Here is a 115,343-nt window from a genome sequence, read left to right on the forward strand (position 1 = left end):
ATATGATATTTTTTGATTTCTCAATTAATTAGCGATTGTAAATCAGATAGTTGGAGATTTTATTTGTTAAAATAAACATAAAAATGAAGATAAGTTATTGAAATCTAACAGGATACTACAGGATACTACGGATACTACTTCTGGATAAATTTGGAATAACTATTAAACTAACCAAATTTTAACTTTTATGAAAAACAAGCTGAATCTTTTGCTGATTGTGGCCTTCTTTGCATTACTACATGCATCGGGCTATGCGCAAGAAAAAACGATTACAGGAACGGTTACTGATCCGTCCAAACTCTCTATACCGGGAGTTAACGTAGTTGTTAAAGGAACAAATAGGGGAGCCAGTACTGATTTTGACGGAAAATTTAGTCTGAAGGCTTCTGAAGGAGAAACTTTAGTTTTTTCGTTCGTAGGATTTCTTAAAAAAGAAATAAAAATAGGTGCCACAAACACCTATAGTGTTTCTTTAGATGCAGAAAGTGCTAACTTAAATGAAGTTGTCGTTATTGGATACGGAACACAAAAGAAAAAGCTAACGACTGGGGCAATATCAGGAATTAAAACAGAAAATTTTACTGAAAGACCAATTTCACGTATTGACCAGGGGTTGATTGGGCAAGTGGCAGGTGTTCGTGTCAAACAAACTACAGGTTTACCGGGACAACCTTTTAGCATCGAAATCAGGGGAGCCGGATCTATCACTGCCGGAAATGAACCTTTGTATGTGGTAGACGGATTTCCTATTTATACAGAAGGATCCAATAGCAATGGGGGATTCTCAAGCGGAAGTCCGTTAGACAATATGAACCCTAATGATGTCGAATCTATAGAAGTATTAAAAGATGCTGCCGCTGCTTCTATTTATGGATCAAGAGCCTCCAACGGGGTCGTTTTAATTACCACTAAAAAAGGAAAAAAAGGAAAACCAAAATTTACTTTTAATACCTACGGAGGGGTTAATAAAGAGGCGAACAGAGTAGATATGTTATCAGCTCAGGGATGGATTGACAGAGCTAAAACCATGATCGATTCGCAATGGGTGGGATCAGGAATAGCAGGTGCATCTGCCAGCCAGAATACTGCAGAAAGAATTGCAGCGTATAATGCAAAAAATCCAACTGCTCCTCTTACGACAGCCAATACCCGATATTATACGTATTTGTATGATGACAGATGGGACATTCCGGGACATCCGGGATTGGATTATATCGATTGGCAGGACAAGGTTTTCCGCACAGGAGAATTTAATAACTACCAATTATCGGCCTCCGGAGCTACTGATGTAGTTAATTATTATGTATCGGCAAATTACCAAAAAAATACGGGATACATCATTGGTACTGATTACACCTTGTTTTCTGCCAGAGCGAATGTGGATGTTAAATTATCGGAAAGTTTTAAAATGGGAATTAACATTGCCCCTTCGTATTCTATCAAAAATGATCCGGGGGTAGAAGGAAAAGACAATACCTTGTTTAAAGCACTTACTGCAACGCCGGTTTTTGAAAGTGCGTCTAATGCCGCAGGAGAAAAATATACAACCCGATACATGTGGGGCAGCAGTACCACCAACATGTTGAATGCACTGGCCAGAACGGGAAAAAACTCGATGTACAGAACTTTGATTTCTACTTATGCCAGTTATCAGTTTGCTAAAGGTTTTACCTGGAAGAGTACCTTAAACTTTGATAATTCAGATAATACAACGGAAAGTTATACGCCAAATGATGTTCAGGCAAGTATCAGGGGAGCTTATAACACTTATAGAAGACAAAACTTAGTAAATGAAAACACTTTAAATTACGATAAATCAATAGGAGACCATAATATTAATTTGCTTTTAGGACAGTCTTTTAGTTCTTATGAAATTATGAGATCAACGCTGTCTTCAGGCGCATTGTATAACAGTTCAACCGTTGAAACATTACCAACCGGATCTTTGGGATCTACAAATGCAGAAAAAAGTACATTGCTTTCTTATTTTGCCAGATTACAGTACAACTACAAAGAAAAATACCTGTTTTCTGCCAGTGTGAGACGTGATGGTTCTTCAAAATTTGGATCTGACAGGCAATGGGGTGTTTTTCCCTCAGTTTCATTAGGCTGGAGAGTAAAACAAGAGGCATTTTTACAAGAGGTAGATTGGCTTAGTGATCTAAAACTGAGAGCGAGTGGAGGTCTTAACGGTAGTAACAATATTGGTAGTTATGCTTCTTACGCCACTTTGGCGACGTATAATTACTCTATTGGTGGTGCAGCTGCAATAGGGCAGGGAGCTGCATCAATAGCAAACCCTTCATTGCACTGGGAGGAATCCCGAAGTGTCGATTTAGGATTGGATTTTGGAATTCTTAAAAACAGACTTTCCGGAACATTTGAGGTCTACAGAAAAAATAACAGCGAATTGCTTTTAAGAGTTCCTATTGTGGGAGCGACCGGATTTACAAGTTATCTTACCAATGTTGGAGAGGTACAAAATCAGGGATGGGAATTTGAATTAAACTCTTTAAACGTTAAAACGCCTAATTTCGAATGGAGAACATCGGCTAATATCAGTCATAACGAAAACAAAGTTTTGGCATTAGGTCCTGATCAGTCTAAAATTGAGATCAGTAATGCTTATGACGGAGGAGTTCCGTTTATAAAATTAGAAGTAGGAAAACCAATGTATACGATCTTCGGATTGCAGCAAAACGGAGTCGTTACCCAAGCTGATATTGATGCGGGAGGAACCACAATTGGCGGGAACAAATTGGTTTTGGGGGATCCACGATATATCGACCAAAACGGAGATAAAAAAATCAATTCAGACGACCGTGTAGATTTGGGAAATCCAACGCCAAAATATACCTGGGGAATTACGAATACTTTCAAATACAAAGACATCGATTTAAATGTATTGGTTCAGGGACAAAACGGAGGTACAGTTTACGGGTTAACAGGCAGGGCCATTGACCGTACCGGGATGGGATCTGTAGAAAATTCATTAAATGTAGATCCTGCCGTAAGAGGAAACTGGAGAACTTCTTTTGGATATCAGGCCAATTCAGATTGGTTGTATAAGTCAGATTATGTAAGTATTAGAAATATTACAATTGGATATAACCTGAGACAAGCGATTAAAGGTTTAAGCCGAATCGATACTATGAGACTTTACGTAACAGGAGAAAACTGGTTCTATTGGAATAAATATAAAGTAGGTTTCAATCCGGAAGCAGCTAATACATCAGCCAGTTCAAACAGCGATTTTTCTGTACCGGTAGATTATGGAGGAGCTCCCTTAGCCAAATCTTTAGTGATAGGACTTAACATTAATTTTAATTAAAATAAAATGAAAAAATATATTTATTTACTAGCAGTCGTATTGGCAGTAGCATCTTGTACGGATGAGTTGAATCAGTTGCCATTGTCCCAGGGAACAATTGAGAATTTCTATGCTACTCCGGGAGATTTTGTTCAGGCGAGAAATGCTACTTATTCCGTAGCTTTTCACGGAATGGGAACTTACGGTTATGCCAACAGGGTTCTGAATCTAAGCGAAACCAGATCAGATAATTTGTTAGCCACAACACTGGCTTCAAGAGATTGGGAAGGAATCAATAGTTTCTACACCTCTATAAGTTCAAATACTTATGTAAAAGAGGCCTATATCAGTAATTACAATGCCATTAATAAAGCCAATCAGTTATTGGAAAAAATTACTGAAAAAGGAGATCAGATTTTTACTAATCCGGCTGACAGGGCTGCGATGACGGCCGAAGCTCGTTTTCTCAGAGCATTTTGTTATTTTGATCTGGTAAGATGGTTTGGAAAAGTTCCGTTAATTGACAGAACAATGACAGCGACGGAAGCCGCTAAAATAAAAAGAACGCCTGTTGCAGACGTTTATAAATTGATCATTTCAGACTTAGAACTGGCTATTCCGGATCTTCTTCCGGAATACGATGCGGCCAATTATGGAAGAGTTACGAAATATGGAGCAAAAGCGTTATTGGGTCTTGTATACATGACTCGTTCAAGTCCGACCTACGGAATAGAAGGCGCAACACTTGGTTTAAGCGAATGGGACAAAGCATATCAACAATTAAATGATATTAAAAATAGTGGATTATATGCCCTTAATACTGATTACGAACCCATTTTTAAAGTAGAAGGTCTTGCGAATAAAGAAAATGTACTGACAATTCCGTATACGCAAAGTCTTCCGCTTGCCGTTGGAGGTAACTTCATGGTAGAGTTGGGATATGAGCCTTATTTTGCATCAGTTGGTTTATCCGTGCAAGGCGCTTTAGAAGCTCGACCAATTTCAACCGGTTTTTTGAACTTGTTTGCTGCAACTGATAAAAGAAAAATTGCGGGTATTGCCACCAGTTATACCGTGGCATCAGGCACATATAAAGGAAGTTATACGCAACCGGTTTTTAAAAAATACATTGATCCCGCCCGATACGGAAACGGTCGTGAAGATTGGGGAGTTGATTTTATGGTTACCCGTTACACAGATGTATTGATGCTGATGGCAGAATGTACCCTTCACGGCGGCGGCGGTTCACAGGCAGAAGTGGATGATATTGTAAATAAAGTACGAACCAGAGCGGGTGTTCCGGCAAATGCTGCAAACGTTACCTTAGATCAGTTGTTTGAAGAAAGAAGAAAAGAATTCTTTTCTGAAGGAACCAGATGGTTTGATTTAATCAGATCCGGTAAAGCAGTAGCAATTATGAATGCCTGGAAAGCGGCAGAGGATACCGAAGGAAAAATCAGAACCATCGAGAATAATTCGTTATTATACCCAATTCCATTATCAGAAATTTTAGCGGTTCCCGGTCTTTACGAGCAAAATCCTGGTTACGATTAATGAAATTGATCCTTTTTATTTTTTGAAAGAAGCTGTCTTTTCAGGCAGCTTTTTTTTCATTTCCTAATTCGTATGAAACAGGGAAGCACAGGATAGTTTTAAAGTTTAACTAATTTAAATTTAAAGTTTTAGTATTTAAAAACAAACCCATGATGTACTTAAAAAGACTTCTTTTATTTTTATTTGTTGTCATTGCAGATGCGGCTTTATTTGCTCAGGTAAAACTGCCTGCTTTAGTTGCTGACAATATGGTGTTGCAGCAAAATGCAAAAGTGAATTTATGGGGATGGGCATCTCCAAACGAAAAAATAACGATTCGGTTAGGATGGACCAATCTTCCTGTAGCAATTACGGCTGATGCTAAAGGAAACTGGAAAACAGCAGTTGACACGCCTTTGGCTGGCGAAAAACCATACGATATTACGATTAATGCATCTAATACAATTGTACTGAAAAATGTTTTGATTGGTGAAGTCTGGCTTTGCTCGGGCCAGTCGAATATGTTTTTTCCTGTGGGAAGAGAAGATAAAACATGGAAAACCGGTGTTAAAAATTACGAGGAAGAAGTTAAAAATGCTTCTTACCCCAATATCAGATTATTTACAGTTGGCTTAAATGCCTCGCCAATACCACTCGAAGAGGTTACGGGAAGCTGGAAAATGTGTACGCCTGAGAGTATTCAGACATTTTCTGCCGTTGCCTATTTTTTCGGACGAGAGTTGTACCAAAAACTACAGGTACCTATCGGACTAATTTCGACTTCCTGGGGAGGAACAAAAGCGGAGGCCTGGACGGCTCAAAATGTTTTAGAAGAAGATGTCGCTTTTTTACCCATTCTGCAGGAAGATGCAAAAAACGAAAAATTATATCAGGAAAAACTCGAAACCTATTATTTAAACCTCACCAATGAACGAATTGCAAGTGCGGAAAATGCTCTAAAAGGACAATTAAAAAAGCCTAAAAAAGAACTTAACAAAACCTCTTATGTATTGTATAATGCCATGCTTCACCCCTTGGTAAATTATACGATAAAAGGAGCTATTTGGTACCAGGGAGAAAGCAATTCCGGAAAGGCCTATTTGTACAGAACATTGTTTCCTGCCATGGTCAGGAGCTGGAGGGCAGAATGGAACGAGGGTAATTTTCCTTTTTATTATGTACAGATTACACCACATAAAGGACAAAATGCTGAAATAAGAGAAGCGCAATTAATATCGCTAAAAACAATCCCGAACAGCGGAATGGTCGTCACCACTGATATTGGAGACGCACAAAACATTCACCCGATAGACAAACAAACTGTTGGTTACCGATTGGCTTTAATTGCCCGTGCTAAAACTTATGGAGAAAATAAACTGGTGTATTCAGGTCCTATTTTCAATCATATGAAAATTAAAAAACAAAAAGTACAGTTGTTTTTTGATTACACCGAATCTGGTTTGAAGAAAAACGGAGAGGTTTTAAAAGAATTTGAAATCGCAGGAAACGATCAGGTTTTTTATCCTGCCGATGCCAAAATTGAAGGAAAAACGATTGTCGTTTCTGCTTCAAAAGTAAAAGAACCAGTTGCCGTTCGTTTTGCCTGGAAAGCTGTTCCTGAACCTAATTTATTCAATAACGATAATTTGCCGGCTTCACCATTTAGGACAGATGATTGGGAAATTAGAACAGATAGAAAGTAAAAAACAGCGCGATTATTTTTTAAACACATAGAGATCTTATTGGAATTTAAAAAAGGCATTTCATTTATTTTAAATTCATCCCGATGCTTCGTGATATGTGAAAGAAATGAGTTTCTTTTTTTAATGCCCTTTAACATAAACAGAAAATCTATGTTTCTATGTGTTTAAAGTTTTTTCACGCAGAGCTTATACGAAAATGTTGTTATGAAAATGATTAGCGAATCTTAACTGAATTCAAATTAAAATGAATAGAAGACAATTTATAATTGGGAATTCTCTTGCTGTTATGGCGATGTGCCTTCCGTTTTCGGTACAAGCCGGAAATTTTACCGATGATCCAAAGCTTTCTGATTTCGAAAAAAGACTTCGACCGGTTGGACGCGCTCTGGAATTTGAAGATTATTACGTTTGGTGCAACAGCCCGATTGAAGGTCCTGACGGTAAAATTCATGTGTTTTTTTCGAGATGGCCCAAAGCAAAAGGAATGAGTGGATGGATCAACAGTTCAGAGATTGCTCATGCTGTTGCCAATAATCCGGAAGGACCTTATGAATATATCAGTACAATTTTAGCACCCCGGGGCGTTGGTTTCTGGGATGCTACAACCTGCCATAATCCGAGTATTCATTTTGTAGATGGTAAATACGCACTATTTTTTATGGGAAATTCCAACGGAAAAATGAATACAAAACGAATTGGTTTAGCGACTTCAGATTCTCTTTATGGTCCCTGGGAACGCCCGGATCAGCCTTTATTATTGCCTGGAAAAGAAGGTTCGTGGGACGATCTTTTAACGACAAATCCCTCTTTCCTGAAACATCCAAATGGGGAATATTGGCTGTACTATAAATCATTGGATACCCAAAATTATGAACATCCAAAGTTTCCGGTGAAAGGCAATCGAAAATACGGATTGGCAATTGCAAAATCGCTGCGCGGACCTTACGAAAAATACGAACATAATCCGGTAATCGATTTCTCAAAATGGGGAGATAATAAACAATGTGAAGATGCTTTTGTCTGGTACGAAAACAAGAAATTCAAAATGCTGGCAAGGGATATGGGCGTTTTTGGTATAGATTACGGATTGTATATGGATTCTGATGACGGAAAACAGTGGAGCGATCCTCAGATTGCATATCAGCCCTTAAGCAAATACATCGATCAACCCGAAGCACCGAAATATTTAAACAGATATGGCCGTTTAGAACGTCCCCAGTTACTATTTCAAAACGGAAAAGCAACTTATTTGTTTACGGCTTCGCAAGGCGGCAAATATGAAACGGCCTCAGCATTTATTTTTAAAATAATATGAGATTTTAAACTTATTTATATCATTAGAAAGATGGAAAATAATAACGTCATTAGAAATGCTTTTACAATGAAATTAAAACCTGGTTTTGAAGCAGAATACAAACTGCGTCACGATCAAATTTGGCCGGAGTTACAGGTATTGCTTTCCGATAGCGGCATACAGGATTATAGTATTTTTTTAGAAGAAAAAACGCTTACACTTTTTGCGGTTCAGAAATTAAGTAAAGATTTTGATACTACTTTTTTACCCAATCATCCGGTTGTAAAAAAATGGTGGAGTTATATGGCAGATATTATGGAAACAAATCCGGATCATTCCCCACTAACAATTCCGTTGGAAGAAGTTTTTCATCTGGATTAAATGATTAAATTGTTTAAAAATAGAAAAACAGAAACAGAATGAAAAATAAAATCAAATTTTATGCACCCATTGCATTCTCAGTAATTGTTTTTGCAAACTGTAATGCGCAGAAAAAAGAAACAGGAAAAAACATTATTTTAAAGAACACCTCTAATTTAGAATTGCCACAAAAAGCCATTTCAATAAAGAGAAGTGAACTTTCATTGCAGGATGCCACAACAAATTATCCTATTCTAATCACTAAAAAAGATACAATTCCGGCACAGGTAAATGATCTGGATGGAGACGGAAAATGGGATGAGCTTTTTTTAGTAGCAGATTTTTCTCCAAACGAAAGTAAAACGGTAGTACTAAAATGGTCACAAACAGATCCTGAATTCCCAGTAAAAACAAGTGTGCGATTCGGAAAAAGAGAAGGCAAAAACCTGCCGGTACATCCGGATACACAAGAAGTTTTACTGGCAACTCAGGTACATAAAAAACTAGGTTATCAAAAATATCAAACCGATGGACCAACCTGGGAAAATGATAAAGTAGGTTTCAGGCATTATTTGGACGGAAGAAATTCAAAAGATGTTTTCGGAAAAAGAATTCCTGCGATTACTCCCGAAGATGTCGGGATTAACAGCAAAGGAGCTGTAGAAGATAACTATCACGTGATGTACGATTGGGGAAGGGATATTTTTCCGGTTGGAAATTCTGCCGGACTAGGCGGTTTTGCTTTATTAGTAGATAATAAAATCAACCGACTGGGTATTATTGCCAACGACACCCTAAACAATATCGAAAAAACAACTTTTAAAATTATCAGTGAAGGTCCTGTAAATTCGGTTTTAAGCTATACGTATCAAAATTGGGAAGCATCGGGAAATAAATATCAGGCGCAGGAAACATCTTCAATCTGGCCGGGAATGTATGGATATCAAAATACCGTTTCGCTCAACGGATTAAAAGGAAACGAAACGCTGTTAGTGACACTTTCTAACTTAAACAATCAAAATCCTTTACAGGTAATTGACGCAGGGGATTTTGTGTGCTTTATACAACATGATAAATTAACCTACGAACGCCAATGGATCTTAGGAACCGCTGTAATTGTACCAAAAGACGTTTATAAAGGGTATGTCGAAGCACCCAAGACAGGACAATTAACAGATTCGTATTTGATCAAACTTTCTGTAAAAAACAATCAAAAAGTGAGTTATTACCCAATCGCAGGCTGGGAATTAAGTGCAGATAAGAATTTTAAGGATTCGGCTTATTTTACTAATTATGTGACCACTTTAGCGAAACAACTTTCTGCTAAGATTAAAGTTGAGGTGAAGTAAAATAAAATAAAATAAAATAAAAATAAAGATGTTGCTATAATCTTGTCATCCTTCCTTTGTCAAGAATGACAAGATGGAGAATAAAAAAACTAACCAAATAACCAAAATGAAAAACATTTTTAAAATTCTAATCTGCATCATCGGATTTTCGCAGGTATCATTTTCGCAGCAGTATGCAAATGACAAATTCCCTGATGGAAGCGAAATTACCAATTGGTTCAAAGATTATGCTAAAATTCAATTGAATGATTTGGGCAAAAAATACACGATTACAGATTTTGGAGTGGTAAAGGACAGTACCAAAATACAGACCATTGCCATTCAAAAAGTAATTGATAAGGCGGCTGCAAATGAAGGAGGAGTAGTGGTGATTCCAAAAGGAGTTTTCTTAAGTGGTGCTTTGTTTTTTAAACCTAAAACGTCCTTATATATTGCGGAAGGAGGAGTTTTAAAAGGTTCTGATAATATTGCTGATTTCCCGCTAATGCCATCCAGAATGGAAGGGCAAAATCTGGATTATTTTCCGGCTCTGGTAAACGCTTACGGAGTTGATTATTTTTCGATTTCCGGAAAAGGAACGATAAACGGTAATGGAAAAAAATATTGGGAAGCTTTTTGGGAACGTCGTAAAGAAAATCCAAAATGTACTAATCTTGAAGTTTCCAGACCAAGATTAGTTTTTGTATGGAACTCGAATAACGTACAACTTCAGGATGTAAAACTGATTAATTCAGGTTTCTGGACCAATCATTTTTATAAATGCAATAATGTAAAACTGATTGATCTCTATATTTATTCTCCCCATATAGATGTAAAAGCGCCAAGTACAGATGCGATAGATATTGATATTTGTACCAATTTCTTAGTAAAAGGCTGTTATATGTCAGTAAACGATGATGCGATTGCGCTAAAAGGCGGAAAAGGTCCTTATGCAGACCAGGACAATAATAATGGTCCCAATACCAATATCATTATTGAAGACTGTGTTTTCGGATTTTGTCACTCGGCACTAACCAACGGAAGCGAATCTATTCATAATAAAAACGTGATTATGCGCAATTGTAAAATTGATGGTGCTTCGAGATTATTATGGCTAAAAATGCGACCGGATACACCGCAACGATATGAATATATAAGAGTCGAAGACATCAAAGGGGAAGTGAAAACCGGTCTGGCTGTTTTTGCGTGGAAACAGTTTTTTGATTTAAAAGGGCGTCCCGATGTTCCGTTATCTTATGGAGATCATATTACCTTAAAAAATATAGCGCTTAAATGCGAGACTTTTTATGGAGTAGAAAAGGATCCCAATGTTAGGCTGTCGAATTTTACTTTTGAGAATTTAAAGATTGAATCGGTTAAAACCAATATTGATAAAACCCTAATAAACGCTGTCATTTTTAAAAATGTGTATGTAAATAAGCAGTTAGTTGAGTGATTTTTACCCATATTCTCAATTACCTGAGCAGGATTTTTAAGTAGAATGCCTGAAAAATTATGTTTTTTTTATGTTTTAAAGAAAAAAGTTCAAATTATTTTTGATAGCGTTTTAAACGTTATAAAAGCATATTGTTTTATTATTTTATAAATAAGTAATTGATTAGTAGTCTATTGGTTCTTATGGGATGCAGAAAAAAAAATGAAGTAAATTTAATGTTAATTAGAAGTCTGAAAAACAGTGATAATTTTAACGTGAAATATGTTGTAACTACCAATCAAACTTTTATTTTTGCGGCTTAATTTAATAATTATAAGCATGAAAGATCTATTAGTAAAAATCAACGCCGAAATTGAAACATTTAAAACAGAAGCTGACTCTTTAACAGAAAAAGGTGTTAAAGCTGCTGGAGCAAGAGCTCGTAAAGCTACTTTAGAAATTGAAAAACTTTTGAAAGAGTTTAGAAAAGTTTCTATCGAAGAATCAAAAAAATAATATTTTTATTCAAAATAAAACCTCGTTTAAGGAATTAAACGAGGTTTTTTTATTTGTAAGATTGTAAGATTGTAAGAAGTAAAATGTAAGAAGTAAAATGTAAGAAGTAAAATGTAAGAAGTAAAATGTAAGAAGTAAGAAGTAAGAAGTAAGAAGTGAAATGTTAGATGTTAAAAGCTATCATATAAAGTCATTCACATCTCACAATTCACAATTCACATTTTACAATTCACAATTCAACAATTCACAACTTCACCTCAATATAATCCTTAAGTCCGCAGTCTTTTAATTTTTTTATGCTTTCCGCAACGGTTAATGCATTAAAATTAGCGCCATCCTGACCAGTATGTGTATGATCTTTTGGGAAAAATATTTTTACTTTTTCTTTGCCTGATACTTCGTATTTAAGGGCAACGATTTCATTTAAATCAATGTAAAAGACCTTTTCTTTATCAGCGATTTCTCTCGACCATTTTCCATAAGTATCTGCTCTTCGCTCTACTTTATCATTGGGCCATTCGTTTCTTGGGGTCTGACTCAAAACAATCGGAATTGCACCTTTTTCTTTGGCTTCGCGAATGAATTTTGTCATATACCAACCAAAAGTATGCACGATTTCTTTTGATCCGTCAGCAAGAATAACTTCCTGTATCTCATCGCCGGTTCCTTTAAGAGAACCTCTGAACTTTTCCTTATCAATCGCTCCTGCATCGTTGTGCCCAAACTGGATCAATACAAAGTTTCCGGGTTGCAATTGGTTTTTAACTTCATTCCACAGGCCTTCATGGTCAAAGGTTCTGCTGCTTCGTCCGCCTCTGGCTTTATTGATGATTTCGATTCTTGTGGTATCGCAATAAGCAGGAAATGTAACTCCCCAGCCCACAGCATTTACATCGTTATTATTGGCCATTGTAGAATCACCAATTAAGTAAATTTTTTTCTTGGCAGGAAGTATGATTTTTGGATCCTGCAGTATATAATTTTTTAATGAATTGTTACTTTCTTTCAATTGATTGATAATGACAGAAGCCGAAAGCACTGCACCTTTTGCAGAGGTATGTGTATGGTCTTTTTTATAGAAATAAGTTCCGGTCACGTTTTGTTCGCCCAGTTTTTCCATTTTAAGAGCCATTTTATCGTTGAGATTGATAAAAGTTACTTTTTCCTTGTCGGCAACTTGTTTCGCCCATAATCCGTATGATGTGTCATTACGGGGTACTTTTCCGTTTTTCCAGTCGTTTCTTGGAGTCGGAGAACAAACAATCGGAATCGCTCCTTTTGATTTTGCTTCGCGAACTATTTTCTGAATATACCAACCGTAACTATGAACGATTTCATGTTTTTTGGTCAGCATATTATCGATTTCCTGAGTTTCATTGCCAATGCCTTTGATTGTTCCGCGAGCTCGAAGCGTATCATTTATTGGGCCGTCATCATTATGTCCAAACTGAATCAAAACATAATCTCCTTTTTTGAGTTGGTTTAAAACAGTATTCCATAAACCTTTGTCCTGAAAAGTCCGGCTACTGGTGCCACCCAAAGCGTGGTTTTCAATCATAACTTTGGTAGTATCCAAAAACTGACCGATATAATCTCCCCAACCCCAAAGCCCACCGGAGCCATCACCTTTGCCATTTTTTACAGTAGAATCTCCCACCATAAAAACGGTCGGTTTGTTATCTTGTTTTGTTGTGAAATTAAAAAACAATAAAGCTAAAATTGAGATTAAAAATGTTCGAATTAATTTCATATTATAATATAAAAAATGATTTTAAAGAAATAAAAGTAACCACCCTTCGACTTTGCTCAGGATGACACTGCACATAATAAGAACCTTATGTCAGGCTGAGGCGGAGTCCAAGCCTTTATTAGGAAAACCTGAAACCTGAAACCTGAAACCACAAAAAAACAAACTAGTATACGTTTAACAGCATCGTTAATTTGGTGGTATTTCAAAAATAAGAGTTCTGTTTTTGTATAGTATCCTGTACTATGATGTTAAAATTTTGAAATATTATAAATTATGATTTTTCAGAAATCAGGTAGGTACAGGATACTATCCCACTAAAAAACCAAGAAATTGCATCTGCATTAGGGAATTAATAAAATTAGCACAAAATAATTTTGTTATTCGAATTTAGGAATAATACATTTTACAGCTTTATGGAAATTAAAAAACAATCTATTCGAACTCTGGCCGCCTTATTTTTTTTGTGTTCAATGGTAACATTTGGGCAGGAAAATAAAGCATTACGCAAAATACATTATGCACCTGAGGGAAATAGTTTTGTTCTTAAAAACGGCACTCGAAAATTCAACAGGGCTTTGTACGGTTCTAATACAGGATTTAGGGTTGAAACGGGTGATTTGCCTGAATTTGCTATGTATATGCCGGGCATGGGAGGCAACTTTAAGCTAGGTTTGGTAAACGGAAAAGAGAGTAAATGGATGACCGAAACGTCAAAAATTGAGACACGATATGTTTTAGGCACCATGCAGTATACTATTGAAGATCCGATTTTAGGAAACGGAAAGTTGTTTATTGAGGTAGTAGCCCTAAAAGAAGGTGAATGTTTTATAATAAAAGTATATGGTAAAAATGTCTCTAAAAGCACTAGTTTACTCTGGGCTTTTGGTGGTGCAACCGGAAAAAAGTTCAGTCGTGACGGAGATATTGGGGCTGATCCGGAATCGGTTTTTTATTTGCAGGCTGATTATTGTATTAATAATAAATACACCATAAAAAACGACTCTTTTCTGTTGGAATATGGCTCTGAAAGCAACAAACAAAAAACAGGAAATAATACAAGTATTACCGGATTTTTCCCCAAATCAGTCACGCATTTGGCCAACGCAAAAATGCAAAATAAACCATTGGAACTTTTTGATTCGAATCCTGAATCTTTAACTCTAATTACAGGAAAAGTAAAATCGATTAGTGAGAAAGGGGATTATTGGTTGCTTCTGGCAGGAAATCCAATACAAAACTACAATCAAAAAAGTATCACACAACTTTACGAAAAGTCAGTTCAGGAAACACAGCTTTTGGCGAACAGGGTGAAGGTTTCAACTCCTGATCCGTACATCAATACTTTGGGCGCTGCACTCTCAATTGCCGCAGACGGAATCTGGGAGAGTCCGGCTTATCTTCACGGCGCTATCGCCTGGAGAATGTATCTAAATGCCTGGCGTGGGGCATATACGGCTGATCCTTTGGGGTGGCATGACCGTGCAAAAACACATTTTACGAGTTACAGCAATTCGCAGGTGACAAGTCCTGAAAGTGGCCCGATTGTATTGGATGAAGAAAGAAATTTAGCGCGTCAAAAAGAAGAAATGGGAACTTCGATGTTCAGTAGCGGATATATCAGCAGAAGCCCGAATAAAAACAATGTAGCGCATCATTATGATATGAATCTGGTTTTTATAGATCAGATGTTGCGACATTTTAAATGGACGGGAGATACTTCATTTATAAAAGAAATGTGGCCAACCCTTCAACGACATTTAAATTGGGAAAAAAGAAATTTTGATCCTGATGATGACGGATTATACGATGCTTACGCTTCAATCTGGGCGAGCGATGCTTTGCAATATAGCGGTGGCGGGGTAATTCATTCGTCGGCTTATAATTATTATGCCAATAAAACGGTTGCTCAGCTTGCGAAAAAAATCCGGCAGGATGCAAATCCATTCGAAAAAGAAGCTGATAAAATCCTGAAAGCGACAAACGACCAGCTTTGGATCGCCAATAAAGGAATTTTTGCCGAATATAAAGATGCTTTAGGGAATCGATTACTACACGATACACCCGGAATCTGGAGTATTTATCATACGATTGATTCAGAATTATCGAATCCTTTCGAGAGTTATCAGATGTTGGATTATGTGAATAAGGAGATTCCGCATATACCAATTTTGGCAGAAGGATTGGATAAAAAAGATCTTTATGTTATTAGTACCACCAATTGGCAGCCTTATACCTGGTCGACCAATAATGTGGCATTGGCCGAACAATTGCATACCGCACTGGCGTTCTGGCAAGGCGGGCAATCAGAACAAGCTTTTAAAATGTGGGAAAGTGCTTTGATAGAAAGTATGTATTTAGGTGCTTCGCCTGGAGGTTTTGAGCAATTGATGTATCAGGATGCAATGCGCGGCGAATTGTATCGCGATTTTGCTGATCCAATTGGTATGGCTTCGCGAACTTTGGTGGAAGGGCTTTTTGGAATTCACCCGGATGCTTTAGCCGGAGTTTTAACGATTACACCCGGGTTTCCTGAAAAATGGGATCATGCTTCATTAGATATTCCGGATATCTCAATTGATTTTAAAAGAACAAATAAAGAAGAAAAATACAGGATTAAAAATCAGTTTTCGGCTAAAATGAATTTGAATTTGGTTTTAAATTCGTCATTTGAAGCTGTAGATTATATTGCCGTAAACGGAAAATCAGTTTCATGGAAAGTAGTTTCAGAAAACATTGGGAATCCGAAAATAAGTATCGAATTACCGTACAGTGCCGCGTATGATATTACAATAAAAAGGAAGGGAGATTTGATAGAAGAAATTGAATCCCAAAAAAATTATGCATTAAATGAAATCATGGACTTGAAAACTTCTAAGGCTGTAATCATTTCAGTCTATGATCCGCAACAAGTTTTCACTGATATTTCAAAAACAGATTATTCGCTTAGGGCGAAAGTGAATGTGACGGGTAATACACTTTTTTTTGTCAAATTAAAACAAGGCGAATTATTGTGGTGGAAGCCGATTCACCTCAATATAAAATCTCAGGTAGCATCTAATGAAATAGTTACAAATTGGGATCTTCCGCTAAACCAATCAAAACGGGCAGAAACAATTTCGCTTTCGTCATTTTTTAATGCAAAAGTGGTCGATATTTTCCATTACGAATACCTGTCTCCAAGACCAAAAGTAGTAACATTGCAACTTCCAAAACAAGGAATTGGAAATTGGTGTTATCCAAATATTTCCGTGGCAATAGACGATAAAGGATTGCGCGAGAAAGCAAAAGCAAACGGTCAGATTATAACACCAAACGGAATTCCGTTTCAAACACCTTCTGATGAAAATCAAAAAAATATCATCTTCACATCGATGTGGGATAATTTTCCGAAAAGTATTCTTATTCCTTTAAACGGTAAAGCTTCGCAAGCGTATTTTATGTTAGCCGGAACTACAAACCCTATGCAAAGCCGAATCACTAACGGAGAAATCAAAATTAATTACACAGATGGGACATCCGATATTTTGCTTTTAAAAAATCCCGAAAACTGGTGGCCTATCGAGCAGGATTATTTTACTGATGGACTAGCGTTTACGACAAATGCCCCAAAACCGCCACGAGTTTATTTTAAGTCAGGAGAAATTTCGACAGATTTTGCAGCTTTCAAGACCATAAAAGGATTCACCAATTACGGGATTGATGGCGGCGCAGGAACTATTTTAGATTTGCCATTAGATAAAAATAAAACATTGAAAAGTCTCTCTTTAAGAGCGGTTGCCAATGATGTGGTGATTGGGTTGATGAGTGTGACTTTGATTAGAGAAGAAAGAGGATAGAAGAAAGAGGATAGAAGAAAGAGGATAGAAGAAAGAGGATAGAATAAAGAATAAAGATGAAAGAGGAAAGAGCCTAGAAAAAAGAGGATAGAAAAATGCTCCGTTAGGAGCTAAATATTGGTAGAAAAAAAAGAATTTTTCGCATTTTAAAGTCCCGTAGGGACGATATATATTGAAACCTGAAACCTGAAACCTGAAACCTGAAACCTGAAACCTGAAACCTGAAACCTGAAACCTGAAACCTGAAACCTGAAACCTGAAACCTGAAACCTGAAACCTGAAACCTGAAACCTGAAACCTGAAACCTGAAACCTGAAACCTGAAACCATAAAAAAACTATTAACCAAATGAAAAAGTATCAATTAATCATTACACTTCTATTTTCAATTTCGCTTTCAGCGCAAAAGATAGACAGGAAAGCATTAGTAACAAGGCACAATGTTCAAATTACAGGTATTGACACTTTGGCATCGCTGACTGTTGGAAACGGTGCTTTTGCTTTTACTGTCGACGCTACGGGATTACAGACTTTCCCTAAAAAATATGAAAACGGAATTCCGTTAGGAACGCAATCGGAATGGGGATGGGACAGTTATAAAAACACGAATAATTATAAATTCTCTGAAACATTAAGAGATTATAAACAGTACGGAAGAGCTATTTCATATACCGTTCAGATCAAAGAACCAAAACGAAAAGTAGAGGCGGTAAACTGGTTTCGGCAGAATCCGCATTTATTGCAATTAGGAAATTTAGGTTTTGAAATCACAAAGAAAGACGGAAGTATTGTAAAATCTGAGGACATTAAAGCTATTGCTCAAAAGTTAAATCTATGGACAGGAGAAATTGAAAGTTATTTTGAAGTAGAAGGAGTTCCCGTTACGGTTGTAACGGTTTCGCATCAGGAAAAAGACGCGATTGGCGTAAAAGTTAAATCAGATTTATTGCAACAGAAACGTTTGAAGATAAGTTTGAGAATTCCGTTTCCAACAGGTGATTGGGCAGATATGGGAACGAAATGGGAAGGTAAGCAGGATTATAAAAGTACTCTTGTAGAAAAGACAAAGACAGAAGCGGTTATAACCCATATAATGGACAGTATTTCATACAATGTCAATTTGAAGTGGAAAGGAAACGCAGCGATTAAAAAGACTTCTGATCATTATTTTGTAATTGAAGCATCCAATACGAATACATTAGAAATGAGCTGTCTTTTTGCTTTAGCAGATAAAAAACCAGCATCGAATTCTTCTTTTGCAGAAATTGAAGCTAGCAGCATAAAAGGTTGGGAGCAATTCTGGACAAGTGGAGCAGCGGTAGATTTTTCAGGAAGTACGGATCCCCGCGCCAAAGAATTAGAACGAAGAGTCATTTTATCGCAATATTTGACCAAGGTTCAGTGTACGGGAAAAGTTCCGCCACAAGAAACGGGTTTGACCTATAATAGCTGGTACGGGAAACCGCATTTAGAAATGCATTGGTGGCATGGCGTTCATTTTGCGCTTTGGAACCGACCTGAGTTATTAGAGAAAAGCCTTCCGTGGTATCAGAAGGTTTTTGATAAAGCTAAAAACATAGCCAAAAGGCAAGGTTTTGAAGGTGCAAGATGGCAAAAAATGACCGATCCTGACGGCAATGAAAGTCCGTCCTCTGTAGGTTCATTTTTGATTTGGCAACAGCCCCATTTTATTACTTATGCAGAATTGATATACCGTGCCAAACCCACTACAGCAACTTTAAATTTATACAGTGAACGTGTTTTTGAGACGGCTAATTTCATGGCTTCTTTCGCGAATTATGACAGTAAAAACGATCGTTATGTTTTAGGACCGGGAGTAATTCCGGCACAGGAACGCTTTAAAGCGATGGAAACATTTAATCCAACTTATGAATTGGCGTATTGGAACTGGGCTTTGAAAACGGCTATTGACTGGAAGAAAAAACTAAACCAAAAAGTACCGGAAAAATGGGAAACAGTTTTGGCTAAATTATCTCCGCTTCCCATTGCAGATCAGGTGTATCTGGCGACAGAAAGCGCCAAAGATTCGTATACCAATCCGGAATTCAAAACAGATCATCCATCGGTATTAGGGACTTTTGGGATGTTGCCGGAAACTTCGCTTTTGGATAAAAAAATCATGAAAAATACGTTTGATCTGGTTTGGAAAACCTGGTCCTGGGATAAAACCTGGGGATGGGATTTCCCAATGGTGGCAATGTCTGCAGCACGTTTGCAAATGCCTGAAAAAGCGATTGATGCCTTGTTTATGAATGTGACAACAAATACGTATTTAAAAAACGGACACAATTATCAGGCAGAAAGATTAACGCTTTATCTTCCCGGAAACGGAGGATTATTAACGGCAGTTGCCATGATGTGTGCCGGTTGGGACGGAAGTACAGAACAAAATCCGGGTTTCCCAAAGGACGGAACCTGGAAGGTACAAAGTGAAGGATTTAAAAAGATGTTTTAATTTTTTAGAGATGCTAAGTTGTTAAGGTTCTGAGTGGCTGAGCTTTGTTTGGTTTGTCATTTCGAGGAAGTAGAAATCACACAAGAAATTCCGTATAGGATTTTGCCAATCTTTATCGGGTTACGAGTGTGAATAACTTTGTCTGTTCGCTATCGCTCGGGTCTCGTTCCTCGAAATGACAAACCAGTATTAAAATTAAAATTTTTCACCTCTGAGATTTTGCGCAAGATTAAAAAAAATCAGTGTAAACCAGCCAAAACCCGCTCAATCCTTGGCCCATAACTAACCATAAAAAAGACCAATCATGAAGAATAAAATTTTACTATTATTTCTTTTCTCAGGTTTATTCTCATTCGCTCAAAGGCAAATGGAGAATTTAGATCGTGGCGTAATTGCCATTAAGGACAAAGAACAATTTTTTGTAGGGTGGCGTGTTTTAGGAACGGATCCCGATAATCTGGCGTTTAATTTATATCGAAAAAGTGGTACTCAAAAAGCAGTTAAACTAAATGACAAACCGATTCTTGGAGCAACCAATTTTGTAGATACAAAAGCCAATAGCCGGGACGAAAATACATGGTTTGTAAAAACGGTTTTAAAAGGAAAAGAAACCGATGCAAAAGGAAGTTTTACCATTGCCGGCCAAAGCCCCGATAAAGATTATTTGGCGATAAAACTAAAACCGGTTGCTGGATATATTCCGAATGATCTTTCGGTTGGGGATTTAGACGGGGACGGAAGATATGATGTAATTGTGCATATGACCGGAAAAAGTTTGGATAATTCTTTTAAAGGAATGACAGATCCTCCAATTTTTCAGGCCTATAACTTGGGTGGAAAATTTTTATGGCAGATTAATTTAGGAAAAAATATTCGGGAAGGCGCGCATTATACCCAGTTTATGGTCTACGATTTAGATGGTGACGGCATTTCGGAATTGGTCTGTAAAACGGGTGATGGTACAACGGATAGCCAGAATAATGTAGTAGGAGATGCATCAAAAGACTGGCGAGACACCGATCCCAATTCTGCAACTTACGGAAAAATTCTAAAAGGACCGGAATACCTTTCGGTTTTCAACGGCAGAACCGGAAAACTTATTACCACTACTGAATATATTCCGGAACGCGGAGATCTTGCAGGCTGGGGCGGAAGAGGCGGAAGCGGCGGAAATGATACCAAAGGAAACAGAATCGATCGTTTTACAGCTTGTATAGCGTATTTAGACGGCATTCATCCAAGTGTGGTGATGTGTCGTGGTTATTACGGAAGAACGGTGTTGGCGGCTTGGGATTTTAAAAATGATAAACTGACTTCGAGATGGGTTTTTGATAGTAAAGATGCTGAAAACCCTTATTCCGGAATGGGAAATCACGGACTTACAGTTGCAGATGTGGACAATGACGGAAAAGATGAAATTATCTACGGATCGATGTGTGTCGATGATGACGGAAAAGGATTGTATACTACAGGTTTCAGACACGGAGATGCGCTGCACGTTTCAGATCTGGATCTTGATGTTCCGGGCTTAGAAGTTTTTGGAATCCATGAAATAGAAAACGGAACAACAGGCCCTGGAGTTACCTTATTTTCAGCAGCAGACGGAAAAGTTTTATTTACGGGCTCTCTTAACGAAGATGTGGGCCGTGGCGTTGCGGATAATATTGATCCAACCAGAAAAGGAGCACAATGCTGGTGGTCTGGGTCTCCGTTTTTGCACGATATGAAAGGCAACGAAATTGGAAAAGCTCCTACTTCGACTAATTTTTTAATTTATTGGGATGGAGATTCTTCCAGAGAACTTCTAAATTCTAATTATATTGATAAATACAATGCAGGTAGATTATTTACCGCAACGGGAGCAGCATCTAACAACGGGACAAAATCAACACCGTCACTTTCGGCTGATATTTTGGGAGATTGGCGGGAAGAATTAATTTTAAGGTCTGAGGATAATACCGAGTTAAGAATTTATTCCACCACAATTCCAACCGAAATAAGACAATATACGTTGATGCATGATCCGCAATACAGATTAAGTATTGCCTGGCAGAACGTTGGTTATAATCAGCCACCGCATACTAGTTTTTATATGGGAACAGACATGAATCCTGCCCCTAAACCTAATATTGTTTTGGTACCTGCGGGAAAATAGTTCGATGAACGAAATAGGTTTGAGGGAGCAAATTTAAAACCAGCTATGATATATCAATTAAGCTACTATTGGGTAATAAAAAAACAGAAATTCTTGTAGTTTGCAGGAAACAGGTTTTAAGTCGATGTGTTACATAGTTCAGTTTAGTATATTCAGCTCTTTCAACACAGATTTTGTGATCTCTTTTCTGCAACTGCCAAATTCAGCAGTATTAAATTTTCTGTCTTGCAAAAGGCGTGTGGCAAAAAAGTAAGGGGCACCTTTACTCACGATATAACCAACCCACCAGCCCGTATTGATTCCGTTTTCTCTCGTCCAGCCTGTTTTTGAATGAATGGTGTAAGTATTATTTTCTTCGGTTATCATCACCTTTTTTACGATTTCGATATTTCGTTTCGAAAACGGAAGTTTTTCTTCGTAAAGGTTTTAAGAAACCTGACCTGATTGATTGGTGAAATAACAAAAGAGCCAAAATTCCAAAAATCGGGATCGGTTTGCGAGAAGTCCTGATTTCCGTAATGGCAAAGCGATAAATACTTTTTGTACTTCTCCTTGCCAATTTTCTTGGCCAGCTCAATAAATGCCCAGCCCGCCGAAACTTCAAAAGCTTCTTTTACGGTTATGTCGTGATAAATATTGGGACGGTTATCATACTTTATAGTATCGATACTTCCGGGCCATTTTACGATTTCATTTTCGTCTGAAATGGTTTTTGTTTCTAATGCAATAAGCAGGTTAATGATCTTAAATGTAGATGCCGGTAAGGTTTCTTTATGTGTACCAATGGTGTCAGACAATATCCAGGTATGTTTTTTGTTGTCATAAATCGCAATTGCCCCTTCTGCCTTACAGTTGTCAAAATATTTTTTAAAATCCTGACGTATCACAACCGTATCACTATGAGATGTGATGGCATAATTGTCTTTTCTTTTTGATGCACAGGAAAAAAGAAGTCCGATAAGAAGAATTCCGGAAATAAATTGTTTCATTTTCATTTTGCTTTAGAATGTTATTTTTGACTTTTTTGCCACGACCCGAGCAATAGCGGACAGGCGAAGCAATTTCGCGAATTTCCACTAATCAAATAGTAACGATCCACAATCGGCATAAAAAATTGTGGAAATTAGTGGCAAATCAAAAAAATTAGAAAGCGGTATTGTTTTACACTTTAAAAATGAGTTTCCTTTTATAGAAAACCCACAATAGGCAAGACCAAAACAATGCATAGGATAAAGCATACGCTAATGAGGCATTCAACGGATTTTCAAAACAAGTTGCAATCCCAAATTTGTAAATGTATGTCTGAAGATTGATTTGTTCCGTAGCTATTTCCGGATCCTGAATCTTAATGTAACTCAATACTCTTGGTATAATACCCGAAAAGAAAAATACAATCATAGGATTTACTCCCCAGATTAAAAACAGCTTAGTCCATTTTTTATAGTTGGCTACATCTATTATATAGTATAAAAGTGTTAAACATATTGTTGCTATTCCGGCAGTATACAAGACATAAGAACTTGTCCATAGCGATTTGTTTATGGGGAATATGATGTTCCATACTAAACCCATAATCAACAGGGCAATTCCTGTAATGGCCATTTTTTTTACGATTTCAATTTTCGTAATTGGGAAGTTTAGTATTTGCCCGATAAACATTCCCAGAATCCCGGTTCCAATAGCCGGTAAAGTGCTCAGAATTCCTTCCGGATCCCATGTTTTAGAAACGCTCCATAAATGTCCGTTCAAAAGTAAATTGTCTAACCAGGCAGCCAGATTCGTTCCCTTTTCGAAATTAGCAGGGCCAAATCCGGGAACAGGAACAAAAGCCATCAATAGCCAGTATAGCACTAAAATAGAAGCGGCAACGATAAGCTGCGTTTTCAGGTTTGTTTTCAGATACAAAAGAGAGGTGAAAAAATATACAATTCCTATTCGTTGTAAAACACCGGGGATTCTTGCATCCTGATAAGCTTCGATTTTGCTGTAGGCCAAAAATAGTAGTATTGCGAGAATACCTAACACGAGATAGGTTTTAATTTTTAGAGTAAAGTTCCCTAAAAGTGCATAGGCTGCCGCAAAGGCTATAATTAGCCTAATGGTCAATAAAGGAATTCCTTCCAAACCAAATAATTCGAATCGGCTGAAAAAAGCTAAAAATAACCCTAGACAGAAAATTCTTAAAGAGCGCACCACAATTTTATTAAAAACACCGGAATCAAAATGTTTGGTAGGCATTGCAAAAGGAATTGCAGTTCCCATTATAAAAACAAAAAAAGGAAAGACCAAATCGGTAGGTGTACAGCCGTTCCATTCGGCGTGTTCTAAAGGCGGGTAAATGGAGGCCCAGCTGCCCGGGTTGTTGACAATGGTCATCAATAAAATGGTGAATCCCCTAAATACATCTAGTGAAATTAAACGTTCTTTTGTCATTGGTTTGTTTTGTTTTTTGGTTTCATTAATTATTGATAAGGAGAAAACTGTTTTTAAGGTGGAAAATAAATTTTGCTCCTGCAAAAGAGATGTACTTCCTTTTGTATGCTTTATTTTATAATGGCTTCCTGAATTATTTTCTGAATATCTTCACGTATTTTTCCTTTTGCTAATTTATTCTCATCACCATTAGTTCCCGGATAGGTTCTGTTCGATAAAAAGACATAAACAATTTCTGTTTCGGGATCAACCCAGGCTATGTCTCCTGTAAATCCGGTATGGCCAAAACTAGAAGGTGACACACATGCACAAGTTGGACCGTCTTTGCCTATTCGTTTATCAAAACCTAAACCTCTTTGTATGCCTTTATCTGCATAATAACAAGTATTGAAAGCATCGAATGTCTGTTGAGAAAAATATTGTTTGTTGCCGTAGTTTCCTTTTTGCAAATACATTTGCATCATTTTAGCAACATCCATGGCATTAGAGAAAATCCCTGCGTGACCTGCAACTCCGCCTTCCATAGCTGCTGCCATGTCGTGAACATATCCCTGAATCACCTGATGTCTGAAATAAGTATCAATTTCAGTAGGGGCGATGTTGCTTTTATCGAATCTGTCTAACGGATTGTAAAGTGTATTATTCATCCCGAGCGTACTGTAAAAATTTTGCTGGCTCAGGTCTTCTAATTTTTTATGCGTCTTTTTTTCTAAATATTCTTTTAAGATAATAAAAGTAAAATCGCTGTATCTGTATTCTTTTTTTAGCGATAATGGACTATCGGCAATGATTTTCATGATGGTGTCGTGATAATCATTTCTGATATAAAGACTGTCTGCAACTTTTGTAGAAAATTGAGATTCGGCTATTTTACGGTAATATTTGGTTGAAGGTTTTCCATCACTTCCTAAAGTTGCCTTATAAAACGGAATCCATGCCTGTAATCCCGCATAATGTGTCAGTAAATCCTTGAAGATGATGTTTTCTTTGTTTGTTTTGGCAAAAAACGGCACCATGTCTTTTAATTTTGTGTCCAGGTTTACTTTGTCTTTATCGTATAATTGCATCACGTTAGGCAGCGTTGAAATCATTTTTGAAATCGAAGCAACATCGTACAAGTCCGTATTGGTCACTTTTTTACCGTTATCATAAGTTTGATTGCCGTATGATTTCTGGAAAATGACACTTCCTTTTCTGGCGACAAGTACCTGCATTCCCGGAGCCATTCTGCCATCGATTGCTTTTTGGGCTATAGCATCAATTTTAGATAGAATAACCGGATTCATACCTATATTTTCTGGTGCAGTAAACGCCAAACGGTTTAATTTTTCTGTTGTTAAACCATCATTTACATGAAAAAAGGTATTAATAGATACCGGCAATTTTCCTTTGGCTGAGATGGCTCCAAATAACAATTCAGCCGAAACTACCTGACTGATATTCGAGTTTTGGTAAGAAACTACCAATCCTTCAATATCATCAAAATCCGTAATGGACAACAGGGAATAAGGTTTTGCGAAAATATCCAGAATTACTTTGTTGTGCTTTGCAATTTCCTGCAGCCAAAGCAATTCAGCAACTGTAAAATCCTGCTTTTCCCAGGGTTTGTTGATTTTGTGAAAACCAATTATAACAGTATCGTATTTTTTTAGTTCGTTGTTGAGATTGTCGATATTAGTGTTGGAAACTTCGGTAACTTCCGTATATTTTTTTAATGTGGTGACAAAAGTGCTGTTGACATCATCTCCCATTTTGACATAAGCGATCTTCTGATCCAGGTTTTGGATAGGAAGAATGTCTTTTTCATTTTTTAAGACCGTAATGGCATTTTCATATAATTTATAATGCAACGCATCATTTTGCGACGGATTGAGGTCATTATAGATATTTTTGATGGCTATTGGCTTGTAGTGGTTCAATCCCGCTTTGAATTTGTAATGCAATATTTTTTTTACGGAATGTGCCAAACGTTCTTCTGTAATAGTCCCTTCATTATAGGCTGTTTCTAGTTTTTGTACTGCCACCGGTACATTTTCGGGACAAAGCAAAATGTCATTTCCGGCAAGAAATACAGCCAGCTCCAGCTCACCGGGAGCTTTAAAATTACTGGCACCTTTCATGGCCAGTCCATCGGTAAAAATCAAACCTTCAAAACCTAATTCTTTTTGAAGCAGATTGGTGACTACATTATAAGAAGCCGAAGAAGGATAATTAGGTCTTGGTTCTAAACTTGGGATATTAAGATGGGCAACCATAACCGATACCAGACCTTCATCGAAAATTCGTTTGTACGGATACAATTCGATCAGTTCGAGGTGTTCTTTGGAGAAACCGACCAGAGGCAAAGCATAATGCGAATCTGTTGAGGTATCACCATGTCCGGGAAAATGTTTTCCGGTACTAAAAACGCCCTGGCTTTGTACCCCTTTCATTAAGGCAATGGCCCTGTTGCTTACATTGACTTTGTCTTCGCCAAAAGAACGGTTGCCAATAATAGGATTTTTAGGATTGGTATTGATGTCAAGAACGGGGGCAAAATTAAAATGAATTCCGATTCGTTTGTCTTCGGTACCCAAATTTCTTCCAACATTTTCAATTAAACTTACATCCTGAATAGCCCCTAAAGTCATGTTCCAGGGATAAATATAGGTCGAATCAAGTCGCATTCCCAATCCCCATTCAGCATCAATTCCTATAAATAAAGGTACTTTTGCTTTCGACTGGTATAAATTGGTTAATCTGGACTGACGAACCGGGCCACCCTGAAAAAAAATCAATCCGCCCACTTTATACTCCTGAACTAATTTATTGATTTCATTGGTATGCAAAGAATCTTTATTAGAATAGGCTGAAACCATAAACAACTGACCTATTTTTTCACGAAGCGACATTTCGCCGTAAATACTGTCAGCCCAACTGGTTTCCCTGTCAGAATCTTTGAAAAAAGTTTTTCTTTCAGATTTATTTGGAGCTACGTAAACGACCGTATCTTTTGAAACGGGGTCTTTTGTTAAAACTGTAGGCGTCTTGTCTTTTTTAGAAGCACAATTGGTTATCAGAAGGAGAAGTGTGGCGTATAAGCTGATTTTTATGCAATAGTTTTTCATCGTGTACTTTTTGGAGGATATAAATTTCTAATTCCTTATCATTTTAGTTATAGCAAATTGTGTATGCTTTTCAGGTGGTTTAAAAAGAGATCTGTTTACTGCTGCGGGAACTTGTCAGGAATAATCCCAGATATGTCAATAATCCGTTTAGCACAATTAGTTCATTGTCGAAAACATATCCTGAAAACAATATTTTTGAATTTTCATTGATCAGATAGGTAAAGAAAGGAGATAGTAAGCAGATTACAGGAACTAGCTTGTCCTTTACATTTCTTGATTTTTGAAACAATCCAAAAGCGTATAATCCTAACAACGGACCGTAGGTATAAGAAGCAACTTTGAATATCATACCTACGACAGAACTATCGTTGATAGAATTGAAAATCAGTATGACAAAGAATATCAATGCTGAGAAACTAATATGAACCCAATGTCTTTTACGAACGGTATTTTTCATATTATTTTCGGCTTTGTCCATACCTAAAAAATCAACGCAAAAAGAAGTCGTTAAAGCTGTTAATGCAGAATCAGTGGTAGCAAAAGTTGCGGCAATGATTCCTAATAAAAATACGATTGCCGGAATTGTAGCCAAATGGTTCAGCGCGATTTCAGGAAAAAGTAAATCAGTTCGCGGTTTGCCTGTAATCAAATCAGTTGGGATCACAATTCCGTTTTTATTGGCATAGATGTAAAGCAAAGCACCAACGCTTAAAAAGAAGATATTGATGATAACGAAAATCCCTGTAAAAGTGAACATGTTTTTTTGTGCCTCGCCAATGTTTTTACAGCTGAGGTTTTTTTGCATTAAATCCTGATCAAGCCCTGTCATGGCAATAGTAACAAACATTCCGCCTAATATTTGTTTTACAAAATGAAATTTACTGCCCAGAAAATCGTCAAAGAAAAATATTTTGGAATAATTGCTGTTTTTTACTTCTTCGAAAGCTCCAATGGCACTTAAATCCATGCGGTCGCAAATAAAATAAATGGTAAGAAAAACCGAAGTAACCAGGAAAAAAGTCTGTAAAGTATCTGTAATAATAATGGTTTTTAATCCGCCTCTGTACGTATAAGAAAAAATGAGGATTAAAGATATTAATACGGTAAAGGCAAACGGAATGTGATAAAAATCAAATACAAAACGTTGTAATACAATAACTACCAGATAAAGTCTGAATGCCGAGCTTACGGTTCTGCTGATCAGAAAAATAGAAGCAGCCGTTTTGTAGCTGTAAAAGCCCATTCTTTGTTCGATGTAGCCGTAAATAGAGGTTAAATTCATTCGATAATACAACGGCAATAACAACTTTGTAATCACTATAAACCCAATGGCATTCCCCAAAACAAACTGAAAATATTTGAATTGTTCCCCGCTTGCAGCACCAACTTCTCCGGGAACAGAGATAAAAGTTACTCCGGAAAGAGCCGTTCCTATCATCCCAAAGGCAACTAAATACCATTTAGAGTTTTTATTGGCCGTAAAAAAAGCATCATTACCACTATCTTTTCTGCTTACTCTGTGCGAGATGTAGAATAATGTTCCAAAATAAATAATAATTAGAAGAAGGATTGTGCCTGGTGTCATTTTATAGTTTTAGTGGTTTGGTTTTTATGCTGTTGACAGACGTAACCAATGTTTAAAACGGTTAGGTCTTTGCTGAATCCCGAATGGTTTAATTTAAGGGTTTAATGGGTATAAATTTAGAAAAGATTCTAAATAGTTTTAGGATTAAACTTCCAGATTTTTGTTCTGAGCGAGTAAAACGGCCCTTACACTTTTGTGCTTTTTCAATAAGTCAGAAGCCAGTTCCTGATCAATTTGAAGTTCTTCGATAATCATTTCAACGGCCCTTTGTACGAGCTTTTTATTAGACAATTGCATGTCGATCATTTTGTTACCGTAGATTCTTCCTAACTTGATCATGACAGATGTTGAGATCATATTCAGCACTAATTTTTGAGAAGTACCGGCTTTCATTCTCGTACTTCCGGTTAGGAATTCCGGCCCTACAATCAATTCGATCGGATAATCAGCTTCTTTTGAAATCAGGCTTTCACTATTGCAGGAAATACTGCCGGTTACAATATTATTTTCCCTGGCCTTTTTTAGTCCGCCAATAACATACGGGGTATTTCCTGAAGCAGCAATTCCGATGACCACATCTAAATTCGAAATTTCGTATGCTGATAAATCTCTCCACGCCTGATCAACGTCATCTTCTGCATTTTCAATCGCTTTTCTAATAGCAGATTCACCGCCGGCTATAATACCAATAATCCAATTGTCCGGAACTCCAAAAGTAGGAGGGCATTCTGAGGCATCAAGAACACCAATTCGTCCTGATGTACCTGCTCCAATATAAAAAAGTCTTCCGCCAAGTTTCATTTTTATAACAATCGCGTCTACTAATTTTTCGATATTTGGAATTTGCCCTTCAACGATATCGGCTACTTTTTTATCTTCCTTATTGATGTTCGAAAGCAACTCATTTGTAGTCATTTTATCTAAGTTGACATAAAGAGATTCGCGTTCTGTATCCGGATTTATTTGTGACATTTTATTTTTTTTTTAATTTTAAATTGATTTTTTTATTTTTTTGAGAAAGATTATAATCCCGTTGATTTAGTAGATTAAATAATTGGAACGCATTTTTTTGAAGGCTTCTAAATCCTTCTGCCAGGTTTTTCTGATTTCATTTTCTGAAACTCCGCTTTCAATTTGCTGTTGTAATTTTTTTGTGCCGGCAAGTTTGGTAAAAAAAGCATTGAAGAACTTCGTTTTGTCACTGGTATTTTGATAGGCTTTTAATAACCATTTTAATTCTAATTGCGTTAGTTTAGGATACGTGGTTAAATCTTCACCAAAACATTCTTTTCCATTATAAAGAGGATCCTTGGCACCAAAATTTGGTTTTGGGGTAAAGCTGAAGTTCGTTTTCTTTAAAAATGGAGAACCGTAAATTTGGAATTGTTTTTCGGTCCCGCGTCCCACACTTACATTCGTTCCTTCAAAAAGACACAAACTGGCATATAGGTTTATAGCTTGATCATTGGGTAAGTTTGGGGAAGGTTTTACCAATAAGCGATACTCCATTTTTCGGTTATAATCGACACAAGGAATAACGGTCAGTTTACACTGAACGGCGTTTTTAAGCCATTTTTCACCATTGATCATTTGTGCATATTCTCCAATGGTCATTCCGTGAAGTAGCGGAACAGGATGCATGCCCACAAAACTGGTAAATTCTTTTTCTAAAAGTGGTCCGTCTACAATACCGCCATTAGGATTGGGCCTGTCAAGAACGATAAGTGGAATCCCGTTTTCTGCACAAGCTTCCATAACATAATGCAAGGAAGAAATATAGGTATAAAAACGTGCTCCAACATCTTGCAAATCAAATATCATAATGTCTATTCCTGCTAATTGTGCAGGTTTAGGTTTTTTATTGTCTCCATAAAGAGAAATAATAGGCAATCCGGTTTTTGGGTCTTTTCCGTCAACTACGAGTTCGCCTGCATCCGCAGTTCCTCTAAATCCATGTTCCGGGGCAAAAATGGTCTGTACGGCGATTTTTTTCTCTAATAAAAAATCGACCACATGTGTTTTATTGGATAAAATTCCGGTCTGATTAGTGACGATTCCTATTTTCTTATCTTTCAGTAAGGGCAGGTATTTTTCGTAATTATCAGCTCCGGTCTTAATGGTGGTTTTATTAATTTTTATGGGGCTGGTTGTTACAACAGGCTTTAATGAATTCGAATAAGACGGGGTGTACATTACAGAAAGTATAAGAAGCACACTTTTTACTATGAATTTGATCATTTTACGGTATAGTTTAGCAGTTAGAACACAAAAATCGACTAAATAAAATTAGAATATTATTTGATTACAATTTGATTTTTTTTGACGGATGTCTTAAGAGTAGTCTAAAAAGTTTGTTCTGAGCGTTTCAGACCATGATTTTTTATTTTTCGTCAGATGATTTAATGTCTTTTAGAAAGAAATAATTTAAAAATACTACCTCTGTTTTTGTATGTTCAGAGGTAGTGTATTATTTTTAGTTCCTGAGTATTACCAGCCCGGATTTTGTTTTAATGTTACACCCTGAGCTTTATACAGATCAATATCATTAGTTGGAATATTCATTAAATAATGTTTGGCTTCAAAATTTCTGTTGCTGGTTGGATAAATTTTCACATATCCGTTTGCATCTACTACCGTTTGTGTTCCAACAGGAGTTCCAATTCTGGCACCAAGATTGGCATCCGGATTTTTTGAAGTATCTAAATAATCTCCTTTTTTCCAACGGTAAATATCAGCTTGTCTTAAAGTTGTCCAGCTCATAAATTCAATTTGACGCTCACGACGAACTTCCCAGATTAAAGGATTTACAACACCCGAAATTTGTTCTAAAGCAGCTGTTCTTCTTGGATCATTGATTTGTACACCACCTGCAGAAGCATTCGTTCCGTCAGTAGTCAAAGGTGCAATTCCTGCACGGGCACGTACTTTATTGATCGAAATATCAAGATCGTTATTGGTAGCGTTACCCAATTCAGCAGCAGCTTCGGCGTAATTTAAATATACTTCGCTCAATGTAAATAATGGCGCATCAGTATAATTACGTCCGCCTGTTGTAACGTCAGGACCTGTTGTTGCAGGATTGTTGTACAATTCGAATACATATCCTGACATCGAAACCAATGCAGCGGTACCAAATGATTTTCCTTTATAACCGTAGTTGGCAGGATTTACAGTTTTACCAAAACGGGGATCTCTGTTGGCAAATGTCTTTGTAACGCTGTCATCACCGGTATACTGAGCATTTCCTGCTTGTTGAATTGGTAATCCGTTTGTTGTTACATAACTGTCAGCAGCCCATTTTGTTAAACCATATTGTATTGTTGAGCTATTCGTATAGTTTTGTAAAGAGTGCATCAATACGTTTGTTAAATAACGTTTTGCAAGAATCACTTCTGTATTACCCAGTAACTCAACAGAGTTGTAAAGCGATTTCCAATCGGCATTTAATTTATAAGCAGGATTGTTCATTATCGCTAGTGAAGCCACTTTAGCTTTGTTCAGATATGTGCTGCCATCCTGACCTAAGTGATATTTTCTGTAGGTTCCCTCATAAAGACAGGCATTGCTTAAAGCAGCATAAGCCGTGTACTTATTTACAGTAGCATTTTTATCATCATTTGCAAGCATCAGGTTTGCAGCTTCTTCTAAATCTGCAATTACTTTATCCATGATTTCAGCTCTTGGCATTGCCGGAGCGTAAACTGCAGGATCTCCCTGAACCAGATATTTATCAGTATAAGGAACGTCTCCAAATTTTTGTACTAAACGATAATAAGTATAAGCCCTGAAAAATTTAGCGACTCCAATATAGTGGTTCTTTTTTTCTACAGGCATAGCCACATTGGGTACTTTATCCAACATCAGGTTGCAGCGACGGATAAGCGTATAATATTCATTCCAGGAATAAACATTTGTAGTTGCTGCCGTAACCGGCATTTGATAAAAAGTAAATGCAGACAAGTTATCATCTACTCTGTAATCACTTCCATGATAATAGAAAAAAGAGAGTCCGATTGTTGTGCCATTTCCGTAACCATAAAAGGTATCATAGTTAAGCCATGAAAATGTTTTTACATTATCTTCTGATTGCCAGAAGTTATCGTTTGTAAATTTATCTGCTGGATCATCAGTTAGATAATCTGAACAACCAGCTACGGTCATTGATGCTATAGCAGCAAACAGAAGCAGAAATCTTGATTTTATATTTGATTTTTTCATTTTAAAAGTTTTGAATTGTTAGGATTAGAAAGAAAGCTCAACACCAAAGGATATTGTTTTGGTATAAGGATAAGCCCTTCCCCAGAAAACTTCTGTTTCATCAATTTCAGGGTCAACAGGAAGACGTTTGTCTGCCCAAGTTACCAGGTTTTCGCCTGATGCATAAATTCTTACTTTCTCTAAGCGCGCTCTTTTTACTAACTCTTTTGATAGTGAATATCCAAGAGTAACATTTTTTAGACGGAAATAAGACATGTCTAATAAATATCTTGTTGATGTAACAAAGTTGTTTGAACCTGTAGTACCTGAACCAAGCGTATTCGCTTCATTCCCGTAGTACGGGTTTGGAAAATAAGCCCCCGTATTTTCCGGTGTCCAGTAATCAGCCTGATTGGCATACATTTGCTGAGGTGCACGATAAAAAGGCAAAACAGCATCAGAAGCAGCCCAGTAATCACGTTTTCCAACTCCCTGAAAGAAACCTGAAACATCAAATCCGCGGTATTTCCCACCTAATGTTATACCATATTTGTAACGTGGAGTGGTGTTACCAATTTTGCTTAAATCTCCATGATCGTCTGCTGTTCCTGCTCCACGTGATATAACACCATCTCCATCCTTGTCTATATAATGTACATCTCCGGCTCCGTATTTAAAGTTACCGACCATTGTTTTAGAGTAATCAACACCATTTACCGTTTTACCGTTATTGGTAATTACATCATCAGCCTGAAGAAGTCTGTCACTGGTTAAACCCCAGATCTGACCAATTTCGAATCCATCATAATAAGGGTAGGTATCTGTGGTAACTATACCTAATAATTTAGAAGTATTGTTCCATTTTGTAATTACAGATTTATAATCTGACAAAGCCACATCCACGAAAACAGAAGCATTTTCGCTAAGATCTTTATTAAAGTTCAAAGATAATTCCCATCCTCTTGTTTGCATGTTTCCTGAGTTGGTTTGAGCAGCATTTTGTCCAAATGAACCCGGAAGCGTTATGCCGGGAGCCAACATTCCTTTTGTGTCACGTTGGTACCAGTCAAACGAAGCACCAAGCATATCAAAAATTCTTACATCAATACCCACATCTTTTGTGTATACTTTTTCCCAGGTCAATGAAGGGTCAACATTAGTAGGTAAATTAGTAGACGGAGGCAATGTAGAACCGCTGTTTACCCATGAAGGATTTTTTGCATTCATGATAGATAAGAAAGCATTGTTTCCTACGTTTTGATTTCCAATTGCACCGATAGAACCACGTATTTTAAGGTCGTTTAACCAGCTACGCGTGCTTTCCATGAATTTTTCATTCACAATTTTATATCCTACAGAAGCAGAAGGGAAGAATCCCCATTGTTCGCTTGTAGGGAATTTTGAAGAACCATCATAACGGGCATTTAATTCTAATAAGTAAATTCCGTTGTAATCATAGTTGATACGGCCAAAGAAACCCGCAATCGAGTACGTTGTTTCTGTTGGGTTTAGATCTTTATTAGCAGATCCTGAAACAAATTGTTCCCCTACGGCAAGATTAAACTCCGGTTTTGATTTATCTAAAAGGGTGTTTCTTCTTGCATAATTACGGGAGAAATCCTGCCATTCAGAGTTAAAACCTGCTAAAAACTTGAAACCATGTTTGTCTATTTGTTTTTTGTAGTTCCCATAAATGTTTACCACATTTGTAACGGACTCTGATTTAGATTGTGCTACATAATCATTTCCTGTTTCAAGAGTTGCAGGCACAGCAGTTTGTATTGTGGTAGCGTCATAGGGCATTGCAGACCAGCTGTCCCAAGCTAAGAATTTACCACCATTTTGTTTTCTGTCGTATGTGTTCGTTACGTTACTTACTTCGGCTATCACATTAAAATTTTTAGTGATCTCTGCTGTAAATTTGGCACTTAGCCTGTTGTTGCGTTGTACGTTTTCATTTCTTGATGCATTAGACAAATAACCTCCTGCAGTACGGAAATTATAGCCTCTGTAGGTTCCGAAATTTGGAAAATATTGCCCCCAACGAAGCGCATATCCAAAATAACCACCATAAGTGGTATCATCAGTACCAGAACCACCATAGTAGTTAAACGGTTGGTCGTACGAACTGTTAATAGTCATTATTTTGAAATCACCTGTAAGCCAGTCAGCCAATTTTGTAGTAAAACCTAAATTGATGTTGGTTCTTTTTCTTTGTTCCTGATTTACTCTTAACATACCGTCCTGATTAGTAAGACCGAATGAAGCAAAGAAAGAGCTTTTTTCTCCTAAGTTACCTTGTGCAGAAAGATTGTGAGTAGTCTGAAGCGCATTGCTTGCATACAATTCTTTATTAGCATCCCAGACTCTGTAGAAATAAGGAGTACCATTTTTTATTTCCCAGTCTTCACCATACACCATCTCATTACTGGTGCGATTGTTTGCATATTTTTCTTTCCAGTTTTTAATTCCGGCAAGTAAAGTGTTGTAGTTTGCACCAAAGATCTCTGGTACAGCACCGTCAGTACGTGTTCCGGCAGCAACTAATCCCGGAATTTCTTCTGTTGGATCTAAGAATTTTAAGGTAGAAATAGGATTAACGAAAGCGGTATTGGCAGAATAAGAAAATTTCACTTTTCCTTCTCCTGTTTTTCCTCCTTTAGTTGTAATCAAAACTACTCCAAAAGCGGCACGTGCTCCGTAGATAGAAGCAGAAGCGGCATCTTTAAGAACGGTCATGGTTGCAATATCATTTGGATTAATAAGAGATAAATCCGTCGGAACCCCATCAACCAAAATTAAGGGATCATCTGAACCATTAATAGTTCCGTTTCCGCGAATGTTTATTTTAGCTACACGATTGATATTTCCGGAGTTAAAACTAACATTTACACCAGGTGTAGTTCCTTGCAAGGCTTTGCTTACATCTGTTAGAGGTCGGCTGCCAATTGTCTTAGCTACATCGATTGAGGCAACAGCGCCGGTTAAATTCGTTTTTTTCTGAGAAGAGAAACCTACGATTACAACTTCATCTAATTTAGAAGTACTTTCTAAAAGATCAATGTTGATTTTTTGCTGTCCCTCAATTTTTACGATTTTAGTCTCAAAACCCATATAACTAAAGCTAAGACTTTGACCTGAAGCTGCCGGGAGACTGAAGTTTCCGTCAAAATCAGTTGTAGTACCGTTGGTACTTCCTTGAATAAGAACACTAACGCCAGGTAAAGGAAACCCGTCCGCCTTGTTTTTTACAGTTCCTGTAATTGTTTTTGTTTGCCCAAATGTTGTCTGAATGAACAAAACCAACAATGAAATAAGGAATAATTTTTTCATAATTATTTGGTTTTTTAATGGTTGTTGAGCAAATATATTTATTTATTGCGTATAAATGCAATATTGTGTGTTTTTTTTAAAAAAAAGCTCAATAAAACGCAAAATAATGCATTATTTTACTCTTGATACCTGCATTTTAACTGATTTATTTTTAAACGTGCAAACTATTGCATTTGTACATTAATCGTCATATTTCGAATTGAATTATTTGATATATTTGTGCTGAATTTTTAATTTTTAAGAAATGCTGAAAGCCGAAAGACATAAATTTATAATGACTAAACTCCTTGAAGAACAAAAGGTTGTTACAACAGATTTGGCTTTGGCTCTGGATCTTTCCGAAGATACAATAAGGAGAGATTTAAACGAATTAGATAACAAAAAGTTGCTTCAGAAAGTGTATGGAGGGGCTATAGAATTTATAGAAAAATCTGTAGATGTTTTTAACATTAATATAGCGGCTGAAGAGGAGAAAAAAAAGATCGCCACAAAAGCATTGTCTTTATTGCATGACGGACAGGTTATTATAATGAGTGGAGGAAGTACCAACCTGGTGTTTGCAAAGCTGATTCCTTCAGATTTAAAAGCGACAATCTATACTTATAGTTTACCAATAGCAATGCAATTGTCCCAACACCCAAACATAGATTTAATATTTATAGGAGGAAAAATGCAGAAAAAAGCAATGGTAACGATTGGGATGGATGTGATGCAGGTTCTATCAAAGATTAAAGCTGATATTTGTTTTATTGGTGCCAGTAGTATTAGCGTCAAACAAGGCTTGACGGAAGTAGGATATGAGATTTCTATTGTAAAGAAAGCGATGATAGAATCTTCAGAAAGAGTAGTTTCTATGTTTTCTTCTAATAAATTAAATACCAAAATGCCTCATGGTGTTTGTGATCTTGTACAGCTCGACACCATAGTAACAGAGTTAGATCCGGAGGATATAAGACTGGAAGAATATAGAAAATCAGGTGTTTTTGTCTTATAATTGAACTTTTAGCTTGTTTTTACTGCGTTATTTTGCTGTTTTTAATTTTATTTTTGTTAAATAACGCAAAATAATGTAATCGTTTCGATTTTTATATATATTTGTTAAATTAATTTTAACTAATGAGTATAGTATGAAAACCGATACTTCCTTGGCATACCACATAGCGGTAAAATTTGAAGAAACCAGATTTGAAAAAAAGGATAATGTAATTTTTGAGAATGCTTTTCAGGATTCAAAATTTGTTGCTCACGAAATAGCAGAATTAATACATTTAAAACAAACTAAAAATGAATCTTGTATGCCTGGTCTGGCAACAGCATCTTCGCCAATAAAAGTATACCGGGAATTGGTTCGTATGCACAGAGAAGAGAACCTTGGTTTTAGCAATGTGATTTCTTTTCCTGTACTACTATGAAAAAAACAATTTATACCATATTCTTTGTCCTCCTCTTTTTTTCTGCAAAAGCAGCTAAAGTAGATACTTTGCAAGTTTTTAGTGCTGCAATGAATAAGAACATAAAAACTTGTGTAATAACTCCCGATAATTATCAAAAAAGCAACAAAAATTTTCCGGTTGTTTATCTCCTTCACGGTTATAGTGGCAATTATGCCACTTGGGCAAAGAGTTTTAAAGAATTAAGACAACAAGTTGATCAATATGGTTTTATTGTAATTGGTGTTGACGGAAATTATTCAAGCTGGTATTTTGACAGTCCAATTGATACGGCTTTCAAATATGAAACGTATATAATTGATGAATTAGTTCCCTTTATAGACAAGAAATACAAAACGATTGCAAACCGTGAAGGCAGGGCAATATCCGGTCTTAGCATGGGCGGGCACGGCGCATTGTATTTATCGTTCAGGCATCAGGATATTTTTGCTGTCGCAGGAAGTATGAGCGGAGGTGTTGATTTTCGTCCGTTTCCTGACAAGTGGGATATCAAAAAACGTTTGGGTCCTATAACAGAATATCCTGAAAACTGGGAGAAAAATACGGTGGTAAATATGCTTGAACTGGTAAAAGACAACAAGCTAAAACTGATTATTGATTGTGGTGTCGACGATTTTTTTATCGATGTAAACAGGGATCTTCACACAAAAATGCTTGCTTTAAAAATAAATCACGATTACATAGAACGTCCCGGAGAACACAATATTAAATATTGGGAAAACTCCCTGAAATTTCAATTACTGTTTTTCTATAATTTCTTTAATGACAAAATAAAATGAAATAACTTATGGTGTGTTGCGATTTTGTAAAAAAGGTAACGCATCAATTTTGTTTGGTTATCCTAACAGGTTTTAAAAACCTGTTAGGTATTTTTTAGCCACTCTTGATAGCTATCGGAATTGCGGTTAAGCGATTCTTTTACAGATTAAAAACTATATTAACTAACCAAAAATAATATTATGAAAAGTCTAAAATTTTTAATTCTGATATTTCTGTTTCAAAGCTATGTTTTTAGCCAGCAACCGGCGAAAAGAGAAATGCGTGCAGCCTGGATATCTACAGTCGACAATATCGACTGGCCATCAAAACCGGGTTTGTCAGACAAAGAAATGAAGACTGAGATGATCACGCTTCTGGATAATTTACGCTCCAACAACCTGAACACCGTAGTTTTTCAGATCCGTCCCACGGCAGATGCCTATTACAAATCGACAAAAGAACCTGCATCGCACTGGATCACCGGAACTCAGGGAGTCGCTCCCGGTTTTGATCCATTGCAATTAATGATTGATGAAGCAGGAAAACGCGGAATGAGTGTTCACGTCTGGCTTAATCCCTATCGTGTACAAAAAGATACAACCAATGAAATACTTTCAAAAAATCATTTGTATTTTAAGAAACCTGAACTGTTTGTTACGTACGGAAAAACAAGATATTTTAATCCGGGTTATCAAGAAACCAGAGATTTTGTTGCCTCTGTTGTGGGTGAAATAGTTCGCAATTATGATATTCAGGCCATACATATGGACGATTATTTTTATCCTTATAAAATTACAGGACAAGAATTTCCTGATCAGGCAGCATTTGCCAAAGAGCCTCGCCAATTTAAAGACAAAGACGATTGGAGAAGAGATAATGTCGATTTGATCATCAAACAAATACGGGATACTATAATTGCCAATAAACCGGAAGTCGAATTTGGAATTTCGCCATTTGGAGTCTGGCGCAACATTGCCAAAGATTCAGAAGGTTCAAACACGGTGGCGGGAGCTACAAATTATGACGACTTGTATGCCAATATTTTAAAATGGCAAAAAGAAAACTGGATCGATTATGTAACACCGCAATTGTATTGGCACATAGGTTTTGACAGGGCTAATTTTGAAGTTTTGGCAAAATGGTGGGCGGTGCATAAATACGGGGCAAATGTATATATCGGTCACGGAGATTATAAGATTTCGAAAACGGCTAAAGAAGCTGAATGGAGAGGTCCGGATCAGATTGTGAAGCAGATACAAATGATTCGCACTATGCCATTGATCGACGGTTCTATGCATTTTACGGCATCTACTTTTCTTAAAAAAGGCGACACGCTGAGAAAGCCTCTTATCGAAAAAGAATATAAATATATCGCCTTAACGCCTGAAGCGAACAGGATTACAAGAATAACACCACAGCCGCCAACTAATGCTTCTCTTGCCGGAAAAGGACAACACGCAGTACTGACATGGAAACCGGGAGCACACAACCAAAAATATGTAATTTATAGATTTCTTAAAGGAAAAATAACCGATTTCTCTAATCCAGAAAACATTTATTATGTTACGACAGCTACAAAATTAGAAGTACCGAATGCTAATTTAAAAAAATACATGTATGCTATTACCGCTTTGAGTAATACGCAAACCGAAAGTAGTCCAATACAATTTTAATAGAATAAAAAGCGAGTAGATGAAAAAGCGTATTTTACTAATGGCCATTTTGCTGAGTTCCCTGAATGTAGTACAGGCTCAGAAACTGGATATTATTCCAAGGCCTGTAAAAATAGAACAAAAAGAGAAAGTGTTTGTGGTCCCTTCATCGGTGAAAATTATTGTGGACAAAAAAATAGAAAAAAGTAGCAATTATATTGCAAGTAATTTTTTTAAAAATACAGGGATTAATGCGACAGTTGCTACTGGAAATAAACCCGATAAAAATACAATATCGTTTCTGGTAGATGAAAAAATGAACCTTCCAAAGGAGGGCTATAAATTGACTGTAACCAAAAAAGGAGTTATAGTAAAAGGGAAATCTTCAAGCGGGGTGTTGAACGGTTTTCAAACCTTATTGCAGATTTGTTCTGCAAAAGAAGTTACGAAAGGAACAATTCCGTTTGTGAAAATCGAAGATTATCCCCGTTTTGAATGGCGCGGAATGATGCTTGACTGTTCAAGACAATTTTTTGATAAACAAACAGTTGAAAATTATATTGACTGGCTGGCAGCACATAAAATGAATGTTTTTCACTGGCACCTTACAGACGATAACGGATGGAGAGCTGAAATCAAATCAATGCCGGATCTGACTACAAAAGGAGCGTGGAGAGGACCGGGTGAAGTATTGTTGCCATCGTACGGTTCAGGAAACAAACGTTATGGAGGTTTCTACACGCAGGAAGATATGAAAGAAGTCGTAGCATATGCATCAGCCCGGGGTATTTCGGTTATGCCTGAAATCCGAAATTCCGGGACACTCGCGCGCAGTAACAGCAGCATATCCTGAAGTGGGGTGTGTTACTAATCAGGAAAACTAAAAGTGTTCAGGGAGAAGTAAAAAATGTCTGGTGTGTGGGGCGTGAAGAAAACTACCAAATACTGGATTCTGTCATCAGGGAATTTGCAGGAATGTTTCCTTTCGAATACATTCATGTTGCGGGAGACGAGGTGAACAGGGCCAATTGGGAGCATTGCCCAAAATGCAGGGCTTTGATGGAAAAAGAAGGATATACGGATAGTTTTCAGCTTCAGAATTATTTCTTTAGACGTGTCGAAAAAATCGTAGAAAAATACAATAGAAAAACGGCGGGGTGGAATGAAATTTTAAAAGGAGGAGAAATAAATCCAAATACCTTAATTAGTGCCTGGCAGGGAATAAGCTACGGAATTGAATCGGCTAAAAAAGGACATGAAACGATTATGATGCCGGGGCAATTTACTTATTTTGACATGGCACAGTCTGAAAATGAGCGAGGTCATCGCTGGGCCGCCATTACAGATACAAAAAGAGCCTATTCATTTGAACCCATTCCGGATAATGAGCTAACGCCCGATCAGCAAAAAATGATAAAAGGGGTTCAGGGGGCTTTGTGGAGTGAATATCTGGACCGTCCGGGCCGATTTATGGAATATCAAAGTTATCCGAGAATTGCCGCCTTGTCAGAAATTGGGTGGACTAAAAAAGAAGATAAAAATTGGGATGATTTCTACAGCAGATTAACCCATAGTCATTTACAGCGCTTGGCCAGTATGGGAATTAATTTTCGGGATTTTCCGCCTACAGCTATTTATAAAAGCGGAAGTATTACCGTAACTCCTCCTTATGATGGAGCGGTTGTACGTTATGATACACAAGGAAACGAACCTACGAGAGCATCTCCTTTATATACCCATCCAATTCCGACAAAGGATTACGAGAATTATCTGTTCCGTACTTTCTTTAATGAAGTTTCTGCAAGTCCGGCTGTAAAAGTTGAAAAACTACCGGTCGCAAATTGGAATACCTCTAAAGTTGAGATTTTAAATATTTCAGAGAATATCTCCGAAAATGTCGATAAAAAAGGGATTTGGTACCTCACTTTTAATCCAACATCAGATGAGGCTATTAGTGGTGCTGTCAGAGCGGTTTCGCTTTTTGAAAATGATGAACTGATACAAAGCTATCCGGAAGAGAAAACGTTAAAATCAAAACCCCGTTTGCGCTTTGTAATTGAGAATTACAACAAAAAAAATACGTATCGTCTGGATTTTACGGTAGAAAATAAAGAAGCAAAAGAATCTTCTGCGAAAGTCAATTTCAATTGTTCTTCTTATTTGGAACCAGAGGTAAAAGTTACTTCGTCGATGGCTGAAAACCCTAAATTTCCAATTTCAAAATTAGAAGATTATAATGCAGAAACCTATTTGCGTACAGATGTTCCGTGTGTCAATGGGGACTGGATTTTGTACACTTTTACCAATCCTGTGGTTTCTTCTAAAATTGATGTGCTGACAGGGATTCCACACCATCCAAGATTTATTATCAACGATGGTCATGTTGAATATTCGTATAACGGTATCGATTTTGAAAAAGGCGATAGTTTTGATTACGGAAATGCATCAATTTACCCAAAACAACCGGTAAAGGCAGTTAAAATTGTGATCACAGGAACAAACAACGAACAGCTTATGGCGGCTCAGGATTTGAGGATTACTCCTTAAGCAAAAATGTTAGCCACTTCTGATAGTTATCGGGAGTGGTAAAAAATAATATCTTTAGTAAAATATTTTGAGTATCACAGATAATATAGTTTCCGGAATGCATTAAGAAAATTGTTTTCGTGAGAAAATTTTAAATTATGATAATGAATAGTAATACTTTTTATAGTAAGAGATTGCCCGAGATGGCTACTATATTAAAAGAAAAATTAGTTAAAGAGTCTAATAAAAATCAGTTACTTACTGTAAAAGATTATTTGAATTCTTTCTTTGAATTTTATGAAGAGAATAATGCATTTATTTATTTCAAAGATGACGATATAAAGAAAGATAATATAATAATTTCGATTTTTATAAACCATGTAAGTAAGGAAGTTACTTTTAGCCGTAAAATAGGTATCGAAGACTGTGATGAAGAATTTCAGATTAATTATCAATTATTCTTAGATTTACCATCTGCTAAGAATAACATTGTTTATAGTTTTGAAATAGAGCGAGATAGATTTGATGATTTTTCAAATTCGGAACGAGGCTATCTTTATCTATCGGATTTTAAAGAAATTATATTGTCTTCTGAGGAGATTATGAGTATTGTTAATGCTATTCCACAGCGTTCCAATATGATTTTGAATGCTGATTTTTGAGTGTAATAGTATTTGCTGTCGATTGAATGTGAAGTATTTATTATTTTAAAAAAAAGAGACTAAAGTCTCTTTTTTTTTGAATTACTATGTTTTTCGGACTATTGACTTCTTGATTTTTACAAACCTACTTTGATAATCCTAACAGGATTTAAACATTCATTTTATAAAAAAACAATCTCAAGATTACAGATTGTTTTCAAATTCTAAATAACTCCTAAATCGAATTTCGATCAATAAAATTAAAAGGAACTTTTACATCGCCTTTTTCTTTGTTCAGGATCATACGGGCTGCGGTTTCCCCCATTACATTAAAATCGGTAGACATCACGGTTATTCCCAGTAATTCTTTTAGAGGCGTGTCGTTATAAGAGATCACACCAATATCTTTCCCCAGGACAAATTCTTCATCTCGAATTTGCTTCATTAAATTCACCAAATCCGATTCTTCGATCGTGATAAACAAATCTCCTTTTTTTAGGATCATATCATCGTAAACCTCACTCAGAACTTCAAAATTGATTTCATGTTCTACACAAAACTTTTTGAATCCGTGCAGGATTCTTCTTGGATAAGGATAAACAGCCTTATCCGGATATACTAAAATTAATTTATTGTATTTACTGATTTTCGAAAGTCCTTCTTTTAAGGCATTGTAGATGTCATTTTCAAAATCCTGATAAATCTTGATGATTTCGCCTTCCATTCCCAGTTTGATATTGTCCATCAAAACCAGTTTTTCGTCAGGTATTGCCTGGATCGCTTTTGCTACTTCATTCGTAAAACTCAAATGTTTGAGTTCATCTGTTTTAAAATGTGTTGTAATGACATAATAATCATAAGCCCCTTCAAATTTATCCAGTAAGTTCAAAAACAGGGTTTCATCACAATGATAAATATGTAAGTCAGTATGCGCATTTGCTCCAATTGTATTAATAAATGAGTTATACGTTTTCATTTTATAAGCACTCAGTTTATTCAGTACAAACAGAATATTTACTTTAGATTCAAGCTTCGTTCTGGTAATATAATATCCTTTTCCACGGATAGAAGATATTATTTTTCGCTCTTTTAAAATGTTGTACGCCTTTTCGACAGTATCCCGGGACATGTAGAACTCTTCACTAAAGCTATTAATGGAAGGGATTTTTTGATTTATTTTTAAATTTCCGTTGGCAATATTTTGCAGGATGGAGTCTACAATTTGTTTGTATTTGGGAACCCTGGAATCTTCATCTATTTTAATAAGTTTAATCATTTCTTATGGCTTGTAAATTAGGCGACAACTTGTTGCACTATAAATTTGATTTAAAATCTGTATCAAAAAGGTTTATTTAAAATATCGATAATTAAGTCCGTTTGCTACTTTTCTCACAAAGATTTTCAAATTAAATAAGGGTTGTTTTACGTTTTTGCTTATTTGTTGTTTTATTGCAAATTGAGGATATAATAATTACGAAATCGATTGCTAAAATAGAAATTTTAAATTTATATTTCCAATATAATCAGGTTGTTCTTTGCAATAATCATCAGTTTTAACATAAATAACAAGAGTATAAAGGATAGTACAGGACAGTTTTCTTTTTTACATTCTATTATTTTACAAAACCAAACTAACTATCACAATTAACCAAAAACAAAATTATTAATGGAATCATTATTAGGAATTATTTTTCATTCTATCGGAGGGTTTTCTTCAGGTAGTTTTTATATGCCTTTTAAAAAAGTAAAGGATTGGGCCTGGGAAAGCTACTGGATTGTAGGCGGATTTTTCTCCTGGTTAATAGTACCGCCAATTGCTGCTTATTTAACGATTCCAAATTTTGTTGAGATTATTACAACTGCCTCTCCATCCATCAAAGCTTTTACATTCTCAATGGGATTGATTTGGGGAGTTGGAGGATTAACATACGGTTTAGGCGTTCGCTATCTGGGAATGTCATTGGGGAATTCTATTATTCTTGGTTTCTGCTCTGCTTTTGGCGCTTTGGTTCCTTCTGTTTATTATGATTTATACCCAACAGCGGGTAAAATATCCTTTAGTGATATGCTGTCCAATCCGGGTGGACAAATGGTTCTGGCAGGAGTGGCGGTTTGCCTTTTAGGTATTGCAATTTCCGGAAGAGCAGGAATCTTAAAAGAAAAAGATTTTGCGACAGGACACGAAGACAAGGACAAAGATTTCAGTTTAGTGAAAGGTTTAATTATTGCGGTTATTTCAGGTATTCTGAGCTCGTTTTTTAACTACGGAATCGAAGCCGGAAAACCAATGGCAGAAACGGCTGTAGCTTACGGTTGTAATCCGTTGTTTCAAAATAACGTTACTTATATCGTTCTGATGTGGGGAGGTTTGACCACCAACTTTATATGGTGCATGTACCTTAATTTCAAAAATAAAACATTCTCAGATTATACCAATAAAAATGCACCCATTGCTAAAAATATACTTTGGTCGGCTACTGCAGGAACCATGTGGTTTTTACAATTTTTCTTTTACGGAATGGGCGAAAGTAAATTAGGAAATGGTGCCAGTTCGTGGATTCTGCATATGGCAACTATTATTCTGACGGCTAATCTTTGGGGTTTTTATTTGAAAGAATGGAAAGGTGTTTCACAAAAGACATTCAGAACTTTTTTATGCGGGATAGGATTAATTATGCTGTCGATTGTTTTGGTTGGAATTGGAAATTCATTATAAAAACACAAAATATAACATAACAACAATGTCGAATATAAATATAAATAATATGACTTTTAAGCATGTAAGCTATCTTTGGGATGACGCTAAGGCAGCAGCACTGGCAGGAGATGAAGTAGCGCTTTTCATTTATCGATCTAATTTATTAGGAGCCGATTTAAGATTGACTAACTATGGGGGTGGAAACACTTCGGTAAAAATTACGGATAAAGATCCGTTAACCGGAGAAAGCTCTGAAGTGATGTGGATTAAAGGTTCTGGTGGAGACATTGGTACATTGACAAAATCGGGTTGTGCAGCGCTATATTTAGACAGACTTCGCAATCTCGAAAATGTATACAGAGGAATTGAGTTTGAGGATGAAATGGTCGAATTATTCAATCACTGTATTTTCGATTTGGCTTCAAAAGCACCTTCTATCGATACGCCTTTACATGGCTTTTTACCATTCACACATATTGATCATTTACATCCTGATGCCGCAATCGCAATCGCTGCAGCAAAAGACGGGGCTAAAATCACAGAAGAATTATTCGACGGAGAGATTGGCTGGGTAGGATGGCAGCGTCCCGGTTTTGACTTAGGACTTCAGTTAAGAAGTTGTCTGGAAGAGGCGGAGAAAAAAGGTAAAAAACTACGCGGCATCATGTTAGGCTCTCACGGTTTGTTTACCTGGGGAGATACGGCATACGAAAGCTATATCAACACGCTTGAAGTAATCGAGAAATGTGCAGAATATTTAGAAAATAACTACGGAAAAAAACGTCCGGTTTTTGGAGGTAAAAAGATAGAAAGCCTGCCTGAAGCTGATCGTAAATTAAAAGCAGCAAAAGTAGCACCAATTTTAAGAGGTTTCTGTTCATCAGAGCGTCAGATGATTGGTCATTATACAGATGATGCAAGAGTTTTGGAATTCATTAATTCTAACGATTTATCGAAACTGGCACCTCTTGGAACTTCTTGTCCGGATCACTTTTTACGTACCAAAATCAGTCCTTTGGTTGTAACCTTAGAACCAAACGAAGATGTATCAGATGTTGATGCGATCAAAGCGAAATTAAAGCCTGCTTTTGAAGCATATCGTGCCATGTACAAGGACTATTACAATACGTGTAAAAAGTCGAATTCACCAGCCATGCGAGATCCTAATCCGGTGGTAATTTTGTATCCGGGAGTGGGGATGTTTACGTTTGCCAAAGATAAAACAATGGCACGTCTGGCATCTGAATATTATATCAATGCAGTAAACGTGATGAAAGGTGCAGAGGCAGTTTCAGAATATACTTCGTTACCACATCAGGAAGCATTTGATATCGAATATTGGTTGCTGGAAGAGGCAAAATTACAACGTATGCCTAAACCGAAAGCATTGTCAGGAAGAGTCGCTGTTATTACAGGTTCTGCCGGTGGAATTGGTAAGGCTATTGCCAAAAAATTTGCTCAGGAAGGTGCTTGTGTAGTGATTAATGATATTAACGAAGAACGTTTAGAAACTGCTACAGCTGAATTTGCTAAGTTGTTTGGTAAAGATGCTGTTTCCAGTACTTTATTGAATGTTACCGATGAAAAAAGTACTGAAAAAGCATTAGACGAAGCTTGTCTGGCTTTTGGTGGTGCTGATATTATAGTGAATAATGCCGGAATTAGTATTTCTAAATCTATTGCAGAACACACCCTTGAAGAGTGGGACAGATTATATGACATTTTGGTAAAAGGACAATTTATTGTTTCAAAAGCCGGAATCGAAGTCATGCGCAAACAGGGATTTGGCGGAGACATCGTAAATATTGTGTCTAAAAATGCTGTGGTTGCAGGACCAAACAATCCGGGCTACGGTTCGGCAAAAGCCGCTCAGGCACATTTATCACGATTGATGGCTGCCGAATTGGGAGCAGATAAAATTCGTGTAAACACTGTAAATCCCGATGCAGTAATCTCAGATTCCAATATTTGGTCTGGCGGTTGGGCAGAAGGTCGTGCAAAAGCATACGGTATTACGGTAGAAGAATTACCGGCCTATTATGCAAAACGTACGTTATTGAATGAAATTATATTGCCGGATGATATTGCAAACGCTTGTTTCGCATTTGTGGGTGGTTTACTGGATAAATCAACAGGAAATGCCCTGAACGTAGACGGCGGGGTATCAATGGGCTTTTACAGATAGATTGTTAAGTTTTTTTAAGTTTGTTTAAAGCAAAAGTGGTTTTTTGTGATCTAACGTTCGATAGCATTCGGACGTTAGATTTTTTTAGACATTACAGCTTGTGCAAGCGAGCAAATAGCATAAAATAGTAACGTTAAACCAGAGTTCAATTTATATAATTTATATATTGTAATCTCTATTAAAAGATAAAATAATATGTTAATCGGATCAAACAATATAGCCTCTCACAACGAAGAATTATTAAAAAAACATCAAAATAAATTTGCTTTTACAGTATCAGAAATTGGTGATACAGAATCGATTATTCAAAAATTAATTGATTTTCAAATTGCAATTCCATCCTGGGCTTTAGGAACAGGAGGAACAAGATTCGGACGTTTTGCCGGAGGTGGGGAACCACGTTCGATAGAAGAAAAAATCGAGGATGTAGGTTTGCTTCATGCTTTAAACAATGCTTCAGGAGCTATTTCATTACATATTCCGTGGGATATTCCAAGTGATTACAGAGCCATAAAAAGTCTTGCGGCACAGCACAATTTAAGATTTGATGCCATGAATTCGAATACGTTTCAGGATCATGCAGGTCAGGCCAATTCGTATAAATTCGGTTCGTTACAAAATGTAAACAAAGCAGTTCGTAAAGAAGCGATTGCACATAATATAGAAGTAATCCAGCACGGAATCGAATTAGGATCAGAATCACTAACAATTTGGTTAGCAGATGGATCTTCTTTCCCGGGACAGTTAAACTTCAGAAAAGCGTACCAAAATACATTAGAGAGCCTGGAAGAAATCTATGATGCATTGCCTTCAAACTGGAAATTATTTTTAGAATACAAATGTGCTGAGCCCAACTTTTATTCGACTACAGTCGCAGATTGGGGACAATCGTATTCCTATGTAAAAAAGTTAGGAGACAAAGCACAAACTCTTGTCGATCTAGGCCACCATTTGCCAAATGCTAATATCGAACAAATTGTTTCTTTATTATTGATGGAAGAAAAATTAGGTGGTTTTCACTTTAATGATTCAAAATACGGAGACGACGATTTAACCGCCGGAGCTTTAAAACCTTATCAATTATTCTTGATTTTTAATGAATTAGTTGAAGGAATGGATGCCCGCGGAATGAATCACGCCAAAGATTTAGGCTGGATGATCGACGCTTCACACAACATAAAAGATCCTTTAGAAGATCTGTTACAATCAGTAGAGGCTATTATGATTGCCTATGCTCAGGCACTTTTGGTAGATAGAAAAGCATTAGAAATTGCACAGCAGGAAAATGATGTGGTAAAAGCACAGGAAATCCTGCAGGATGCTTTCCGTACAGATGTTCGCGCTTTGGTTGCTGAGGCACGTTTGCGTTCAGGTGCAGCATTAAATCCGGTTGAATTGTATCGTAGTCTTGCTGTTAGAAAAAATCTAATAGGAGAAAGAGGTTTAAAAACAATGGCTACAGGATTATAAAAAATAGCATAAATGAATGTAGTTGCAATTTTTGACATTGGTAAAACAAACAAAAAGGTATTTTTATTTGATGAAAATTATAAAATTGTTTGGGAAAAATCAGTAAATCTGAACGAAACTGTCGATGAAGATGGTTTTCCCTGCGAAGATATCGAGGTCCTCAAAAACTGGATATCTGATAGACTGGCAGAAATAAAGAACGGGACAGATTATGTTTTAAAAGCCATCAATTTTAGTACCTATGGCGCTAGTTTTGTCTACATTGATGAAAAAGGAAAAGTTTTAACTCCTCTGTATAATTATCTAAAAGAGTATCCCGAGGAGTTAAAAAATGACTTTTATAATAAATACAAAGGAAAAGAAGTTTTTGCAGTCAAAACAGCTTCACCTGTTTTAGGAAGTCTGAACTCAGGAATGCAAATTTACAGGCTGAAAGAAGAAAAGCCGGAATTATTCAATCAGGTAAAGTACTGTTTACATTTGCCACAATATTTGAGTTTCCTGTTAACCAATGAAGCTTATGCTGATATTACAAGTATTGGATGCCATACCAATCTTTGGAATTTCAAAAAGATGAAGTATCATAAATGGCTCAAAAACGAAAATATTTCGGCTAAAATTCCACCGTTACATTACGGAAAAGACAGTATTAAAAAGGAAGACGGATTAGCCATTGGCGTTGGTTTACACGACAGTTCATCTGCTATTATTCCCTACACCATAAACTTTACGGAACCTTTTGTTTTACTCTCGACAGGAACCTGGAGTATTTCACTGAATCCATTCAATAACAAACAATTGACTTTTGAAGAGTTGCAACAAGATTGTTTGTGTTACATGCAATACACAGATCAGCCTGTAAAAGCCGCCCGTCTCTTTTCCGGCAACGAACATGAAGTGCAGACCAAAAGACTGGCAGCACATTTTAATGTGCCGGTTGATCGTTATAAAGAAGTTTATTTTGATAAAAAAATAGTTTCAAATTTAAGAGCTATAAACTTTCAGATCCTTTATCCAAAGAGATACGATTTTGATATTCTCAAAGAATGCCCTTTTCAAAAAAGAGACCTGAAGAATTTTAAAAGTTACGAAATCGCCTACCATCAATTGATGCTTGATCTTGTTGAACAACAAGTTTTTTCGACTAATTTAGTAATTCATAATAGCCCTGTAAAAAAGATTTTTGTGGATGGAGGTTTTAGTAAAAATTCAATTTTCATGAATTTACTGGCCGAAGCGTATCCGGATATAGAAGTATATGCGGCTTCGATGGCACAGGCAAGTGCTTTAGGCGCCGCATTGGCCATTCACCAAAACTGGAATCCTAAACCAATCCAGAATGATTTAATTGATTTGAAGTTTTATAAACACTAGGTTGCAATTAAAAATTTAGAATTAAAAATCTGCTTAATCTGCGAGAGAAAAAAGCCACTCCCGATAGCTATCGGGATAAATGATTAAAATTATTTGCCACGAATTGCTTAAATTTTCAGTAATTAATTCGTGCTGATTCGTGAAATTTGGGACAAAAAAATCTATAAAAAAACAGTTCAATCCGTAAAATATTTGGACTGTCAATTAAAAATATAGCCACAGTAAAAGGATTAAAAAATTACCCAGAATATGAAAATCGGACTATTTATACCATGTTATGTCGACCAGTTTTACCCGAAAGTAGCCATTGCAACCTATGAACTTTTGCAGAAATTAGGCTGTGAAGTTCACTTTCCGATGGGACAAACCTGTTGCGGACAACCTATGGCGAATAGCGGATATCAATATTTAACCAAAGGCTGCGATGCTAACTTTATCGCTAATTTTGCAGGATTCGATTATATTGTTTGTCCGTCCGGAAGTTGTGTTTTGCATGTTAAAGGACATTTACATGACGAAAAACAAGAAAAAGTTGCAGCAGCAATGCGAAAAAAAGTATTCGAATTAACTGAATTTATAACCGATATTCTTAAAATAGATTCTATAGACGGAAATTTCCCTTATAGAGTAGGAATGCACATAAGCTGTCACGGTCAGCGCGGATTAAAACTTTCGCAGATGACAGAACTTAACGCACCATTCTTCTCAAAGCCCGAACAATTACTGCACAACATAAAAGGATTGAATCTGGTTTCCTTATCGAGAAAAGATGAATGCTGTGGTTTTGGAGGAACATTTTGTGTGACCGAAGAAGCCGTTTCAGTAAAAATGGGACAAGACCGGATAAAAGACCATGAAAACCATCACGTAGATTATATTACAGGTGGAGATATGTCGTGTTTAATGCATTTAGAAGGCATTCTGAAAAGACAAAAAAGCCCGATAAAAACCATTCATATCGCCGAAATTTTAAATTCACTCGGAAATTAAAAAATAAGTTTTAAGTGTGATTTTTAACCGCAAAGCTCGCAAAGAAAAAAACGCAAAGCTCGCTAAGATTAAATTTAGCTTTGCGAACCTTGCGTAAAAAACCTGGCGAGCTTTGCGGTTAAATAAGTTACCAATAATTAAGGTTTAGAAATAGTAATTAATTTCAAAATTGACTTTTAAATAATTAAAAATGTCATCAGAAAAAGTTATACCGCACAGCGAAGCCGCAGCACGTTTTAACAAAGATACAGAACGCGTCAACTGGCACGATGAAACACTTTGGTTTGTTCGTGAAAAACGGGATAAATCAGCGCATCAAATCCCGGACTGGGAATTACTTCGCGAAACCGCTTCACAAATCAAAAATAATGTGCTTTCAAACATTCACGATTATTTGATTGAATTTGAAGTAAATGCACAAAAGAATGGTATCATCGTACATTGGGCAGCCGATGCGAAAGAACATAATCAAATCGTGCATTCGATCATGGCAAAACATGAGGTGAAGCAAATGGTGAAATCAAAATCGATGCTTACCGAAGAATGCCATTTGAATGATTATCTGGCCGAAAAAGGTATTGAAGTAATCGATTCGGATTTAGGAGAATATATTGTTCAGCTTCGTAAAGAACCTCCAAGTCATATTGTTTTGCCTGCCATTCATCTTAAAAAAGAAGATGTCAGCGAAACTTTCCACGAACATTTAGGAACAGAAAAAGGAAACATAGATCCTCAGTATTTAACTGAATCGGCGCGTTTAAGTTTAAGAAATACCTTCTTAACCCGCAAAGTAGCTTTAACCGGAGTCAATTTTGCGATTGCGGAAACAGGCGAAATTGTGGTCTGTACCAACGAAGGAAATGCAGATATGGGCGCACATTTAGCCGATGTTCATATTGCCTGTATGGGATTCGAAAAACTGATTCCGCAGCGTAAACATTTAGGCGTTTTCCTGAGATTATTGGCCAGAAGCGCCACAGGACAACCCATCACGACGTTTTCAAGTCACTTTAAAAAACCAAGAGACGGAAAGGAACTTCATATTGTGATTGTTGATAATGGCAGAAGCACACAATTAGGAAGAGAAGATTTTAGAAATTCCCTGAAATGCATTCGCTGTGGTGCCTGTATGAATACATGTCCGGTGTACAGACGAAGTGGCGGACACAGTTATCACAATGCCGTTGCAGGACCTATTGGTTCTATACTGGCACCCAATTTAGACATGAGTAAAAATGCCGACTTACCTTTCGCAAGCACGCTTTGTGGTTCTTGTACGAATGTTTGTCCGGTTAAAATTGATATACACGACCAATTGTACAAATGGCGTCAGGTTTTGGTAAAAGAAGGACATACGCCAACATCGAAAACCATTGCAATGAATACGATGGCAAAGGTTTTAGCGAATCCAACGATTTTTAATATTGCCGGAAAATCAGGTCGTTTTGTAATGAAAAATATTCCCGGACTGGTCAATAATAAAATGAACAAATGGTACGATCAGCGCGAAATGCCGGACGTTCCGGAGGAATCTTTTAGAGAATGGTACAAGAAAAATTCAAGAGAAGCAAAAGCAAAAGACAATGAGTAGTAAAGCGGAAATTTTAAATAAAATAAAGCAAAGCCAACCTGCTTTTATGACAGACCTGCCTGACCTGAATCTTTTAAATTCAGACAATCCTGACGTGCTTGCAACGTATAAAACAGTACTGAAAAATATTGGCGGAGATCCCATCGAAGTTGCTGATTACAACGAAATCATCCAATACATAAAAACAAATTATGCGATCGAAAAACGTATTATAACGACAATTCCGGAACTTTCAGAAATTGCAGGTTTAGACTGGATCAATGATAATCCGCATTCGCTTCAGGATGTAGAACTGAATATTATAAAAGCGCATTTTGGCGTAGCCGAAAATAGTGCACTTTGGGTGACAGACGATTTGTTAGGACAGCGTGTATCGCCTTTTATAGCACAATATCTGGCCATTATCGTTCATAAAAAAGATATCATCGCCACGATGCATCAGGCATATGAAAGAATTGGAAATCAGGAATACGGTTTCGGGACTTTTATCGCCGGACCATCAAAAACCGCTGATATCGAACAATCATTGGTTTTAGGAGCACACGGCGCAAGAGGGTTGATTGTTTTTTTATTGGATTAAAATATTTAAGAGAAGAAATTATTTACAGTTTATAAAATAGAAATTAAAAGAGGATTCAATAGCCTCTTTTTTTGTTTACAGATACCGGATAAGATTTGTGTACATCAAATAAAAGTTTAATTTTACCTTATTATATATTGCCTTTCCGCTTGTCAGTACAAAATAATCCTTCCTAATTATTTTGACAAGTTGTGGGTTCAGGAAGGTATTTTTTGAAAACTCAATTTCATTTACATAAACTCATAATTCATGTATCCATTTGTAAGATATATTTTGCTGCTATTTTTAGCATCATTAAGTTTAGTCTCGTGCAGTCAAAAACAGGGAGATAAAATAAAAGTAGGTTTCTCGCAAGCGATGACCACAGACGATTGGCGCAAACAAATGACCAGTTCGATAAAAATTGAAGCTTCGTTGCGACCTGAAGTCGATTTAAAAATTAGCGACGCCCATAATAATGTCACCAAACAAATCGAAGATATCGAACGATTTATAGCCAATAAAGCAGATGTAATTATTGTATCTCCTATTCAGTCAAAACCCTTAACTGCAGTTGTAGAAAAGTCGATTAAAGCCGGAATTCCGGTTCTTGTGGTAGACCGCAAAATCGATGGCGAAAATTACACGGCTTATCTTGGAGCCGATAATATTGAAATAGGCAGGATTGCCGCCCGATATGTTGTTTCACACAGCAAAGGTTCAGGCAAAATCGTTGAAATTACAGGAGCAAATGGCTCTTCGCCTGCTTATGAACGCAGCCTTGGATTTGATCAGATCATTAAAGGCAATAAACGTTTTACTGTTGTAAATACCATTCACGGCAATTGGGAAAAAGAATCCGTTAGTGCGCCGTTAAAAACAATTCTTTTGCAAAATCCTGATATTGAATACGTTTTTGCGCACAACGATCGTATGGCATTAAGCGCATGGGAAACTGCAAAAACGGTTGGATTAGAGAATAAAATTAAATTTTTAGGTGTTGATGGATTAAATTCTGTGAATGGCGGGATCGAATTGGTAAAAAGTGGCGTTCTCGACGGAACTATTTTATATCCAACGGGAGGAAATGAAGCTTTGAAACTGGCTCTGAAAATGTATCATAAAGAACCCATTTCTAAAAATAATATCCTCAATACCATTGTTATCGACCAGAACAATGCTGAAATTATCGAAAACCAAATGGATAAAGTCGATCAGCAACAAGCCGTTATCGAGTCGCAGCAAGCGGCAATCAAAATTCAGGAAAGAGAATATGCTTCACAAAATAATCTGGTGCGTTTGCTAAGTTTTTTTCTGGTGATTATTTTGAGCCTCACCATTTACAGCATTTATTCGACGATTTCTATTTCAAAAAAGAAAAAACAACTAGAGAGTATCAATCAGACTGTAATCGATCAAAACAATGAGATTCAGGAAATGGCAAAGATTGCAGCGAAAAGCAACGAAGCGAAACTGAATTTCTTTACCGGACTTTCACACGAATTTAAAACCCCGATAACTTTGATTATGAGTTATGTAGAGTCCCTGATCGAAAATGAAAAAATCAAAGGAACCGCACTTATTGACGAGGTAAAACTCATTCATAAAAATTCGAACAGATTACTCAGATTAATAAATCAGTTACTGGATTTTAGAAAAATAGAGGAGCAAAAATTTACTTTAAGAGCCTCAAGTACCAATATGTACAATTTTACTAACGAAGTAATGACCAACTTTAAAGGAGAAGCTGCCCGTAGAAATATTGATTTTCAGGTGACAATTAAAAATAAAAACCTGGAGTTGTTTATCGATAGAGGTCTGATGGATAAGGTATATTTCAATCTGCTTTCCAATGCTTTTAAATTTACGCCGGATAACGGAAAAATAAACATTTCGATTGTCGAAAATCACGACAATACGGTAAAAATCAGCTTTAAGGATTCCGGAATTGGAATCCCTGAAAATGAATGGTCTAATGTGTTTAGTCCATTTTTTAAAGCTTCAAACAATAACAAAAACAGTTCAGGAATTGGACTTCATTTATCCAAAGAATTTGTGCTCTTGCACCACGGAACCATTGAGCTTAAATCAAAACAGGGAAGCGAGTTTGTCATTACTTTATTAAAAGGAAGCAGTCATTTACAGCCTTCAGAAATGGTAAATCAAACCGAAAACTTAAATTTAACTCCAAATTTAATAACAGATAACCTGGATATAGAGCCTGATTTTAAAGAAGTACATGCAATTGCTGAATCAGAGAAACATTCGCTTTTGATCATCGAAGATAACATTGATCTGGTTACATTTTTAAAAGCAAAATTATCCGGTGAATATATGGTGTATTCTTCTGACGGAAGTGATGCTATCGAAAAAACAATGGAAATTGTCCCGGATATCATCATTTGCGATATCAATCTGGTTGACAAAGATGGTTATGAAATCAGTAAAGAATTAAAGAAAGATCTGCGTTCTTCACACATTCCAATCATTATTCTGACAGCGCAAAGCAACAAAGAATCTGTTCTAAAAGGCTTGCAGAGTGGGGTAGATCAGTATTTGACAAAACCGTTTAGTCTTTCGATTTTAAAACAATCTATTTCGGGTTTGCTTTTCAACAGAGAAAAACTTCGGTATTATTATACCAATAATATTTATCGTATTGAGCCTGAATCTAAATTTGGAAATCAGGAACAAACTTTTATTACTAAAATGAATGATATTATTAAACTCAACGTTGAAAATCCTAAATTTTCTGTAGAGGATTTAGCAGACAAACTAAGTGTTTCAAGAGTTCAGTTGTACCGCAAGGTGAAAGCAATCATCGGGATTAATATCAGCGATCATATCAATAATGTCAAATTAGAGAAAGCCGCAGAGCTTTTGAAGTCAAACCAGATGAATATTTCTGAGATTGCCTACTCCCTTGGGTTTTCTTCACCAAACTACTTTTCTACTGCTTTTAAGAATAAATTTGGAGTTTCTCCTAAAGAATATAAAAACGATCATTATTAATGAGTTTTTGGTATTGTTTTTTTTGAGTAGAAAGTGCATCTCAATTGTTTTTCTGTAGCTTTTTTTTAGCCGTATGCGCCCAATAATCAACACAGAGAATACCTAACAGGTTTTCGAAACCTGTTAGGATAACAACAGAAATTTGAAGTTTTTGATTCAGGAGCTAATCCCGCTCTCCGTTACAATCTTTTGTTCCGAACCCCGGAACAAAAGGATTTCCACTTCTATCGGGGCTAGAGCAATCATTTTCATAATGATATTTTCGTCTAGTTTGTCATTTCGACGAAGGAGATCCGAGCGATAGCGAACAGGCGAAGCAAATCTTCGCAAGTAGCTCCGCAACGAGAATCCAATCTTTGTCGACCTTCTCACGAAGATTGGCTTCATCTCTCCTTCATTGAAATAAAAGAAACTTTACGGTTTTTGACTTTTTCGTGAGATTTGCTTGCCATAATAAATAGAATACCTAACGGGTTTTAGAAACCTGTTAGGGTAACACATCCTAATTGCCTGGCTTATCTTCAAATAAATCAGAACCAATTCAAAAGGTAAAACTTAAATAAAATGTAAAATTCTCTTTACTTATAGTTTTTTTAACAACTTTTAACCTCAGGACCTTTGTTAATTTGTCCCTTTTTCAATTATTTCATGTAACATTTTTATATTAAATGTAACAAAATCGAAACTACACGGTTTTCGTAAATAAAATTTAAGATATGTAAAGACTTGTAAATAAAGGTCTTGAGTTGAATATGTCAAACTGTCAATATTTAAGGAATTAAATTGTAACATCATTAAAAATAGGTTGTTTTTTTTGCGGATATCTTAGCGATAAGTTTTTAATACATCTACAATGAACAAGATATTGATTTGGTCTGTTACTGCTGCACTGGCAGGTTTTCTATTCGGTTTTGATACCGTAGTAATTTCTGGAGCTGATAAACAACTACAGCTTCTTTGGCATTCATCCGATGCTTTTCACGGATCTGTTGTCATGGCAATGGCACTTTGGGGAACCGTTGTAGGGGCCATTTTTGGAGGAATTCCAACCAATAAAATAGGTCGTAAAAAGACACTTTTCTGGATTGGGATTTTATATTTTGTTTCGGCGATAGGGGCTTCTTTTGCAAACGATCCTTATATATTTGCAGCTTTGAGGTTTATAGGAGGTTTAGGTGTTGGGGCTTCAACCATTGCGGCTCCGGCGTATGTGTCAGAAATCGCTCCGGCAAACAAACGCGGTCGTTTGGTTGCGTTATATCAATTCAATATTGTTTTAGGAATCTTAATTGCTTTTATATCCAACTACTTTCTAAAAGATATTGGAGAAAATGCCTGGCGCTGGATGGTGGGAGTTCAGGCTTTTCCTTCTCTTATTTATATTCTTTTTATCCTTACAATTCCGGAAAGCCCAAGATGGTTACTCTCTAAAAACCGTGACGAAGAAGCCCGTAAAGTCTTGTTTCAAATTGATCCCACTGCAGATCTTAAAGACATTATGGATGATTCCAGAGAAAATGGTGTTACCAAACACGAGAATATTTTCATGAAAAAATACCGTTTTCCGTTAATGCTGGCTTTTTTAATTGCCTTTTTCAACCAGTTTTCAGGAATCAATGCCTTTTTATATTACGCACCGAGAATTTTTGAAGAAGTAGGTTTAGGACAAAATACCGCCTTACTAAGCAGCATCGGGATTGGGATTACAAACCTTATATTTACCTTAATCGGAGTAGCATTAATTGACAAATTAGGAAGAAAGTTGTTAATGTATATTGGTTCTGTGGGATATATTATTTCTTTAGGATTAGTCTCTGCTTCGTTTTTCTACAATTGGGGAGGGCTATCAGTACCTATTTTCCTTTTCTTGTTTATCGCTTCGCATGCCATTGGCCAGGGAGCTGTGATCTGGGTTTTTATCTCAGAAATTTTCCCCAACCATATTCGTGCCTCGGGACAAGCCTTTGGAAGTTCCGTACACTGGGTTTTAGCAGCCATTATTCCGTCCTTAATTCCGATGCTTTTTTCAGAAATAGGACCTGAAGTCGTATTCTTAATTTTTGCATTGATGATGGTCTTGCAATTACTCTTTGTTATTTTTATAATGCCCGAAACAAAAGGAATCTCTTTAGAAATATTAAGTGAAAATCTAACCAAAAAAAATATCAAAAAACATGACACCAAAAAAACATCTGCCGCTGGCATTATATAGTGCTGTAGTATTATCAATCGGCGCTTGCAAACCCTATTCGGCTGTTGCACAAACCACTGCTGTTTCAACAAGCATTGCTACAGAAGAAAAAATGTACCGTCCTAATTTTCATTTTACTCCAAAAAAAGGCTGGATGAATGATCCTAACGGAATGTTCTATGCTGATAGCTATTACCATTTGTATTACCAGCATTATCCGGAGAAAAGTGTGTGGGGACCGATGCATTGGGGACATGCTATTAGCAAAGATTTAATTAAATGGGAAGAGCAGCCCATTGCGCTTTATCCGGACAATGACAAATATATTTTTTCAGGAAGCGCTGTTGTAGATACACATAATACTTCAGGATTAGGTACCGGAAAAACGGCCCCAATTGTAGCAATCTATACGCTACACGATATGACAAAAGAAAAAGAAGGTAAAATTGATGTAGAACAGCAGGATATTGCATTTTCGAATGACAATGGTTTTACATGGCAGAAATTTGAGGAAGGAAATCCGGTCATTAAAAATCCTGGAATTCGTGATTTCCGTGATCCAAAGGTAAATTGGGATGAAACTCATAAACAATGGATTATGGCTTTGGCAGCTCAGGACCGTACCCGTTTTTATGCCTCTAAGGACCTTAAAAACTGGAACTACTTATCGGAGTTCGGGAAAAATATTGGCGCACATGGTGGTGTTTGGGAATGTCCTGATTTCTTTCAGATAAAAGTAGAAGGTACCAATGAAACCAAATGGGTTTTAATTCAGAATTTGAATCCGGGCGGAGCCAACGGCGGTTCAGGAACACAATATTTTATTGGAGATTTCGACGGAACAACTTTTACGTTAGAATCTAATTTTGCTAAAAAAACGGCTGCTGAAAAAGCGGTTTGGTTAGATTACGGAAAAGACAATTATGCGGGAGTAACCTGGAACAATATCCCCAACGCTGACGGCAGACGATTATTTATCGGCTGGATGTCGAATTGGGAGTATGCACAAGAAGTTCCAACACAATCCTGGAGAAGTAGCACAACAATTGCGCGTGAACTTCAGGTGATCAAAAAAGGAAGCGATTATCTTATGATTAATAATCCTGTCAAAGAAATCAACAAATACATTGCTAAAACAATCAAAGTAAAAAATCTGAAAGGTAAAGGAAAATTAGCTATGGTTGAAACGGGAAAGATTGATTTAACAAAGGCAATGCTTCAGTTTAATATCAAGAATCTGAAACAGGATACGTACACTTTTACACTTTCAAATGCAAGTGGGGAAGCGGTGACTTTCGGAATCAATAATACAGATCACTATTTATTTGTAGATCGTTCGAAATCAGGCAAAATTGATTTCTCAGAAAAATTTGCTTCAACAATTACCAAAGCAGCCTTAGACGGAAATCAAAAAGAGGGTGTTTTTAAAATCATTCTTGACAAAACTTCGATTGAAATATTTTACAATAATGGCGAAAGAGTAATCACTGAAATCTTTTTTCCAAACCAGCCTTACACGTCTCTTTCTGTTTCTTCGAACAATGGGGTTGAGCTAAACAACTTAGAAATTAACCAATTAAATACAAACTAACTAAAAACCAAAACCACTAACTATGAAAACCAAACTCATTTATTTTCTATTTTTCTTTTTTCCCATGCTGGTGATGACAGCACAGGAAACAGGAATTAAGGGAACGGTAATTTCGTCTGATGACGGAATGCCACTTCCGGGAGCCACTGTTGTTATTTCCGGAACCCAAACCAGTACCGTAACAGATTTTGACGGGAATTTCTCTTTTCAAAATGTAGCTGACAATGCCAAGATTGTTGTTTCATTTATCGGATACAGCCCACAATCGATTGAATTAAAAGGACAAAAAACATTCAACATTACTTTAAGAGTAGATAACAATCAGTTGAATGAAGTGGTTGTAACCGGATATTCCAAACAAAAGAAAACTGATATTACAGGAGCCGTTGCAGTTGTAAACATGAAGGAAGTCATGAAGCAACCGGAACCTAACCCAATAAAAGCACTGCAAGGAAGAGTGGCGGGGGTGAAAATTTCGTCTGATGGTTCTCCAAGTGGAGCCAACACAAAAGTAGTGATTCGTGGAGTAGGAACTTTAAACAACACAGATCCTTTGTATGTAATTGACGGAATGCCAACAAAATCCGGAATGCACGAATTAAATCCAAATGACATTGAAACCATTCAGGTTTTAAAAGATGCTTCTTCGGCAAGTATTTATGGTTCCCGCGCGTCAAACGGAGTTATTATCATCACGACCAAAAAAGGCAAAGAAGGTAAAATGAGAATCAATTTTAGTACTTATAGTTCTTTTTCGAATTATTCAAAAAAGCTGGACGTCCTCAATGCCAATCAATTTGGTCAGGCTTTGTGGCAGGCGAATATCAACGACGGATTAAATCCAAATAATAATAATTTACGTTACCAATTTGACTGGTCGGTAAATAACAACAAACCACAATTGAACCAGGTTTTGATTCCTGAATATCTGGATGCTGCTAAAACACTAAAGTCTTCAGATACCAATTGGTACGATGCAGTTTCGCAAACCGGAGTAGCAAATTCTTATGATTTATCCGTTTCAAATGCGTCAGATAAAGGAAATTATGTTTTTTCATTGGGCTATTATGGAAATGAAGGGGTTGTAAAAACGACTGACTTTGAAAGAATTTCTGCCAGAATGAACGGCTCTTATAAATATTTTGAGGGAAAATTGGTGATTGGAGAAAATTTCTCGATGACCCGTACCAGCGAAGTCACAGATCCGGGAGTTTTAGATCCTGCGCTTCGTGCTTTGCCGATAATTCCGGTACATACCGTTGACGGAAAAGGCTGGGGAGGACCCGTTGGCGGAATGAACGACAGGCAAAATCCGGTTAGGCTTCTGGAATATAACAAAGACAATAAATACGATTATTTGCGTCTTTTCGGAAATATGTATGCTGATTTAGAGATCATCAAAAACCTGCACATCAAAAGTAGTTTTGGTATCGATTACGGCTCTTATAAGAAAAGAACCCTTCAAAGAAGTTACCAATCCGGTTATTTGCAAAACAATCAGTCATCCGTTACAATTGACCAGTCGGTAAGTGATAAATGGACCTGGACGAATACTGCAATTTACAGTTTGAATTTCGGAAAAAGTAATCTGAATGTAATGGCAGGAACAGAGATGTACAAAGATGTTTATGATACCACAACCTTACGTAAAAATGACTTTTTAATCGAAACTCCTGATTACATGTATCCGGATGCAGGAACGGGAGAGTCTTTTACAAGCGGAACATCAACAGTGTATTCATTGCTTTCGTACTTTGGAAAAGTAGATTATGAATTTGATAATCGTTATTTACTTTCGGGTACTATTCGTCGTGACGGATCGTCTCGTTTTGGTAAAAACAATCAATTCGGAACCTTTCCCGCAGTTTCGGCAGGATGGAGAATAAGCAATGAAGATTTCATCAAAAATAATGCACCTGTTTTTTCTGATTTAAAATTAAGAGCAGGATGGGGACAAACCGGAAATCAGGAAATCAGCAATACTGCTGTTTACAGTTTGTATTTGGCAAGTTACGCAGGCGGAAGTCCAACCTGGGCCACTTCGTTTGGTACGGCGTATGACATTGCAGGAAACGGAAACGGTTTACTTCCGTCAGGTTTTATTGCAACGCAGTCCGGAAATGATAATTTAAAATGGGAAACCACTACACAAACCAACATAGGTTTAGATTTTGGATTATTCAAACAAAAATTAAGCGGTTCGGTTGATTATTACATCAAAAAAACAGATGATATTTTAGTTTTGCCACCTTATTTGGGCGTAATTGGCGAAGGCGGAAATCGCTGGGTAAACGGCGCTTCGATGCAAAACGAAGGATGGGAAGTTACTTTAGGCTACCACGATGAAACCTCATTTGGACTAAAATATGATATTTCGGCCAATGTTTCAGCGAACAAAAACAAGATTACAAAATTACCGGATGAAGTACGTAACAATTACGGAGGAGACGGATTGAACGACAATATTTTGGGTCGACCAATTAATTCTATGTATGGCTATGTTACTGACGGATTATTTCAAAACCAGAATGAAGTAGACAACTCGGCCATTCAGGAAGGAAAAGGCCTTGGAAGGATTCGCTACAAAGATTTAAACGGTGACGGAGTGATTACAGATAAAGACCGTACCTGGATAGGAAATCCAAATCCGGGATTGACTTATGGATTTAATCTGGGATTAGGATATAAAAACTGGGATTTCACCACTTTCTGGGAAGGAGCAAGTGATGTTGATGTCATTAATACTACCAAATACCAAACGGATTTTTGGAGTGTAGATGATGTAGGTTCAAATAAAGGGACACGTTTATTAAATGCCTGGTCTGTCGATAATCCCAATTCGACTATTCCGGCTCTTACAACTGTAGACAGAAATGCAGAATCCCGATTTTCGACTTATTATGTAGAAAACGGAAACTATCTTAAACTTCGTGTTTTGCAGGTAGGATACAGCTTGCCAAAAGAGGTATTGAAAAAAATGAATTTCGACAGCTTTAGATTGTACATCAGCGGACAAAATTTATTGATCATTGATGCTAAGAATTTTACTGGCGTAGATCCTGAAAACGCAGGATTTGGATATCCGCAGCCTACCACTTTTACGGCTGGTCTTAATTTTACATTATAATAAAAGTTTAAATCTGAAAAAATGAAAAAAATACTATATATAACAGGGTTTTTAGTTCTTGGCATGTTGGGTTCCTGTTCTGATTTTCTGGAAAATAATCCTCGCGGCGTACTCTCAGAAGAAGATATTGTGACACCACAATCAGTAGAAGGATTTATGAATGCGGCCTATGCACAATTAGGGAACGATCATTACGATTCACCTTACAGTTTATGGCCTTTTGGCAATGTGCGTTCTGATGATGCGTACAAGGGCGGAAGCGGAACTAACGATATTCAGGATTTCCATTTTTTCGAAGTTTCTAATAATATCCGACCTGATTTTGGCGAATTAGACAATTTCTGGTACATCAGTTATGTTGGAGTTTCCAGAGCCAATAAAGCTTTGAAAGCATTAGAGCAAATTTCAGAAGCCGATTATCCGTTGAAGAAAATACGTATGGCCGAAATGCGTTTCTTAAGAGGGCATTTTTACTTTATGCTGAAAATTATGTTCCGAAATGTTCCTTACATCACAGAAGATATTCCGGTTGAGAATTACAAAACGATTTCAAACAAAGCTCTTTCAAACGAAGATCTTTGGAACAAAATTGCAGAAGATTTTCAGGCAGCGGCCGATGCTTTACCGGAAACACAGCCGCAAGTGGGGCGTGCTACCCAAAAAGCGGCTTACGCCTATTTGGCCAAAACACGTTTGTACCAGGCCTATACGCAAGATGAAACCTATAAAGTTACCGGAATCAGCCAGCAGCATTTGCAGGAAGTAATTGCAGCCACAGATAAAGTAATGGGGAAAGCAAGTCTGGAACCTGATTTTGCTAATAACTTTTTACCCGGCAATTTTGAAAACGGAGCAGAATCGATCTTTTCAATTCAGTTTTCAGACAACGACGGAACGTTATACGGAAGATTAAATTTCTCTGATGTACTTTCGACTCCGCAAGGCTTAGGATGCTGCGATTTTCATAAACCAAGTCAAAATTTAGTAAATGCTTTTAAAACAGGTGCGAATGGCTTACCGGAATTTGATACGTACAACAATCAGGATTTCGATTATAAAAATATAAACGCGACTACAGTCGATCCAAGATTGTATCATACTGTTGCAATGCCAGGCTTGCCTTATAAGTATGATCCTGAATTTCTGTATGTAGAGGCATGGGTACGATCGCCGGGAACGTACGGTTATTTTGCTTCACTAAAAGAAAATGTAGCACCAAGTTGCAGTTGCGTAGTCAATATTGACCCATTTTACGGAAACTCAAAAAACAGAATCCAGATTCGTTATGCCGATGTGATTTTGATGCGTGCTGAAGCCCTGATTGAATTAGGAAGACAATCAGAAGCTTTGCCATTAATCAATCAGATTAGAGAACGTGCGGCACAAAGTACAGGAAGACTGCCGTATGTAAAAAACTTTAAAATCAATACGTATGTAGACGGAAGCAACTGCAACTGGACACAGGATTTTGCACGCAAAGCCTTGCGTTGGGAACGTCGTTTAGAATTGGCTATGGAAGGAAATCGTTTCTTTGATTTAGTGCGTTGGGGCGTTACGGATGAAGTACTGAATAAATTTTATAATGAAGAAAAAACAAAGCGTACCTATTATCAGGATGCATTCTTTGATGCCCATAAAGAAGAGTATTGTCCAATTCCGTTAAAGCAAATTAATTTCAGCCAGGGATTGTACAAGCAAAACCCAGGTTATTAATTTTTTGTGAAACAATAAAGAGGTTGAAAAGTATTGTTGTATCTTACAATAACGTAAAAATGAATTTAAGAAATCCTATTTGCGAAAGAGATAAAAATAAAGAGTAGTGATCACAAGGTGAGGGTTTTGTTGATTTTAACCTTCAGATTAGACCACCGGAATAACATTAATATAAAAATAATTTTTAGCATGAATAACGGAAAAAACCTAAAAGCTGTAGCTTACGGAGAAGTGCTTTGGGATGTTTTTGCCAATGAAAAAAAGATTGGTGGCGCACCATTAAATGTAGCTTTACGCATGAAAACACTAGGTTGCGACGTAGCCATGATTAGCTGTGTAGGAAATGACGAAGACGGAAAGGCCATTATCAGTGAGGTAAAAAGTATGGGACTTGAAACGAATGCCATTATGCAATCAGAAAATTTTCCAACCGGATTGGTAAATGTTACCTTAAACGATCGTGGTTCGGCTACTTACGAAATTACGTATCCATCCGCCTGGGATAAAATCGAATTGAATGATTTGGCTAAAAAATTAGTTGCCAATGCCGATGTTTTGATCTACGGCAGTTTAGTGTGCAGAGACGAAGTATCCAGAAAATCGCTGGAAGAATTGTTGCAAACCAAAATTTATAAGGTTTTTGATGTCAATTTAAGAAAACCACATTACTCTTATGAAATTCTGGAGCAACTCCTACAGTCAGCTGATTTTATCAAGTTTAATGACGAAGAATTACTGGAAATTGCCGCAGCAATGCAGTCTCCTTTTACTGATTTAGAAGAGAATATGCATTTTATTGCAGAAAAAACACAGGCAACTGCTATGTGCGTGACCAAAGGAAAACACGGCGCTTCGCTAATGTGGAAAGGACAACTCTATCATAACGATGGTTATCCCGTTGAAGTCGCAGATACAGTAGGGGCAGGCGACTCTTTTTTAGCAGCGTTGATTACTTCATTGCTTACCGGAAAAGAACCTCAAACGGCAATTGATTTTGCTTGCGCTATTGGTGCTTTGGTTGCTGCTTCTCCGGGAGCAAATCCGGTAATTGAGACATCTAAAATTGAAGATTTGATGCTGAAGGTATAATACAATTAGTCCTGAATAATAAGGCATTCGTCATAAACGAATGCCTTTTTTTTGTTTAAAATAAAAATGATATTCCTATTGGACTATTTTTTTAGTTCTATTGTGCCATTTATTCTTACCTAATTCGAAGAGAAGTGACGTTTTGAATTTATAAAGCAATAATAAACTGCCTATAAGTAAATTTTTCTTCACGCATTTTTTTTTAAATCCGGGGTTTATATTTATTTTAAAAAAAACAGGGATACGCCAAAATTCTTAATTAAAAATCAATGCTTTAAAAAAAGTAAGAAAATATGTCTTTTTATGGTTTTATTTAACGGATTAATTTCGTTATTCTCAAACTATGATTTTTGTCATATTTTGCATAAACTATGATTTGAAAAAATATTTATTTGTTAACTTTTTTATGTTTATAAATTTTTAAATATTTTATTATCAGTTTATTAAGTGCTATTTTTTGTAAACTTTTTTCATTTCATTTTTTTTAGAGTGTATTTGTTTTTAGATTTACCACTCATTAAACATTTCAAAAAATAGCATTATTATGGATGAATTAACAGCAACAAAAACCGGCACAATTACCTATACTCAGGAAGAAGCGATCAAGGCTTCTTTAGAATATTTTAAAGGAGATAGTCTTGCGGCAACAGTTTGGGTAAGCAAGTACGCTCTTAAGGATTCTCAGGGAACTATTTTTGAAAAATCGCCTGATGATATGCACCATCGTATTGCGGGTGAAATTGCCCGAATCGAAAAAAAATATGCAAATCCGCTACACGAAGAAGACGTTTTTAATCTGATCAAAGATTTTAAATATCTCGTACCACAAGGAAGTCCGATGACCGGAATTGGTAACCCTTTTCAGGTCGCGTCATTATCCAATTGTTTTGTAATTGGCAATGATAATTCTGATTCTTATGGCGGAATCATGAAAACAGATCAGGAACAAGTGCAGCTGATGAAACGACGAGGAGGAGTGGGACATGATTTGTCGCACATTCGTCCCAAAGGTTCTCCGGTAAAAAATTCAGCTTTGACTTCTACAGGACTGGTTCCTTTTATGGAGCGTTATTCCAATTCGACCCGTGAGGTAGCACAAGATGGCCGAAGAGGCGCGTTGATGCTTTCGGTATCAGTGAACCATCCTGATGCAGCTGATTTTATTGATGCCAAAATGGATCAGGGAAAAGTTACGGGAGCCAATGTATCTGTTCGAATTGATGACCTCTTTATGAAAGCTGTAAAAGCCGATGCTTTATACGAACAGCAATATCCAATATTTAGCGACAATCCGTTATATTCTAAAGTTATTAAAGCAAAAGAACTTTGGAACAAAATTATTCATAATGCCTGGAAATCAGCAGAACCGGGAATTTTATTCTGGGATACAATTATCAATGAGTCATTGCCGGATTGTTATGCTGATCTGGGATACAAAACATTATCGACGAATCCGTGTGGCGAAATTCCGCTTTGTGCTTATGACTCTTGCCGTCTGTTGGCCATCAACTTATTTTCGTATGTCAATACACCATTTACTAAAAAAGCTTCTTTTGATTTTGAACTTTTCAAAAAGCATGTTGCCGCAGCGCAAAGAATAATGGACGATATCATTGATCTCGAACTGGAAAAAATTGACGCCATATTAGCAAAAATCAATCAGGATCCGGAAAGTGATGAAGTAAAAATGGTAGAAAAAAATCTATGGCTTAACATCAGACATAAAGCAAACGAAGGACGTCGTACCGGAATTGGTATTACAGCCGAAGGAGATATGCTGGCAGCATTAGGTTTGCGTTACGGAAGTGAAGAAGGTATTTTATTTGCCGAAAAAATACAAAAAATACTCGCCATAGAAGCCTACAGAGGATCGGTAAATTTGGCAAAAGAACGTGGAATGTTTGCTATTTATGATGCTGAAAGAGAAAAAAATAATCCATTTGTATTACGATTAAAAGAAGCGGATAGTGAATTGTATGATGAAATGCAGCAACACGGACGCCGAAATATTGCTTTATTGACAATTGCACCAACCGGAACAACAAGTTTAATGACCCAAACAACATCTGGGATAGAACCTGTATTCCTGCCCGTATATAAACGCAGAAGAAAAGTAAACCCAAACGATAAAGATACCCGCGTTGATTTTGTAGATGAAATAGGAGACAGTTGGGAAGAATATGTTGTGTTTCATCACAGGTTTAAAGAATGGATGGTGATAAATGGCCATGATGTTTCTAAAAATTACAGTCAGGAAGAAATTGATGCCTTAGTAGAAAAATCACCGTATTATAAAGCGACGAGTAACGATATTGACTGGCTGAGCAAAGTAAAAATGCAGGGCAAAATACAGAAATGGGTCGATCACTCTATCTCTGTAACGATTAATGTACCCAATGAAACACCGGAAGAGATGGTCAACAAATTGTACATGGAAGCCTGGGAAGCCGGATGTAAAGGCGTTACGGTATATCGTGATGGCTCGCGTTCGGGCGTATTGATTGCCAATACAGAAAAGAAAGCAGAACTTGCAGAAAGACAAACCACTACTTTTTCGGTCAAAAGGCCTCAGGTACTAGAGGCTGATGTAGTTCGTTTTCAGAACAGTAAAGACAAATGGATTGCCTTTATCGGATTACTGGATGGCAGGCCGTATGAAATTTTTACCGGCTTGGTAGATGACGAAGATGGTATCATGATTCCGCGTTGGGTTTCCGAGGGATTAATTATCAAAAATAAAAATGAAGACGGTAGTCGTTATGACTTTCAGTACAAAAATACAAGAGGATATAAGACGACGATCGAAGGACTTTCGCATAAATTTAATCCGGAATACTGGAACTATGCCAAGTTGATTTCAAGTACCCTAAGACACGGGATGCCTATCGATAAAGTAGTCGATTTGATTAGCAGCCTGCAATTAGACGGCGAATCTATCAACACCTGGAAAAATGGAGTAGCACGTGCCTTAAAACGCTATATTGTTGACGGAACAGAAGTCAGCGGACAGAAATGCAGTAATTGCAACTCGAGTAACCTTATTTATCAGGAAGGCTGTCTTACGTGTAGCGATTGCGGTTCTTCGAAATGCGGTTAATATTAAGGGTGAATTCCCGAATTTTTAAATAAATCGAATGATAACTGTAAAGAATTTTGCAAGTATTGTTTTTGTCCTGAATTGGGTAATCAGATCGTCAAAAAAAGATAAAATATCTGTCGTTTACTACCGATTTTCATATTCAACCGGAACAAAAATGGGAGATGCAGACGATTTTTAGGCTTAAGCCTATATAGGCAAAGTAGAGTTTAATCAGGATGGGACTATTAAAGAAGTTATTTCACACTAATTTATGTAAACACAATTAAAAATTTACAGTATTAATTTTTAGATATAATAAGGGCTGTTTCTACTCAAAGAAACAGCCCTTATTTTTTATATTAACCTTAAAAACAGGGGCAATCAGCGAAAAAGTATAGCAGCGAAATCACCATTCAAAAAGAACGAAAAATAAGTGAAAATTTACATTTTAGATTTAATTACAACTTTTAGTTATATTCTATAAGGGGCTTTGTAAGAAAAAAAAACAAGATATGCGTAATATTGTGGAGACGAAATATTGTTTTAAAATTAATTATTAAAAATAGTATCCAATTGTTTTTATTTTAATTCTTCACAGCAATCAATTCATGTTTTTTTTAAATAATCCCAAATTATTATGTTTTTTACCCTTACTCATGATCAGGTCCAGTTTCAGTATGGATCAAATCGATGGCAATACCGTTTTAGCGAAATTGTCGAACTTGGTTTACTCAAAAAAAAGAAGACCTACCTTCTTGAAAATAGTGCCTTTATTGCGGTAACCGCTTTGGCTTATTATTGTATGGTTTTCTCCAATTTAGCAGAGTTGTATTACATAGGACCTACCTTATTAGTTTATACAATTCTTATAATTTTGAGATTTCATAATGACATTGAATTTGAATATTATGTCATTGTGAGAGATATTTATAAAAGAGAAATCAAAGTAAAAATCAATGGCATAGATCGTCCTGTAATAGGAAAACAAATCGATCATTTCCTGAACCTCAATTTTGACAGATTGCTCCAGAAAACAAAACAAAAACTATAAAAAAACAAACGATGTTATTATTCGGAATTTCACTTTACGATTTAGTTTTGATGGCAGCCGCTATTTTATATGGTTTTATTATTACAACTAAAAAAAAATGAACACATACTACTTTATTAACCTACGATTGAAGTAGTATGATATTACAAACTAAAAAAGTATAGCTGTAATACTAAAAGTTTAATACCGGTCAGTTTTAGCTATACAAAATACCCCCATAAAATTATGACCTCTTCAATAAAAAATAAAATTAAAAGCATTAGAGAATTAAAAAATTATACGCAGGAATATATGGCAGATCAACTAGGAGTTACACAGGCAGGTTATAGCAAAATTGAAAAAGGAAAAACGATTCTTTCTTATGTAAAATTAGTCGAAATAGCCCGCATTCTGGAAGTTAGCGTAGAAGATGTTATTAGCTTTGACAGTCAGAGATATTTCAATAGCTTCAATAAAGTCAGAGGTAATAACAACGGAAGTATTCAGATTAACTCTGATAATAGTGCTACATTAAAGTTGCTTTATGAAGATAAAATAAAGCTTTTAGAAAAGTTATTAAGCAAAACAGAGGAAGAACTGTGTCGTTATAAAGATAAATTCGGACATCTTTAAAAACTTCTTTTGAATTAAAAATAAGAAGCGGGGTCGTAAAACCCCGCTTTTCAATATCATAAGATGTATTTATACTGTATGGTCATCTGTAACTGCTTCAGGAGCATTTTTCTTTACTGATTCGATTCCGTTTTCTCTTGCCGAAACACTTTCATACATTTCGCTTGATCCGATAATCTGACCATTGCTGGCTTTCAGATTAAAATAAGGTTTTCCGTTTTTGGCTTCTTTTTTCTCAAAACGACTATCATCCTGCGAATTGGTTTTTACAGATTCAATTCCGTTAGTACAAGCTGCTTTTGTAGTATAACCTTCGCTGGTCAGAATAGTCTGGCCATTACCTGCTTTTAAATTAAATTGGAATTCGCCATTGGCTCTTTTAGTAATTACAAATTTTCCCATGTAGTTTCTTATTAAGTTAAATATTAAATATTTTGCTACACATAAAATTACAAAACTTCATCCTATAAATCATACAAATACAGGGAATAATAATTGATTACCAGAAAAATACAAAAAACTATAAAGTGGTACGGTAGTAATAAATACAAGAATATTCTTATATTTACAGTCTAAAAGTATAAAGTCATGAAAAAGTTAGTATTGGTGTTGGTTGTTGCTGGTATGTTATGTTCTTGCAATTCTAAAAAGAAAGAAGAAACGATTCAGGCTCCCTCGAAAATAAATGATGTGGAGAGTACTGAAAAGACCTTAGGAAAAGTTACAGTTTATGAAGGTGTATTGCCTTGTGCTGATTGTGAAGGAATTGAAACGGTATTAAAAATCTATCAGGGTGATGGTACAATAGAAAGTCATACATTTGAATTGAGTACTGTTTATAAAGGTAAACATCCTGAGAAAAAGTTTGTAGAAAAAGGGAAATATAATGTCGAGAGAGGATTAGGAAATGATCCTGACGGAACAATTTATATACTGAATTATGACAAACCGGAATCAGCACAAACTTTTTACGGATATTCTGCCAAGAACCCTGATAAGGTCTTTTTATTAGATAATAAACGAGAAAAAATCAAATCAAAATTAAATTATGCTTTAACATTGAATGAATAAGATTGTTTTTTTTAATATAATAAAGAGCTAAAATTTGTTTTACAGATTTTAGCTTTTTTATTTTATATACTCACTTTTATAGAGAACCGTATTTTAATTTTCTCATCCCTTTTTACGTAATCTTTTGTAAACATTAAAAAAACAGATCAAAATTATAAGGTTGAAATTGCTGCTCCGGGATTCGACAAAAAAGATTTTAATGTTTTCTTTGATGTTTATTAATTTGTTTATTAAAAAAAAGCTGTCAATTTTTTGACAGCCTTTTATTTCTTATAACGGTTACAATTACTTAATCGTGATAGGCAACTCAACAGTTGTTTTATCCCATCCAATTACCAAATTGGCTACAGAACCCTGAGTCGTAAAAGCGATTGATAAAGCTTCAATTGGAGTAGAAACCGGTTTAGCAGGAACTGAAACTCTTGCAATATCTTTACTTTCATCATACGCGTAATTCCCCCACATGTCAAGTTCTTTATTGATGATAATAGTCCATTTGTCTTTTTCAGGAATAGCAAATAAGCTATACGTTCCAGCCGGAATATTTTTACCGTCAATTGTTACCGGTTTGTAGAATTTAATTTCTGTATTTTCGTTAGCGCCAACTCTCCAAACTTCACCAAACTTAATCAACTCACCAAAAATGTTACGTCCTTTTGCAGAAGGTCTTGAATATATAACCTTAATTAGCGGAGAAGGATTATCCGTTTTTTTGAATTTTACTGCTTTATTTGGAAAATAAGCAATATCAACCGGACTTGCATCAAGCGGAGCAAATTTTACTATTTCTTGTGCTTGAACCGTAAAGGCAGCAAATAAAGTAACTGCCAGTAAACTTAATTTTTTCATAGGATTACAATTTTTAGAATAACTACAAAGTAAGTTAATAATGAATAAAAATCATATCATTATTGTTTGTTTTTTGTTAATGAATTGATAATAGTTCTTACGTTTAATTTAAAATGATATAGAAAGTTTTCTGTTTTTTTTCTTATTTATCATTTTAGAGAAGAATAATTATTCTTTTTTCTTTTTGGCATACCAATCCTGCATGATATAAAAAGCTTTCTTTTTGTTTCCATCGTTTGAGAGGAGTCCTTTACGGTTGTATTCGTCCTGAATTCCCGGTAAAAGTCTTCTTGGTGATCTGAAATCTACCAGAATCCAGGGGCTTAAACCACTAAGATGAGGTATTTTTTCGATCATCTTTAAATTCTGAATGTATAAATATTCCTGGAATTCTTCTGTCCAGCGTTCATTTTTTGCGCCGTGTAAACCTTGTTTCGCATCTCCGCCAAATTCAGAAACAATTACAGGTTTGTTGTATTTGGTTTTCCAGAAGATTTTTTCAGCATTTTCAAGATTTCCGCCATACCAGCCCAAATATTGGTTGAATGAAATAATATCCAAATATTCGCCAATAGCGTCATTAATAGTGCCAAATCCGGCGCTGTCACTTTGAGTCAATAAAGCTGCACTGATTAATCGGGTATTGTCTAAAGATTTGGTATGATCGACTAAATTTTTGATAAAAGCATTTCTGGCATCAGAAATTGGAGTTTCGTTTGCCATCGACCAAATAATAATACAAGCTCTGTTTTTATCTCTGGTAATGGCTGCTGTCAATTGATCTTCAGCATTTTTATAGGTGTTTTTATTGGTGAATTCTACTGTCCAGTATACCGGGATTTCTTCCCAAACCATTAAACCCATTTTATCAGCCGTTCTGATGATGTTTTCGTTATGCGGATAATGTGCCAGACGAACGTAGTTACAACCCAGTTCTTTGGCCCAGTTTAGCAAGCGCAAAGCATCTTCTTCAGAGTTGGCGCGTCCGCCTTTTGCATTTTCTTCATGAATAGAAATACCACGTAAAAAGATTTCTTTTCCGTTTAGCAAAATTTTATCTTCTTTTGTTTCGATCGTTCTGAAACCAATATTGTCTTTTAGTTTTTCTCCATTAAAAGCGATGGTTACCTCATATAATTTTGGATTTTCAGGAGACCAGTATGAGATTTTTTTCGCCGGAATTTCAAAATTTACAATGCCATCAGCACCAACTTTTCCTTTGTAATTAATTTTCAATTCAGGAATCGAAACTGTTACCTGATTTTGTACTGCATTGAAATTGTTGATTTTAACAAATCCTGAAATCAAAGCGGCATTCCCTTTTTTAAGCTGAATGTTGTAATCTTCCACAAACGATTCATTCTCTTCAATTAAAGTCACGTCGCGCGTGATTCCGCCATAATTCCACCAATCCGTATTAATCGTCGGAACATCTTCTTTATGACGCGTATTGTCAACTTTAACCACCAAATAATTGTCTTTTGGTTTTATTATTGAAGTTATTTCATAATTAAAAGGCGTAAAACCACCTTCATGTCTTCTTAGTTTTTTCCCGTTCAGATAAACATCCGCTTTGTAATTAATGGCTCCGAAATAAACAAAAAGACGTTTTTTGTCTTTTAAATCATAATCGAAAGATTTCTTGAACCATACGTTTCCTTCGTAATATTTAAGTTCCGGAACCTGCGAGGTCCAATCGCCCGGAATGTTGATTTTAGGTGATTTATCAAAATCGTATTCTACTAATTCCTGTTTGTTTACGGCATGATAATTATTAAAAAAAGCAGCATTTGAAGGTCTTTCCTGTTTGTCGTATTCATCGTGATGAAAGCTGTAATAGCCAGTTTCATAAGGATCAACGATGTAATTCCAGACACCGTTTAGAGAAGTTGTCGTTCGGTTTGGAACATTCGAAATTAAATTTTGTGCCTGTCCGGTCAGGACAGTTAGTAATAGCAGGGTCAGTAGTTTTTTCATTCGTATAGTTATTTTTGGATCATTTTTATGTAGGGATAATTATTTGTCTTTGTTAGAGGAAGGATTTAATTCCTGTATGCTAAAATCCGAAAACCGCATCGCTTCATCTCTCATATCATCAATATCTTTCAAACTTCGATACATTCCCCATTTAGGTCTTATGAAAGAATTAGCGGCATAATTGGTTCCGGTTTTTGAGGTATAGGCAGCGCGAATGGTTTGAATATTGGGATTGTTGTAATCCATTAATACGCTTCCGTCGCTTACATTTTTTATTGTTAAAGCGTATGTTCCCTGAAGGCCAACCTTAATCGTTTCTGTAGCTTCAACCCAAGTTCCTTCAAACAGGGACATGTCTGCAGTTTGATATTTTGTCATTTTTGTAGTTTCATCATTTACATAAATGAGTTCTAATTTGTTTGTGCCATTAGGCATCTTTCTTAGAGTTAAAGTAAATAGAGGATGATCATCGTCACCATCGACTGCTTTAACCTGATGGATATGGGTAAAACCTGAAGTAGGTTTAAATCCTGCCGGAACTTTAAAACGCCATTTGTATTGCACAGTTTCGCCGGTTGTTCCCTTTAGATTATCGGGAGAAGGGGAATACGATTTTATTTCGACACGTTGCCGGTCTGTTTTGCCTTTTACAGGCTCATTATCCGGAGGCGTGTTGCTCACGTGCAAATGAAATTCAAAAACGAATTTTTTAAGATCATTATCAAAAACCTCCGTAATATGTCGTCCAAAACCCGGATGAATAGCATCCGGAGCCTCTACAGCACCCAATGCTACAGTTGGTGTCAGAACACTCGATATTAATTCGTAAGTTCCCACTCCGCCTGGGCCATCTGCATTTAAGGTTACTTGTGCCTTGCAGGTAAAACTAGCCAATAAAGTAATTCCGTAGAAGATGGTGTTTTTCATAATTGATAATTTTTATTATTTCGGGCAGATTTATTCTCATTTATGTCATTTCGACGCAGGAGAAATCTCCGTAAGTAACGCCGCAACGAAAGTCTAATCTTTCTTCTCGTGAAGATTTCCCCCTTCGCTCGAAATGACAAACTAAATTTCAATTAGGATGATAAAAAATCTGCTTAAATCGTTTTAATCTTCCTAATCAGTGGCAAAAAACTTTGCGGTTAAGTTGTCCAACCATCAATTTATAATCTTCAAATACTCCCCTTTAAAACTCTGGTTCAAAGCCGTCATTTCAATCGGAGCACCTGATCCGTCCGGAACCACTTCGATAGAAGCTTTCCCGTTGGCCATTTTGATGGATTCACTTCCGGTTGGAGTTCCCTGACTTTTCATGGTTTTTCCACCTTTCAGACACTGAAAATAAACACTTTCCTCATAATCTAAACAACGTAAGTTATTATTATCAATTGCAATTGCGGTTACTAAATAATTTCCATTTTTTAGTTTTTCTGATGACAATTGCAAGGATGTTGCCGTGTCATTTTTGTTAAAACGGTAATTCACTTTTATCGTATCTGAAACCCTTTTTCCGTTTTTAGTTTCTCCAATTGCAATTAGAATATTTTCTCCTTTTGCAAAATTCACATCCCAAGTTAAGCCATTTGCAGGATATAGCGAAAGATTTCGTTGTTTTTCTCCAAGCGATTTCCCTTGATGATATAAAGTAACTTTCTCGCAATTACTAAAAACACTCAACGTTCTGGGCGTATTTTCAGGACCTTGGCGTTCTGTCCAGGTATGCGATTCGATATAGGTAAAAGGTTCATCGCTCCAGTAACTTTTAAAAACGTAATACGCATCTTTTGGGTTTCCGTTGCGATCTACCAATCCTTTCTGATTCATGTACGGAATATCATCTTCAGGTCGTAACGGTGTTGCAAAATCCTTAAACGCCCACTGAATATTACCCACAAACGTTGGATCATTCTCGGATATATGCAAATGCCAGTCAAATAAATCAACGATATAATTCTCGCTCCAATCGCCAATTTGCGCAATATTCGCCACTTTGGTTTGTACAATGGCTTCTTCCCAACCTTCGGATTTTATAATGTTTTCACCCGTAATTGGGTTTTCGCTATGACGCCCTACATGACTATCGCCTCCATATTCAGCATGAATAAAATGTTTGTATTCTTTTTTATAAACGTCAATTGCTTTTTGGTAGTTTTTATAACTTCCGGAGTACCAGCCTGACCAGATCGAAGGGGAGAAGACATCGACAATTTGTGAACCTTCATAATATTTTCTAATCGCCGTTTTTCGCGTTGGATCCATTTTGTGGGCGATGTCGTTTAGTTGCGTCAGAAATACATTCATTTTTTTAGTATTATCTCCGTCAGGAAAATCGGGCAGCCAATTCATTTCGTTACCCAATGACCAGATAATGATACTGGGATGATTGTAGTTTTGATTGATGATTTCGGCCAGCATATTTTTAGTATTGGTTTGCCAGAGTTCATCACCAATTCCGCCACGGCACCAAGGCAATTCATCCCAAACCAATAAACCCAGTTCATCGCAGGCTTTGTAGATTTCAGGATCTTGCGGATAATGCGCCAAACGAACAAAGTTAGCGCCCATTTTTTTTATTGATTCCATATCCGCGCGATGTTGTGCATTGCTCATTGCAGCCCCAACTCCCGCTTGTTCTTCATGACGATGTGTACCACGAAGCAATAATCGTTTTCCGTTTAAGTAAAACGGACCATGATCTTTAAATTCAAACCATCTGAAACCTATTTTTTCGTTTAAGCTGTCTCTAACCTGGTTTTTCTCGGATAAAAAGACGGTAACTTCATATAAATTTGGTTTTTGAGTATCCCATAATTCAGGATTTTTCAGGTTTTCAAATTTGATCGTGATTGTTTTATCTGAAACTGGAATCGTTTTACTGGCAATTTTTTTTCCTTTTGGATTTTTAAGGATTATCGTTAACGATAAAGCTGCAGTATTATCAGGATTTAAGGTTGAAGCCACAATATGTAAAGAAGCTTTTTTAGCCGAAACTTCAGGAGTGGTAATTTTTAGGTTCTCAATATGATTTTTGTATTTAGACAGTAACCATACATCGCGGGTTATTCCGCCATAAATAAAGAAATCGCTTTTTTGAGACGGAATAATTTCAATATCATAACTGTTATCCACACGAACAAAAATGTCGTTGTTTCCTTCTTTAATAAAATTGGTAATATCAATTGTAAAACCAATGTAGCCGCCAATATGTCCGCCGGCTTCTTTACCGTTTACATATACTTTTGTGGTTACATTCGATCCTTCAAAATACAAATAATAACGCTGATTTTTATCGATAGAAGCAATGTTCAGCTTTTTTTGATACCAGCTGGCATCACGTCTGTAACCGGGATTGAGATCAGTTGCATCTTCGGCGTTCCAGGTATGGGGTAAATTTAGGGTAGTCCAATTTGTGGCTTTTTGTGCTTCGCTTAGACTTGAAGTATGATTTTCCAGATACTGCCAATTGTCATTGATATTCATTTTTGTCTGAGCAAAACTGCTGCTCAGACAAATTTGAAAAAAAACAAAAAGTGCAAAAATAGAAAATGTATTATTTTGATAATTCTTCATGTGTGTATAGGTTCAGAGGTACAAAGGCCCAAAGATTTCAAGGTTCATAAGTTCAAAGGCAAAAAAACTTTGTTGCTTTGTTACTTTGTTACTTTGCCACTTTTCTTAAAAGAGCTTCCAGGAAATAATAGTCGGCATAGATTATTGGTTCGTCGATTTCGTCGTGCTTTGGCCAGTTTCCTGTACTGTGACCGAATATAAAAGGCGCATTTATTTTTGGATCTAAAATGTATTTACCCGATTCTAAAGTCGCGATTACTTTATCGGCATAAGCCCGATACGTTTTGTTTTTAGTGTAACCGTACAATTCATACAAAGCAGAAGCCATAACGGTTGCGGCAGATACATCACGCGCTGAATTTGGAATACTTGGATCTTTAAAATCCCAATACGGAATGCCGTCTTCAGGCAGATCTTTATTGTTTATAAAAAATTGTGCTGTAGCTTCGGCTTGTTTTAGGTAAGCAGGATCTTTGGTATAGCGGTACGACATCGTAAATCCGTAAACTGCCCATCCTTGTCCGCGTGCCCAAATCGAATCATCATTATATCCCTGAAGCGTAGTTTTCCTTCTAACGGCTCCTGTTGCAGGATTATAATCAATAACGTGGTAGCAGCTATTATCTTCTCTAAATTGATTTTTAAGCGTTGTATTGGCGTGTTGAATCGCGATATCCTGATACTTTTTATTACCGGATAGTTTTGTGGCTTCAAAAAGCAATTCGAGATTCATCATGTTATCGATAATTACAGGATAATCCCAAATTTCCTTATTAAAATCCCAAGAACGGATTGCACCAACTTTTGCGTCAAAACGAGTGCATAAAGTTTCAGCTCCTTTGATGATAACGTCTTTGTATTCTTGTTTGTTTTCTACTTTTAATGCTTCGCCATAAGCACAATATACTTTGAAACCTACGTCATGAGAATTTCTGTTTACGCTTTCTTTTTTGCTAAAAGGCGTCCATTTTTCGGCTTGCTTTTTATATTCAGAGTTGCCTGTTAAGCGGTACAATTGCCAAAGATTTCCGGCAAAGAATCCGCTTGTCCAGTCTCTAGAAGGAACTTTTTTAATCTCATTTGTTTTGATGTTCATACTTCTGGGCAGCGACATCGAATCAACCGGATAGGCGAGTAACATTTTGTATCGGGTTTCCAGAAGATTGTCTGCTGCTGCAGCGGTATTTTTTGTGGTAGAATTAATCCCGGATTTGCATGCTGTTGCCAGCAATGCAAACCCCAGAATTAAAGCGAAATTACTAACTTTATTCATACTTATTAATTATTTTTATAATTAAAAATTGAGAATTAAAAATTAAAAATGTGTGTAAAATGGGCATGAAAAATTAAACACATAGTTATTGGAATAATTGCGATTTCAAAGATTTTTAATTTTTAATTCTAAATTTTTAATTTCATTCTGATATTTTAATACCCAGGATTATTCGGTTTTAAATTAGGATTGATCGCTAACTCAGTTCCCGGTAATGGAAATAAATAATCTTTTTCCGGATTAAAATTAGAGTGAGGTTCCAAACCATTAGGACCAAAAACTTCAGGTCCGTTTTTCAGTCTTTTGATATCGTACCATCTGATGTATTCAAAAGCCAGTTCTAATCTTCTTTCCTCAATCACCATTTTTCTAAAATCAGCCTGAGATAATCCCGGTGTGACATTTGCAGGAAACGAAACCAGTTTACCAGCTTTATTTCGGGCTCTGGCACGAACCCGGTTCACATAACCATCTGCTTCTGTAGTTCCCGGAGTAATTTCGTTTAAGGCTTCGGCGGCTGTTAGCAATACTTCGGCAAAACGCATGGTGATATAGTTGTGTTGGGAAGTTCTTCCGTTAGCACCTGCCTTTCCCGGAAAACGAAAATATTTGGCAATATGCGGACGTGGTGCTTTTTCGTTATCACTTGAAGGAAAAATTTGTAGAGCGCCGCCGGGACCTGTTTTCTTTCTGATAATAGTATCAAAACTTACTGCTCTTCTGTAATCTCTTTTATCCCAAGTGTTGAATACTTTAAGAGACGGAACAGCAACAGAAAATCCTTGTCCGTAACTATAACTGTCATCTTTGAGGGAACCGGTAAAAAATGCCGTATAATCCTGACCGTAATTTCCTGAAACTAAATTATTAAAGTCAATGGTAAATAAAGGTTCTTTTAAAGCAGCTGCTTTTGTGGCATTAAATAAATCCTGAAAATCGGCATCTAAACCTAAACCAAATTTTGCTTCATTTGTAATCACATATTTTGCTTCATCATAAGCTTTTTGATAGTTTCCTAAAGTCAGATAAACAGATGCCAGATAGCCTGCGGCTGTACCTTTTCCCGGAACTGCTTTTACTTTTGGTTTATCTTCCAGCCATTGTTTTGCAAATTCTAAGTCGGCTATGATTTTGGGATAAATTTCAGACTCTTTTGTTCGGGTTAATTTATCCACCTGAGAAACTTCATTTACAGGAAAATCAATATACGGAACATCTCCAAAAGTACGTACCAAATGATAGTAGGTAAATGCTCTTGCAAAATACGCCTGAGCTACAATGGCATTTACTTTTGCAGGATCTCCGGGCGTTTTTTTAGCTCCTGCAATCGCTTGATTTGCTGCGCCAATAATAATATAGGATTGTGGCCAGAAGTTAGCAACAAGTGCGTTAGTATCGTTCATACTCATGTCGTTTACATCAATACGGGCAGCCTGCGTCGTTCTGTCGCCAATATCGGCCATGTCATCGCGCAACATCAGGGCAATGGTAAATTCTCTTCCCCAGTAATTGTTATGGGCAATGTTGGCAAAAGCTCCATTTACAGCGGCCTGCAAATCGTCTGTATTATTGAAGAAGTTCTCAGGACGTATAGTTCCTACGGGATGTTCTTCTAAGTCGGAACATCCAAAAGCGAATATTCCCAAGAAAAGAAAAGCTATATATTTTTTCATAATAGTATTTTTTTAAACTAGAATTTTAAATTAAAACCAAAAGTGAAGGTTCTTACATTCGGATAACTTCCGTAATCCAGTCCTAAATTGGTATTACTTCTGGAATTGGTATCATTTAGGTAATTTACTTCAGGATCAGAACCCGGATAGTTGGTAATTGTCCATAAGTTTTGTGCACTGATGTAGAAACGAACTTTGCTCAATCCCATTTTTGAAACTACTTTATCGTCTAAACTATAGCCGATAGAAACATTTTTTAAGCGGATGTAACTTGCATCGTAAACAAATCTTGACGTCACTCTTTTGGTTCTTGCAGCATTTATAGGCACGTTTGTATCGGTGTGAGTTGGTGTCCAGGCATCCAGTACTTCAGTAGTGGCGTTGTTGTTTCCTGAAGCCAGTTCCATCAAAGTATAATTTAAAATTTGATTGCCCTCTGAACCCTGAAAGAATATATTGACGTCAATGTTTTTATACGTGAAATCATTATTAAACCCAAAAATGAAATCAGGATTTGGGTTTCCGATAATTGTCTTGTCATTAGAATCCAGTTTTCCGTCACCATTTACATCTTTGAATTTTTCTCCTCCCGCTATAGTTTCAAAATTCCCCGGAAGAACTGCTTCTCCTTGCTGAATTACACCATCATACACAAAACCGAAGAAAGAACCAACCGGTTGCCCAACTCTTAAAATCTGAGAGTCTGTAGCAAGGAAATGTCCGGGAGTAGAGTTGATCAAAAGATCTTTATTATCTGCCAATTTCAATATTTTATTCTTGTTAGAAGAAATATTAAAATTTGTTGACCAGGTAAAATCAGCACCAATAAAGTTTTTAGTATTAATACCCAATTCCCAGCCTTTGTTTTCTAATTCTCCAACATTTTGAAGCTGAGAAGCAATTCCTGAAACTCCCGGTAAAGGTCTGTTGAACAATAAATCTTTGGTAATGGTTTTATAATAATCAGCTGTAATATTGATTCTGTTGTCAAATAAACCCAGATCAATTCCGTAATCTTGCTGGTAAGAGGTTTCCCATTTTAAGTTAGGGTTATTTATGGCGGTAAGCTGAACGGCATTTACAATTACGTCACCACTTACATCATATACTTCAGAGAATTTAGAAAGCGTAGAGTAGGCATCAATAGAGGGATTTCCGGTTGCTCCGTAACTTGCTCTTAATTTCAGGTTAGAAACCGTTTTGCTGTCTTTTAAGAAGTTTTCTTTACTGATATTCCATCCAACTGCCCCGGAAGGAAAGGTTCCGTATTTGTAGTTTTCACTAAAACTTGAAGAACCGTCACGACGCGCTGTAAACGTAAATAAGTATTTGTCGTCATAATCAAAATTCAACCTTCCGAAAGCAGATATCAATTCCGTTTCAGACAAACTAGATTCTGGTTTTAAATACACTGTTCCGGCACCTAAATTATGGTAAGAATTGCTATTTGTTAAAAATCCTCTTGAAGCTGCGTAAGCGCGGTCATTTTTATTTTTTTGATAGGAGTAACCTCCAAGAACAGTCAAAATTCCTTTTTCTATAATCTCACGTTTAAAAGTTAAATAATTCTCTGAAAGGAAAGAAGAAAATTTGGTGTTGTTTATAGAAGCTTCTCCTTTGATGTTTTTTCCGGCAATTAAAGTCGACGGAATGTATCTTCCGGTTTGAGAATTATTGTCCGTTAGACCTAAAGTGGTTTTAAAGTTTAAATCCTTTGTAATTTGATACGAAGCAAAAAAGTTACTTCTGTTTACGGTTGAAACCGTTTCAAGAATATTTTCCATCGCTGTTGCATACGGATTATCAATATCGTCGCCAATTGGCGCCGTCGTAGTATAAGTTCCGTCAGCATTATAAATGCCTTTGTCCGGCATAAATCGGTATGCCGCCGCAATTACACCCGCAGCACCTGTTCCTCCGGCTCCGGTCTGGCTAATGATTCCTTGTTTGTTTTGTTTGCTTTGAAATACATTCAGACCAACTTTAAACTTGTCTGTTAAATCAGCTTCAAGGTTACTTACAATCGTATATTTATCGATTCCGGAATTTATTACCACTCCGTTTTGATTGAAATAGTTTCCTGAAACATAATACCTGATTTTATCAGAACCTCCTGAGAACGATAATGATGTATTCGAAATCATTCCTTCGCGGTAAATAACATCCTGCCAGTCTGTATTAGCGCCACCATCTGTATGGTTTGTAAAACTTTTTCGATATGCTACAAACTGTGGCCCATCTAATAAATCTAATTTATTGTTGACAGATTGTACTGAGGTAGAATTACTGAATTCGATTACCGGTTTTCCTGGTTTCCCTTTTTTGGTGGTCACCATGATCACCCCGTTTGAACCTCTTGATCCGTATATGGCTGTAACCGATGCATCTTTAAGTACTTCAATAGAAGCAATATCCTGAGGGGCCGGCATTGAAACTCCTGCAAAACCGTCAACAACGATAAGAGCATCACCGCTCGCATTGATAGAGGTTCCGCCACGAACCCTGATTTTTACCGGAGCACCCGGCTCACCACCATTATTGGATTGTACCGAAACCCCTGCCGCACGACCTTGTAAAGCCTGTTCTGCATTTAGCGTTGGGTAAGCCGTAAGTTCTTTTGCCGTAACAGAAGAAACTGATCCGGTAATGTCGCTCTTTTTACGGGTTCCGTAACCTACCACAATTACTTCGTCCAGATTTTTGGTATCCGGTTTTAAACTGATATTGACTACTGTTTTATTGCCCAGCGGAACTTCGACCGTTTGATATCCTACATAATTGAAAACTAAGACAGCGTTTTTTTCTGAAACGATGACACTGTAGTTTCCATCCATATCGGCAGATCCTCCAACAGAGGTTCCTTTGATATACACATTAGCACCAGGAAGTCCGAGTAAATCTTCACTGGAAGTGACTTTTCCGGTGACTTTTCTTTCCTGTGCATTCATAACGCTATTTACCAGTAAAAAAGCTACCAGCAAATACCATTTAAGCGATTTGAAATTTTGGTTTGTGAACATTCATTTTGGTTTTAGGTTATTGTTAGATAAAATAAAAAATCAATAAACTCATTCCTATTATGAGTAAAACAAATACAATTTGCAGTACAATGAATTTTGTTTTCTTGATCTTCATAGGAGCAAATATATGTGCGGCTAATGATATAGAAATACAAAAAAGGGTATCTAAAAATACAGATACCCTTTTTTTAACCCTTTAAACGAGGAATTCCCTAAAATACGACGGAAGAATTGAAAAATTTATCCGCAAACTGAGTAGGTGTCTCTCCGTACTTTTTCTGGAAACATTTACTGAAGTATTTTGGATTGTTGAAACCTACTTTATAACTGATTTCAGAAACGTTAAGTTTGTTTTGTTCTAACAATTGAGCAGCACGTTTTAATCGTATTTCGTGAATGAATTCGTTGGGCGTAAAATTTGTCCATGCTTTTATTTTTAAAAATAACATGGTACGGCTCACCCCCAATTCGGTACAGAAAAATGGAATATCGAATTGTTCGTTCGAAATATTTTCTTCTACAATTTTGAATGCTTTTTTCAATAGTTCTTCGTCCAGGGAGGAAACCGTTATTTCTGACGGAATAAAATTATCCTCGCTGGAGAACTTATTTTTTAAACGTTCAGTTGTTTTCAGCAGGTTTTTAACGCGAAGTTTAAATTCGATTAAGTTGAAAGGTTTACTGATATAATCGTCCGCACCACTTTCTAATCCTTCGAATTTGTAGACCAATGAAGTTCTCGACGTTAGCAGAATAACCGGAATATGACTTGTTTTTAAATTTTCTTTAATGGCAGCACAAAGTTCCGTTCCTACCATTTCGGGCATAATAACATCGCTGATAATTAAATTAGGCAAATGCTGCAATGCTTTTTCGAATGCAATTTTTCCGTTTTCGGCTTCAATAATATTATAATCTTCTTTGAGTAAGTTTTTCATGAACGATCGTAAAACCTTATGATCTTCGACAATCAGAATGGTTTGTTTTTCGTCATTGACAACAAAATCATCAATGTCATCCGGTTCTTTTATTTCCGTGGTTTCCAACTGTGCGGTATATTGATCGATATCATCACTGATTTTGAAATCGGTAATAATTTCATTCTCCATAAGATGGGCTCTGCCTAACGGAAGCGTGACTTTAAAAACAACGCCCTGGGTTTCTTTATTTTTTACCTCAATATTTCCTTTGTGGAGTTTTACAATGTTTTTTACGATCGAAAGTCCGATTCCGGTTCCTTTATTGTAGTTTTTCTGAACGTTGTTGTGCATTGGAACTTCAAAAAACAAATCAAAAATTTTGTCAATATGTTCCGGTGCAATTCCCACTCCTGAATCTTCTATAGCGATAAAAAGAGTCTCATTGTCATGCGAAATTTTAAGATGAATGTTTCCGCCTTTTGGCGTATATCGAAAAGCATTTGAAATTAAATTATAAAAAACACGCTCTAATTTATAGCGGTCAAAATACACCGGAATTTCTTCTTCAGAGGATTCAAAAGTATAGTTGTAACCGCCGTCTTTGGCATATTCGATAAAAGACAGAAAGATTTCTTTAGTAAATTTGACGATATTTCCCTCAGCGGATTCTAAGGTAACCTGATGGTTTTCGAGTTTCCTGAAATCCATTAAACGGTTGATCAGACTCAAAAGATGATTGGCGCTTCCTTCAATTACCAATAACTTTTTATACATTTCGTTTGTTCCGTTATAGTTGGCCAGAATTTGCTGTAAAGGTCCAAGAATCAAGGTTAAAGGTGTTCTGAATTCGTGCGAAATATTGGTAAAGAAATCCAGTTTTGCAATATTGTTTTCTTCAATACGCTTGGTTTCCAGGTATTCTAATTCCAGTTTTTGTTTTAATCGGGCTTTTGATTTCATGATCCAGATTAAACCGTATAATCCCAGACCAATAACGATTCCGTACAATAAAAATGCCCATATACTGCGCCACGGAGCAGGTTTTACGATAACAGTAAGGGTAGTAGGAACTTTATTCCAAACACCATCATTATTAGAACCACGAACCTCAAAAGTATACGTTCCGGGATTTTGGATGGCAAAAATGGCTTCAGTACTTTTGGTGGTGGTCCAGTTGTTCTCTAATCCTGTTAAACGATAACTGTATTCATTGTTTTTGGACCGAATGTAATTAGGGATTGCAAAATCTATAGAGAAATTGGCTTTGTCATAATCGAGTGTAATAGTTTGGGTATAACCAATGCTTTTCTGTAAAATACCAATGGAATCATTAGGATGAACGGTTTCATTTTTGATTTTAAGATTGGTGATTAATACTTGTGGAGCATATCGATTCAGCGAGATTTTCTTGGCATCAAAATAAGTGGCTCCGGAGGGACTACCGAAATAAAATTGATTGGAAGCGAGTTTCAAAGCCGAATTATCGTTAAACTCATTACTCGCCAAACCGTCTTTTTGATCGTAAATCACAACTGTTTTTAGGGTTGTACTGTATTTTATAATACCCTGATTGGTACTGATCCATAAGTTTTGATCATCGTCTTCGAGTATAGAATGTATCGAAGTAATGACTGTATTTCCAACTTTTAAATTGACTTTATTGAATTTTTTTCCATCAAAATAATGCAGACCTTTTGCTTTTGTTCCCACCCAGATTTTCTTTTGGCTGTCCTGAAACAAGGTCAGAATATCGTCTCCGGATAAAGAGGCCGAATCGAAAAAGTAATGTTTAATCGCATAATGATTGGGAACAAAATGGTCTAGCGGAATATAATTGAGTCCGTTTTGCGTACCTGCCCAAATGCCTTTTTTCTGATCAACTAAAATGGTTCTAACGATTGTATTGGTCAGGTAAGCAGATTTCGTATTGTCATTTTCTATCGTTTCAAAAGTTTTAGAAACTGTATTGTACCGAATCAAACCTTTTCCGAAAGTACCAATCCAGAGAATATCGTTTCCTTCTGATTTGATCGAGTACACGCCGGATTCCTTTAATAATGCATTCAGATCAGCTGCAATTCTATGGTCTTCGATTCTTTTTGAAATGATATTGTAAGCCGACAATCCTTTCGAAAAAGTTCCGATCCATAAAATATCTCCTGAAAGACACATCGATTTAATATCGTTTTTAACGGTTTGGCCACTTTGACTGTTGATATAACTCGTAGCTTCCGTTTTTTTATTGTAAATCGTAATTCCGCCACCTTCAGTTCCAAAATAAATGTTCTGGTTTTTATCGGCAAGTATAGAACTCACGACATCAAAACTCATCGGAATCTTTTTAGAATTCTGATTGTAATTGGAGAAATTGACATTCGAAATGTCCCAAATATTAACGCCTTTGTAATAACAGCCAATCCAGACGGAACCTTTGCGATCCATAAAAATAGATTTTACTTTGTCGATTCCGTTGCTGTTGTTGCTGTTGTTTATTTTTTGAATGCTATTGTCTTTTCCTAAAATATAGATTCCGTCATAAGCGCCAATCCATAGAGATCCTTGATTATCAATTGCCAAAGAACGAATGTCTGTATTGATTTCACGGTACTTTTCATCAGATAAAAAAGAAACAAAGGTATTGGATGTTTTATCCAATTTCAGAAGGCCTTTATTTTTCGTTCCCACCCATAAATTGCCCGAAAGATCTTCGGTAATTGCTTGTACATTGAGAAGATCAATGTTGTTTAGCGGATAATTTTTAAAGGATAATGTACCGTTTTTCCTGCTTACAAGCTGACATAAACCTTTTGTTGTTCCAATCCAGATGGCTCCTTTTTTCGATTTTAAAATCGTAATGATATTATTGCTCGGAACCGTTGTGTTATCTGTATCCGAATGAAAAACCGATGTAAAGAGTTTTGATTTTTTATTGTAAATCGTCAATCCTTTTGAAGTTCCAAACCACATTTCGTTGCCAATTTCTTTGATCGACCAAATGGCGTTGCTGCTTATGGTATGATTGTTTTTGGTATGTAAATATCGTGTAAAAGTATTGCTGACAGGATCATAACAATTGAGTCCGTTGTAGGTTCCTACCCAAATTTTTCCTGTATTATCTTCTTCAATCGATAAAATATCATTGTTGCTAATTGAATGTTTGTTAGTGACATCATTCCTGAAAATCGTGAATTTACTTCCGTCGTATTTATTCAGTCCGTCGCGTGTACCAAACCACATTTGCCCAAATTTATCCTGATGTATAGCAATGACAGAACTCTGCGAAAGTCCGTCAGTAGTCGAAATGTTTTTTAGGCGGTATTTATTTTGGGAGAATATATTTCCCGAAATAAAAAGTAAAACCAAAAGAGCTATTCTGTATTTCATAGCGGTTGAAATTATAATTGTAAAGTTTTTTGCCACAGATTCACATATTAAAATGATTAATCTTTATGAATAAAATTACCCACGAATTCACGAATGATTGCGCATAATAAATAGAAAAAAATCGTGAATTCGTCGCTATTCTTTAAACACATAGAAACATAGATTTTTTTTAATCAAAAAAGGGAATCAAAAAACTAGTTTTTACACATAGCTTAGATCGGCTCTTAATTTTACAACGAAACTATGTTAGTTAATGTGAAGTGAAACGCCTTTTTTTCAACGTTCCAAAAGCGATGTTTCTATGTGTTTAAATATTATTTCTTCAAGCGTCGTTGCAATTGATAATCATACAACGAAGGCACTTTGTCCATTGGTGTATTTAGAAACTCAATATAAGCGTCAGGTTCATATTTCACTTCGAATTTAGCATTGCCATTTACACCAATAATTCTCGCAAATGGCCCGTCTTTCATACCGTAAAGCAAAACGGGTTTCGTGATTTCAGCTGGATTTTCGACCTGAACATTCAGATTCCAAAAAGTACTGAAAGGGCCGTGAGAAGGTTTCCAGTAATCAGCTCCTCCGCCACCAAACAAATAATAACTATTGTTTTTATCGGGCGTTATATGCACGGTAATACGATCAAATAAGTTTTGATGATTGGCTCCCGAATGTTGATCTAAAAGAGCATCGGTAAAAATCTCACAATCCTGATAGACGTTTTTAGTTGCAAAAGTGTTGAAACTTAACGGATGAACCGCTTTATTGTAGATTTTCAGATTCTTCACCAAAACATTATGCACACCGCCCAAAGTCACAGTATAATGCGACATATGAGAACCATCGGTCACGATATCCTGAATGGTCACGTTCGAGATTTCTTCGCCTAAAATTCCGCTATCGGCATTGGTGATGGTTACATCTTTGACCCAGCTATTAAAAACGCGGGTCAGGAATATGGCATTATTTCCGGGTTCTACGTGATGTGCGACTCTCGGAATATCAGGAAAGGTAAAACGCAGGTGTTCGATGCCTACTTCGTTCAAATGTTTCCATTCGACCAATTGCGCCTGATAACCTGGTTTTATAGCAATCGTCAAAGGTGTTTTGATCGTAATTTTAGCACCTGAAATTTTAGTGATTTCGACTTGTTGTCTTACAATAGGAAGCATTGGGAATTTCCAATGATGAGAACCCGGTTTTACGTTGGCACCTTTGTACAGATCTTTAATGATTTCGCCATTTTCGCCATCTTTGTTGAACAGTTGTAGCTCGACAATAGCACCAATTTTTAATCCTTTTACCTCTGAAACACTGATGATATGTTCGCCCATATTTCCCGAAGTCACTTTAGCCAGCGGATTTGGAGTTGGTTCGTATTTGTCAAGATACGATTTTACGCGTTCACCGGGAATTTGCGTCCAGATAAATCCTCCTGACCACGCGTATGGAGAGAAAGGCAAATCAACATTGTTTTCGGGTTCGCGTTGTCTTTTATCCAGTGTCGTTAAGTATTCGCGAAGTTCCGCCAATGACTCCGGATTTTTGAGATACATCATCGGTCTTGGGCAATAAATTTCTGTTCCTGTCTCACCTGATCCTGTGCCGCGAAGTACAAAATTGCTTCTTTCGATATATACAATATCACTCAGAATAATACGTCCGGCGGGTAATTGCAGAATTACATTTCCCTCAATGGCATTTGCTGCTTTTATAGCTTTTAATAACGCTTTTGAATCATCAAGACCATCATTTGCTTTTACGCCGTAATCTGTTGCGTTAATGATTTTTCCTTTAGAATCAGGAATTTGGATTTCACCGAAATGATAACCCGCATAACTAAAATCAGGTAAATAATTTGTTTTTGAATCCGAGAGTATTTTAGGCGTTTGTTGCGCCATTATTACACTATTTATAAAAAGGCTGCAATAAATGAGGATGGTTCGACGGTTCATGGTTGTGGTTATTTGGTTAGTTAGTGGTTTACCGCGAAGGCACTAATGTGCAAAGTTTAAAGCTTTGACAAAGGCGGTCATCATTAAAAAAATAGCCACGAATTCACGAATTTTTCTAATTCATTAAGCGCAATCATTCGTGAATTCGTGGCTAAAAAAACTTATGATCTGTGTGAACAAAACTTCGCGTCTTAGTGCCTTTGTGACTAAAAAAACTTTTAAAGCGATTTCTTTATTCCCATTTCAAGCCCTCTCAATTCAGCTAAACCTCTTAAACGGCCAATAGCTGAATATCCCGGATTGGTCTTTTTATTCAAATCGTCCAGCATTTGGTGACCGTGATCCGGACGCATTGGCAATTGACTGTTATTTCTTTTTTCGACTTCAATAATTGCTTTTACTACTTCGTACATGTCGACATCGCCTTCAAGATGATTGGCTTCATAAAAGCTTCCTTCTTCATCTCGTTCCGTACTTCTTAAGTGAATGAAATTCATTTTATCGCCATGACGTCTTACGATTCCCGGTAAATCATTATCCGCTCTTACGCCGTATGAACCCGTACACATCGTGAATCCGTTTGATTTTGATTTGGCTGCAGCCATTAATTCCATTAAATCTTCCTCTGTACTAACAACTCTTGGCAAACCTAAAATAGGGTAGGGCGGGTCGTCAGGATGAATGGCCATCAGAACTCCTTTACTCTCGGCAACGGGAATAATTTCTTTTAGAAAGAAGAATAAATTTTTCTTTAAAGCAGCTCTGTCAATATGATTGTATCCACTTAAAGTAATCAGAAAATCTTCTACAGAATACGCTTCTTCCGCACCCGGAAGTCCGGCAAGAATGTTTTGCTGTAATTTGACTTTATCAGCATCCGTCATGGCTTCAAAATATTTTGTAGCTTTTTCAATTTGGACTGCAGAATATTCTTTTTCTGCTCCGGGTCTTTTTAGAATAAACAATTCAAAAGCTGCAAAAGCATTAATATCAAAACGCAAAGCTTTAGATCCGTCTGCTGTTTCATAGGCCAAATCTGTTCTTGACCAGTCTAAAACCGGCATGAAATTGTAGCAAATGCATTTTATACCGCATAAAGCCAGATTTCGAATGCTTTCTTTATAATTTTCAATGTATTGAAGATAATTTCCGGTTTGTTTTTTAATGTCTTCGTGAACCGGAATACTTTCTACTACCGACCAGGTTAAGCCTGATGCGCCTTTTTTAGGATCACCGTTTTCATGTTCAATTTCAACTTTTCGTTTGATAATTTCTTCAATATCCCAAACTTGACCGTTCGGAATATGGTGTAATGCAGTAACAATTCCGGTAGCTCCGGTTTGTTTGATATCTTGTAAGGAAACCGGATCGTTTGGTCCGAACCATCTTAACGTTTGTTCCATTTTTTGTATATTTTATTGATGATGATTGTTTTTAAACCTATTAATTTTGAGGAACTGTTTGATTCGCCTGTTCGCTATCGCTCGAGTCCCGCTATCCGTTTCAATCTTTTGTGCCGAACCCCGGCATAAAAGGATTTTTACTACTATCGGGGCTAGGGCACTCGTTCCCCGGGATGACAAACTGTTGCTTAATACTTATAAGGTTTCTAAAACCATGCAGGAATCTTTCAAATCCTACTTTTAAATACTCGTCGCAGCAAATCCTCCGTCTACTTTTAAGATTGTTCCCGTAACAAATTTTGACATATCGCTGCATAAAAACAAAAGTGCTCCGTCGATATCTTCCGGCGTTCCAAATCTTCCCATTGGTGTATGTTCAATAATTTTTTCGCCTCTGGGCGTCAATTTACCTTCCGGAGTCAATAATAAAGCTTTGTTTTGTTCTCCGATAAAAAATCCCGGAGAAATGGCGTTTACACGAATTCCTTCTCCATATTTTTGAGCTAATTCAACAGCCATCCACTGGGTAAAATTATCAATCGCCGCTTTTGAAGCTGAATATCCCACCACTCTTGTTAAAGGCCTTTGCGCAGATGCTGAGGAGATATTAATGATATTTCCTGATTTTTGTTTCGCAAAAAGCGCTGAAAATACTTGCGATGGCAACATCGTACCAATGATATTCAGGTCGACTACTTTTTGTAAATCATCTACTTTCATGTCATAGATGGCCTGATCCGGACTAATAGTGGCTCCGGGCATATTTCCGCCAGCCGCATTGATTAAAATATCCAGACGATCGTATTTTTCTACGATAAAATCTCTCGCTCTTTCTAATTCTTCTTTGTTTAAAACATTTGCCTGAACCGCAAAAGCTTTTCCGCCGTTGTTTTCTATTGTCGCTACCGTTTTGTTGGCTTTTTCAATCGATTGAGAAACGATTCCAACGATAACGCCTTGTTTAGCCAAAACGTTTGCAAAGTTGCTTCCCAAAACTCCGGCACCGCCAGTAATTAATGCAATTTTTCCTTTAAGGTTAAATACTGAATCCATATTAAATTTTAAATTTCTAGGTAATGTTTTTCTAACGCACAGAGATAGTTTGTTTACCTAATTTTCTGGTTTATAATTTTTTGCCACAGATTTCAAAGATTTAGAAAGTATTTATTTAAAAAAAATCTGTGTTAATCTTTGAAATCTGTGGCAAAATTTTCTATGTGTTAAGTAATAGTTATCTTCTTATGGTCTGGACGATTTCCAGCATTTTTTTAGTTTCATTTTCAATTACATCATAATCTTGCTCTTCCATACGCTTTTTGCTGATGAGTTTACTTCCTAATCCAACCGCAGAAGCACCGGCAGAAAACCAGCTTTCAATACTTAAGTGTGTAGGTTCTACTCCGCCGGTTGTCATAAATGTTAAAGACGGAAAAACATCTTTTATACTGCTCAAAAATTCTGTGCCTAATATGTTTCCCGGAAATAATTTTACGAGTTTTATTCCGGCATTTTCGGCTGAGATAATTTCAGTTGGTGTCATACAACCCGGGGCATACAAAACTTCTTTGCTTTTTAAGAATTCAGCCACTTCAGGCACAAAACCCGGACTGATAAAAAAATCTGCACAAGCCTCTTTAAATGCTTTGGCTTGCTCCAGGTTTTTAATCGTTCCGATACCTAATACCATTTCAGGTAATTCGGCATTTCGAACTGTGACCATTTTTTTGAAGTTGGACAAAGCTTCTGCGCCTCTGTTGGTATATTCTACGGCTCTGATTCCTGCTCTGTAAAGCGCTCGCAACACTTCGACACTAATAGTTTCGTCTGTGGCAAAATATAAGGGAAGAATTCCTTGTTTCGCAATTACATCAATGTTGTTTTGAATGGTGCTCATAAACTTTATATTTTTACTTTAATAACAATTTTTTTAAGTGTTCCTTCGCCAATCATAGCAGCGTGAACATCTTCGGGAAACAAAATGGCAAACTGTTTCTCGTGTAATTCAAAAAACATGTCCGGTTTGTCGTGAAAGAAGCGAACATCTCTTTCGTCACTATACTCCCCATTTGGACTAACGCATTTTTCCCTGGGTTTCCAGGCAAAAGTTTCCGGTCCTTTTATCGAAATCTGGATGTCAATATTTTGATCATGACATTCAAAACCTTTTATGCTTTCTTCCTTCGTTGCGCCTTCGCCAACAATTACGATTACTTTTAATCCTTCTGCAATTTCAAAAGCACCTTCTTCAAGAACGCTAATGTCATTTTGATGGACATAGTCAAATGCTTTTTTGAAATTAGGGTGAAGGCTGAAATATTTCGCAGCGTTTTGTAATGAATCTACAATCATTTTATTTGGTTTTTATGTTTTGTATTTTATATTTTCTGACTTGTAAATGCGTTTTTATAAGCGTTTAAAAATCATTGTTTTTACTTTAAAAATAGTTAAGTATTACTTTATATGAATACTTATAAAGCACTGGTATTAAGTTGTAAACAGCCCCTATGGCAGTGCTTTCTAAAATCAGCTTATTTATTCTCTATAATCTTGACAACCTATACTTTGTACGCACTTGAATCTCTTGATAAATAGTAGTTTTTTTTCTGATGATGAACGAATAAACTTTTTTATTAAAATGAGTGCTAAAAATCTCTTAGAAGCTAAAATCTTAATAATATTCTGCTTAATGTTATGATTTTTTCGAACACATGTGTATATTTGCGTGTACGCACACGGTGTTTTACAAATGTATACAAAAAGTTAAGTAAAACAACTTAACTTTGATAAAAAAAATAATAATTTAAAGTGATTTAAAGGATCATTTAACTTAAAATTCATCAATATCATAACAATAAAAAAAATTGCCGAACTGGCCAACGTTTCACCCGGAACTGTTGATAGAATTATCCATAATCGTGGGCAGGTGGCTCAGGAAAATGTGGATAAAGTAAATGCTATTATAGAAGAATATGGTTATAAAAGAAATATTCTGGCGAGTAATCTGGCGCTCAATAAAAAGTTTCATTTTGCAGTATTTTTACCGCAATATGAAAATCTTGAATATTGGAAAAGTCAAATTGCAGGAATAGAAAAGGCGGCAATTGAATTTAGTAAATTCGGAATTGTGCTGGATTATTTCTTTTATGATTTTAATGCAGCTTCTTTTAAAGAATCTGTCAAAAAAGTCTTGGAATTTGATTGTGACGGATTATTGTTTGCGCCTATTTTTTATGAAGAATCGGTTCGTTTTTTAAATGAGTATGAAAAGAAAAATATTCCGGTAGTCATGATCGATTCAAATATTTCAAGTGATGAAGAACATGCTTATGTGGGACAGGATGCTTTTCAGAGTGGTTATCTCGCCGGAAGACTGATTAGTTTTGCAGTGAAAAACGAAAGACAAATATTGATTTTCAAAATTACCAGAGAGATAGAAAGTACATCTGTTTATCTGCAAAGAATCGATGGCTTTTATTCGTTTTTTAAAGATCATCACGAACTTAAGAACTTTAGATTTTCAGAAGTCACCATCAAAGATTCGGGAATTGATCAACTGAATCTGGAGATGTTTTCCGAGGTGAATAGTGTGTTTGTGCCTAATTCAAGAGCTTTTATTGTAGCGCGATTTTTAGAACAAAACAATATCAAAGGCGTCCGGATTATTGGTTACGATTTATTGAAAGAAAATATCGAATACCTTAATAAAGGTGTAATTGATTTTTTAATCAACCAAAGGCCGGAGGAGCAGGGCTACATGGCAATTAATCATTTGTATAAAAAGTTAGTATTGCAGGAAACGGTAGAGAAAACCCATTATATTCCGCTGGAAATTATTCTGAAAGAGAATTATTTTCCTGCACGTAAGTGATTTTTTTTACGCACCGTTATTTAATTAATCTCGCAAAGGCGCTAAGTCGCAAAGTTTTTAATCTTAGTAACTTAGGATCTTAGCGACTTAGCGTCTTTGCGAGAAACTATTTCTTCACCTTCACAACCAAAGGATTATTAATCTTTTTAGCAAACGTACTCAAATACGTTTCCCATTCTTGTTTTGTCTGAAACGGACTTCCTTTTTTCCATCCAAAACCAACATAATAAATCGCTTTATTGTTTTTTACTTCAATATTGCCGTAAAGGTTGCTTAAGTCTTTATCATTAGTAATATGGTTGTCAAAACTCGTTAAAGTATTTTTTGGAGCCACGATTCCGGTACCAATTTCAGAATCATCTATAGGTTCCCAATAGCTTAACCAGCCTTCTTTTACATTCGTTCCAATAGTTCCTTTTTTATCGTGAAGTGTTAGTCCGGCAGCTATTGATTTTGTTCCGGTAACGTTAATCTCAAAACGGGAAAGATAACTGCCGTAATCCAGACTAATTAGTTTCGACTCGGTTATTTTATTGCCTTTTGCATCCCAATCGGCGTAGGTCAGGATGAAACTTGTTCTGATTGGCCCTGTTGTAATGGTTTTCCAGCTGATAAAATTCTTTGAAAAAAAGTATTGATTATCAACTTTAACAGCAATTCCGCCCACACCACGGCTGTCACCCACATGAAAATTATCCAGACCTTCGCCAGTATCTTTATGATATGTTCCGGTTCCGTTAGTGGCTTTTTCGTACCATTTATTGATAATAGGGTAATCTACTCTTTTTAACCACGCATCAATTCCACTGGTTAAAGTTCCTCCTGCAATGTTGTCTTCAACCATTTTTTGAGCCACAGGACCGTATGTTCTAAAAGCTACTTTATTGTTTTCCCAGGCATAATCATCGGTACGTTCGGGAACAAATCTTGAATAACAGCTGACAGTTTTTGATGCTGATGGATTTTCGGCTACTAAAACCTCAAAAGCTTTGTGCGATGAAGCGCTTATCTTAGGCTGAAACAATAACACATCAATGGTTCCGTCGCCATCGTTGTCTATAGCCTGACTTTCTAAAAAGGTATTGGTACCAACTTCTTTTACAGCATAATTTTCCAGTTTAGCCGATGTTGGTAATCCAAGCGATTTTTTAGTTAATTCTACCGTTTCAAATTCACGGTTTATGGGCAGGGAATTGCTTACCGTAATGATTTTATTTTGAGCATAAAGTGCAAAATTGCCGGCGAGAATGGCGGTGAGTAAAATATGTTTTTTCAAAGCTTTACAGGTATTAATTGATCTAAAATTAGATTGTTTTTTTGAATCATAAAAATACAAATCAAATATAACTTTAGAATCCGGAATTGGGGTAAAAAAGTACAAAGTGTTATTTTTGAATATGTTGACTCTTTTTTTTAAAAGTTGAGTTAAAAACTTTTTTTGAGTGATTAGGGAGTGTCTTTTTTATATGACTTAATTAGTATTCAGGTACTTATACGTGGTTTTAATTAATAATTTATTTGTTGCTTTGTCAGTATTATTAACCCCTAAAAACAATTAAAATGGAATCAGAAAGCAAACAAGTTACAGGTACAAAGAAAGAAACGATAGATATCCTGTCTGGTAGTCAAAGAAGTGTGGATTTGGGAACCAACACACCTTCTTTGGAAATTAAAATTACGAATGAAGGACCTTCTAACAGTGTCTTAGTTTCCGGAAGCCATTACGAATTAAGAAGCGGTCATCAAAATACCTTTAAATTAGGTGATTTGACAAGTGGAAGTGTTATAACTCTTCAAAATAAAGGGATGGAACGTGCACGAGTTCAAATCTCCTGGTAAACGTATTCCTTCAGAAAGAAATCCATGCTCTGTTTGGTATGGATTTCTTGAAATTTTCGATCAACTTAGAGATCGCTCTTTTGATCATTATTTCCTTTTTTATTTCCATAAATACCATGAGGCTTCACCTTGTAAATACTTCAAAGTTTGCGAAAGCCCATCATTTTTTTATTAAATTAGAAACATTTTTCAGGTTACTTGTTTCCTTAGATAAACAGGCAGGCTTAAAAGGTATTATTTTAATGATGCTGCAATTTCTTATTTTATTTTTTGTAATTTACATTACTCGTAACCTCTATCAGGTTATTGTATAATCAAATGTAAATAAGAGTATGGATGTTAAATGTATAATTTTCGACTGCGATGGCGTTCTTGTCGATACAGAAAAAATTGGTAACGGAATCTTGCTTGAAATGGCAGCCGAGCATGGTTTCGAGATGAAACTGGAAGATGCGTACCGCGATTTTAACGGCAGGAATTTGAAAGAATGTTTCCTTCATATTGAAAATGCGATTGCCAAAAAATTACCGGACAGTTTTGAAAATGAATATCGCGAGAAAAGTTTTGAAGCTTTCAAAACGCAGGTTAAACCAATGGAAGGTATAGTCACATTTTTAAATAAATTGAAAATCCCGTATTGTGTAGCGTCCAGCGGTCCTCTGGATAAAATTCGCTTAAATCTTGAAGTCGCAGGTTTACTCGATAAATTCGAAAATAAAATATTCAGTTCTTACGAAATTCATAGCTGGAAACCGGAACCTGGAATTTTTCTGCATGCTGCAAAAGAAATGGGTTTTATTGTAGAAGATTGCATTGTTATAGAAGACAGTAAAGCCGGAGTAATCGCCGGAATCCGGGGCGGTTTTAAAGTTTATGGTTTTGCCAATGGATATAACAATGAAGACCTAGAAAAAGAAGGCGCGGTGCTTTTTAATTCGTATGCTGAGTTAGATTTTTTGCTTCAGGTTTAAGAAGTTTCAGGTTTCAAGTTTCAGGTGTCGTTGTGATAGTGTAGCATCTTACTACTAAAACATAGTATTGAATTTTAAAAAAAGTTCCATAGGAACGAATCATATTGTAGAGATGGATTTTTATCCATCTTACGGTATTGGATCGACAAAGATTGACGACATTCTTTGAGGCATTTCTTGTGTGATTTCTCCCCTCCGTCAGAAATGGCAAGATTGTGTTTAGGAATGTTCTCAAATTCTCTAATGATGATATTTTCTAATTCCCACATCCTTCAATTTCCTCATTATCAAAATCTCTTATTTAAATGTAATTTGTTACAATAAAATAAAATTTTATATATTTGGTTGTAGATATTCTTTTTTTTAGCACAACAAATTATCAAATTGTAATTTTAGTAACATAAGTAAGAATGTCTTTTTTGCTTGAAAATAGCTTCTCCCAAAGAGGTTGTCTTTAAGATTGTGGTTTTCAAAAGCTGCAAACTAACCTACAGACAGAAACAAAATGACGAAATTTTTAATTAGAATTTTAGTTCTATTAATACCCCTTTTCAATCCAATTGTTAATGCCCAAATAAAAAAAATTGGAGTTCCATTTATTACCAATTACAACCCGAAAACGTATAAGGCCGCTTCAGAAAATTGGGATCTTTTGCAAGATTCTAAGGGCATGATGTTTTTTGCCAATCATTTTGGCATTATGCAATTTGATGGTGTACGGTGGAGTATTGTCACGCAACCGGAAAACAGAAGTATGGTCAGGTCTCTTGCAATTGATAAAAATGATAAAATCTATGTAGGTGCGCAGGGCGAGTTTGGTTATACGGCTCAGTTGCCAAACGGACAGTATAAATATACTTCTTTAGTTAAATTATTACCGGTTTCAGAACAAAATTTTGGAGATGTTTTGTATACCGTTTTACTAGATAATGAAGTTGTTTTTTTCTCTAATGAAAAAATCTTTCTCTACAAGAATAACAAAATAAAAGTAATAAGATCAGCTACTAATTTTGATGAATTTTTTAATGTTTCTTCCGCTATTTATGTATTAGACCATGTAAAAGGGCTGTTAAAGCTTAAAGATGATGTTTTAATACCAGTTGCAGATGGAAAAAAGTTTGTCGGAATGAAGATTCGAAAGGCTTTTGAAACCAAACAAGGTTTAATGCTTCTTACCCAGAAAGATGGCATCTTTGTTTATAATAACAACCAACTACAACCTTTTGTAACTGAGGTTGATTATTTGCTAAAGCAAAATCAGATCTCAACAGGTATTTTGCTTTCTGATGGATATATCGGAATAGGAACACGCCAAACCGGGTTGATAGTTGTGGATAGTTCAGGTAATTTGATTCAGCATATTAACAAACAAATGGGGTTGCAGAACGAATATATTACGAATCTGAAGATGGATGTTGCAGGTAATTTATGGGTGACGCTAAAAGAGGGAATTTCGCTGATTCAGATTACTTCACCCTTATCAAAAATACTGGATGCATCAAATTCTGAAACCAAGATATATTGCAGTCAGATTTATCAAAATAAACTTTACATCGCTACGGATAATGGCGTTTTTTGGCTGGATTGGGAAGCCTACAAAAACGGTCAACAGGAAAAAGTGCATTTTCAGCATATTTCCGGAATGTCAGAAAACGTATGGAATGTTGGTGTTTTTGGGAATTCATTACTGGCTTTTGAAAAAAACGGTGTTTTCGAAATCTCCGGTAATTCGGCAAAATTATTAGCTAAAACAGATGGCGCCTGGCAAGGGGTGCTCATGCCCAATCATCCTGATTTACTATTGGTGGGCGGTTATAACGGATTGTATTTATTGAAGAAAATAAATAATTCATGGGTATTTCAGCACAAAATAAAAGGTTTTAATGAAAGCAGCAGAATTATCGTAACCGATGCAGCAGGGAATATCTGGATTGCTCACGGTTATAAGGGAATTTATAAACTGAGGTTTAATACAACATTCGATACCGTTTCAGACATGCAGTTTTACAATCAGGCAGCAGGTTTTCCGTCGAGTTTGTTTCTGAATACGTTCAGGATTAATAATCAGATTCTTTTTGGGACAACAAAGGGCGTTTACAAACAAGATGTTCGTTCAAAAAAAATGATTCCGGATAATATGTTCAAAAAATATCTGGGGATGGACAGTCATATTCGTTTGCTTAAAGAAGACGACCAAAATAACATCTGGTACATATCAGGAGAAAATACCGGTAAAATGAGTCAAAGAGCAAAAGGTAATTTTGATATAGAGGAATTACCGTTTCGAAAACTAAGATATCTCTATATTCCGGGTTTCGAAAACATTCAGACCACTGCCAGCGGAGATGTATTTTTTGGAACTCAGGACGGTTTGATTCATTATAATGCAACCAAAAAGAAGAAATACCAATCGAAATATAAAGCCGTTATTTCAGAAGTAAAATGTATTTTTCCGAAAGACAGTTTGTTGTTTTCCAGCAGATATGATGTGCTTCCGACCCATACAGAATCTTCGAAAGAGCAGCTTTTACCTGTTTTAGCCTATTCAAATAATGCCTTGCATTTTTCGTTTGCTTCCCTTTGTTATGACGAAGCCGATGCTACAAAATACGAATATTGGCTGGAAGGTTTTGAACCCAAATGGTCGGATTGGAATCTTCAGACTGAAAAGGAGTACACCAATTTACCCGAAAACGAATACATTTTTCACGTCAGGGCAAAAAACATATACGATGTGGTCAGTGAAGAAGCTATTTTCAGGTTTGAGGTTTTGCCGCCCTGGTACCGAACAATTTGGGCTTATATTTTGTATCTGATGCTTTTTGGAGTTTTGATTTATGCGATTATTAAGTATCAAAAGAACCTCGCAGAACAGGATCGTGAACAATTAATTCTAAAGCAGGAAAAGGAATTGTTGCGAAACCGCGCCGAATTAAACGAGCAAAAACTGGCTTTGGAACAAGAAAATATGGCGATTATGAAAGAAAATCTCGAAACAACAATTAATCTTAAAAATGCCAAAGTAGCTTCGAATACCGTTAACCTCATCCATTTAAATGAAATTTTACTTTCGATCAGAGAACTCATCGGTCAGATTGATAAGAAGAATGATTTTAATACCAACTTTGGTTTATTGACCAAAATCAACCGAATCATCGACCACGAATTGCAAGGCGATCAGCACTGGAATGAGTTTGAAGAGATTTTTAATCAGCTTCATGATAATTTTATGCAACGATTAAAAACAAGTTTTCCGGAATTGACTCCGCGTGATATGCGATTGTGTGCTTATTTGCGAATGAATTTTAATACCAAAGAAATTGCACCGCTTTTAGGAATTTCTGTTCGCGGTGTGGAAGACACGAGATATCGCATTCGGAAAAAAATGCAGCTTCCTTCGGATGCGAATATTACAGAGTTTATTTTGAATTTTTAAATGTGTTTATTTTTTCTCGCAGATTTGGCAGATTTTTTTTGATGCTATAATCTATGACTAATATCTTCACGAAGATTTTAAAAGATTTAAGCAGATTTGTGCCGGTCTTTTATTTTAGAGCGGATTAATTCCAAAACTTCTGGATTAATAGCAATTCACTTTGAATGTGTTTAAAAATACATCTTAAGGAGTTTTTTTATAACTAGTAAAATCTCAGGTAGTTTTACGCGTTTTGACCGCTATTTACTACATTTTTTTACAAACACCGTAGTCAAACCGTATCTAAAAATTAACGTTCTGGGTAGTTTATTTGTTAATATTGTCATCTTATTAATACAATATAAGTCTGTTTTTAAAAAAATAGAGGATTTATTGTGTTAATACACTTTACTAACAAAAAACTAAAAAAAATGAAACAAAAAGACTTCATTTTCGGCCGACCACCGAGAAGCAATTACAATGGATTAAAGAGGTGTGTAATGTTATTGATTCTGGCATTATCTCCACTTCTAAAAGTGCATTCACAATGCAACACCTTAATTTGGTCAGATGAGTTTAACGGGACAACCGTAGATGCAACCAAATGGCAAAGTATTTCCGGAAATGGCTGTCCTTCGCTCTGCGGATTCGGAAATGCCGAGGCACAACGTTACGATCCCGCTCAGGCAACAATTGTCAAAGAAGGAACAAACAGTTATTTGAACATTCAGGCAAAATATGAGCCTAATGCACAATATCCACAGCAACCTTACGCTTCTGCAAAATTGACAACAGAAGGTAAATACGCCATCAAGTACGGTAGAATCGAAGCCCGTATGAAGTTATCATCAGGAATGGGCGCCTGGCCGGCATTCTGGATGTTACCCGCAGGTACGTCTAACTGGCCGTTTACAGGCGAAATTGACATCATGGAAGCCAAACACAGAAACCCAAAATCTGTAGACGGTACGATTCATTATGACGGAGGCGGTTATCATTACACCGGTAGAAGTTATGCTTCGCCGACTGATTTGTCTACTGAATTTCATGTGTATGCCGTAGAATGGGGACCAAATATCATTAAATGGTTTATTGACGGTAATTTATTTCATACTGCGACGCCAAATACTACGGTAAATGGAGGATGGCCTTTTAATGATCAACAGTTTTATATCATTTTAAATCTTGCTGTTGGTAGCGGAGGAACACCTTATACCAGTGTTAACGGCGCAGGAGTGGAGCCAATCCCGGCTGACTTTCCGGCAAAATTGCAAGTTGATTATGTTCGTGTTTACAGCGGTAGTTTTACGTATGGTGTACTGGGGAATGCAAAAGTATACCAAAACCAAACCGGTAAAACGTATTCTATAAATGCCATTTCCGGAGCCACTTATAACTGGACCGTTCCTGCCGGAGCTACCATTACTTCAGGACAAGGAACCAACACCATTACGGTAAACTGGGGAACTACGGGAGGAGATGTTACGGTAGCCACTACCGTTTCAGGCTGCTCCGGTAATACCTATAAACTGGCAGTGACAACAGAAGTGCCTTTACCGGTAGAAAGAATCTACGAAGATTTTCAATCGAACAGAAATATTGTATATGGACTTAAAACCGGAGTGCTGACAGAAGCAGTGGCAAATCCTTCGGCTACGGGAATCAATACCTCAGCTTTGGTAGGGAAATATGTTCGTAATGCATCTGAATTATACGATGTTTTAAATATTAAAAATGTAGTGATTAGTAATGCCAATGATTATGTGTATGGCAGAAAAAAACTTTCGTTTGATATCTATACCTCAGCGCCTGTTGGTACCAAAATTTCGATGCAACTCGAAAATAGTCTGGTCACCACGGCAACGAATTTTCCATCAGGAAGACATAGCGGTTACAAAGCTACAACCACAGTTCAGAACAAATGGGAAACCATTGAGTTTGAATTTGAAAAAGTAATTGACGCTAATACAAGCGCCTTGTCGATCAATAACGTAGTATTCCTTTTTGAATCAAATTCGAATACCGGTACGACTTATTATTTTGACAACTTACTGACCAGAGCTGCGCCTGAAAAACCAATTATTGCTACAGATGTTTTACAAAATTATGATGGTATCAATAAAATCATCAAAGGAACAACTACCGGAGTATATTCTGTTGTAGCAAATCCGGGAGCAAATTCAGTGAATAATTCTGCCAATGTGGCGAAGTATGTTCGAAATGTAACCGAGCAATACGATGTGCTTTTCTTTAATACACAAAGTACTATTGAAGATGCAGGTTTACTGAAAAATCAGACTAAAAAAATCATGATCGATGTGTATACTTCAGCACCAATAGGAACGGTTGTAAGTCTGAATTTAGAGAACAGTGCAACCTCGCTTCCTGCAAATTTTCCAACCGGAAGAAACAGTAATTATGTGGCGATCACCACCAAACAAAACCAGTGGGAAACGCTGACTTTTTATTACAACTCAAGTCCTGACGAAGGAACTTCAAACCTGGCAGTAAATCAAATGGTGATATTAGCCAATTCAGGTTCTTATACCAGCGATACGTATTATTTTGATAATATCAGAATTGGTTCTACTAAATTACCGGATACTTTTACACCGGGAGTAGTTTATGAAGACTATCAAACCGTTCACAATATCACTTTTAGAGATGCGATTGGAACGTATACACCCAACACGCCAAATCCAAGTGCAAGCGGAATCAACACATCTTCGAACGTTGGAAAATATGTTAGAAAATCAACAGAATTGTATGATAACTTTTCATTCAATACCACTTTAACCAATATTGGGGATTTTAAAAGCGGAACCAAAAAGTTTGCTATGGATGTCTATACTTCGGCTCCGGTTGGATCTGTAATTTCATGGCAGGCAGAAAGCAGTGCTTCGATTCCGTCTAATTACCCGGTAGGAAGACATAGTATTTATCAGGCCGTTGTAAAACAAACCAATACCTGGCATACACTGACATTTACATACGCAAGTGCGCCGGATGCATCAACATTAGACAGTGAAGTAAATCGTTTTGTTTTCTTGTTAGAACCGGGAACGAGTTCCGGAAATACATATTATTTTGATAATATCAGAGCTGTAAATTTAGTAACTACAGATGTTCCTCCTGCTACTTTGCCAGCACCCTGGACAAGCAATGATTTAGGTGCCGTAACTCCAGCCGGAGAAGCTACTCATGCTAACGGAACTTTTACGATCAAAGGATCAGGTACAGATATTTGGGAATCAAGCGATCAATTTCAATTTGTAAACCAGCCTATAACAGGTGATGCTGAAATTATTGCCAAAGTAAATTCACTGACCAATACAAACACTTACGCTAAAGCGGGAGTAATGTTCCGTGAAACATTGACGCCAACTTCTAAACACGCGATGACGGATATAACGGCCGCAGCGGGAGTAGAATTTTTATCGAGAGACGTTGCTTCAACACCAACGGTTGCTCAGGGCGCTGCAGGAACTACTCCAAAATGGCTTCGTCTGGTAAGAGCAGGAAATGTATTTACCTCTTATTCTTCGGATAACGGGACCACGTGGACGCCAATTGGTACGCCAAAAACAATTGCCATGGCCAGTACCGTTTATGTGGGAATGGCGGTGACATCCCATGCCAACGAAACTTTAGCAACGGGAGTTTTTAGCGATGTTACAGTTCGCAATATTACGCCACCAACTAATAATGTCAATTTAGCTTTAGCAAAACCAACTGTAGCTTCTACAGAAGAGAATGCTACTTTTTCTTCGGCGAAAGCCACAGACGGAGATGCCGGGACCAGATGGGCCAGTAGTTTTGCCAATGCAACTGAATGGATTTATGTTGATTTAGGGAGTAATTACAACATCAATCGTGTGGTATTAAAATGGGAAGCGGCTTTTGCAACCCAATACAAAGTACAAATTTCATCCGACCTGAATTTTACCGAAAGCAAAACCGTAAACACACAAACGGCGAGCGATGGAGGAACAGATGATTTGGTACTGAGCGGTACAGGAAGATATATTAGAATTTTATGTACCACAAAAGCTTTGGCGCCATACGGCTATTCTTTGTTTGAAATTGAAGCTTACGGATCTTCTTCTACGGCTAAAAAAGCGGAAGTTCTAACAGAAGAAACTGAAGTGACAACTACCGTTTTTGCTATGTATCCGAATCCTGCAAATAATTATGTGCAACTTTCGATACCTGAAAAATTAGACAACAAAGTGGTAACGATCTATGATGATTCAGGAACATTGCTAATAGAGAAAAAAGTAAATACTGATGAAAGCCAAATTGATATTAGCAGACTAAAAAGAGGAATCTATATTCTAAACTTTAAATCAGACCAAAAAAGCTGGTCTAAAAAATTGATTAAGCAATAATTATAAAATCCGTTGGGCGCGATGTGTTTGTTAGTATGAACATTGTGCCTGGCGGATCAATTACCACTTTTTCAAAAGTCTTTTGATTTAAAATCTATTTACATAACCCCAAAATAATTTAGATATGAAAAAAAACAAACTTAGAAGATTTTCTCTTCTGACAACACTATTTCTGGTTTTGTCAAACTTGATGTACGGGCAGGGACCTATACCTTTTACCATTAGCAATACGTCTACATTTAATGACAGTGAATTGTATGTGGCCATTGTTGGTATCGATTATACTACCGGCAATCACGTTTGGGTCAATGCAAAAACAAGTCAGGTATTACCCATGAATGCTTCTTATAATACCGTTACAGGGCCAACAATTGGTGGAAATACCGGTCCGGGGCAAAACTCAAAATATGCCGCTTGTTTTACCAAATTAAGTGAGATTCCCAACAAGACTTTTACACTGCCGCAAATTGCAGGTTGCAGGGTCTTTATTGCCAAAGGGCAACAATTGTATTTTTATTTTTTTGGCGCAAGTGGCGCACCTTCCGGATATACATCGCCAAATCCGTTGAATGCAACAGATCCCAATCAGGGCATTTTATATGAAATCATCGAATTGACCAACAATCAATATGGTTTCTTTGGAAATCCATCAAGAGTAGATTCGTATAAATATCCAATGGGATTAGAATTATTTGGAGCAAACGGATATCAAAAACGTGTAGGTGAATTAAAAAAACACGCTGATATTGTGGCAGCTTTCAAAGCCAATGTTCCGGCGGAATTTCAGGGTTGTGTCAACAATACTACAGGTGAAATTACGGCTCCATCAAAGACTCCTGCTTTTGCAGACGGAACCGGAGGAACTTCTGTAGGTGCTCAGGCCAATTATCTTAAACCTTATATTGATGCCATTTGGAACAAATATAAAAATGAAGATTTAATTTTTTATGCCGGAGATGCGGGAGTTTTCAAAGGAAGAGTGATTGGGGAACAACTGGAAATGGTGGGACAATCAGGAGGATTTGTTGGTCGTACGGGACGCGTACAAAACAGGCCTTCGACTCAGGAAGCTCTTGAAGGAAAAGGTGTTCTGGACAGAAGACTGGTTGATGGAGATTTAGATCTTGTGATTCAGGCCCAATTAACAGCTGCGATAAACAGACATGTTGTGAATACGACAACTGCAAATCCGGGGCAACAAAACTGGTACGATGCATCGAAATTCTATCAGGTGAACCCTACCAACCATTATTCAAAATTCTGGCATTTACCGGGAATAAGTGTCGATAATCTGGCTTACGGGTTTGCTTATGATGATGTGGCAGATCAGTCGCCATCGCTTCATACGCCTCAGCCTACGAAAGTAATTGCAACCTTTGGAGGATATGCCGGAACAGTTCCTTCAGTTCCCGCTACTACAGACGTAATTACCGTTTATAAAGATTGCAATTATGCCGGATTCTCAGGCGGATTAACCATTGGAGATTATAATTTGGCACGTTTGAATTCTTTAGGCGTTTTAAACGATGATATTTCTTCATTAAAAATCACACAGGGATTTCAGGCAATTTTGTATCAGGATGATAATTTTACAGGTGCTTCAACCGTAATCAATTCGGATAATGCATGTTTGAATACAACCTGGAATGACAAAGTAACTTCTGTTCGTGTAATCGCAAACGGAACAACTACTTTAGGAAATCAAACTTTCTTTTTGCAAAACAGAAACAGTGGTTTATACATGGATGTCTGGAATGCGAATTTATCGAATGGCGCTCCTATCAACCAAGGTGCTTTAAATTCAGGAAATAATCAGAAATTTACACTTACCCATTTAGGCGACGGATTGTATAAAATCATTGCGAATCATAGTGGTCAGTCCTTAGATGTAAATAACTTTAATAAAGCCAATGGTGCCCGTGTAGAGCAATATCCATACAATGCGACTACTAATCAGCAATTTGTGTTGGTTGCTACAGGCGATGGATTTTATAAAATTGTAGCCAGACATAGCGGTAGAATAGTAGAAGTTGCAGGAGCAAGTACAGCATCCGGTGCTATTGTGCAACAATGGGATAATAACAACCAAACTTGCGGACAATGGAAATTAGTTCCGGCTACAAGCTCACAAACATCGGTTTTAATTCAGGCAGAAGATTATTCAGCGATGAGCGGAATTCAGGTAGAAGCTACAACAGATACCGGAGGAGGTTCGAATGTGGGCTATACGGAAACTGGTGACTGGCTGGCGTATAACAATATCACTTTTCCAACAACGGGATCTTATCTAATTGAATATCGTGTAGCAAGTGGTGTCGCTGGTGGCAGATTGTCATCTGATTTAAACGGAGGAACCATTGTTTTAGGCAATGTTGATATACCAAATACAGGAGGATGGCAAAATTGGCAAACCGTTTCTCAAACCGTTAACGTGAATGCCGGAACGTACAATTTTGGTATCTACATTCAGAATACCGGAATGAACATCAACTGGATTAAAATTACAAAAGTGGGCGCTGGTCTTACAGCAAAAACACTTTCGGCAGAAACAGTTGAAGAAGAACCTGTTGCAGTTTTAAACATATATCCAAGTCCGGTAGAAAATACACTTTATATCACAACAGATGTAAGCGGAAGCAAAGTGAGTATCGTAGATTCTCAGACAGGTACCGTATTTTCCGGACGAAAAGTAAATAATAACAGTTTAGATGTTTCGTATTTAAGAAGAGGTGTTTATCTGATCGTTTTTGAAAAAGATGGTACTAAAACGGTCAAACGTTTTATTAAAAAATAGTTTTAAAAGAGATTTTAGGTGTAAGGCTTTAGATTTTAGATGCTAACTCAATCTGAAATTTAAAGTCTGAAATCTAAAATTATTTTCTCCCCCGAAAATTACATATCTATTAATCTATTAAAAAATGTTACTATGAAAAACAATTACAAAGTGATCCAGCTAAAATGGATCTTGATTTTGGTTCTGGGTGTTGTTAATTTATCAGTTGCCCAAAAAAAAGTAATCGCTTACATTCCCAACTGGATTGATCTGAATGCTTTTTCAGGCAGTGTTCAATACAGTAAACTGACGCACATAAATATTGCGTTCGAAAATCCTGATGCTAATGGGTATCTGTCTTTTAATTCAGGAAGTAATACCATTATTAATGCAGCGCATGCACAAAACGTAAAAGTTTTTGTTTCCCTTGGAGGAGGTTCTGTATCTGAAGGAGGTGCTATTCGTGATAATTATTTTAATCTGATTACGAGCGGTAACAGAACAGCTTTTATTCAGAAAATTTATGATTATGTAGTGGCACATAATTTTGATGGTGTCGATATGGATCTTGAAGGGCCTGCGATTAATGGCGATTACGGAGCATTTGTAATTGCTTTGGCGAATAAATTGCATGCTAATGGAAAACTAATTTCGGCGGCACTTTCAGAAGGATATGGTGGGGCAAATGTACCATCCTCTACTTTTGCAGCTTTCGACTGGATCAACATCATGGCATATGATGCAACCGGACCGTGGGCACCGGGAAGTCCGGGACAACACTCTCCGTATAGTATGGCCGTGAACCAGTTTAATTACTGGACGGGCAGAGGATTACCGGCAAGTAAAGCCATCATTGGACTTCCGTTTTACGGATATGGTTTTGGAGCCTCAGCCAATCAGGGAATCTCGTATGCTAATATCGTAGCCCAATATCCTGGGGCAGAAAATCTGGATCAGGTTGGCAACACGATTTATTATAACGGAATTCCAACAATCAAACAAAAAACAACTTTTGCGATTCAAAATGCGGGTGGTGTTATGATTTGGGAATTGTCTCAGGATGCTGTGGGGTCGAAATCATTATTGACTGCAGTTAATCAGGTGATCACAGGCAGTCAGCCACCAACAGGAACAGGTACTTTAATACAAGCAGAAAATTATTCGTCAATGAGTGGTGTTCAGACAGAGCCTACAACAGATACTGGCGGAGGCCTTAATGTAGGATATGCTGATACTGGAGACTGGATGGCGTATTCGAACATTAATTTCCCAACATCAGGTTCTTATGTAATAGAGTACAGAGTAGCAAGTGCCGTGACTGGTGCAAAAATATCATCTGATTTAAATGCAGGAACGATTCAGTTAGGTACTGTAAATATTCCCAATACAGGAGGCTGGCAAAATTGGCAAACGGTATCTCAAACCGTAAATGTAAATGCCGGAACGTATAACTTCGGAATCTATATTCAAAGTTCCGGGGTGAACATCAACTGGTTCAGAATCACAAAGTCCGGCGCAGCGTTAACTGCAAAATCGGCTTCTCCTGAAGGAACAGCTGAAGGAATTGCAGGTCTGAACGTTTATCCAAACCCTACAGAAGAAACACTTTTCTTTTCTACAGAAGTTTCCGGAGCAAGCGTAAGTATTATTAATTCAGAAGGCGGAGCAACGGTTTCAACACAAAAAGTCAATAACAATACTATTGATGTTTCGACTTTAAAATCCGGAATCTACCTGATTTTAGTAGAAAAAGACGGAATCAAAACGGTGAGACGTTTTATTAAGAAGTAAGATTTAACTGTAAATATTTAACCGCAAAGTGCGCAAAGCTTTTTAAATGTAATAGCGTTATAAAACACAAAGTTCGAAAAGCTTTATGTTGAACCAGCTTTGCGAATTTTGTGTTTGCTAAGCGTAACGTGAGAAAAAAAACTTTGTGCACTTTGCGGTTAATTTTTCAGCCAATACTATTGCAACCCCAAATACCAAATTAGATATGAAAAACAATTACAAATTTCGATTGAGCTTACTCGTATTTCTTGCTTTTAGTGGTTTTGCCATCGCACAAACGTCTTTAGGTTCGAGTAAAACTTTTATGAATAATTTAAAGAAAGAACTGGTGAATGCTGCCACTTCAAAAAGCGCTGAAAAAACAGTTGTGCTTCAGGTTGATAATTCCAAAAACTTTAACGGAAAAATAAATTATAAAGAGTCAAATGCGTCAAGTGAATTCTTAATCGGAGAAATTAAGAATATTGCCGGATCTTCCTTTTATATCAAGGTGATGGACAAATCGCTCGAAGGTCATATTATTTTCAAGAAGACAAAAGAAGCCTATAAATATTATTCAGATACAAAGGGAAATGCCTATGTTTCTAAAGTTGATATTAATACTTTGGTTTGTATTGATTATAGAAATGTTCCTGAAAATACCAACAAAATAACAAGTAAGGCTGAAGCGGCCCAAATTGCTCCGGCTTTATTGAATTTACAAAGTTTACCGGGTGCAGCAGGTTGTGTATTGTTAGATTTTGACGGATATAATATGCCGGCAGGAAATCTCTGGAATAACGGAAACGCCATCAATGCGGCACCATCCGGCATGAGTGATGCCGATGTGCAACAACACTGGGAGGTAGTTTCTGAAGATTACAGACCTTTTAATTTAAATGTAACAACGAGTGAAGCCGTTTTTAATTCGTATCCCAGAAACAGAAGAATGCGTGTGGTGGTAACTCCAACCAATACAGCAGCCCCGGGGGCGGGAGGTGTTGCCTATATTGGTTCCTTCAATTGGGACAATGATGTACCGTGTTGGGTATTTATTACTTCGGGTAAATCTGGTGGAGATGCCTCTGCGCATGAAGTAGGTCATACCTTTGATCTGGGACATGACGGACGAACCAATCCTGTTGAAGGTTATTTCCTTGGAATCGACGGAACTGCCTGGGCACCAATCATGGGAGCGGGTTATTACAGACCTGTGGTACAATGGAGCAAAGGAGAATATAATTATGCCGATAATAAACAAGATGATGTCGCTTCGATCGCCGGTGCCAAATTTGGCGTAGGATACAGGGGTGATGATTATGGAGATAATACTGCTTCTGCTGCCAACTTAGATTATAATGCCAATGGAACAATCAATCAAAAAAATGGTATTATCTCTAGTGAAGCCGATTATGATTTCTTTACGTTTAGTACCGGAGGAGGAAATGTTTCGATCAATGCCAATACGGTTGGAAGAGACGGAAATCTACATCTTTTAATCCGATTGTATAATTCGGCAGGAGCTGAAATGGGAACGTATTGGAATTCTGATCCTTTTGCTTTAAACGCTTCTATGAATGTAAACTTGCCAGCAGGTAAATATTTTATTGGTGTTGATGGTACCGGAGCAGGAAATGCTGGTTACGGTGGCTATTCGGCTTATGGTTCTATCGGGAGTTATTCGATTACCGGAACGATTCCGCCGGGAGGAAATATTAGTGCGTCGACTGATGTTATTACCGTTTATAAAGATTGCAATTATACCGGATTTTCTGGCGGTTTAACCATTGGTGATTATAATATGGCTCGTTTGAATTCTTTGGGCGTTTTAAACGATGATATTTCTTCGCTTAGAATCACACAGGGTTTTCAGGCAATTTTGTATCAGGATGATAATTTTACGGGAGGATCTACGGTCATTAATTCGGATAATTCATGTTTGAATACCACCTGGAATGATAAAGTAACTTCAATAAGAGTAATCGCAAACGGAGTGACGACTTTAGGAAACCAGACTTTCTTTTTGCAAAACAGAAATAGCGGCTTGAATATGGATGTTTGGAGTGCCAGTTTATCCAATGGTGCCAATATCGCACAAGGAACTCCTAATTCAGGAAACAATCAGAAATATACCTTCACACATTTGGGTGACGGATTGTATAAAATCATTGCAAACCATAGCGGACAATCTCTTGATGTAAATAATTTCAACAAAGCCAATGGGGCCAATGTAGAGCAATATCCGTATAACGGAACCACCAATCAGCAGTTTGTTTTAGTTGCGACGGGCGACGGTTTTTATAAAATTATTGCGAGACATAGCGGAAAAGTGGTTGAGGTTGCCGGAGCTAGTACGGCCAATGGAGCCAATGTGCAGCAATGGGATAACAACAACCAAACGTGCGGACAATGGAAATTGATTGCTACAACAACAGCACAAACTTCAACGTTAATTCAGGCCGAAGATTATTCAGCGATGAACGGAATCCAGACTGAACCTACCACAGATACCGGCGGAGGATTAAACGTTGCGTACACAGACACAGGAGATTGGCTGGCGTATAACAACATCAATTTCCCAACAACTGGTTCGTATTTAATAGAATACAGAATTGCAAGTGCTGTTGCCGGAGCCAGAATATCATCTGATCTAAATGGAGGCACCATCATTTTGGGCAATGTTGATATTCCGAATACGGGAGGATGGCAAAACTGGCAAACGGTTACGCAAACCGTAAACGTGAATGCCGGAACGTACAGTTTTGGAATCTACATTCAGACCAGCGCAGTAAATATCAACTGGATCAGGATTACCAGAATTGGTGCTGCGGCAATAACTCCCGTAGCTTCTACTATTATTATGGAAGAAACAGGAAATGATCCTGGTCTGACGATATACCCAAATCCGGTAGACAATATACTTTTCTTTACAAAAGATGTAGTGGGAGAAAGGGTTTCGATAGTTGATTCTCAAACTGGAAATTTGATTAAACATCTGGAAATTAAAGAGAATAATATCGATGTTTCAAATTTAAACAGAGGTGTTTATTTGATTGTTTTTGAGAAAGACGGTAAACAAATCGTGAGACGTTTTATAAAGAAATAATATTGTTAGTTATGTTTTTTTTCAATCTTTGTCAAACTTGTAGATTTTGACAAAGGTTAAAACAATCTTGTCAGAAATGACAAGATTGTTTTTTTTATATAGGTTCCCATTTACCATTTTCTTTCGTAATATCAATAGTAAGGTTTTACCGCAAGGTTCGCAAAGATTTACGCCAAGTTCGCAAGGATTTATTTTTTAATCTCGCAAAGTCCCAGAGTCGCAAAGAAAATAAAAACTTTGTGCCTTCGCGACTTTGCGAGATTATTGCACACTAGCTTAAAAGAAACCTGGCGAACTTGGCGTAAATCTTAGCGGTCTTCGCGGTTAAATCAACATCACAGTAAAACATTAATAATTATTATTCCGTAACAATACGATAAAGACATTTCAGGTTTTAATCCATAA

General features: G+C 36.7%; 68 protein-coding genes and 2 pseudogenes. 44 read left to right on the forward strand and 26 right to left on the reverse strand.

All coding sequences use genetic code 11. The features are described from left to right. Window positions 1-187 precede the first annotated feature (187 nt). From ACQY44_RS21315 to ACQY44_RS21350, 8 genes are all read left to right on the forward strand, one after another. Complete coding sequence (locus ACQY44_RS21315) at window positions 188-3,331, forward strand: SusC/RagA family TonB-linked outer membrane protein (RefSeq protein WP_428232288.1); 3,144 nt, start codon at window positions 188-190, stop codon at window positions 3,329-3,331. A 6-nt stretch (window positions 3,332-3,337) separates the two neighbouring features. Next, entirely contained in the window at window positions 3,338-4,864 is a 1,527-nt protein-coding gene (locus ACQY44_RS21320) for a RagB/SusD family nutrient uptake outer membrane protein (RefSeq protein ID WP_428232289.1), read from the forward strand. 149 nt (window positions 4,865-5,013) lie between these two features. Continuing rightward, window positions 5,014-6,546: a sialate O-acetylesterase gene (locus ACQY44_RS21325; RefSeq protein WP_428232290.1), complete on the forward strand. Its 1,533-nt coding sequence runs from the start codon at window positions 5,014-5,016 to the stop codon at window positions 6,544-6,546. A gap of 244 nt (window positions 6,547-6,790) precedes the next feature. Further along, a complete protein-coding gene (locus ACQY44_RS21330; RefSeq protein ID WP_428232291.1) occupies window positions 6,791-7,861 on the forward strand; it encodes a glycoside hydrolase family protein in 1,071 nt (356 codons plus the stop codon). A gap of 30 nt (window positions 7,862-7,891) precedes the next feature. Continuing rightward, window positions 7,892-8,221, forward strand: a complete 330-nt coding sequence (rhaM, locus tag ACQY44_RS21335) for an L-rhamnose mutarotase (RefSeq protein WP_428232292.1) — start codon at window positions 7,892-7,894, stop codon at window positions 8,219-8,221. Between the two features lie 38 nt (window positions 8,222-8,259). Further along, a complete protein-coding gene (locus ACQY44_RS21340; protein WP_428232293.1) occupies window positions 8,260-9,549 on the forward strand; it encodes a DUF4861 domain-containing protein in 1,290 nt (429 codons plus the stop codon). 106 nt (window positions 9,550-9,655) lie between these two features. Further along, window positions 9,656-10,984 (forward strand): rhamnogalacturonidase, encoded by a 1,329-nt coding sequence (locus tag ACQY44_RS21345; RefSeq protein WP_428232294.1) that lies wholly within the window; start codon window positions 9,656-9,658, stop codon window positions 10,982-10,984. A gap of 318 nt (window positions 10,985-11,302) precedes the next feature. Then, entirely contained in the window at window positions 11,303-11,479 is a 177-nt protein-coding gene (locus ACQY44_RS21350; RefSeq protein ID WP_213294129.1) for a histone H1, read from the forward strand. 244 nt (window positions 11,480-11,723) lie between these two features. Here the strand turns inward: ACQY44_RS21350 and ACQY44_RS21355 are convergent, their stop codons facing one another. Then, on the reverse strand, window positions 11,724-13,229 hold the full coding sequence (locus ACQY44_RS21355; protein WP_428232295.1) for a rhamnogalacturonan acetylesterase: 1,506 nt from the start codon (window positions 13,227-13,229) through the stop codon (window positions 11,724-11,726). 413 nt (window positions 13,230-13,642) lie between these two features. Between ACQY44_RS21355 and ACQY44_RS21360 the strand changes: the two genes are divergently transcribed. Next, window positions 13,643-17,065 carry a DUF4450 domain-containing protein gene (locus ACQY44_RS21360; protein ID WP_428232296.1) on the forward strand — a complete coding sequence of 1,141 codons (3,423 nt, stop codon included), beginning with the start codon at window positions 13,643-13,645 and terminating at the stop codon, window positions 17,063-17,065. Between the two features lie 146 nt (window positions 17,066-17,211). Here ACQY44_RS21360 and ACQY44_RS21365 read toward each other — a convergent pair whose 3' ends face one another. Continuing rightward, window positions 17,212-17,394: a hypothetical protein gene (locus tag ACQY44_RS21365; protein WP_428232297.1), complete on the reverse strand. Its 183-nt coding sequence runs from the start codon at window positions 17,392-17,394 to the stop codon at window positions 17,212-17,214. An 18-nt stretch (window positions 17,395-17,412) separates the two neighbouring features. On the opposite strand from ACQY44_RS21365, the gene ACQY44_RS21370 reads away from it, so the two are divergent. Continuing rightward, on the forward strand, window positions 17,413-19,539 hold the full coding sequence (locus ACQY44_RS21370) for a hypothetical protein (protein ID WP_428232298.1): 2,127 nt from the start codon (window positions 17,413-17,415) through the stop codon (window positions 19,537-19,539). Window positions 19,540-19,843: 304 nt separating this feature from the next. Further along, window positions 19,844-21,694 (forward strand): rhamnogalacturonan lyase, encoded by a 1,851-nt coding sequence (locus ACQY44_RS21375; RefSeq protein WP_428232299.1) that lies wholly within the window; start codon window positions 19,844-19,846, stop codon window positions 21,692-21,694. 138 nt (window positions 21,695-21,832) lie between these two features. Here ACQY44_RS21375 and ACQY44_RS21380 read toward each other — a convergent pair. The 8 genes and pseudogenes from ACQY44_RS21380 to ACQY44_RS21415 all read right to left on the reverse strand — a co-directional run bounded on the left by ACQY44_RS21380 (window position 21,833) and on the right by ACQY44_RS21415 (window position 36,349). Then, window positions 21,833-22,689 (reverse strand): annotated as a pseudogene (locus ACQY44_RS21380) (penicillin-binding transpeptidase domain-containing protein). Window positions 22,690-22,855: 166 nt separating this feature from the next. Next, on the reverse strand, window positions 22,856-24,127 hold the full coding sequence (locus tag ACQY44_RS21385; protein ID WP_428232300.1) for an acyltransferase family protein: 1,272 nt from the start codon (window positions 24,125-24,127) through the stop codon (window positions 22,856-22,858). Window positions 24,128-24,237: 110 nt separating this feature from the next. Further along, complete coding sequence (locus ACQY44_RS21390; RefSeq protein ID WP_428232301.1) at window positions 24,238-27,234, reverse strand: glycoside hydrolase family 3 N-terminal domain-containing protein; 2,997 nt, start codon at window positions 27,232-27,234, stop codon at window positions 24,238-24,240. A gap of 79 nt (window positions 27,235-27,313) precedes the next feature. Further along, complete coding sequence (locus ACQY44_RS21395; protein WP_428232302.1) at window positions 27,314-28,819, reverse strand: sodium:solute symporter; 1,506 nt, start codon at window positions 28,817-28,819, stop codon at window positions 27,314-27,316. A 144-nt stretch (window positions 28,820-28,963) separates the two neighbouring features. After that, complete coding sequence (murQ, locus tag ACQY44_RS21400) at window positions 28,964-29,791, reverse strand: N-acetylmuramic acid 6-phosphate etherase (RefSeq protein WP_428232303.1); 828 nt, start codon at window positions 29,789-29,791, stop codon at window positions 28,964-28,966. A gap of 66 nt (window positions 29,792-29,857) precedes the next feature. Further along, on the reverse strand, window positions 29,858-31,057 hold the full coding sequence (locus ACQY44_RS21405; protein WP_428232304.1) for an exo-beta-N-acetylmuramidase NamZ family protein: 1,200 nt from the start codon (window positions 31,055-31,057) through the stop codon (window positions 29,858-29,860). 249 nt (window positions 31,058-31,306) lie between these two features. Continuing rightward, complete coding sequence (locus tag ACQY44_RS21410; protein WP_428232305.1) at window positions 31,307-33,037, reverse strand: RagB/SusD family nutrient uptake outer membrane protein; 1,731 nt, start codon at window positions 33,035-33,037, stop codon at window positions 31,307-31,309. Between the two features lie 24 nt (window positions 33,038-33,061). Further along, window positions 33,062-36,349 carry a SusC/RagA family TonB-linked outer membrane protein gene (locus tag ACQY44_RS21415; protein ID WP_428232306.1) on the reverse strand — a complete coding sequence of 1,096 codons (3,288 nt, stop codon included), beginning with the start codon at window positions 36,347-36,349 and terminating at the stop codon, window positions 33,062-33,064. A gap of 244 nt (window positions 36,350-36,593) precedes the next feature. On the opposite strand from ACQY44_RS21415, the gene ACQY44_RS21420 reads away from it, so the two are divergent. The 7 genes and pseudogenes from ACQY44_RS21420 (at window position 36,594) to ACQY44_RS21450 (ending at window position 43,399) form a co-directional block, all read left to right on the forward strand. Next, window positions 36,594-37,343, forward strand: a complete 750-nt coding sequence (locus ACQY44_RS21420; RefSeq protein ID WP_428232307.1) for a DeoR/GlpR family DNA-binding transcription regulator — start codon at window positions 36,594-36,596, stop codon at window positions 37,341-37,343. 133 nt (window positions 37,344-37,476) lie between these two features. After that, window positions 37,477-37,746 (forward strand): annotated as a pseudogene (locus tag ACQY44_RS21425) (glucosamine-6-phosphate deaminase); the annotation flags it as partial. Between the two features lie 11 nt (window positions 37,747-37,757). Then, the gene (locus tag ACQY44_RS21430; RefSeq protein WP_428232308.1) at window positions 37,758-38,579 is read left to right on the forward strand and encodes an alpha/beta hydrolase; all 822 of its coding nucleotides are present in this window, start codon (window positions 37,758-37,760) and stop codon (window positions 38,577-38,579) included. Window positions 38,580-38,759: 180 nt separating this feature from the next. Then, entirely contained in the window at window positions 38,760-40,232 is a 1,473-nt protein-coding gene (locus tag ACQY44_RS21435) for a glycoside hydrolase family 10 protein (RefSeq protein ID WP_428232309.1), read from the forward strand. 19 nt (window positions 40,233-40,251) lie between these two features. Next, the gene (locus ACQY44_RS21440; protein WP_428232310.1) at window positions 40,252-41,064 is read left to right on the forward strand and encodes a family 20 glycosylhydrolase; all 813 of its coding nucleotides are present in this window, start codon (window positions 40,252-40,254) and stop codon (window positions 41,062-41,064) included. An 8-nt stretch (window positions 41,065-41,072) separates the two neighbouring features. Continuing rightward, window positions 41,073-42,758, forward strand: a complete 1,686-nt coding sequence (locus ACQY44_RS21445) for a family 20 glycosylhydrolase (RefSeq protein WP_428232311.1) — start codon at window positions 41,073-41,075, stop codon at window positions 42,756-42,758. 143 nt (window positions 42,759-42,901) lie between these two features. Continuing rightward, a complete protein-coding gene (locus tag ACQY44_RS21450; protein ID WP_428232312.1) occupies window positions 42,902-43,399 on the forward strand; it encodes a hypothetical protein in 498 nt (165 codons plus the stop codon). A gap of 214 nt (window positions 43,400-43,613) precedes the next feature. On the opposite strand, the gene ACQY44_RS21455 is transcribed toward ACQY44_RS21450, so the two are convergent. Continuing rightward, window positions 43,614-44,654 carry a GntR family transcriptional regulator gene (locus tag ACQY44_RS21455; RefSeq protein WP_428232313.1) on the reverse strand — a complete coding sequence of 347 codons (1,041 nt, stop codon included), beginning with the start codon at window positions 44,652-44,654 and terminating at the stop codon, window positions 43,614-43,616. A gap of 390 nt (window positions 44,655-45,044) precedes the next feature. Here ACQY44_RS21455 and rhaT point away from each other — a divergent pair, with 390 nt between their 5' ends. From rhaT to ACQY44_RS21540, 17 genes are all read left to right on the forward strand, one after another. Continuing rightward, window positions 45,045-46,094, forward strand: a complete 1,050-nt coding sequence (gene rhaT / locus ACQY44_RS21460) for an L-rhamnose/proton symporter RhaT (protein WP_428232314.1) — start codon at window positions 45,045-45,047, stop codon at window positions 46,092-46,094. Between the two features lie 25 nt (window positions 46,095-46,119). Beyond that, window positions 46,120-48,261 carry a bifunctional aldolase/short-chain dehydrogenase gene (locus ACQY44_RS21465; RefSeq protein WP_428232315.1) on the forward strand — a complete coding sequence of 714 codons (2,142 nt, stop codon included), beginning with the start codon at window positions 46,120-46,122 and terminating at the stop codon, window positions 48,259-48,261. Window positions 48,262-48,456: 195 nt separating this feature from the next. Beyond that, window positions 48,457-49,731 carry a TIM barrel protein gene (locus tag ACQY44_RS21470; RefSeq protein WP_428232316.1) on the forward strand — a complete coding sequence of 425 codons (1,275 nt, stop codon included), beginning with the start codon at window positions 48,457-48,459 and terminating at the stop codon, window positions 49,729-49,731. A gap of 12 nt (window positions 49,732-49,743) precedes the next feature. Continuing rightward, window positions 49,744-51,105, forward strand: coding sequence for an FGGY-family carbohydrate kinase (locus ACQY44_RS21475; protein ID WP_428232317.1), 1,362 nt, complete (start codon window positions 49,744-49,746; stop codon window positions 51,103-51,105). Between the two features lie 249 nt (window positions 51,106-51,354). Further along, window positions 51,355-52,095: a (Fe-S)-binding protein gene (locus tag ACQY44_RS21480; protein WP_428232318.1), complete on the forward strand. Its 741-nt coding sequence runs from the start codon at window positions 51,355-51,357 to the stop codon at window positions 52,093-52,095. A gap of 190 nt (window positions 52,096-52,285) precedes the next feature. Continuing rightward, the gene (locus ACQY44_RS21485) at window positions 52,286-53,686 is read left to right on the forward strand and encodes a lactate utilization protein B (RefSeq protein WP_428232319.1); all 1,401 of its coding nucleotides are present in this window, start codon (window positions 52,286-52,288) and stop codon (window positions 53,684-53,686) included. Continuing rightward, window positions 53,679-54,266, forward strand: coding sequence for a LutC/YkgG family protein (locus ACQY44_RS21490; RefSeq protein WP_428232320.1), 588 nt, complete (start codon window positions 53,679-53,681; stop codon window positions 54,264-54,266). Before ACQY44_RS21485 ends, ACQY44_RS21490 begins: the two co-directional genes overlap by 8 nt. A gap of 249 nt (window positions 54,267-54,515) precedes the next feature. Further along, window positions 54,516-57,257, forward strand: coding sequence for a substrate-binding domain-containing protein (locus ACQY44_RS21495; RefSeq protein ID WP_428232321.1), 2,742 nt, complete (start codon window positions 54,516-54,518; stop codon window positions 57,255-57,257). An 853-nt stretch (window positions 57,258-58,110) separates the two neighbouring features. After that, window positions 58,111-59,469 carry a sugar porter family MFS transporter gene (locus ACQY44_RS21500; protein WP_428232322.1) on the forward strand — a complete coding sequence of 453 codons (1,359 nt, stop codon included), beginning with the start codon at window positions 58,111-58,113 and terminating at the stop codon, window positions 59,467-59,469. Then, window positions 59,432-61,039: a glycoside hydrolase family 32 protein gene (locus ACQY44_RS21505; protein WP_428232323.1), complete on the forward strand. Its 1,608-nt coding sequence runs from the start codon at window positions 59,432-59,434 to the stop codon at window positions 61,037-61,039. The genes ACQY44_RS21500 and ACQY44_RS21505 overlap by 38 nt, the downstream gene beginning before the upstream one ends. A 22-nt stretch (window positions 61,040-61,061) precedes the next feature. Beyond that, window positions 61,062-64,166 carry a SusC/RagA family TonB-linked outer membrane protein gene (locus ACQY44_RS21510; protein ID WP_428232324.1) on the forward strand — a complete coding sequence of 1,035 codons (3,105 nt, stop codon included), beginning with the start codon at window positions 61,062-61,064 and terminating at the stop codon, window positions 64,164-64,166. 21 nt (window positions 64,167-64,187) lie between these two features. Then, complete coding sequence (locus ACQY44_RS21515; RefSeq protein ID WP_428232325.1) at window positions 64,188-65,879, forward strand: RagB/SusD family nutrient uptake outer membrane protein; 1,692 nt, start codon at window positions 64,188-64,190, stop codon at window positions 65,877-65,879. Between the two features lie 189 nt (window positions 65,880-66,068). Next, the gene (locus ACQY44_RS21520) at window positions 66,069-66,968 is read left to right on the forward strand and encodes a carbohydrate kinase family protein (protein ID WP_428232326.1); all 900 of its coding nucleotides are present in this window, start codon (window positions 66,069-66,071) and stop codon (window positions 66,966-66,968) included. A 544-nt stretch (window positions 66,969-67,512) separates the two neighbouring features. Further along, the gene (locus tag ACQY44_RS21525; RefSeq protein ID WP_428232327.1) at window positions 67,513-70,065 is read left to right on the forward strand and encodes an adenosylcobalamin-dependent ribonucleoside-diphosphate reductase; all 2,553 of its coding nucleotides are present in this window, start codon (window positions 67,513-67,515) and stop codon (window positions 70,063-70,065) included. A gap of 37 nt (window positions 70,066-70,102) precedes the next feature. Beyond that, window positions 70,103-70,246 carry a hypothetical protein gene (locus ACQY44_RS21530; RefSeq protein WP_428232328.1) on the forward strand — a complete coding sequence of 48 codons (144 nt, stop codon included), beginning with the start codon at window positions 70,103-70,105 and terminating at the stop codon, window positions 70,244-70,246. Window positions 70,247-70,684: 438 nt separating this feature from the next. Continuing rightward, window positions 70,685-71,098, forward strand: a complete 414-nt coding sequence (locus ACQY44_RS21535) for a hypothetical protein (protein ID WP_428232329.1) — start codon at window positions 70,685-70,687, stop codon at window positions 71,096-71,098. A gap of 225 nt (window positions 71,099-71,323) precedes the next feature. Then, the gene (locus tag ACQY44_RS21540; protein WP_428232330.1) at window positions 71,324-71,710 is read left to right on the forward strand and encodes a helix-turn-helix transcriptional regulator; all 387 of its coding nucleotides are present in this window, start codon (window positions 71,324-71,326) and stop codon (window positions 71,708-71,710) included. A gap of 69 nt (window positions 71,711-71,779) precedes the next feature. On the opposite strand, the gene ACQY44_RS21545 is transcribed toward ACQY44_RS21540, so the two are convergent. Further along, window positions 71,780-72,112 (reverse strand): YegP family protein, encoded by a 333-nt coding sequence (locus tag ACQY44_RS21545; RefSeq protein ID WP_428232331.1) that lies wholly within the window; start codon window positions 72,110-72,112, stop codon window positions 71,780-71,782. Window positions 72,113-72,298: 186 nt separating this feature from the next. On the opposite strand from ACQY44_RS21545, the gene ACQY44_RS21550 reads away from it, so the two are divergent. Next, on the forward strand, window positions 72,299-72,781 hold the full coding sequence (locus tag ACQY44_RS21550) for a copper resistance protein NlpE (protein ID WP_428232332.1): 483 nt from the start codon (window positions 72,299-72,301) through the stop codon (window positions 72,779-72,781). Window positions 72,782-73,066: 285 nt separating this feature from the next. Here ACQY44_RS21550 and ACQY44_RS21555 read toward each other — a convergent pair whose 3' ends face one another. From ACQY44_RS21555 to ACQY44_RS21615, 13 genes are all read right to left on the reverse strand, one after another. Further along, on the reverse strand, window positions 73,067-73,630 hold the full coding sequence (locus tag ACQY44_RS21555) for a DUF2911 domain-containing protein (protein WP_428232333.1): 564 nt from the start codon (window positions 73,628-73,630) through the stop codon (window positions 73,067-73,069). A 168-nt stretch (window positions 73,631-73,798) separates the two neighbouring features. Beyond that, entirely contained in the window at window positions 73,799-75,607 is a 1,809-nt protein-coding gene (locus tag ACQY44_RS21560) for a glycoside hydrolase family 2 protein (protein ID WP_428232334.1), read from the reverse strand. 39 nt (window positions 75,608-75,646) lie between these two features. Continuing rightward, complete coding sequence (locus tag ACQY44_RS21565; RefSeq protein ID WP_428232335.1) at window positions 75,647-76,534, reverse strand: T9SS type A sorting domain-containing protein; 888 nt, start codon at window positions 76,532-76,534, stop codon at window positions 75,647-75,649. Between the two features lie 234 nt (window positions 76,535-76,768). Further along, window positions 76,769-79,180: a glycoside hydrolase family 2 protein gene (locus ACQY44_RS21570; protein WP_428232336.1), complete on the reverse strand. Its 2,412-nt coding sequence runs from the start codon at window positions 79,178-79,180 to the stop codon at window positions 76,769-76,771. Between the two features lie 88 nt (window positions 79,181-79,268). Further along, a complete protein-coding gene (locus tag ACQY44_RS21575; RefSeq protein ID WP_428232337.1) occupies window positions 79,269-80,453 on the reverse strand; it encodes a glycoside hydrolase family 88 protein in 1,185 nt (394 codons plus the stop codon). A gap of 155 nt (window positions 80,454-80,608) precedes the next feature. Then, window positions 80,609-82,126 (reverse strand): RagB/SusD family nutrient uptake outer membrane protein, encoded by a 1,518-nt coding sequence (locus tag ACQY44_RS21580; RefSeq protein WP_428232338.1) that lies wholly within the window; start codon window positions 82,124-82,126, stop codon window positions 80,609-80,611. 17 nt (window positions 82,127-82,143) lie between these two features. Continuing rightward, window positions 82,144-85,146, reverse strand: a complete 3,003-nt coding sequence (locus tag ACQY44_RS21585; RefSeq protein WP_428232339.1) for a SusC/RagA family TonB-linked outer membrane protein — start codon at window positions 85,144-85,146, stop codon at window positions 82,144-82,146. 212 nt (window positions 85,147-85,358) lie between these two features. Then, a complete protein-coding gene (locus ACQY44_RS21590; RefSeq protein ID WP_428232340.1) occupies window positions 85,359-89,450 on the reverse strand; it encodes a two-component regulator propeller domain-containing protein in 4,092 nt (1,363 codons plus the stop codon). A gap of 314 nt (window positions 89,451-89,764) precedes the next feature. Continuing rightward, window positions 89,765-91,405, reverse strand: a complete 1,641-nt coding sequence (locus ACQY44_RS21595) for a hypothetical protein (protein ID WP_428232341.1) — start codon at window positions 91,403-91,405, stop codon at window positions 89,765-89,767. 218 nt (window positions 91,406-91,623) lie between these two features. Continuing rightward, window positions 91,624-92,808 carry a mannonate dehydratase gene (gene uxuA / locus ACQY44_RS21600; RefSeq protein WP_428232342.1) on the reverse strand — a complete coding sequence of 395 codons (1,185 nt, stop codon included), beginning with the start codon at window positions 92,806-92,808 and terminating at the stop codon, window positions 91,624-91,626. 240 nt (window positions 92,809-93,048) lie between these two features. Next, window positions 93,049-93,861 (reverse strand): SDR family oxidoreductase, encoded by an 813-nt coding sequence (locus ACQY44_RS21605; protein WP_428232343.1) that lies wholly within the window; start codon window positions 93,859-93,861, stop codon window positions 93,049-93,051. A gap of 178 nt (window positions 93,862-94,039) precedes the next feature. Further along, window positions 94,040-94,702: a bifunctional 4-hydroxy-2-oxoglutarate aldolase/2-dehydro-3-deoxy-phosphogluconate aldolase gene (locus ACQY44_RS21610; protein WP_428232344.1), complete on the reverse strand. Its 663-nt coding sequence runs from the start codon at window positions 94,700-94,702 to the stop codon at window positions 94,040-94,042. 5 nt (window positions 94,703-94,707) lie between these two features. After that, on the reverse strand, window positions 94,708-95,157 hold the full coding sequence (locus ACQY44_RS21615; protein ID WP_428232345.1) for a YhcH/YjgK/YiaL family protein: 450 nt from the start codon (window positions 95,155-95,157) through the stop codon (window positions 94,708-94,710). A 511-nt stretch (window positions 95,158-95,668) separates the two neighbouring features. On the opposite strand from ACQY44_RS21615, the gene ACQY44_RS21620 reads away from it, so the two are divergent. Then, window positions 95,669-96,676, forward strand: coding sequence for a substrate-binding domain-containing protein (locus ACQY44_RS21620; protein WP_428232812.1), 1,008 nt, complete (start codon window positions 95,669-95,671; stop codon window positions 96,674-96,676). A gap of 106 nt (window positions 96,677-96,782) precedes the next feature. Here the strand turns inward: ACQY44_RS21620 and ACQY44_RS21625 are convergent, their stop codons facing one another. Beyond that, a complete protein-coding gene (locus tag ACQY44_RS21625; RefSeq protein WP_428232346.1) occupies window positions 96,783-97,952 on the reverse strand; it encodes a DUF4861 family protein in 1,170 nt (389 codons plus the stop codon). Window positions 97,953-98,236: 284 nt separating this feature from the next. On the opposite strand from ACQY44_RS21625, the gene ACQY44_RS21630 reads away from it, so the two are divergent. From ACQY44_RS21630 to ACQY44_RS21660, 7 genes are all read left to right on the forward strand, one after another. Then, complete coding sequence (locus tag ACQY44_RS21630) at window positions 98,237-98,515, forward strand: hypothetical protein (RefSeq protein WP_428232347.1); 279 nt, start codon at window positions 98,237-98,239, stop codon at window positions 98,513-98,515. Between the two features lie 332 nt (window positions 98,516-98,847). After that, window positions 98,848-99,486 carry an HAD family hydrolase gene (locus ACQY44_RS21635; protein WP_428232348.1) on the forward strand — a complete coding sequence of 213 codons (639 nt, stop codon included), beginning with the start codon at window positions 98,848-98,850 and terminating at the stop codon, window positions 99,484-99,486. Window positions 99,487-99,991: 505 nt separating this feature from the next. Then, on the forward strand, window positions 99,992-102,922 hold the full coding sequence (locus tag ACQY44_RS21640; protein WP_428232349.1) for a triple tyrosine motif-containing protein: 2,931 nt from the start codon (window positions 99,992-99,994) through the stop codon (window positions 102,920-102,922). A gap of 410 nt (window positions 102,923-103,332) precedes the next feature. Continuing rightward, entirely contained in the window at window positions 103,333-107,289 is a 3,957-nt protein-coding gene (locus ACQY44_RS21645; protein WP_428232350.1) for a family 16 glycosylhydrolase, read from the forward strand. A gap of 124 nt (window positions 107,290-107,413) precedes the next feature. After that, the gene (locus tag ACQY44_RS21650) at window positions 107,414-110,083 is read left to right on the forward strand and encodes a beta-1,3-glucanase family protein (RefSeq protein WP_428232351.1); all 2,670 of its coding nucleotides are present in this window, start codon (window positions 107,414-107,416) and stop codon (window positions 110,081-110,083) included. Window positions 110,084-110,215: 132 nt separating this feature from the next. Further along, the gene (locus tag ACQY44_RS21655) at window positions 110,216-111,853 is read left to right on the forward strand and encodes a glycosyl hydrolase family 18 protein (RefSeq protein WP_428232352.1); all 1,638 of its coding nucleotides are present in this window, start codon (window positions 110,216-110,218) and stop codon (window positions 111,851-111,853) included. 205 nt (window positions 111,854-112,058) lie between these two features. Then, entirely contained in the window at window positions 112,059-114,938 is a 2,880-nt protein-coding gene (locus tag ACQY44_RS21660) for an RICIN domain-containing protein (protein ID WP_428232353.1), read from the forward strand. Window positions 114,939-115,343 lie beyond the last annotated feature (405 nt).

Source organism: Flavobacterium sp. (genome assembly GCF_965277525.1).
In the GTDB taxonomy this organism is placed as follows: domain Bacteria; phylum Bacteroidota; class Bacteroidia; order Flavobacteriales; family Flavobacteriaceae; genus Flavobacterium.

What these genes read in the sequence shown, in the direction of transcription:
- ACQY44_RS21315 (WP_428232288.1), top strand. Translation starts at nt 188, where the DNA reads ATGAAAAACAAGCTGAATCTTTTGCTGATTGTGGCCTTCTTTGCATTA.
- ACQY44_RS21320 (WP_428232289.1), top strand. Translation starts at nt 3,338, where the DNA reads ATGAAAAAATATATTTATTTACTAGCAGTCGTATTGGCAGTAGCATCT.
- ACQY44_RS21325 (WP_428232290.1), top strand. Translation starts at nt 5,014, where the DNA reads ATGATGTACTTAAAAAGACTTCTTTTATTTTTATTTGTTGTCATTGCA.
- ACQY44_RS21330 (WP_428232291.1), top strand. Translation starts at nt 6,791, where the DNA reads ATGAATAGAAGACAATTTATAATTGGGAATTCTCTTGCTGTTATGGCG.
- rhaM (WP_428232292.1), top strand. Translation starts at nt 7,892, where the DNA reads ATGGAAAATAATAACGTCATTAGAAATGCTTTTACAATGAAATTAAAA.
- ACQY44_RS21340 (WP_428232293.1), top strand. Translation starts at nt 8,260, where the DNA reads ATGAAAAATAAAATCAAATTTTATGCACCCATTGCATTCTCAGTAATT.
- ACQY44_RS21345 (WP_428232294.1), top strand. Translation starts at nt 9,656, where the DNA reads ATGAAAAACATTTTTAAAATTCTAATCTGCATCATCGGATTTTCGCAG.
- ACQY44_RS21350 (WP_213294129.1), top strand. Translation starts at nt 11,303, where the DNA reads ATGAAAGATCTATTAGTAAAAATCAACGCCGAAATTGAAACATTTAAA.
- ACQY44_RS21355 (WP_428232295.1), bottom strand. Translation starts at nt 13,229, where the DNA reads ATGAAATTAATTCGAACATTTTTAATCTCAATTTTAGCTTTATTGTTT.
- ACQY44_RS21360 (WP_428232296.1), top strand. Translation starts at nt 13,643, where the DNA reads ATGGAAATTAAAAAACAATCTATTCGAACTCTGGCCGCCTTATTTTTT.
- ACQY44_RS21365 (WP_428232297.1), bottom strand. Translation starts at nt 17,394, where the DNA reads ATGGTTTCAGGTTTCAGGTTTCAGGTTTCAGGTTTCAGGTTTCAGGTT.
- ACQY44_RS21370 (WP_428232298.1), top strand. Translation starts at nt 17,413, where the DNA reads ATGAAAAAGTATCAATTAATCATTACACTTCTATTTTCAATTTCGCTT.
- ACQY44_RS21375 (WP_428232299.1), top strand. Translation starts at nt 19,844, where the DNA reads ATGAAGAATAAAATTTTACTATTATTTCTTTTCTCAGGTTTATTCTCA.
- ACQY44_RS21385 (WP_428232300.1), bottom strand. Translation starts at nt 24,127, where the DNA reads ATGACAAAAGAACGTTTAATTTCACTAGATGTATTTAGGGGATTCACC.
- ACQY44_RS21390 (WP_428232301.1), bottom strand. Translation starts at nt 27,234, where the DNA reads ATGAAAAACTATTGCATAAAAATCAGCTTATACGCCACACTTCTCCTT.
- ACQY44_RS21395 (WP_428232302.1), bottom strand. Translation starts at nt 28,819, where the DNA reads ATGACACCAGGCACAATCCTTCTTCTAATTATTATTTATTTTGGAACA.
- murQ (WP_428232303.1), bottom strand. Translation starts at nt 29,791, where the DNA reads ATGTCACAAATAAATCCGGATACAGAACGCGAATCTCTTTATGTCAAC.
- ACQY44_RS21405 (WP_428232304.1), bottom strand. Translation starts at nt 31,057, where the DNA reads ATGATCAAATTCATAGTAAAAAGTGTGCTTCTTATACTTTCTGTAATG.
- ACQY44_RS21410 (WP_428232305.1), bottom strand. Translation starts at nt 33,037, where the DNA reads ATGAAAAAATCAAATATAAAATCAAGATTTCTGCTTCTGTTTGCTGCT.
- ACQY44_RS21415 (WP_428232306.1), bottom strand. Translation starts at nt 36,349, where the DNA reads ATGAAAAAATTATTCCTTATTTCATTGTTGGTTTTGTTCATTCAGACA.
- ACQY44_RS21420 (WP_428232307.1), top strand. Translation starts at nt 36,594, where the DNA reads ATGCTGAAAGCCGAAAGACATAAATTTATAATGACTAAACTCCTTGAA.
- ACQY44_RS21430 (WP_428232308.1), top strand. Translation starts at nt 37,758, where the DNA reads ATGAAAAAAACAATTTATACCATATTCTTTGTCCTCCTCTTTTTTTCT.
- ACQY44_RS21435 (WP_428232309.1), top strand. Translation starts at nt 38,760, where the DNA reads ATGAAAAGTCTAAAATTTTTAATTCTGATATTTCTGTTTCAAAGCTAT.
- ACQY44_RS21440 (WP_428232310.1), top strand. Translation starts at nt 40,252, where the DNA reads ATGAAAAAGCGTATTTTACTAATGGCCATTTTGCTGAGTTCCCTGAAT.
- ACQY44_RS21450 (WP_428232312.1), top strand. Translation starts at nt 42,902, where the DNA reads ATGAATAGTAATACTTTTTATAGTAAGAGATTGCCCGAGATGGCTACT.
- ACQY44_RS21455 (WP_428232313.1), bottom strand. Translation starts at nt 44,654, where the DNA reads ATGATTAAACTTATTAAAATAGATGAAGATTCCAGGGTTCCCAAATAC.
- rhaT (WP_428232314.1), top strand. Translation starts at nt 45,045, where the DNA reads ATGGAATCATTATTAGGAATTATTTTTCATTCTATCGGAGGGTTTTCT.
- ACQY44_RS21465 (WP_428232315.1), top strand. Translation starts at nt 46,120, where the DNA reads ATGTCGAATATAAATATAAATAATATGACTTTTAAGCATGTAAGCTAT.
- ACQY44_RS21470 (WP_428232316.1), top strand. Translation starts at nt 48,457, where the DNA reads ATGTTAATCGGATCAAACAATATAGCCTCTCACAACGAAGAATTATTA.
- ACQY44_RS21475 (WP_428232317.1), top strand. Translation starts at nt 49,744, where the DNA reads ATGAATGTAGTTGCAATTTTTGACATTGGTAAAACAAACAAAAAGGTA.
- ACQY44_RS21480 (WP_428232318.1), top strand. Translation starts at nt 51,355, where the DNA reads ATGAAAATCGGACTATTTATACCATGTTATGTCGACCAGTTTTACCCG.
- ACQY44_RS21485 (WP_428232319.1), top strand. Translation starts at nt 52,286, where the DNA reads ATGTCATCAGAAAAAGTTATACCGCACAGCGAAGCCGCAGCACGTTTT.
- ACQY44_RS21490 (WP_428232320.1), top strand. Translation starts at nt 53,679, where the DNA reads ATGAGTAGTAAAGCGGAAATTTTAAATAAAATAAAGCAAAGCCAACCT.
- ACQY44_RS21495 (WP_428232321.1), top strand. Translation starts at nt 54,516, where the DNA reads ATGTATCCATTTGTAAGATATATTTTGCTGCTATTTTTAGCATCATTA.
- ACQY44_RS21500 (WP_428232322.1), top strand. Translation starts at nt 58,111, where the DNA reads ATGAACAAGATATTGATTTGGTCTGTTACTGCTGCACTGGCAGGTTTT.
- ACQY44_RS21505 (WP_428232323.1), top strand. Translation starts at nt 59,432, where the DNA reads ATGACACCAAAAAAACATCTGCCGCTGGCATTATATAGTGCTGTAGTA.
- ACQY44_RS21510 (WP_428232324.1), top strand. Translation starts at nt 61,062, where the DNA reads ATGAAAACCAAACTCATTTATTTTCTATTTTTCTTTTTTCCCATGCTG.
- ACQY44_RS21515 (WP_428232325.1), top strand. Translation starts at nt 64,188, where the DNA reads ATGAAAAAAATACTATATATAACAGGGTTTTTAGTTCTTGGCATGTTG.
- ACQY44_RS21520 (WP_428232326.1), top strand. Translation starts at nt 66,069, where the DNA reads ATGAATAACGGAAAAAACCTAAAAGCTGTAGCTTACGGAGAAGTGCTT.
- ACQY44_RS21525 (WP_428232327.1), top strand. Translation starts at nt 67,513, where the DNA reads ATGGATGAATTAACAGCAACAAAAACCGGCACAATTACCTATACTCAG.
- ACQY44_RS21530 (WP_428232328.1), top strand. Translation starts at nt 70,103, where the DNA reads ATGATAACTGTAAAGAATTTTGCAAGTATTGTTTTTGTCCTGAATTGG.
- ACQY44_RS21535 (WP_428232329.1), top strand. Translation starts at nt 70,685, where the DNA reads ATGTTTTTTACCCTTACTCATGATCAGGTCCAGTTTCAGTATGGATCA.
- ACQY44_RS21540 (WP_428232330.1), top strand. Translation starts at nt 71,324, where the DNA reads ATGACCTCTTCAATAAAAAATAAAATTAAAAGCATTAGAGAATTAAAA.
- ACQY44_RS21545 (WP_428232331.1), bottom strand. Translation starts at nt 72,112, where the DNA reads ATGGGAAAATTTGTAATTACTAAAAGAGCCAATGGCGAATTCCAATTT.
- ACQY44_RS21550 (WP_428232332.1), top strand. Translation starts at nt 72,299, where the DNA reads ATGAAAAAGTTAGTATTGGTGTTGGTTGTTGCTGGTATGTTATGTTCT.
- ACQY44_RS21555 (WP_428232333.1), bottom strand. Translation starts at nt 73,630, where the DNA reads ATGAAAAAATTAAGTTTACTGGCAGTTACTTTATTTGCTGCCTTTACG.
- ACQY44_RS21560 (WP_428232334.1), bottom strand. Translation starts at nt 75,607, where the DNA reads ATGAAAAAACTACTGACCCTGCTATTACTAACTGTCCTGACCGGACAG.
- ACQY44_RS21565 (WP_428232335.1), bottom strand. Translation starts at nt 76,534, where the DNA reads ATGAAAAACACCATCTTCTACGGAATTACTTTATTGGCTAGTTTTACC.
- ACQY44_RS21570 (WP_428232336.1), bottom strand. Translation starts at nt 79,180, where the DNA reads ATGAAGAATTATCAAAATAATACATTTTCTATTTTTGCACTTTTTGTT.
- ACQY44_RS21575 (WP_428232337.1), bottom strand. Translation starts at nt 80,453, where the DNA reads ATGAATAAAGTTAGTAATTTCGCTTTAATTCTGGGGTTTGCATTGCTG.
- ACQY44_RS21580 (WP_428232338.1), bottom strand. Translation starts at nt 82,126, where the DNA reads ATGAAAAAATATATAGCTTTTCTTTTCTTGGGAATATTCGCTTTTGGA.
- ACQY44_RS21585 (WP_428232339.1), bottom strand. Translation starts at nt 85,146, where the DNA reads ATGTTCACAAACCAAAATTTCAAATCGCTTAAATGGTATTTGCTGGTA.
- ACQY44_RS21590 (WP_428232340.1), bottom strand. Translation starts at nt 89,450, where the DNA reads ATGAAATACAGAATAGCTCTTTTGGTTTTACTTTTTATTTCGGGAAAT.
- ACQY44_RS21595 (WP_428232341.1), bottom strand. Translation starts at nt 91,405, where the DNA reads ATGAACCGTCGAACCATCCTCATTTATTGCAGCCTTTTTATAAATAGT.
- uxuA (WP_428232342.1), bottom strand. Translation starts at nt 92,808, where the DNA reads ATGGAACAAACGTTAAGATGGTTCGGACCAAACGATCCGGTTTCCTTA.
- ACQY44_RS21605 (WP_428232343.1), bottom strand. Translation starts at nt 93,861, where the DNA reads ATGGATTCAGTATTTAACCTTAAAGGAAAAATTGCATTAATTACTGGC.
- ACQY44_RS21610 (WP_428232344.1), bottom strand. Translation starts at nt 94,702, where the DNA reads ATGAGCACCATTCAAAACAACATTGATGTAATTGCGAAACAAGGAATT.
- ACQY44_RS21615 (WP_428232345.1), bottom strand. Translation starts at nt 95,157, where the DNA reads ATGATTGTAGATTCATTACAAAACGCTGCGAAATATTTCAGCCTTCAC.
- ACQY44_RS21630 (WP_428232347.1), top strand. Translation starts at nt 98,237, where the DNA reads ATGGAATCAGAAAGCAAACAAGTTACAGGTACAAAGAAAGAAACGATA.
- ACQY44_RS21635 (WP_428232348.1), top strand. Translation starts at nt 98,848, where the DNA reads ATGGATGTTAAATGTATAATTTTCGACTGCGATGGCGTTCTTGTCGAT.
- ACQY44_RS21640 (WP_428232349.1), top strand. Translation starts at nt 99,992, where the DNA reads ATGACGAAATTTTTAATTAGAATTTTAGTTCTATTAATACCCCTTTTC.
- ACQY44_RS21645 (WP_428232350.1), top strand. Translation starts at nt 103,333, where the DNA reads ATGAAACAAAAAGACTTCATTTTCGGCCGACCACCGAGAAGCAATTAC.
- ACQY44_RS21650 (WP_428232351.1), top strand. Translation starts at nt 107,414, where the DNA reads ATGAAAAAAAACAAACTTAGAAGATTTTCTCTTCTGACAACACTATTT.
- ACQY44_RS21655 (WP_428232352.1), top strand. Translation starts at nt 110,216, where the DNA reads ATGAAAAACAATTACAAAGTGATCCAGCTAAAATGGATCTTGATTTTG.
- ACQY44_RS21660 (WP_428232353.1), top strand. Translation starts at nt 112,059, where the DNA reads ATGAAAAACAATTACAAATTTCGATTGAGCTTACTCGTATTTCTTGCT.